This window comes from Streptomyces sp. NPDC048353, assembly GCF_055587165.1.
The window spans coordinates 20161-134214 of sequence record NZ_JBVJGU010000007.1; the positions used below are offsets into that span (position 1 = coordinate 20161).

At 73.1% G+C, this 114054-nt stretch carries 95 protein-coding genes and 1 riboswitch (1 of these 96 only partly in view); of the genes, 24 read left to right on the plus strand and 71 right to left on the minus strand.

Annotated elements, in window-relative coordinates:
* Positions 1 to 137: 137 nt before the first annotated feature.
* The 4 genes from ACZ6RC_RS24245 to ACZ6RC_RS24260 form a co-directional block, all read right to left on the minus strand.
* Positions 138 to 5006 (minus strand): hypothetical protein, encoded by a 4869-nt coding sequence (locus ACZ6RC_RS24245; RefSeq protein ID WP_469586823.1) that lies wholly within the window; start codon positions 5004 to 5006, stop codon positions 138 to 140.
* 171 nt (positions 5007 to 5177) lie between these two features.
* Positions 5178 to 6074: a hypothetical protein gene (locus ACZ6RC_RS24250; protein WP_469586826.1), complete on the minus strand. Its 897-nt coding sequence runs from the start codon at positions 6072 to 6074 to the stop codon at positions 5178 to 5180.
* Positions 6075 to 6474: 400 nt separating this feature from the next.
* Positions 6475 to 8001, minus strand: a complete 1527-nt coding sequence (locus ACZ6RC_RS24255; RefSeq protein ID WP_469586829.1) for a hypothetical protein — start codon at positions 7999 to 8001, stop codon at positions 6475 to 6477.
* A gap of 132 nt (positions 8002 to 8133) precedes the next feature.
* A complete protein-coding gene (locus tag ACZ6RC_RS24260) occupies positions 8134 to 8853 on the minus strand; it encodes a GntR family transcriptional regulator (protein WP_469586832.1) in 720 nt (239 codons plus the stop codon).
* Between the two features lie 186 nt (positions 8854 to 9039).
* Here ACZ6RC_RS24260 and ACZ6RC_RS24265 point away from each other — a divergent pair, with 186 nt between their 5' ends.
* The 4 genes from ACZ6RC_RS24265 to ACZ6RC_RS24280 are packed head-to-tail and all read left to right on the plus strand — an operon-like array spanning position 9040 to position 12602.
* Positions 9040 to 10320: an MFS transporter gene (locus ACZ6RC_RS24265; protein WP_469586835.1), complete on the plus strand. Its 1281-nt coding sequence runs from the start codon at positions 9040 to 9042 to the stop codon at positions 10318 to 10320.
* A gap of 19 nt (positions 10321 to 10339) precedes the next feature.
* Positions 10340 to 11107 (plus strand): LamB/YcsF family protein, encoded by a 768-nt coding sequence (locus ACZ6RC_RS24270; protein ID WP_469586838.1) that lies wholly within the window; start codon positions 10340 to 10342, stop codon positions 11105 to 11107.
* On the plus strand, positions 11104 to 11730 hold the full coding sequence (gene pxpB, locus ACZ6RC_RS24275) for a 5-oxoprolinase subunit PxpB (RefSeq protein ID WP_469586841.1): 627 nt from the start codon (positions 11104 to 11106) through the stop codon (positions 11728 to 11730). The genes ACZ6RC_RS24270 and pxpB overlap by 4 nt, the downstream gene beginning before the upstream one ends.
* Positions 11727 to 12602 carry a 5-oxoprolinase subunit C family protein gene (locus tag ACZ6RC_RS24280; protein ID WP_469586844.1) on the plus strand — a complete coding sequence of 292 codons (876 nt, stop codon included), beginning with the start codon at positions 11727 to 11729 and terminating at the stop codon, positions 12600 to 12602. Before pxpB ends, ACZ6RC_RS24280 begins: the two co-directional genes overlap by 4 nt.
* Positions 12603 to 12623: 21 nt before the next feature.
* Here the strand turns inward: ACZ6RC_RS24280 and ACZ6RC_RS24285 are convergent, their stop codons facing one another.
* The 6 genes from ACZ6RC_RS24285 to ACZ6RC_RS24310 form a co-directional block, all read right to left on the minus strand.
* Positions 12624 to 16286, minus strand: a complete 3663-nt coding sequence (locus ACZ6RC_RS24285; RefSeq protein WP_469586847.1) for a hydantoinase B/oxoprolinase family protein — start codon at positions 16284 to 16286, stop codon at positions 12624 to 12626.
* Entirely contained in the window at positions 16283 to 17752 is a 1470-nt protein-coding gene (locus ACZ6RC_RS24290; protein ID WP_469586849.1) for an SGNH/GDSL hydrolase family protein, read from the minus strand. The genes ACZ6RC_RS24285 and ACZ6RC_RS24290 overlap by 4 nt, the downstream gene beginning before the upstream one ends.
* Entirely contained in the window at positions 17749 to 18942 is a 1194-nt protein-coding gene (locus tag ACZ6RC_RS24295; protein ID WP_469587476.1) for a glycosyltransferase, read from the minus strand. Before ACZ6RC_RS24295 ends, ACZ6RC_RS24290 begins: the two co-directional genes overlap by 4 nt.
* A 122-nt stretch (positions 18943 to 19064) precedes the next feature.
* Complete coding sequence (locus ACZ6RC_RS24300; protein WP_469586852.1) at positions 19065 to 20351, minus strand: glycosyltransferase family 4 protein; 1287 nt, start codon at positions 20349 to 20351, stop codon at positions 19065 to 19067.
* A gap of 293 nt (positions 20352 to 20644) precedes the next feature.
* Positions 20645 to 22060 (minus strand): HEAT repeat domain-containing protein, encoded by a 1416-nt coding sequence (locus ACZ6RC_RS24305; RefSeq protein WP_453618032.1) that lies wholly within the window; start codon positions 22058 to 22060, stop codon positions 20645 to 20647.
* Positions 22061 to 22303: 243 nt separating this feature from the next.
* A complete protein-coding gene (locus ACZ6RC_RS24310) occupies positions 22304 to 22696 on the minus strand; it encodes an ankyrin repeat domain-containing protein (protein WP_469586857.1) in 393 nt (130 codons plus the stop codon).
* Positions 22697 to 23127: 431 nt separating this feature from the next.
* Between ACZ6RC_RS24310 and ACZ6RC_RS24315 the strand changes: the two genes are divergently transcribed.
* On the plus strand, positions 23128 to 23322 hold the full coding sequence (locus tag ACZ6RC_RS24315) for a hypothetical protein (protein ID WP_361232465.1): 195 nt from the start codon (positions 23128 to 23130) through the stop codon (positions 23320 to 23322).
* A gap of 37 nt (positions 23323 to 23359) precedes the next feature.
* Complete coding sequence (locus tag ACZ6RC_RS24320; protein WP_469586860.1) at positions 23360 to 25201, plus strand: hypothetical protein; 1842 nt, start codon at positions 23360 to 23362, stop codon at positions 25199 to 25201.
* 279 nt (positions 25202 to 25480) lie between these two features.
* On the opposite strand, the gene ACZ6RC_RS24325 is transcribed toward ACZ6RC_RS24320, so the two are convergent.
* Positions 25481 to 26986, minus strand: a complete 1506-nt coding sequence (locus ACZ6RC_RS24325; protein ID WP_391145225.1) for an SCO1417 family PLP biosynthesis transcription factor — start codon at positions 26984 to 26986, stop codon at positions 25481 to 25483.
* A gap of 102 nt (positions 26987 to 27088) precedes the next feature.
* Here ACZ6RC_RS24325 and yczE point away from each other — a divergent pair, with 102 nt between their 5' ends.
* The 4 genes from yczE to ACZ6RC_RS24345 all read left to right on the plus strand — a co-directional run bounded on the left by yczE (position 27089) and on the right by ACZ6RC_RS24345 (position 30556).
* Positions 27089 to 27766, plus strand: coding sequence for a membrane protein YczE (yczE, locus tag ACZ6RC_RS24330; protein WP_453618035.1), 678 nt, complete (start codon positions 27089 to 27091; stop codon positions 27764 to 27766).
* A complete protein-coding gene (locus ACZ6RC_RS24335; protein WP_469586864.1) occupies positions 27763 to 28527 on the plus strand; it encodes a glycerophosphodiester phosphodiesterase in 765 nt (254 codons plus the stop codon). The genes yczE and ACZ6RC_RS24335 overlap by 4 nt, the downstream gene beginning before the upstream one ends.
* Before the next feature lie 43 nt (positions 28528 to 28570).
* Complete coding sequence (locus ACZ6RC_RS24340) at positions 28571 to 29926, plus strand: MFS transporter (RefSeq protein ID WP_469586867.1); 1356 nt, start codon at positions 28571 to 28573, stop codon at positions 29924 to 29926.
* A 255-nt stretch (positions 29927 to 30181) separates the two neighbouring features.
* Entirely contained in the window at positions 30182 to 30556 is a 375-nt protein-coding gene (locus ACZ6RC_RS24345; protein WP_026278069.1) for an RNA polymerase-binding protein RbpA, read from the plus strand.
* Between the two features lie 111 nt (positions 30557 to 30667).
* Here the strand turns inward: ACZ6RC_RS24345 and fxsA are convergent, their stop codons facing one another.
* The 4 genes from fxsA to ACZ6RC_RS24365 all read right to left on the minus strand — a co-directional run bounded on the left by fxsA (position 30668) and on the right by ACZ6RC_RS24365 (position 34770).
* Positions 30668 to 31264: an FxsA family membrane protein gene (gene fxsA, locus ACZ6RC_RS24350; protein WP_469586870.1), complete on the minus strand. Its 597-nt coding sequence runs from the start codon at positions 31262 to 31264 to the stop codon at positions 30668 to 30670.
* Between the two features lie 46 nt (positions 31265 to 31310).
* A complete protein-coding gene (locus ACZ6RC_RS24355; protein ID WP_391145213.1) occupies positions 31311 to 32090 on the minus strand; it encodes a polyprenol monophosphomannose synthase in 780 nt (259 codons plus the stop codon).
* A 601-nt stretch (positions 32091 to 32691) separates the two neighbouring features.
* On the minus strand, positions 32692 to 34320 hold the full coding sequence (locus tag ACZ6RC_RS24360) for an amidohydrolase (protein ID WP_469586874.1): 1629 nt from the start codon (positions 34318 to 34320) through the stop codon (positions 32692 to 32694).
* A 9-nt stretch (positions 34321 to 34329) separates the two neighbouring features.
* Positions 34330 to 34770, minus strand: coding sequence for an Lrp/AsnC family transcriptional regulator (locus tag ACZ6RC_RS24365; RefSeq protein ID WP_024760806.1), 441 nt, complete (start codon positions 34768 to 34770; stop codon positions 34330 to 34332).
* 225 nt (positions 34771 to 34995) lie between these two features.
* Here ACZ6RC_RS24365 and ACZ6RC_RS24370 point away from each other — a divergent pair, with 225 nt between their 5' ends.
* Positions 34996 to 35364, plus strand: a complete 369-nt coding sequence (locus tag ACZ6RC_RS24370) for a hypothetical protein (RefSeq protein WP_391145207.1) — start codon at positions 34996 to 34998, stop codon at positions 35362 to 35364.
* 81 nt (positions 35365 to 35445) lie between these two features.
* Here ACZ6RC_RS24370 and ACZ6RC_RS24375 read toward each other — a convergent pair whose 3' ends face one another.
* Both ACZ6RC_RS24375 and ACZ6RC_RS24380 read right to left on the minus strand, forming a co-directional pair.
* Positions 35446 to 36537, minus strand: a complete 1092-nt coding sequence (locus ACZ6RC_RS24375; protein ID WP_469586879.1) for a phosphotransferase family protein — start codon at positions 36535 to 36537, stop codon at positions 35446 to 35448.
* A 136-nt stretch (positions 36538 to 36673) separates the two neighbouring features.
* A complete protein-coding gene (locus ACZ6RC_RS24380) occupies positions 36674 to 37840 on the minus strand; it encodes an Rv3169 family protein (protein ID WP_469586883.1) in 1167 nt (388 codons plus the stop codon).
* Between the two features lie 167 nt (positions 37841 to 38007).
* Between ACZ6RC_RS24380 and ACZ6RC_RS24385 the strand changes: the two genes are divergently transcribed.
* On the plus strand, positions 38008 to 38280 hold the full coding sequence (locus tag ACZ6RC_RS24385; RefSeq protein WP_469586886.1) for a hypothetical protein: 273 nt from the start codon (positions 38008 to 38010) through the stop codon (positions 38278 to 38280).
* Here ACZ6RC_RS24385 and ACZ6RC_RS24390 read toward each other — a convergent pair.
* The 3 genes from ACZ6RC_RS24390 to ACZ6RC_RS24400 form a co-directional block, all read right to left on the minus strand.
* A complete protein-coding gene (locus ACZ6RC_RS24390) occupies positions 38243 to 39415 on the minus strand; it encodes an acyl-CoA dehydrogenase family protein (protein ID WP_469586889.1) in 1173 nt (390 codons plus the stop codon). The two genes, ACZ6RC_RS24385 and ACZ6RC_RS24390, sit on opposite strands and share 38 nt — an antisense overlap.
* 386 nt (positions 39416 to 39801) lie before the next feature.
* Positions 39802 to 39942: an SCO1431 family membrane protein gene (locus tag ACZ6RC_RS24395; RefSeq protein WP_391145192.1), complete on the minus strand. Its 141-nt coding sequence runs from the start codon at positions 39940 to 39942 to the stop codon at positions 39802 to 39804.
* 290 nt (positions 39943 to 40232) lie between these two features.
* On the minus strand, positions 40233 to 41597 hold the full coding sequence (locus tag ACZ6RC_RS24400; RefSeq protein WP_469586895.1) for a C39 family peptidase: 1365 nt from the start codon (positions 41595 to 41597) through the stop codon (positions 40233 to 40235).
* A gap of 494 nt (positions 41598 to 42091) precedes the next feature.
* Between ACZ6RC_RS24400 and ACZ6RC_RS24405 the strand changes: the two genes are divergently transcribed.
* Positions 42092 to 42718, plus strand: a complete 627-nt coding sequence (locus tag ACZ6RC_RS24405; protein WP_469586898.1) for a uridine kinase family protein — start codon at positions 42092 to 42094, stop codon at positions 42716 to 42718.
* 364 nt (positions 42719 to 43082) lie between these two features.
* Entirely contained in the window at positions 43083 to 45002 is a 1920-nt protein-coding gene (locus ACZ6RC_RS24410) for an AAA family ATPase (RefSeq protein WP_469586901.1), read from the plus strand.
* Positions 45003 to 45075: 73 nt separating this feature from the next.
* Here the strand turns inward: ACZ6RC_RS24410 and ACZ6RC_RS24415 are convergent, their stop codons facing one another.
* The 10 genes from ACZ6RC_RS24415 to ribD all read right to left on the minus strand — a co-directional run bounded on the left by ACZ6RC_RS24415 (position 45076) and on the right by ribD (position 53622).
* Positions 45076 to 46179 (minus strand): hemolysin family protein, encoded by a 1104-nt coding sequence (locus tag ACZ6RC_RS24415; protein ID WP_469586904.1) that lies wholly within the window; start codon positions 46177 to 46179, stop codon positions 45076 to 45078.
* A complete protein-coding gene (locus ACZ6RC_RS24420; RefSeq protein ID WP_469586907.1) occupies positions 46176 to 47516 on the minus strand; it encodes a hemolysin family protein in 1341 nt (446 codons plus the stop codon). The genes ACZ6RC_RS24415 and ACZ6RC_RS24420 overlap by 4 nt, the downstream gene beginning before the upstream one ends.
* Positions 47517 to 47725: 209 nt before the next feature.
* Positions 47726 to 48178, minus strand: a complete 453-nt coding sequence (locus tag ACZ6RC_RS24425; protein WP_453618055.1) for a PH domain-containing protein — start codon at positions 48176 to 48178, stop codon at positions 47726 to 47728.
* 48 nt (positions 48179 to 48226) lie between these two features.
* Positions 48227 to 49075: an ATP phosphoribosyltransferase gene (gene hisG, locus ACZ6RC_RS24430; RefSeq protein ID WP_391145175.1), complete on the minus strand. Its 849-nt coding sequence runs from the start codon at positions 49073 to 49075 to the stop codon at positions 48227 to 48229.
* 93 nt (positions 49076 to 49168) lie between these two features.
* Positions 49169 to 49441: a phosphoribosyl-ATP diphosphatase gene (locus ACZ6RC_RS24435; RefSeq protein WP_053643769.1), complete on the minus strand. Its 273-nt coding sequence runs from the start codon at positions 49439 to 49441 to the stop codon at positions 49169 to 49171.
* 35 nt (positions 49442 to 49476) lie between these two features.
* Positions 49477 to 49962 (minus strand): 6,7-dimethyl-8-ribityllumazine synthase, encoded by a 486-nt coding sequence (gene ribH, locus ACZ6RC_RS24440; RefSeq protein ID WP_469586913.1) that lies wholly within the window; start codon positions 49960 to 49962, stop codon positions 49477 to 49479.
* A gap of 36 nt (positions 49963 to 49998) precedes the next feature.
* Positions 49999 to 51288 (minus strand): bifunctional 3,4-dihydroxy-2-butanone-4-phosphate synthase/GTP cyclohydrolase II, encoded by a 1290-nt coding sequence (locus ACZ6RC_RS24445; RefSeq protein ID WP_469586916.1) that lies wholly within the window; start codon positions 51286 to 51288, stop codon positions 49999 to 50001.
* Positions 51285 to 51878: a nicotinamide mononucleotide transporter family protein gene (locus ACZ6RC_RS24450; protein WP_391145360.1), complete on the minus strand. Its 594-nt coding sequence runs from the start codon at positions 51876 to 51878 to the stop codon at positions 51285 to 51287. Before ACZ6RC_RS24450 ends, ACZ6RC_RS24445 begins: the two co-directional genes overlap by 4 nt.
* A 44-nt stretch (positions 51879 to 51922) precedes the next feature.
* A complete protein-coding gene (locus tag ACZ6RC_RS24455) occupies positions 51923 to 52531 on the minus strand; it encodes a riboflavin synthase (protein ID WP_391145166.1) in 609 nt (202 codons plus the stop codon).
* 2 nt (positions 52532 to 52533) lie between these two features.
* Positions 52534 to 53622 (minus strand): bifunctional diaminohydroxyphosphoribosylaminopyrimidine deaminase/5-amino-6-(5-phosphoribosylamino)uracil reductase RibD, encoded by a 1089-nt coding sequence (gene ribD / locus ACZ6RC_RS24460; RefSeq protein WP_469586919.1) that lies wholly within the window; start codon positions 53620 to 53622, stop codon positions 52534 to 52536.
* Positions 53623 to 53798: 176 nt separating this feature from the next.
* Positions 53799 to 53928: riboswitch (FMN riboswitch) on the minus strand.
* Positions 53929 to 54180: 252 nt separating this feature from the next.
* Between ribD and ACZ6RC_RS24465 the strand changes: the two genes are divergently transcribed.
* From ACZ6RC_RS24465 to ACZ6RC_RS24475, 3 genes are all read left to right on the plus strand, one after another.
* Positions 54181 to 56538: a chitinase C-terminal domain-containing protein gene (locus ACZ6RC_RS24465; protein ID WP_469586922.1), complete on the plus strand. Its 2358-nt coding sequence runs from the start codon at positions 54181 to 54183 to the stop codon at positions 56536 to 56538.
* A gap of 187 nt (positions 56539 to 56725) precedes the next feature.
* Positions 56726 to 57496, plus strand: a complete 771-nt coding sequence (locus ACZ6RC_RS24470) for an SDR family oxidoreductase (protein ID WP_469586924.1) — start codon at positions 56726 to 56728, stop codon at positions 57494 to 57496.
* An 86-nt stretch (positions 57497 to 57582) separates the two neighbouring features.
* Entirely contained in the window at positions 57583 to 58845 is a 1263-nt protein-coding gene (locus ACZ6RC_RS24475) for a serine hydrolase domain-containing protein (protein WP_469586928.1), read from the plus strand.
* A 4-nt stretch (positions 58846 to 58849) separates the two neighbouring features.
* Here ACZ6RC_RS24475 and ACZ6RC_RS24480 read toward each other — a convergent pair whose 3' ends face one another.
* Positions 58850 to 60007 (minus strand): ROK family transcriptional regulator, encoded by a 1158-nt coding sequence (locus ACZ6RC_RS24480; protein WP_469586930.1) that lies wholly within the window; start codon positions 60005 to 60007, stop codon positions 58850 to 58852.
* A 110-nt stretch (positions 60008 to 60117) separates the two neighbouring features.
* On the opposite strand from ACZ6RC_RS24480, the gene ACZ6RC_RS24485 reads away from it, so the two are divergent.
* From ACZ6RC_RS24485 to ACZ6RC_RS24495, 3 genes are all read left to right on the plus strand, one after another.
* Entirely contained in the window at positions 60118 to 61335 is a 1218-nt protein-coding gene (locus tag ACZ6RC_RS24485; protein ID WP_391145358.1) for an MFS transporter, read from the plus strand.
* Between the two features lie 135 nt (positions 61336 to 61470).
* Positions 61471 to 62925, plus strand: coding sequence for a uracil-xanthine permease family protein (locus ACZ6RC_RS24490; RefSeq protein ID WP_469586933.1), 1455 nt, complete (start codon positions 61471 to 61473; stop codon positions 62923 to 62925).
* 235 nt (positions 62926 to 63160) lie between these two features.
* The gene (locus tag ACZ6RC_RS24495) at positions 63161 to 63856 is read left to right on the plus strand and encodes a DUF5995 family protein (RefSeq protein ID WP_391145355.1); all 696 of its coding nucleotides are present in this window, start codon (positions 63161 to 63163) and stop codon (positions 63854 to 63856) included.
* A gap of 55 nt (positions 63857 to 63911) precedes the next feature.
* Here ACZ6RC_RS24495 and ACZ6RC_RS24500 read toward each other — a convergent pair whose 3' ends face one another.
* The 4 genes from ACZ6RC_RS24500 to ACZ6RC_RS24515 all read right to left on the minus strand — a co-directional run bounded on the left by ACZ6RC_RS24500 (position 63912) and on the right by ACZ6RC_RS24515 (position 68925).
* Complete coding sequence (locus ACZ6RC_RS24500; RefSeq protein ID WP_391145149.1) at positions 63912 to 65621, minus strand: flavin monoamine oxidase family protein; 1710 nt, start codon at positions 65619 to 65621, stop codon at positions 63912 to 63914.
* Between the two features lie 76 nt (positions 65622 to 65697).
* Positions 65698 to 66504, minus strand: coding sequence for a carbon-nitrogen hydrolase family protein (locus ACZ6RC_RS24505; protein ID WP_469586936.1), 807 nt, complete (start codon positions 66502 to 66504; stop codon positions 65698 to 65700).
* Positions 66505 to 66977: 473 nt separating this feature from the next.
* Positions 66978 to 67433, minus strand: a complete 456-nt coding sequence (locus ACZ6RC_RS24510; RefSeq protein WP_030204433.1) for an Lrp/AsnC family transcriptional regulator — start codon at positions 67431 to 67433, stop codon at positions 66978 to 66980.
* Between the two features lie 10 nt (positions 67434 to 67443).
* Complete coding sequence (locus ACZ6RC_RS24515) at positions 67444 to 68925, minus strand: amino acid permease (protein ID WP_469586941.1); 1482 nt, start codon at positions 68923 to 68925, stop codon at positions 67444 to 67446.
* Between the two features lie 288 nt (positions 68926 to 69213).
* On the opposite strand from ACZ6RC_RS24515, the gene ACZ6RC_RS24520 reads away from it, so the two are divergent.
* The gene (locus ACZ6RC_RS24520; protein WP_469586945.1) at positions 69214 to 70245 is read left to right on the plus strand and encodes a GDSL-type esterase/lipase family protein; all 1032 of its coding nucleotides are present in this window, start codon (positions 69214 to 69216) and stop codon (positions 70243 to 70245) included.
* A gap of 92 nt (positions 70246 to 70337) precedes the next feature.
* On the opposite strand, the gene ACZ6RC_RS24525 is transcribed toward ACZ6RC_RS24520, so the two are convergent.
* The 5 genes from ACZ6RC_RS24525 to fmt form a co-directional block, all read right to left on the minus strand.
* Positions 70338 to 71780 (minus strand): GuaB1 family IMP dehydrogenase-related protein, encoded by a 1443-nt coding sequence (locus ACZ6RC_RS24525; RefSeq protein WP_391145140.1) that lies wholly within the window; start codon positions 71778 to 71780, stop codon positions 70338 to 70340.
* Positions 71781 to 72124: 344 nt separating this feature from the next.
* Complete coding sequence (locus tag ACZ6RC_RS24530; RefSeq protein ID WP_391145353.1) at positions 72125 to 73114, minus strand: sugar-binding transcriptional regulator; 990 nt, start codon at positions 73112 to 73114, stop codon at positions 72125 to 72127.
* 208 nt (positions 73115 to 73322) lie between these two features.
* On the minus strand, positions 73323 to 74006 hold the full coding sequence (gene rpe / locus ACZ6RC_RS24535) for a ribulose-phosphate 3-epimerase (protein ID WP_391145137.1): 684 nt from the start codon (positions 74004 to 74006) through the stop codon (positions 73323 to 73325).
* Positions 74007 to 74236: 230 nt separating this feature from the next.
* Entirely contained in the window at positions 74237 to 75679 is a 1443-nt protein-coding gene (locus ACZ6RC_RS24540) for an RsmB/NOP family class I SAM-dependent RNA methyltransferase (protein ID WP_391145135.1), read from the minus strand.
* 113 nt (positions 75680 to 75792) lie between these two features.
* Positions 75793 to 76725, minus strand: coding sequence for a methionyl-tRNA formyltransferase (gene fmt, locus ACZ6RC_RS24545; RefSeq protein ID WP_391145132.1), 933 nt, complete (start codon positions 76723 to 76725; stop codon positions 75793 to 75795).
* 314 nt (positions 76726 to 77039) lie between these two features.
* Here fmt and ACZ6RC_RS24550 point away from each other — a divergent pair, with 314 nt between their 5' ends.
* Complete coding sequence (locus ACZ6RC_RS24550; protein WP_469586951.1) at positions 77040 to 77570, plus strand: hypothetical protein; 531 nt, start codon at positions 77040 to 77042, stop codon at positions 77568 to 77570.
* A gap of 237 nt (positions 77571 to 77807) precedes the next feature.
* Here ACZ6RC_RS24550 and ACZ6RC_RS24555 read toward each other — a convergent pair whose 3' ends face one another.
* The 14 genes from ACZ6RC_RS24555 to pyrR form a co-directional block, all read right to left on the minus strand.
* The gene (locus ACZ6RC_RS24555) at positions 77808 to 79952 is read right to left on the minus strand and encodes a primosomal protein N' (RefSeq protein ID WP_469586954.1); all 2145 of its coding nucleotides are present in this window, start codon (positions 79950 to 79952) and stop codon (positions 77808 to 77810) included.
* Positions 79953 to 80103: 151 nt separating this feature from the next.
* Complete coding sequence (gene metK / locus ACZ6RC_RS24560) at positions 80104 to 81312, minus strand: methionine adenosyltransferase (protein ID WP_391145124.1); 1209 nt, start codon at positions 81310 to 81312, stop codon at positions 80104 to 80106.
* Between the two features lie 215 nt (positions 81313 to 81527).
* Positions 81528 to 82742 (minus strand): bifunctional phosphopantothenoylcysteine decarboxylase/phosphopantothenate--cysteine ligase CoaBC, encoded by a 1215-nt coding sequence (coaBC, locus tag ACZ6RC_RS24565; protein WP_391145122.1) that lies wholly within the window; start codon positions 82740 to 82742, stop codon positions 81528 to 81530.
* A 108-nt stretch (positions 82743 to 82850) separates the two neighbouring features.
* A complete protein-coding gene (gene rpoZ, locus ACZ6RC_RS24570; protein WP_005319902.1) occupies positions 82851 to 83123 on the minus strand; it encodes a DNA-directed RNA polymerase subunit omega in 273 nt (90 codons plus the stop codon).
* Positions 83124 to 83193: 70 nt separating this feature from the next.
* On the minus strand, positions 83194 to 83757 hold the full coding sequence (gene gmk, locus ACZ6RC_RS24575; RefSeq protein ID WP_391145118.1) for a guanylate kinase: 564 nt from the start codon (positions 83755 to 83757) through the stop codon (positions 83194 to 83196).
* Between the two features lie 72 nt (positions 83758 to 83829).
* Entirely contained in the window at positions 83830 to 84153 is a 324-nt protein-coding gene (locus ACZ6RC_RS24580) for an integration host factor (RefSeq protein WP_030693098.1), read from the minus strand.
* 262 nt (positions 84154 to 84415) lie between these two features.
* Positions 84416 to 85240, minus strand: coding sequence for an orotidine-5'-phosphate decarboxylase (pyrF, locus tag ACZ6RC_RS24585; RefSeq protein WP_469587482.1), 825 nt, complete (start codon positions 85238 to 85240; stop codon positions 84416 to 84418).
* A gap of 71 nt (positions 85241 to 85311) precedes the next feature.
* The gene (locus tag ACZ6RC_RS24590) at positions 85312 to 86424 is read right to left on the minus strand and encodes a quinone-dependent dihydroorotate dehydrogenase (protein WP_391145115.1); all 1113 of its coding nucleotides are present in this window, start codon (positions 86422 to 86424) and stop codon (positions 85312 to 85314) included.
* Positions 86425 to 86479: 55 nt separating this feature from the next.
* The gene (carB, locus tag ACZ6RC_RS24595; RefSeq protein WP_469586962.1) at positions 86480 to 89788 is read right to left on the minus strand and encodes a carbamoyl-phosphate synthase large subunit; all 3309 of its coding nucleotides are present in this window, start codon (positions 89786 to 89788) and stop codon (positions 86480 to 86482) included.
* Entirely contained in the window at positions 89781 to 90944 is a 1164-nt protein-coding gene (carA, locus tag ACZ6RC_RS24600) for a glutamine-hydrolyzing carbamoyl-phosphate synthase small subunit (protein ID WP_469586964.1), read from the minus strand. The genes carB and carA overlap by 8 nt, the downstream gene beginning before the upstream one ends.
* The gene (locus tag ACZ6RC_RS24605) at positions 90941 to 91519 is read right to left on the minus strand and encodes a PH-like domain-containing protein (RefSeq protein WP_469586968.1); all 579 of its coding nucleotides are present in this window, start codon (positions 91517 to 91519) and stop codon (positions 90941 to 90943) included. The genes carA and ACZ6RC_RS24605 overlap by 4 nt, the downstream gene beginning before the upstream one ends.
* On the minus strand, positions 91516 to 92802 hold the full coding sequence (locus ACZ6RC_RS24610) for a dihydroorotase (protein ID WP_469586971.1): 1287 nt from the start codon (positions 92800 to 92802) through the stop codon (positions 91516 to 91518). Before ACZ6RC_RS24610 ends, ACZ6RC_RS24605 begins: the two co-directional genes overlap by 4 nt.
* Before the next feature lie 2 nt (positions 92803 to 92804).
* On the minus strand, positions 92805 to 93785 hold the full coding sequence (locus tag ACZ6RC_RS24615; RefSeq protein WP_391145102.1) for an aspartate carbamoyltransferase catalytic subunit: 981 nt from the start codon (positions 93783 to 93785) through the stop codon (positions 92805 to 92807).
* A gap of 85 nt (positions 93786 to 93870) precedes the next feature.
* Positions 93871 to 94434, minus strand: coding sequence for a bifunctional pyr operon transcriptional regulator/uracil phosphoribosyltransferase PyrR (gene pyrR / locus ACZ6RC_RS24620; RefSeq protein WP_391145099.1), 564 nt, complete (start codon positions 94432 to 94434; stop codon positions 93871 to 93873).
* 246 nt (positions 94435 to 94680) lie between these two features.
* Between pyrR and bldD the strand changes: the two genes are divergently transcribed.
* Positions 94681 to 95181, plus strand: coding sequence for a transcriptional regulator BldD (gene bldD / locus ACZ6RC_RS24625; protein WP_030214967.1), 501 nt, complete (start codon positions 94681 to 94683; stop codon positions 95179 to 95181).
* Positions 95182 to 95504: 323 nt separating this feature from the next.
* Here bldD and nusB read toward each other — a convergent pair whose 3' ends face one another.
* From nusB to ACZ6RC_RS24695, 14 genes are all read right to left on the minus strand, one after another.
* Positions 95505 to 95936: a transcription antitermination factor NusB gene (gene nusB / locus ACZ6RC_RS24630; protein WP_391145096.1), complete on the minus strand. Its 432-nt coding sequence runs from the start codon at positions 95934 to 95936 to the stop codon at positions 95505 to 95507.
* A 2-nt stretch (positions 95937 to 95938) separates the two neighbouring features.
* Positions 95939 to 96505, minus strand: coding sequence for an elongation factor P (gene efp / locus ACZ6RC_RS24635; protein ID WP_391145095.1), 567 nt, complete (start codon positions 96503 to 96505; stop codon positions 95939 to 95941).
* A 48-nt stretch (positions 96506 to 96553) separates the two neighbouring features.
* A complete protein-coding gene (locus tag ACZ6RC_RS24640) occupies positions 96554 to 97660 on the minus strand; it encodes an aminopeptidase P family protein (RefSeq protein WP_469586978.1) in 1107 nt (368 codons plus the stop codon).
* A gap of 92 nt (positions 97661 to 97752) precedes the next feature.
* The gene (locus ACZ6RC_RS24645; RefSeq protein ID WP_469586981.1) at positions 97753 to 98679 is read right to left on the minus strand and encodes an AAA family ATPase; all 927 of its coding nucleotides are present in this window, start codon (positions 98677 to 98679) and stop codon (positions 97753 to 97755) included.
* A gap of 97 nt (positions 98680 to 98776) precedes the next feature.
* Entirely contained in the window at positions 98777 to 99223 is a 447-nt protein-coding gene (locus ACZ6RC_RS24650; RefSeq protein WP_469586983.1) for a type II 3-dehydroquinate dehydratase, read from the minus strand.
* Positions 99220 to 100314 carry a 3-dehydroquinate synthase gene (gene aroB / locus ACZ6RC_RS24655; protein ID WP_469586986.1) on the minus strand — a complete coding sequence of 365 codons (1095 nt, stop codon included), beginning with the start codon at positions 100312 to 100314 and terminating at the stop codon, positions 99220 to 99222. The genes ACZ6RC_RS24650 and aroB overlap by 4 nt, the downstream gene beginning before the upstream one ends.
* A complete protein-coding gene (locus ACZ6RC_RS24660; protein WP_469586989.1) occupies positions 100311 to 100829 on the minus strand; it encodes a shikimate kinase in 519 nt (172 codons plus the stop codon). The genes aroB and ACZ6RC_RS24660 overlap by 4 nt, the downstream gene beginning before the upstream one ends.
* Complete coding sequence (gene aroC / locus ACZ6RC_RS24665) at positions 100826 to 102010, minus strand: chorismate synthase (RefSeq protein ID WP_469586992.1); 1185 nt, start codon at positions 102008 to 102010, stop codon at positions 100826 to 100828. The genes ACZ6RC_RS24660 and aroC overlap by 4 nt, the downstream gene beginning before the upstream one ends.
* A 176-nt stretch (positions 102011 to 102186) precedes the next feature.
* Complete coding sequence (locus tag ACZ6RC_RS24670; RefSeq protein ID WP_469586995.1) at positions 102187 to 103014, minus strand: shikimate dehydrogenase; 828 nt, start codon at positions 103012 to 103014, stop codon at positions 102187 to 102189.
* Positions 103014 to 104753 (minus strand): endolytic transglycosylase MltG, encoded by a 1740-nt coding sequence (gene mltG, locus ACZ6RC_RS24675; protein ID WP_469586998.1) that lies wholly within the window; start codon positions 104751 to 104753, stop codon positions 103014 to 103016. Before mltG ends, ACZ6RC_RS24670 begins: the two co-directional genes overlap by 1 nt.
* Positions 104754 to 104854: 101 nt before the next feature.
* On the minus strand, positions 104855 to 105319 hold the full coding sequence (gene ruvX, locus ACZ6RC_RS24680; protein ID WP_391145068.1) for a Holliday junction resolvase RuvX: 465 nt from the start codon (positions 105317 to 105319) through the stop codon (positions 104855 to 104857).
* Complete coding sequence (gene alaS / locus ACZ6RC_RS24685; RefSeq protein WP_391145067.1) at positions 105319 to 107988, minus strand: alanine--tRNA ligase; 2670 nt, start codon at positions 107986 to 107988, stop codon at positions 105319 to 105321. Before alaS ends, ruvX begins: the two co-directional genes overlap by 1 nt.
* On the minus strand, positions 107988 to 108347 hold the full coding sequence (locus tag ACZ6RC_RS24690) for a DUF6167 family protein (RefSeq protein ID WP_391145065.1): 360 nt from the start codon (positions 108345 to 108347) through the stop codon (positions 107988 to 107990). Before ACZ6RC_RS24690 ends, alaS begins: the two co-directional genes overlap by 1 nt.
* 6 nt (positions 108348 to 108353) lie before the next feature.
* Positions 108354 to 108794 (minus strand): DUF948 domain-containing protein, encoded by a 441-nt coding sequence (locus ACZ6RC_RS24695; protein WP_391145062.1) that lies wholly within the window; start codon positions 108792 to 108794, stop codon positions 108354 to 108356.
* Positions 108795 to 108971: 177 nt separating this feature from the next.
* Here ACZ6RC_RS24695 and ACZ6RC_RS24700 point away from each other — a divergent pair, with 177 nt between their 5' ends.
* Positions 108972 to 111140, plus strand: a complete 2169-nt coding sequence (locus ACZ6RC_RS24700; RefSeq protein ID WP_469587004.1) for an ATP-binding protein — start codon at positions 108972 to 108974, stop codon at positions 111138 to 111140.
* Positions 111141 to 111174: 34 nt separating this feature from the next.
* On the opposite strand, the gene rpsD is transcribed toward ACZ6RC_RS24700, so the two are convergent.
* The 3 genes from rpsD to ACZ6RC_RS24715 all read right to left on the minus strand — a co-directional run.
* A complete protein-coding gene (gene rpsD / locus ACZ6RC_RS24705) occupies positions 111175 to 111789 on the minus strand; it encodes a 30S ribosomal protein S4 (protein ID WP_365721216.1) in 615 nt (204 codons plus the stop codon).
* A gap of 364 nt (positions 111790 to 112153) precedes the next feature.
* Positions 112154 to 113506 (minus strand): replication-associated recombination protein A, encoded by a 1353-nt coding sequence (locus ACZ6RC_RS24710; protein WP_453618097.1) that lies wholly within the window; start codon positions 113504 to 113506, stop codon positions 112154 to 112156.
* A 93-nt stretch (positions 113507 to 113599) separates the two neighbouring features.
* On the minus strand, positions 113600 to 114054 hold the 3' portion of the coding sequence (locus ACZ6RC_RS24715) for a vitamin K epoxide reductase family protein (RefSeq protein WP_391145053.1). It continues 154 nt past the right edge of the window; only the last 455 of its 609 coding nucleotides appear in the window; its start codon lies beyond the right edge, outside the window; it ends in the stop codon at positions 113600 to 113602.

Here is a 114054-nt window from a genome sequence, read left to right on the forward strand (position 1 = left end):
GGGCGCGGGGGTGGGGCGCCCACCGGGCGGTTGTCCGGCGGGGCCGTCCCCGGCCGTGGGGGGGTCCTTTACGGGGGGGGGGGCCCGCCCCCCCGGGGGGGGGGGCCCACCACCGCTTTCTCGTCTCGTCCTCCGGGTCACCCCTGCGGGGCGGGCCTCGGCTCCTCGGCCTGGGAGCGGCGGAACATCCGGGTGGCCGTGATCTCGCCGTGGATGGTCTCGCCCTCGGTGCTCTGCTGCGGCAGGCCGGGCCGCAGGTGCTCCTCGACGCTGATGTACTTCAGCCCCGCCCGCAGGTCGGCGTCGTTGCGCAGCCGGATGACCAGCGGGAACTCCGCGAGGGCAGTCGTGTCGAAGAGACCCGTGGTGTAGAGCAGCTGGACACCGAGCGCGTCCGACACCGCCCGCTGCAGCTCCAGGAGATACGTGGCGTTGGCGCGGCCGATCGGGTTGTCGAGGAAGAGGGTGCCCGCGTGGCGGTGCTTGTCGCGGCCGCGGTCGTTGGAGCGGAGCGCGGCCATCGTGCAGTAGAGGGCGATGGCGGCGGTGAGGAGCTGACCGCCGGAGAAGACGTCGCCCATCTGCCCGACCGGCACCCGCTCGGCGCGCAGCACGGCGTCCGGCTTCAGGATCTCCACGGCGATGCCGCGCGGCTCCAGCGCCGCCTGCACCCCGCGCAGCAGGAGCGACATGCCGTCCCTGCGCAGGTCCGAGTTCTTCCTGACGGCCGCCCGGGTCGCCTCGTCGATGACCTCGCCGAGCCGCTCGGTGAGGGTGGCCTGGTCGGGCTCCTCGAAGCGGATGCGCAGGAACTCCTGTCCCGACCACTCGCCGAGCCCCTCCGGCAGCCGGGAGAGACGCTGCGCGGAACGGAGGGTGGCCAGGGCGGACTCCACCAGGCCGCGCAGCCGGTCGACGATCGAGTCGCGGTTGCGCTCCAGCTGTTCCAGCTCGTCGGTGAGGACACGCAGTCGGGGCGCGAACGCCTCGGCCCATTTGGCGGCGTGCTCGGGCAGCGCGGCCGCGGGCAGTTCGCGGATCTGCTGCCGGGCGGGGGTGCGGACCTGTTCGTAGCGGGTGGAGTTGGCGTGGCGGACGAGGATGTCGCTCGCCTCGCGCACGGCCGCGTCGGCGCCGGAGAGTTCGGCGACGCAGGCGCGCAGCGAACGCCGGGCCTCGGCGGCGGCGTTCCGGGCCTCCTCCACCGCGCCGGCGTACGGCTCGGGCTCCTCCCGCTCCTCCTCCGCGTGGTCGCGCAGCAGGTCGCGCAGGAGCGCCGCCGTCTCGTCGAAGCCTCCGGCCGCGTCCTCGGCGGCGCGATGGGCGCGGAGCAGGCCGGTGTGCGCGGTGCGCGCGGCCTCCAGGGCGTCGGCGCGGGCGGCGAGTTCGGTGGTCGCGGTGCGGAGCAGGGTCTGGGCGTGCTCGGCGTCGGAGGGGACCAGCTCCTCCGGCAGCTCGGTGTGCGACGCTCCGTCCTCGGGGGCCAGCCGTTCGGACTCGCCGCGGAGCCGGCCGAGCTTCTCGCTCGCCTCCGAGGCCCGGGTCTCCAGCATCTGGACCAGGGATTCGGCGCGGGCGGCGGCGGCCTGGCGGGACGGGCCGTCGGCGCCGTCGGTGGACTCCAGGAGCTGCTCGGCGCGCAGGCGGACCTTGTTGGTGAGACGGTCGAGCTCGGCGAGCGCGGCGGACTCGTCGCTCTCGGCACGGGCCTGCTCGGCGCGCAGGTCCGCGCCGACGCCGACCTTCTCGTACAGCTGGGACGCGGCGCGGTACGCCTCGCGGAGGGTGGGCAGCGCCAGGCGCGGGGCGTCGGCGTCCGGCTCGGGGAGCTGGTCGGGGGCGCCGGCGATCTCGGCGCGCTCGGCCCGCAGGGCGCGCGCGGTGCGGTGGGCGTCGTCGGCGGCGCGCTGGGCGGCGCGGCGGTCCTCGTCGGCGGCCCGGGCCCGCTCCAGGCAGGTCTGGGCGCGGGCCTCGGACTCGGCGGCGTCGTCGGCCAGTTCGCGGAGCTTGGTCTGCCATGCGGAGCGTTCGCGCAGCCGGTAGGCGAGACCGGCGAGGGCGTCGGCGGCGCGGCGGGCCCGCTGGGCGGCCTCCTGGCGTTCGTCCCGTACGCGGGCGGCGTCGGCGGCCGCCTCGTCGGCCTCCGCCCGGACCGTACGCGCCTCGGCGAGGGTCGCGGCGGCCGCCTCCGCGGCCTCGCGGGCGGTGGTCGCCGCGGCGGCCAGCTCGCTGAGCATGCCGGGCGGGCAGTCGGCCCGCCAGGAACCGATCCGCGCGGCGAGCGAGCGGTCGCCGGTGAGCCGGGCGGCGAGCGTACGGATCTCCTCGTCGCGGGCGGCGGCGCGGGCGCGCAGGGCGTGCCGCTCCTCGTCGGCGGCGTGTTCGTCGTGCATGGCCGGGTTCGGCGGTACGAGGAAGACCCCCGCGTCCTCGCCCGCGTCGGCGCTCGGTACCGGCGCCAGCAGGGCGGAGGTCGTGCCGACGGCGACGGCGGAGCGGGGCAGCAGGGCGGCCGTGCTCAGCGCCTCGCGGGCGCGGGCGTACGACACGGGGTCGGTGATCACGACGCCGTCGACCAGCTCGGGCCGGGCGGCGAGGACGGCGGCGTGGTCGGCGGGGTCGACGGCCTGGGCGAGATAACGCCAGCCGGGGAGGGCGGGGATGCCGTGCTCGCCGAGGTACTCGACGGTGGCGAGCACGTCGGGGCCGGGCGGGAGCAGTCCGCCGTCGCCGAGGGCGCCGAGGATGCGGGAGTCGTCGGCGGCGGCGGTGCGCAGGTCGAAGAGGGTGCGCTCGGCGGAGGCGATCGACTGCTCCAGCAGCCGCCGCAGCTCGTCGGCGTACCGGTCGAACTCCGTGACGGTGAGCGGCCCGTGGGGCGCGGTCGCCGGGTCGGCGACGAGGCCGAAGGCGGCGCCCGCGACGGGGCGGGCCGGGGACGCGGCCGGGGCCGCCGGGTCCACGGGCTGGGGGCCGGGGCCGTGCGTCTCGGCGGGGTTCCGGCCGGATGCGGGGTCCGCGCCCGGGGCGGCCTCCGCATCGTCCGTGGCCGTCGCCGACCCGGTGCTGTGGCGGGCGGGGCCGGTGGGCGGGGTGGTGTCGCCGGGCGCCTTGTTCCGTGCGCCGTCGCCGACCCGCTGGCCCGGCAGCGTCGAACCCGCGGCGGGCAGGCTGAGGAGTTCGGCGAGGCGCTCGTCGGCGGCGAGGGACTCCGCGGCGCGGCGCTCGGCTTCATAGGCGTTCTCGGCGGCGTCGGCCGCGTCCGTGGCGCGGGCGGCGGCGAGTTCGGCGCGGGACTCGGCGGCGGCGGCCTCGCGGGCGCGGTCGGCGGCCGAACGGGCCGCGTCGCGGGCGACGTCCCAGGCGGCGACGGTGGTCTTCTCGGCGTCGCTGGCGGCAAGGGCCGCGCGGGCGGGGTCGGCGTCCGGGGCGGTGTCGTCCAGCCAGCCCGCCCGTACCGCCTCGGCGGTCTCCTGCTCGACCTCGGCGAGGCGCTGGCGGAGGTGCCCGGCCTCGCTGCGGGCGCGCTGGGCGTCGGTCGCGGCGGCGGTGGCGTCGCGGTGGGCGGTCTCGCCGGCCTCCTGGAGGGCCGCGGAACGCTCCTCCTCCTCGGCCGCCTGCCGCTCGCCGTCCTGCGCGGCGGCGGCGAGGGCCCGTACGAGATCGGCGGCGGCCCTGGCGCGGGCGGCGAGGGCGGGGGCCGCATCGCGCTCGGCCTCGCGGATGACCGCCGCCACCCGGGTGGAGCGGTCGCCCGCCGCGCGGTGGCGCAGGACGGCCTCGGTGGCCTGCCAGGCGGAGTGCAGGGTGCGGGCCTCGGTGAGCTCCCGGCGCTGGGAGGCGGCGCCCTTCTCGGCGGCGGCCAGCGCCAGGGAGGCGTGGCGGTAGGCGAGTTCGGCGGTGATCAGGGAGCTGCGGCCGCGCGCGGTCTCGGCTTCGGAGACGGCGTGGGCGGCCGAGGTGACCTGCTGGGCGAGTTCGGCGGCACGGCCGCGCTCCGCGTCGCCGCGGGCGGAGAGCCGGCGGGCGAGCGTGCGGGTGCGGCGCTCGGCGGCGGCGTGGACCTCCCGCGCGCGTGCGCGGGTTCCGGCGGCCTCGACGATGCGGCCGAGGAGGTCGACGGAGCCCGCCGTGAAGTCGCGCTCGGCGGTGAGTTCCGCGCGTCGGCCGAGCTTGTTGCCGAAGCCGCTGACGAGGTCGGCGAGGCCGTCGGTGTCGCGGGTGTCGGTGACGGCGCGCAGGAGCAGGTCGGTGAAGTCGGAGTCCTTCTTGACGGCGAAGAGGCCGGCGGCCTCGCCCTCGTCGGCGTTCATCTCGCGCTGGTAGCGGAAGAGCTCGGGGTCGAGCCCCAGGTCGCCCAGGTGCTCGTTCCAGCGGTCGTGGATCTCCTCCCAGTACACCTCCAGATGCGGATAGACCCGGCTCGCCTCGGTGAGGGCGTCCCGGAAGCCCTTCATGGTGCGGCGGCGGCCCCGCGCCCCGGAGGCGCCCTCGGCGGACGGGCGGACGGAGCCGGCCTCGGCGACCGGGAGGGAGTCGAGGCTCAGCCCCGGGCCGGGGCGGAAGGAGTACCACGCCTCGGCGAACTTCCGCGGGTCGTTGGAGACCTGGCGCCCGCGCCACTCGCTGGCCTTGCCGACGACGACCAGCTCGCCGGTGAGGGTGTGCTGCCACTCCAGGGCGACGTGGCCGCAGTCGTCTGCGAGCAGGAACTTGCGCAGCACGCCGGAGCTGGCGCCGCCGAGGGTGTTGCGGTGGCCGGGGAGCATCACCGAGAAGATCAGCTTGAGGAGGACGGACTTGCCGCCGCCGTTCTCCAGGAAGAGGACGCCTGCGGGGGCGGGGCGGCGGGGCGGGCCGACCGGCTCCTCCTCGAAGAACTCCGCCTGGGTGGGGGCGGGCTGGGGCACGGGGGCGCCGACTCCGCGCAGGTCCAGGACTGTGTCGGCGTAACGCGCACCGGCGGGACCGATGGAGTAGAGGCGGACCCGGGACAACTCGTACATGGCGGCGGACTCTCGTCGACTGGTGCGGTGGTTACGCGGCGTGGGGGGGGCGGAAGCGGTCGGGCGGGGCGGGGACGCTGTCGCGAACGGGCTCGGGGCGGGCGGGGCGGCTCGTGGGGGCGGGACGGCTTGTGGGGGCGGGTGGGTTCCGTGTCCGGGTTACGGATGGGGTTACGTGTGGAACGGCAGGCCGGCGTCGGCGGCCAGCTCCAGGTCGTCGCCCTCGGGCGGCGGGAGGAGGCTGGCCGTTCCGTCGCTGACGGGAACGACGCCGAGGTCGAGCAGCTCCGCCATGGCGGCGCTGCCGGCCATGTCACGAACCTGGAGCTGATAGCGGGCGGTGGTGCGGTACGCACCTCCGGCGTCGTCGCCGGTGCGCTGGAGGAAGCCGGAGTCGGTGAGGAAGGCGACGGCCTTGCCGACGATGCCGGTGGTGGAGCCGGCGAGGCGGCGGGCGTCCTTCGTGGCCCCGGTGGCGCTGCGCCGGGCGTAGATCCGCCAGGCGGCCTCCAGGCCGGGGGCGTCGGAGGCGGGGTCGGTGTTGACGCCCTGCTCCTCGGCCCGCTCTTCGAGCCGCCGGCAGGCCTGGCGGACGAAGGCGTCCACGCCGTTGACGGTGAGGCGGCCGATGTAGCCGTCGTCGGCGAGGTCCTCGGGGCGGGGGAAGGCCATGGCGGCGACGGCGAGGTGGGCGAGGCCGTGCAGGAAGCGGTCCGCGGAGTCGGTCGAGGCGCGGCGGGCGTAGTCGCCCATGCGGACGGCGAAGACGGAGTCCTCGCCCGCGGTGACGGCCATGCCGGCGCGGGGGGAGACCTCCAGGACGACGAGGCCGAGCCCGGTGGCGACGGCATCGGCGAGGCGCGCGAAGGCGGGGTCCTCGCGATAGCGCCGGAGCAGCTCGGCGTACTCGGCGTCGCGGGCGGGGAGCAGCTTGGGCTGGAGCCCGAAGGAGACGAGCCGCGCCGCGTCGGCCGCGTCGGCCGGGGTGACCACCGCGGACGGGGCGGCGGTCTGCTGGGGCTCCGGCTCGCTCCACGCGTCGGCGTGCTCGGCGTGGTGTTCGCTCACGGCTGGGGCTCCTCGGTGCGGGTGGTCGGTACTGCGGTGGGTCCGGGCAGGGGCAGGCGTACGGGCGTGACGCTCACCGCGGGGCGGCGCGGAGGCACAGGTGCCGGTTCGCTCTCGGGCACCAGCCGGACGGCCCGCACGACGGGTGCGGGGCTCCGCCGCGCCGGCTCGGGCACGGACACGGTTCCTACCCGCGCCTGACGCGTGGCGGGGGCAGGTGTGGGGGCCGGCACGGGTGCCTGCAGGAACCCCGGACCCGGAGGGCAAGGCGGCGGGAGCGCACCGTCCGCCCCGGAGGCGCCGACAAGCGGGCCGATCGGGATCACCGCCCCGGAGGCGTCGGCGAGCAGATCGGTCGGGATCGCCGGCGCGGGGGTGTCGGGCATCGGCGCGAGGTCGCTCATGTCGCCTCCGAGCGGGCGGCCGCCATACCGACGGCGTCGAGGAGTGCCGTACCCACTATCAGGTCGGCTCCGCCGAATTCGGGGTCGTCGAGGGAGGTTCCGTCGTCGACGGCGAAGAGCAGGCGCTCCTCGCCCTGGCGGTACGCGGTGCCGACCGGCGGGCTCGCGGCGTGGACGGCGAGCAGGGCGACCAGGTAGGGCAGGTCCGGGTCGCGGCGGCGGGCGTCGGCGAGGAGGCCGGAGAGGCGGCGCGGGGCGTCGTGCTCCAGGTCGAGCAGCTCCATCGCGCTCGCCAGCTGCTCTTCGCTGAAACGGCTGTCGTCGGGGGTGGCGATCAGGTCCGGCTCGGGCATCTCGGCGCCGAGGTGTTCGCGCTCGACCGGGGGTGTGAGCAGCATGTCGACCAGGTCGCCGATGCGTACGGACACGGGCGTGCGCAGTCCGGTGCCGTGGGCGAAGAAGGCGTCCGTGACCCGGGTGGCCTGCTCGACGGGGAGCGGGAGGAGCGGGGCGACCAGCTGGCCGTACAGGTCTATCCCGGTGTACGAGGTGGGCGCGGCGAAGGCCTGTCGGTCCTGTTCGGCGCGGAACAGCGGCCCGGCCTCCAGGAGGCGGGACTGGAGCTGGGTGTGCCGGCGGATGCAGTCCTTGACGATGTCGACGAGCTCGGCGGCGCGGCGCTTGTGCTCCTGGTCCTCGGCCTCGTCGCGGGCCTTGCGGATGTTGGTGAGGATCGCGTTCTCGTGGCGGTAGCGGTCGGCGACGTGGTCGAGCGCCTCGGCGATCAGGTCGGGGACGGCGCTCAGCCAGTCGACGGCCCGGACGTTGCGCCGGGTCGCCTCCAGGGTCTTGCGGAGGGTCTCGGCGTACTGCACGGTGCGGTACCGCGCCTGTTCGGCGGCGAGCTGGGCGTCGGCGAGACGGCCCCGGCTGATCAGGACCTCCAGCTTCACCTCGGCCGCGATCTGGGCGCTGGTGACGTCGGTGTCGAGGGCGCCGACGAGGACGTTGACCGCTTCGTCGGTCGTCCGGAGGAAGACCGCGCCGCCGTGGCCGGGGACCTCTTCGAGCAGCTTGAAGTCGTAGTCCCGGCGGGTGTAGACCCCGTCGGCGCCGAAGGTGCCGTAGACGGCGCGGAAGCCGCGGTCGACGCTACCGACGTTGATCAGGTTCTCCAGGACCCAGCGGGCGACGCGCTCGTGCTCGGCGGCGGGGCGGGCGGGTGCCTGGGCGGCGACCCGGGGCAGCAGGCGGCCGACGATCTGCTCGTGGTCGGCGCCGGTGTCGAAGTCCATGTTGAGCGTGACGAGGTCGATGGCGGAGAGCGCGACCTCCGCCATCGCGTAGACCGAGTACTCCCCCGCCAGGTTCGCCTTGCGCGCGTCCAGGTCGTGGAGCGGCGCGGTGCACGCGAGCGCGCGGAGGCGCCGCGCGAGCCCTTCGTCGGCGGCCGGGCCCGGCGCGGGCCGCGGCCCCGCGCTGAGCTGGGGCGGAACGAAGTCCGTCGAGGCAGGCGAAGTCACGGAGCACAGATTAGGTCCTCACACTGACAACGGTCGAAACGGCGCAGATGCGACCGCCCCGAGGCGCCCGTGAGGCCCTGCCCCGCGAAGCCCGCCGCATGACGCCTCTGACGAGGTGTTCCGGCGGCCGCCTCAGCCCTCCCGCGCCTTTTCGTCCGTCTCCGCCCCGCCCTCGACCGCCCGTGCGTAGGCCTCGACGAGGCGGGCGCGGGAGTCGTCGAGGTACCGGGCCAGGAGGCGTTCGGCCGTCGGCCGCTCCCCCGCGCGCAGGGCGTCCAGAATCTCCTGGTTTCGTACGAGATAGGGCTCGTGCAGCCCTTGGGCGTCGTCCACGATGTGGAAGGCCAGGCGGAGTTCGGCGAGCACGCTCCGCATCAGCTCGTCGGTGCGCGCGCTGCCCGCCAGGGCGACCAGTTCGCGGTGGAAGTGGATGTTGGCGGTGGAGACGGCCGCCCACTCCCCCGCCCGGGCCGCCCGGCGCCCCTCCTCCACGGCGCCGGCCAGGCCGTCGAGCGCGTACGGCGGCTCTCCGAGACCCGCCACGACCGCGCATTCGACCAGTCGCCGGGTGCGGTAGATGTCGGTGACGTCCGCCACGGTGAGCACCCGGACGAAGACGCCCCGGTTGAGTCGGTGGACGAGCAGCCGTTCGTGGGTGAGCAGCCGGAAGGCCTCCCGGAGGGTGTTGCGGGACACCCCGAGGGCGCCGCCGATGCCGTCCTCGGACAGACGGGTGCCGGGCGGGAAGAACCCCTCGGCGATGCGGGTGCGCAGGATGTCGGCGACGCGTTCCGCGGTGCTCGTCCTGCCCAGCAGCGCCCGGTCGTGCGCGAGTTCGTGCGTTCCGCTCACCGTTCCTCGTCTCCTCGGTGCGCCCCTCCGGCGGTCGCCGCGAAGTCAACCGCACAAACGAGGACGAGACAACGTACCTCTTGTCGGATCGTTGAACGATCCTCTACGTTGACGACACCGCACGGCACGGCAACGCACGGTCCTCCCGCACGTCCTCAGGCACGCCTCTCCCCCTGCGAGGTGCAGATGAGCACGACACAGACCCGGCGCCGGACCCCGGGCGAACGGCCCGACGAGACAGGCGCGTTCGCCTGGCTGCGCGCCCTCGGGCCGCGCGGTCGGCGCGCCTTCGGCGGTGCTTTCGGCGGATACGCCCTGGATTCCTACGACTTCTTCACGCTGCCGCTCTCGATGGTGGCCATCGCCGCCGCCTTCGGTCTCGACAAGGGCCAGACGGGCCTGCTGACCACCGTCACCCTCGTCGTCTCGGCGGTGGGCGGCGCGCTCGCCGGCATCCTCGCCGACCGCGTCGGCCGGGTGCAGGCGTTGATGATCACGGTCGTCACGTACGCGCTCTTCACCGTCCTGTGCGGCTTCGCCCCGAACTACGAGACGCTGCTGGTCTTCCGTGCCCTCCAGGGCCTCGGCTTCGGCGGCGAATGGGCGGTCGGCGCGATCCTGGTCGCCGAGTACGCCTCCGCCAAGCACCGGGGCCGCACCCTCGGCGGTGTCCAGAGCGCCTGGGCGGCCGGCTGGGCGCTGGCCGTGATCGTCTACACCCTGGTCTTCCGGTTCGTCGACGCCGACACCGCCTGGCGGGTCATGTTCTGGACCGGCGCGCTGCCCGCGCTGCTGGTGGTCTACATCCGACGGAACGTCGAGGACGCCCCGCGGGCCGCCGAGGCGCGGCGGACGAGCGCCGACCGCGGGTCGTTCACCGCCGTCTTCAAGCCGTCGCTGCTGCGCACCACGCTCTTCGCGGTGCTGCTGTCGACGGGCGTGCAGGGCGGCTACTACACCCTCGCGACCTGGGTCCCGACCTATCTGAAGACCGAGCGGGGGCTGTCCGTGGTCGGCACGGGCGGATATCTGGCCTTCCTGATCTCGGGCGCCTTCATCGGCTATCTGACCGGGGGCTACCTCACCGACCGGCTCGGCCGGAAGAAGAACATCGCGCTCTTCGCCGTCCTCTCCGCCGTCTGCGTCCTCGCCTACACCCACATCCCCGCCGGGGCGAACACGCTCGTCCTCGTCCTCGGCTTCCCGCTCGGCTTCTGCATGTCGGCCATCTTCAGCGGTTTCGGCTCCTTCCTGGCGGAGTTGTACCCGACGGCGGTACGGGGAACGGGCCAGGGATTCACCTACAACACCGGCCGCGCGGTGGGCGCGGTCTTCCCGACCCTCGTCGGCTTCCTCTCCGAGAGCTGGGGCGTCGGCGGCGCGCTGGTCTTCGGGGCCGTCGGCTACGGCCTCGCCGTCCTGGCGCTGCTCGGGCTCCCGGAGACCCGCGGAAGGGAACTCGTATGACACGGAAGGTACCGACACCATGACCTCGGGCTCGATCGACCTCAACGCCGACCTCGGGGAGGGATTCGGCCGCTGGACGCTGACCGACGACGAGCGGTTGCTCTCGGTGGTCACCAGCGCCAACGTGGCCTGCGGGTTCCACGCCGGAGACGCGGTGACCATGCGGCGCGTCTGCGAGCTGGCGGCGGCGCGCGGGGTACGGATCGGCGCGCAGGTCTCCTACCGCGATCTGGCCGGCTTCGGCCGGCGCTCGATGGAGGTCCCGGCGGACGAGCTGGCCGCCGAGATCGCCTATCAGATCGGGGCGCTGGAGGTCTTCGCGCGGGCGGCGGGGTCGCGCGTCGCGTACGTCAAGCCGCACGGCGCGCTCTACAACCGGGTGGTCCACGACGAGGAGCAGGCGCGGGCGGTCGTCGACGGCGTCCTGCTGGCGGGCGGCGGGGGGCTTCCGGTGCTCGGGCTGCCCGGCTCGCGGTTGCACGAGGCGGCCGGGGCAGCGGCTCTGCCGGTGGTCCCGGAGGCCTTCGGCGACCGGGCGTACACGGCGGACGGCTCCCTGCTGCCACGGGGGCGGGAGGGAGCCGTCGTCACCGACCCGGACGAGGTCGTGGCACGGTCCGTGTCCATGGTCCGGTCCGGCCGGGTCACCGCGCACTGCGGACGGTCCGTCACCGTCCGGGCGCGGTCGCTCTGTCTGCACGGCGACACCCCGGGCGCGGTGGACCTCGCCCGCCGGGTGCGTGCCGGTCTCGAGGCCGCGGGCGTGCGGGTGGAGGCGTTCGTATGACGGCGCCCCGGGTGCTCCGGGTCGGCGAGCGGGCGCTGCTCGTCGAGCTGGCGAGCGGGGAGGCGGCGGAGGCGTTCCACGCCGAGCTGCTGCGGCGGAGGGAGAGCGGCGCCCTGCCCGCCGTACGGGAGATCGTGCCGGCGGCGCGGACCGTACTGCTGGACGGGGTCGACGCCCCCGACACGTGGGCGGGGCAGTTGCGGGAGTGGACGGTTCCGCCGCTCCACGCGCGCGTGGAGCGGGCGGTGGAGGTGCCGGTCCGCTACGACGGCCCCGACCTGGCGGAGGTCGCCGCGCTGTGGGGGGTCTCCGAGGAGGCGGCCGTACGCCTCCACTCGGCGGCCGACTTCCGGGTGGCGTTCTGCGGTTTCGCGCCGGGGTTCGGTTATCTGACGGGGCTCGGCGAGCGGTACGAGGTGCCGCGCCGGGCCACCCCCCGTACCGCCGTCCCGGCCGGTTCGGTCGCGCTCGCCGGGCCGTACACCGGCGTGTACCCGCGCTCCTCCCCCGGCGGCTGGCAGCTCATCGGCTCCACGGACGTGGTGCTGTGGGACACCGGGCGGGAGCCGGCCGCGCTGCTGGCGCCGGGCACGCGGGTGCGTTTCGTGGTGGCCGGGCGATGACCGACCGTGCTGTCGCCGTCGTACGGGCCGGGGCGCTGACCACCGTGCAGGACCTGGGGCGCGCGGGTCACGCGCATCTGGGGGTGCCCCGGTCGGGGGCCCTCGACGCGGGGGCGGCGCGGCTCGTCAACCGGCTGGTCGGCAACACGGAGGACGCGGCGGTCCTGGAGACGACCGTCGACGGATGTGCGGTACGGCCCCGGTGCGCGGTGACGGTCGCCGTCGGCGGCGCACCGGGCCCGGTCACGGTCGACGGGCGGCCGGTGGCCTGGGGAACGGCGGTACGGGTCGCGGACGGGGCGCTCCTCGACGTCGGGCCGGCCGTGCGCGGGCTGCGCGGGTATGTCGCCTTCGGCGGGGGTGTCGCCGTGGAGCCGGTCCTCGGCAGCCGCTCCACCGACCTGTTGTCGGGGCTCGGGCCGGCCCCGCTGGTGGTCGGGACGGTGCTGCCGCTCGGGGCCGAGCCGGCCGCCCGGGTCGCGGTCGACGCGCCGCCCTGGCCGGGGCCGCCGGACGAACTCGTCCTGCGGGTCCGGTTCGGTCCCCGACACGACTGGTTCTCCCCCGCGGCGCTGGAAACGCTCGCCACGCGCGCGTACCGGGTCTCGCCGTCGAGCAACCGCATCGGTCTGCGCACGGAGGGCCCGCCCCTGGAACGGACCGTCACGGGCGAACTACCCAGCGAGGGCATGGTCCTGGGGGCGGTGCAGGTCCCGCCGGACGGGCGCCCGGTGGTGTTCCTGGCCGACCATCCGACGACGGGCGGGTATCCGGTCGTGGCGGTGGTGCGGGAGGCCGACCTGGCGGCCGCGGCGCAGGCGGTACCGGGGACGGCGGTCCGGTTCCTGCCGGTTCGTACCGCTTCGCGCTAGTCGATCTCCGGGGGTGGCGGCTCAGCGGTCCACAGGGGCGCAGCCACCTCCGGGGCGCGGGCCGGAGGCCTCCCGCGGCGGCGGCTCCTCGCGTTCCGGGGGCCCGTAGCCCCCACCGCCCGGGGTGCTCAGGACCAGGACGTCTCCCGGGCGCACGTCGAGCGCGTCGACGCCGTCGAGACGGTCGACGGTGCCGTCGGCGCGTTCGACCGTGTTCTCGCCGAGGGATCCCGGATCACCGCCCGCCATGCCGTACGGCGGGACCCGCCGGTGGCCGGTGAGGAGGGCGAGCGTCATCGGGGCGAGGAAGCGGATGCGGCGTTCGACGCCGTCGCCGCCCCGCCACCGTCCGCGCCCGCCACTGCCGGCCCGGACCGCGAAGGAGTCGACGCGGACGGGGTAGCGCCACTCCAGGATCTCGGGGTCGGTCAGACGGGAGTTGGTCATATGGGTCTGGACGGCGTCGGCCCCGTCGAAGCCCTCCCCGGCGCCCGAGCCGTTGGCGACCGTCTCGTAGTACTGCAGGCGCGCGTCACCGAAGGTGACGTTGTTCATGGTGCCGGAGCCCTCGGCCTGCACGTCCAAGGCCGCGTAGAGGGCGCCCGTGACCGCCTGGGAGGTCTCCACGTTGCCCGCCACCGTCGCGGCGGGGTAGGCGGGCGCCAGCATCGACCCCGGCGGGACCCGGATCTCCAGGGGTTCCAGACAACCGCTGTTGAGCGGGATGTCGTCGTCGACGAGGGTGCGGAAGACGTACAGCACTGCGGCCATGACCACGGACGTGGGGGCGTTGGCGTTGCCCGGGAGCTGGGCCGAGGTGCCGGTGAAGTCGATGACCGCGGAGCGCCGTTCGCGGTCCACCCGCACCGCGACCCGGATGACCGCCCCGCTGTCCGTCTCGTAGCGGTACGCGCCGTCCCGCAGCCCGGCGACGATCCGCCGGACGGACTCCTCGGCGTGGGCGCGCACGTGCCGCATGTAGGCGTGGACGACGTCGATCCCGAACTCGTCGACCATGGCCCGCAGTTCCTCGATGCCCTTCTCGTTCGCGGCGATCTGGGCGCGCAGATCGGCGAGGTTGGTGTCCGGGTCGCGCGAGGGGTGGCGGGCGCCGGTCAGCAGCGCCCGCGTCTCCGCCTCGCGCAGCCGCCCGTCCCGGACGAGGAGCCAGTTGTCGAAGAGGACGCCCTCCTCGTGGACGGTCCGGCTGAACGCGGGCATCGAACCCGGGGTGATGCCGCCGATCTCGGCGTGGTGGCCGCGCGAGGCCACGAGGAAGAGCAGGTTCTCGCCGGCCGGGTCGAACACCGGGGTCACGACGGTGACATCGGGGAGGTGCGTGCCTCCGTGGTACGGGTCGTTGATCGCGTACACGTCGCCGGGGCGCAGCTCGTCGCCGCCGCGGCGACGCAGCACTTCCTTGATGGACTCGCCCATGGAGCCGAGGTGGACGGGGATGTGCGGTGCGTTGGCGATGAGGTTGCCGTCGGCGTCGAAGAGGGCGCAGGAGAAGTCCAGGCGTTCCTTGATGTTGACGGAGTGGGCGGTGTTCTCCAGGCGTACGCCCATCTGCTCGGCGATCGCCATGAAGAGGTTGTCGAAGACCTCCAGCAGGACGGGGTCGACCTCCGTGCCGAGGGCGGTCCGCGCGGGACGGGGCCGCACGCGCGCGAGGACCAGGTGACCGGTGTCCCCGGCCGTGGCCCGCCAGCCCGCGTCGACGATCGTGGTGGCGTCGGCCTCGGCGATGATCGCCGGCCCGGTGACGGTGTCGCCGGGGCGCACGTCCTCCCGGCGGATGAGGGGCGTGTCCGCGCTCTCGCCGGCGCTGTACATCCGTACGGTCGCGCGGGGCGCCGGCTCCCCCGCGGGCGGCGGTACGTCGACGACGACCGGTCCGTGGGGCCCGGCGAGGCCCACGGCCTCCACCGAGACCGCCTCGACGACGAGCGGCTTGTCCATGGTGAAGGCGTAGCGGGTGCGGTGGGCGGCGGTGAACGCGTCGGCCATCTCCCGGGCGGGGCCGAGGTCGACCGGGAGACTCGCGTCGGTCCCGGCGTACCGCAGCAGCACGCGCGCGTGGGTGGTGATCGCCGCGTCGGCGAGGCCGTCGGCGCGCAGCTCCGCCCGGGTGGTGCCGGCGAGTTCGGCGCAGAGGGCGGCCACGCGCGCGTGGGTCTCCGGGGCGTCGAGTCCGGCTTCCACGGAGCGCTGGCGCATGGCGGTGGCGTCGGCCAGGCCGATGCCGTAGGCGGACAGCACACCGGAGAGCGGCGGTACGAGGACGGTGTCGATGCCCAGGGCGTCGGCGACGGCGCAGGCGTGCTGGCCGCCGGCGCCGCCGAAGCTCGTCAGGGCGTAGCGGGTGACGTCGTGGCCGCGCTGGACGGAGATCTTCTTGACGGCGTTGGCCATGCCGAGGACCGCGATCTCCAGGAATCCGGCGGCGACCTGCTCCGGTGTGCGGCCGCCGCCGGCCCGCTCGGCGAGCGCCGTGAAGCCGTCCCGGACGGCGGCGGTGTCGAGCGGCTGGTCGCCGGACGGGCCGAAGACGGCGGGGAAGTGGCCGGGCTGGACGCGGCCGAGCATGACGTTGGCGTCGGTCACCGTGAGCGGCCCGCCACGGCGGTAGCAGGCGGGGCCGGGAACGGCGCCGGCGGAGTCGGGGCCGACGCGGTAGCGCCGGCCGTCATCGTGGAGGACGGAACCGCCGCCGGCGGCGACGGTGTGGATGCTCATCATGGGCGCCCGCATCCGCACACCCGCGACCTGTGTACCGAGTTCCCGCTCGAACTCGCCGGCGTAGTGGGACACGTCGGTGGAGGTGCCGCCCATGTCGAAGCCGATGACCCGGTCGAAGCCGGCCTGTCCGGAGGTGCGGGCCATGCCGACGACCCCGCCGGCGGGCCCCGACAGGACGGCGTCCTTGCCGCGGAAGTGCGCGGCTTCACGCAGGCCGCCGTTGGACTGCATGAACATCAGCCGGACCCCGGCGAGTTCGCGCGCCACCTCGTCGACGTAGCGGCGCAGGATCGGGGAGAGGTAGGCGTCGACGACGGTGGTGTCTCCCCGGGGGACGAGTTTGATGAGCGGACTGACCTCGTGGGAGCAGCTGACCTGGGTGAAGCCGGCCGCCCTGGCGAGTTCGGCGATCCGGGCCTCGTGGGCGGGGCGGAGGTAGCCGTGCATGAGGACGACGGCCGCGGAGCGGTAGCCGTCGCGGCGGGCGGCCGCCAGCTCCCCGGCGACGGCGTCCTCGTCGAGCGGTCGGACCACGCGCCCGTGGGCGTCGACCCGCTCGGGGACCTCGACGACCCGTTCGTAGACGGCCTCGGGGAGCACGATGTGGCGGTCGAAGAGGCGGGGCCGGTTCTGGTAGGCGATGCGCAGGGCGTCGCGGAACCCCTCGGTGACGAGGAGGAGGGTCGGCTCGCCGCGGCGCTCCAGGAGGGCGTTGGTCGCGACGGTGGTACCCATCTTCACGACGTCGATCGCGTCGGCGGGAACGGGGTCGCCGGGGCCGAGGCCCAGCAGGAGCCGGATCCCGGCGACGGCCGCGTCGTGCGGTCGGGACGGGTCGTGGGAGAGGAGCTTGCGGGTGACGAGCCGGCCGTCGGGACGCCGGCCCACGACGTCGGTAAAGGTGCCGCCCCGGTCGATCCAGAACTCCCAGCGCCCGCTCATGCCCCCATTGTCGGCGTGACCGGCGTCCCGGGGCCTGGCGACATCACGGCGAGCGCGGCCGCCAGGGCGTGGGCGGCCCGACGGTCGAGGAGGGCGTCGGTGCCGGCCGCCCGGTGCCGCAGCTCGCTTCCCGCCAGGGCGAGGAGCTGGGGCAGCAGGTCGCGGCAGCGGCGGGCGACCCAGCCGGTGCCCGCGGTGGCCAGCCAGAGCAGGGCGTCGGCGCGGCTGGGCGGGGGCCGGTCGGGCGCGGTGGAGGGAGGGGCGCCGTGGGCGAGGCCCCGGTCGGCGAGCAGCGCGTGGAACCGCGCGGCGATCACGCGGTGGCCGCGCTCGCCGGGATGCAGCCGGTCCGCGCTCCACAGGGTGCGGTCGTCGGTCCAGGCGGTGTCGGCGAGATGGAGGTGGACGGCGCCGTAGCGGGCGGAGACGGCGTGGACGAGGGCGTTGACGGCCTGCTGGCGCCGGGCGAGCGGCCGGGCGAGCGGCGCGGGGAGACCGAGCATCCGGCCGGGGTCGGGAAGACAGGCGGTGAGGAGTACGGCTCCCTCGGCGGCGAGGTCGCCGCAGACACGGTCGAGGCGTCGGGCGAACCGCTCGATGTCGAAGGTGTGGCGCAGGGTGTCGTTGACGCCGACGACGACCGAGGCGACGTCCGGCCGGAAGGCCAGCGCCCGCGTGGCCTGGAGCTCGGCGACGTCGCGGCTCTGCGCCCCGCTGACGGCGAAGTTCCGGAACTCCACCCGACGCCCGGCCCCGCCGAGCCCACCCGCGAGCAGCACGGCCCACCCCCGCCACCCACCGTCGACCCGGTCCCCGACGCCCTCGGAGAGCGAATCCCCCAGCGCGGCGAACCGGAGGGGGGTGGGGGCGGGCGGGGTCGGGGAGGCGGGGCCGGGGAGGGACCCGGCCTGGGCCGAGGCTCGCGGCGCGCGGTCGTGCGCTGTCCGCGCGCCGACCGTGAGGTGCGAGCCCTTCGCAGGGGCCGGGGGGTGTGGGCCCGCCACAGCGGCCGTGACGCGGTCGGCGACCGGCACGGCCGGGGTCGCGGGGCGGTCGGCGACGGGCGCCGCAGCGGCCGTGACGCGGTCAGCGGCGGGCGCCGCCGGGACGGTAGCCCGGTCCTCGCCCGGCACGACGACGCTCACGCGGTCGGCGCCCGGCACGGCCGGGGCCGTGACGCGGTCGGCGACGGCGAGGTGTCCGTCGTCGGGGAGCGCCGCTGGCGGGGCGGCCGCCAGGGGCGCCGCCGGAACGGTAGCCCGGTCCTCGCCCGGCACGACGACGCTCACGCGATCGGCGCCCGGCACGGCCGGGGCCGTGACACGGTCGGCGACGGCTAGGTGCCCGTCGTCAGGGAGCGCCGCTGGCGGGGCGGCCGCCAGGGGCGTCGGCGGGGCGGTCGTCAGCGCCGCCATCGGGGCCGCCGTCCGGGCGGTCGGCAGGATCGCCGTGGCCCGGGTCGTCATGCGAGCACCGTCCTCGGTGAGGGAGAGGCCGGGAGGGCGGCACAGGCGGCGTCGTGGGCCTGGAGGAAGGCGGCGACGGAGCGGTCCCAGCCGAAGAGTTCGGCACGCGCGCGTGCGGCGGTGCGGCGTTCGGGTTCCGGCCGGGTGAGGAGGCCGTGCACAGCCGCGGCGAAGGCGGCCGGGTCGTCCGGGGCGCAGGCCCCGGCGTCGCCGATGACCTCGGGCAGTGCGGAGGAGGAGCTGGCGACGACGGGCGTGCCGCAGGCGAGGGCCTCCAGGGCCGAGAGGCCGAAGGTCTCCGCGGGCCCCGGCGCCAGGCACACGTCGGCGGCGGCCTGGAGATCGGCCAGGGCCTCGCGGTCGGCCACGTGCCCGAGGAACCGCGCCGGCAGCCGTTGCTCCCTCGCCCGCCGCTCCAGCGCGCCCCGCAGCGGCCCGTCACCGGCCACCACCAGCGCCGCCCGCACCCCGCGGGCCCGTAGTTCCGCGAGCGTGTCGAGCGCCGACCCCGGCCGCTTCTCCACCGAGAGCCGCGAGCAGAGCAGCAGGAGCATCCGCTCGCCGTCCGCGTGCGCGGCCCGTAGGACGGTGCTCCGCCGCCCCGGCCGGCACCGCAGCAGGTCCACGCCGAGCGGCGCCCGGACGACGTTCCGGGCCCCGATCCGTACGAACTCCCGTTCCGCCCACTCCGTCGTGCACACGATCCGGGAGTAGGCCCACGCGGTGCGGCGGTTGAACCGGTCCGCCGCGCGCGTGGCGGCCGCCCCGGGCAGCCCCCAGGTCCGCAGCACGCCGTCCGCGGTCTCGTGGGAGACCATCACCGCCGGCACCCGGGCGCGACGCGCCCACTCCCCCGTCCAGCGCAGGGTCGTCCGGTCGGAGACCTCCAGCCGGTCGGGGGCGAGGGCGTCCAGGACGCGGCGCAGCCGGGGCCGGTCGGCGAGGACGCGGTAGCCGCCGGTGCCGGGCAGGACGGGCCCGGGGAGGGTGATGACCCGGCCCTGCTCGGTCATGTGGTCGCTCGCCACGTCGCCGGGGACGACGAGGACGGGCTCGTGGCCCGCGGTGCGGTAGCCGCGCCCGAGCTGTTCGAGGGCCGTGCGCAGACCGCCCGAGGTGGGTGTGACGAAGTTGGCGAGCCGGACGATCCGCAGCGGCCCGGCGCCGCTCCCGCCCTGCGGCGCCCCGATCCCTCCCGGGGCCTGGGCCGTACGGTCGCCCGGCCGGCCCGCCCTGTCGGCGATCCGACCGGCGCTCGCCTCCAGGTCCCGGTCGCCCCTCGGCTCCGCCACCGTTCCGTCGGTCGCCCCGTTCACGCCGCCACCGCCGTCCGCTCGCGCAGGACCTCCAGGTAGTGGCCGATCAGCTCGTCCCCGACCGCTTCCCAGGTGCGGCCCTCGACCTCCGCGCGGCCCGCGCGGGCGAAGGCGGCGCGCAGGGCGGGCGCGCCGGCGAGCGAGGCGACCGCGTCGCGCAGGGCGGCGGCGTCGTCCGGTGGGACGAGGAGGCCGGTACGGCGGTGCTCGACGAGGTCCAACGGGCCGCCGGCGGCGGGGGCGATGACGGGGACGCCGCTCGCCATGGCCTCCTGCACGGTCTGGCAGAACGTCTCGTACGGCCCGGTGTGGGCGAACACGTCGAGCGAGGCGAAGATCCGGGCGAGGTCGGGGCCGGTGCGGCGGCCGAGGAAGACCGCGCCGGGCAGCGCCGCCCGCAGGCCGGGCTCGCTGGGCCCGTCCCCGACGACCACCACCCGGACGCCGGGCAGCGCGCACACCCCGGAGAGCAGCTCGACCCGCTTCTCGGGGGCGAGCCGTCCGACGTAGCCGACGAGCAGTTCGCCGCCGGGGGCCAGTTCACGGCGCAGGGCCTCGTCGCGCAGGGCGGGCCGGAAGCGGTCGGTGTCGACGCCGCGCCGCCAGATCCGTACGCGTCCGACGCCGTGGGCCTCCAGGTCGCGTACGGCGGCGGTGGAGGGCGCGAGGGTGCGGTCGGCCGCGCCGTGGACGGCCCGGAGCCGGCGCCAGGCCGCGGCCTCGCCCGTCCCCATGTACGTGCGGGCGTATCCGGCGAGGTCGGTCTGGTAGACGGCGACGGCGGGCAGACCGAGCCGGGCCGCCGCGGCCATGCCCCGCGCGCCGAGCACGAAAGGGCTCGCGAGGTGGACGATGTCGGGGCGGTGCGCGGCGATGGCGGCGGCGACGCGGCGGCTGGGGAGGGCGACGCGGACCTGGGGGTAGCCGGGCAGCGGTACCGACGGCACCCGGACGACCGGGTACGTCGGGCCGTCGCCGGCCGGAACCGCCGGCCCCTGGCGCCCGGCCTGCCGGCCGGAACCGTACACCCCGAACCGCGACCGACCGGAGCGAGGCCCGTGGGGCCCGGTACCGGGCCCCACGGGCTCGGGCAGGGGTGCCGGTACGGCCCGCACGGGGGAATCGGCGCTGAACGCGCTGGGAGCGCCCGGCCCCGGCACCGCGGGGGCGATGACGAGCGGGGCATGGCCGCGCCGTACGAGATGGCGAGCGGTCTGCTCGGCGCAGTGAGCCACTCCGTTGACATCGGGAGGGAAGGATTCGCTGACGATGACGACACGCATAACCGTGTTCTCGTCCTGCCCGGCGTGGGCCCGCCGACTTGGATCTGGACGGGCGGGGAACGTCCCGTGAGCGTTTGGCCCCTCGGCCCGGGCGGCCGCGTGACGAGCCTCCCCGGCCCTCGGCTCAGGCGGCCGGCGTCGGAAGCCTCTCCGGCCCCGCCGGGCCGTTCCGGCCGGGCCCGGCCCGCGGCCGGTCGGGCTTCCGGCGCCCTCGTCCCACGCCATCCCCCCGGGCGGGGCCACGTCGGCGGCTTTCGCTCGCCGCAGGCCGCGCCGGCCCGGGGGGCGGGGTGTCAGACCTGGAGGTCCGGGCCTATGCGGTTGCGCACCGCCGTCTGGACCTCGTCCTCCTCGGCCGGGTCGGCGGCCAGGCGCCGCAAGCGCTCCGCGACCCGTACGTCACCGGTCTCGGCGTGCAGCGCCGCGATCTCGCGGGTGGTCTCCTCGCAGTCCCAGAGGCATTCGACGGCGAAGCCGGTGGGGAAGGTCGGGTCGGTGGCGGCGAGGGCGCGGGCCGTGCGGCCGCGCAGTTGCGAGGAGGCGGTCTCTCGGTAGACGTGGCGCAGCACGGGCGCCGCGCAGGCGATGCCGAGGCGCCCGGCGCCGTCGACGAGGGGGTAGAGGGCGGGGGCGTCGGGCCCCTGGGCCCGGACGGTCTCGCGCAGGGCGCCGAGGACGAGGGGGGCGTCCTGGGCGCCGCCGCGGCACGCGAGGACTCCGGCGGCGGCGGTGCCGAGGGCGTCGGGCCGGTGGATCCAGCCGCGGGCGCGGTCCACGGCGGGCTCTCCGCACATCCGCTCGAAGGCCGCGACGGCGGCTTCGGCGACGGTGAGGGACGCGCTGCCGGCGGCGGCCTCGACGAGGTCGAGCACGGCAGGGTCCTTCGCCTCGGCGAGGTAGTGCAGGGCGGCGCAGCGGGCGCCGTCGGTGCCGCTGCGGGCGGCCTCGACGATGAGGGGCCGGTCCTCGGGTCCGGCGACGGCGGTCAGGCAGCGGGCGGCCGGTCCGTGCAGGACGGCGCCGCGCGCCAGGCCTTCCTCGGCCCAGTCGAAGACCGCCTGGACGCTCCAGCCGGGCCGGGGCCCGCTCGGACGCATCTGGCGCTGCCAGCGGTCGAAGGAGCCCTGTTCCTGGGCGGCCCTGACCCGGCTGCCGACCGCGTCGCGCCGGTCCTCGGCCCACAGCCGCCACGGCCGGGGCTCGAAGGCGTCGCGTACGGCCGTCGCCAGCTCGGCGTCGCCCTCGGCGGTGGCCGGGAAGCGGGCGAGGACCGGGACGGCGAGCGAGCGCAGCCCGGCGTCGTCGTCGCGCAGGGCGAGCTCGTCCAGCGCCCAGGCCCAGTTGGCACCGGTCGCGGCGTAGCGCCGGAGCAGGACCAGGGCGTCGTGGCGGCCGTAGGAGGCGAGGTGCCCGAGGACGGCGAGCGCGAGCCCGGTCCTGTTCTCCTCGGCGTCGAAGTGGTCGTCGGCGCGGAAGAGGTGGCCCTCGATCTCCTCGAGCCCGCCGTGCAGGTCGAGGTAGAGCCGGGCGTAGTAGAGGGAGCGGTTCTCGACCTGCCAGTCGTGGCGGGGGTCGTGGAGAACGCAGTGGTTCAGGGCCGCGAGGGCCTCGGCGCGAGGCGCGGCGAGCGCGTGCAGGGTGCCGTCGCCGCGGCCCCTCTGCAACAGGCCGAGCAGGGTGCCGCTCGGCGCTATGACTGGTTCGAACATGGAAGATGCCTCACATCAAGCTGTCGACGCAACCGGGGGGTGCCGGAGACTGGTGATCGTCTAGGCCGCGCAGCAACATGGAGGGCCGCCCGTCGTCCTTCGCTTGGTGTTGACCATCTTCCTCTGCCTCTCGTCGGTGGCCCCTTGCGGGCTCGACGTCATGATGACCCAGCCATTTCGCCACCGCGACCACATTTACGACACCGCTCTCACCTGGGGTTCAGTGCCCGTTCACCCGTCGTGTCACAAGGCGCCGAACAATTCCAGGAGTTCTGTCTTCCCAAACATCCGAGCAGTATCCACGGCGGACGGAGTGCCCGCTTCCGGATTCGCCCCGCCGGCGAGGAGGGCACGGACGACGGCTTCCTCGCCCTTGAAGACGGCCCCGGCGAGCGGGGTCTGACCGCGGTCATTGGCGCGGTCGGCGTCGGCCCCGCGGGCGAGGAGAGCGGCCACCGCCTCGGCGTGCCCGTGGTAGGCGGCGAGCATGACGAGGGTGTCGCCCTTGTCGTTGGTGAGGTTCGCGGGGACGCCTGCCTCGACGTACGCGCCCAGCGCCTCGGCGTCCCCGGTGCGTGCCAGGTCGAAGACCTTGCCGGCCAGCTCGATGACCTCGGGGTCCGGAGTCTCGCTCATCGGACGTGTCCGCCTTTCGTTCCGTTGCTTGTGCGGGTGCGGGTGACCGTCGCCGCGTCGGCGGGTGATCCGCCGCGGGTGATCTGTACCGCCTCTGACCTGCGCACGGCAAGCGCGGCCGTACGGGTGAATCGACAGGGTACTGCCCGTCCGGCGACATGACCCGGTCTGTCCGAGGCAAGGATCACGGCAGCCCGCACGGTCCGGACCGGTCCGAGCCCGTCGGGTGGTCCGCTCCCGAGCGGACCGGACGGGCCGTCCACGCCGTGCTATCGCGCGCCGCGCGTTTCGCCAGTCGGGCGGGGCCGTCACCTCCTCCAGTCAAGTGAAATCGCCCAACTTTCACTCTTATGCACCTTTAATCGTATAGATACTTTCTGTGAATCTGGAAGGACTCATGGTGACTGTCCCCCTCAACCAGGAGAACTCTCATGATCCTGTCCATCTCAGGCGTGGTCCTGCTCGGCATCATCTGCTTCCTGTTCTTCAAGAAGGACGGCCTCAAGGCATCCCACGCCCTGGTCTGCTCGCTCTTCGGGTTCTACCTCGCGGGCACGGCCATCGCCCCGAGCATCACCGCGGGCGGCCAGAGTCTGGCCAGCCTGCTGGGCGGGATCAAGTTCTGACGCCCCTCAGCCCCTTCCACGACTCCAGGAGTACGACGTGGCCCGGCGACCACTCCCCCGCATTCTGAGCAGCGGCAGCGCACAGATCGCTCGCAGCCGAGAGATCGCGCGCACGGCCGCCGACAGCGCCACCGACGTGCTCCATCCGCTGATCACCATCACGCGTGGTCTGCGGAGGCTGGCCGCCACCGCACGGGCCGGCTGGGCCGCGACTCCCAAGGAACGGCGCGGTCCCACGCTGTTCGTGGTCGCGGCCTGCGTCGTCGCCGTCGCCCTCCTCCCGTACGGACCGCTGCTCGCGCTCCTGTCGGTGATGGGCGCGGCCGCGTGGAAGGGGCACGAGCGTCCGGTCGTGAAGACCGGCCCGGACGACGCCGAGATCGAACGCCTCAAGGGCCTGTACGAAGCGCTGGTGCCGTACTTCTCCGTTCCCGAGGACCCGGCCCCGCTCTTCTCCCACGGCGGCGACTGGAGCGGCGCCTTCACGGACCACGCCTTCGACGACGCCGGGCGCCTCACCCGGCTGCGGATCCGGTACCCCGCCTACTTCACTGACGGGGAGGCCGACTCCCGCGCCCGCATCGAGCAGCTGCTGCACGCCAAGTCCGGTCGCGGCCGCGAGTACCTCTTCGACTGGGACGAGGAGGGCAACCAGCTCGTCATGAGCGTGCTGGCCGCCCTGCCCACCACGATCGCCGCCCAGCGCTTCGTCACCGTCCCCGGCGAGACGGTCCTCGGCTTCACCGACGCCGACGCCGTCCAGCGGACCGTTCCGGTGCACACCGCCGACGGACCGGCCGACGCGCCGCCGGTCGTCTGGCGGACCGGCCCCCGCTCCACCGAGCCGCATCTGCTGGCCGTGGGCCAGCCCGGCAGCGGCACGACGTCCCTGCTGCGCTCGATCGCCCTGCAGGCCCTGCCGCACGGCGACGTGCTGATCATCGAGGGCGGCGGCACGGGCGAGTACGCCTGTCTGACCGGCCGTGCCGGGGTCCTCGCCGTGGAGTGCGGTCTGGCCGGGGCGCTGGCGAGCCTGGAGTGGGCCGCGCACGAGACCGAGCGGCGGCTCATCGCGGCGAACCGCGCGCGCCAGGCGGGCCTGCCGGCGCCCGAGGACACCAGGCGGCCGCTGTGGGTCCTGCTGGACCGCCCGAGCATCCTCGGCCACCTCGCGGCGGCCGACGGCCGCCCGGACCCGCAGGAGCTGCTCCAGGTGCCCCTGCGGCACGGGAGGGCGGCGCAGGTCACGGTGGTGGTCGCGGAGCAGTTCGACAGCGTGGACGCGCTGAGCGAGACGGTACGGGCGCACACGCGCGCCCGGCTCGTGCTCGGGCCGTCGTCGCCGGGGCAGATCGAGTGGGTCCTCGGCGTCGCGCCGCACACGACCCCGGTGCCCGTCGTGCCGCCCGGCCGCGGGTACGCCCGCCTCGGTACGGGGCCGGTGCTGCGCCTCCAGGTGCCGGCGACGCCCGACCCGTACGACGACGCGACGAGCGAGGCGGACCGCCAGGCCGTCCTGGCCCTGCTGCCCGAGCGCCAGGCCGCCACAGGCGCGGCGATCGACCCGGCCCCCGGCTCGGCCCCGGATCCGGGCGCCACGCTGTCCACCGGCGTCGTCCCGCCGCCCGACGCTGCCCTGGGCGCCCTGGGCGCCCCCTCCCCCGACGCGATCCCGCCGGCCACGGGCGCGGCCGCCGACCACGGCGGATTCCCCTCCCCGGGTGCGGCGCCGGGCCCCGAGGTCCTGCCGGCCCCCGCCCCGCCGCTCGTGCACGCGCCGCCGGTGCCGCAGTACGCCCCGACCGCGGGAGGGCCCGCGGCGCCCGCTCCGGACCCAGGCCTGACGCGGCATCCCGCCCCGGTGCCCGCCGAGGGCTGACGCGACCCGCGCCACGACCTCGGGGCGCGCGCCGACAGGGCCGAGGGGCTGGTACGGACGCTCGTCCGTACCAGCCCCTCGGCCTGGGGGAAGCACAACGATCCCGGGCCCGGTCGTCCCGGTGCCCTGCGGGCGGTGACCTCCTCGGCCACCGAGGCCGGGTCCGGTGGCGGCACAGCGAACCCGACCCCGGGCCCGCGCGGGCACAGCGAACCGGACCGCGGGCCCGCGCCGACCTGCCGGCCGCGCTGGCGGCTCGCCACCCCGTAGCGCCGCCCCCTACGCCACGAACGTCCTCGGCGGCTCGCTCCCCGTCGCCGCGCCCGCGCCCGATTCCACCAGGCGGGCCGCGGCCGCCAGGCGGGACGCCGCCTCCTCGGCGACCGGCCCGCCGACGGTGAACGGCAGGCGGACGTACCCCTCGAAGGCGCCGTCCACTCCGAAGCGCGGGCCGGAGGGGACCCGGACGCCGACGCGTTCGCCCGCCTCCGCGAGACGGGAGCCGGAGAGGCCGCCCGTACGGACCCACAGGGTCAGGCCGCCGCGCGGAACGTCGAACTCCCACGTCGGCAGCTCGGCGCGGACCGCCGCGACGAGCGCGTCGCGGTTCTCCCGGGCCTGTTCGCGGCGGATCGTGACGGCCTGCTCCCAGCCCCCGGTCCGCATCAGCCAGTTGACGCCGAGCTGTTCGAGGACCGGGGTGCCGAGGTCGGCGTAGGCCCGGGCGGCGACCAGCGAACGGATGACGTCGGGCGCGGCCCGTACCCACCCGATGCGCATGCCCGCCCAGAACGCCTTGCTGGCCGAGCCGACCGTGAGGACCGTCGAACCGGCCGGGTCGAAGGCGCAGACCGGCCGGGGCATCTCCAGATCGTCGTCCAGGTGCAGCTCGGTCATGGTCTCGTCGACGACGAGGACCGTGCCGGCCGAGCGGGCCGCGTCGACCAGCTGCCGCCGCTGGTCCTCGTCGGCCAGGGCGCCGGTGGGGTTGTGGAAGTCGGCGACGACGTAGGCCAGGCGGGGCGCCGCGTCGCGGAGCACCTGGCGCCAGCGGTTGACGTCCCAGCCGGTCAGCCCCTCGGCCATGGCGACGGGGACCAGTCGGGCGCCCGCCTCCCGCATGAGCTGGAGGATGTTGGCGTACGACGGCGACTCGACGGCGATCCGCTCGCCGCGGCCGGCGAAGAGGTGGCAGATGGCGTCGATGGCGCCCATCGCGCCGGTCGTCACCATGATCTGCTCGGGCATGGTCGGGATGCCCCGCTCGGTGTACCGGTCGGCGAGCATCTGCCGCAGCGCCGGCAGCCCGGCGGGATAGTCGCCGTGCGTGTGGGCGTAGGGCGGCAGCTCCTCCAGGGCGCCTTGGATGCCGCGGGTCAGCCACGGCTCGGGGGCGGGGAGCGCCGCACACCCCAGGTCGATCATCGAGCCCAGCGACTCGGGCGGCAGCGGTTCCAGGCCGCGCGCGGGCAGCGGGTTCCCGGCGGGCACGGCGGTCCAGCTTCCGGCGCCGCGCCGCGACTCCAGGAAGCCCTCGGCGCGCAGCGCCTCGTACGCCGCCGCCACCGTCGTACGGCTCACGGTCAGCGCCAGGGCGAGTTCGCGCTCGGCGGGCAGCCGGGCCGCGACCGGGACCCTGCCCTCCAGGACGAGGAGGCGGATGCCGTCGGCCAGCGCGCGGTAGGCGGGCGGCTTGCGCGTTCCCGGTCCGGCGGGACGGGGCTGCTGCGCCTTGAGCTGGCGCGCCAGCTGCGCCGGCCCGACGGCCGAAGTCCACTGAGCCATGGAATTCAGTCCACCTTCCTCAAATTGGCCATGGTTGGTATCGGTTCCCCCGCCACAGAGTGACATGGGTCAGTCCACCATCACCACACAGGGGGGCACTCGTTGTCCATCACGACCTTCGCCGCCGGCCTGCGCGGCCGGCGGCTGAGCCGCCGGCTCGCGCAGCTCTACCTCGGACTGGCCCTGTACGGCGTCAGCTCGGCGCTCCTGGTCCGCGGCGAGCTGGGCCTGGAGCCCTGGGGCGTGCTGCACCAGGGCCTCGCCGAGCGGACCGGGCTGACGATCGGCGTGGTGTCGATCATCGTCGGCGCCGTGGTGCTGCTGCTGTGGATCCCGATCCGGCAGAAGCCCGGCCTGGGCACCGTCTCCAACGTCTTCGTGGTCGGCCTGGCGATGGACGGCACGCTGGCGCTCGTCCCCGAGGTGGACGGAGTGGCCGGCCACATCGCCCTGCTCGTCCTCGGCATCCTTCTGAACGGCGTGGCGACCGGTCTGTACATCGCGGCCCGTCTCGGGCCCGGCCCGCGCGACGGCCTGATGACCGGGCTGCACCGGCTCACCGGCCGTTCGATCCGGCTGGTGCGGACGGCGATCGAGATCGGCGTCGTGGCCTCCGGCTTCCTGCTCGGCGGCTCGGTGGGCGTCGGAACGGTCCTCTACGCCCTGGCCATCGGGCCCCTCGCGCAGTTCTTCCTGCGCCGGTTCGCCGTCCCCGGGCAGGAGGAAAGCAGCACCGCGGTCGCCTCGGGGACACCGGAGCAGGCCATACTGCGGCGGTGACTCGCGTACGCCATCCCTATCTGGACCACCCCTCCCCCATCCCGTTCGCCCACCGCGGCGGCACGGCGGACGGCCTGGAGAACACCGCGGCGGCCTTCCGCCGCGCCGCCGCGGCCGGGTACCGCTATTTCGAGACCGATGTGCACACCACCGCGGACGGCGCCCTGGTCGCCTTCCACGACTCCACGCTCGACCGGGTCACGGACGCCACCGGCCGGATCCGCGACCTGCCGTGGGCGGCGGTGCGGGAGGCGCGGGTGGCGGGCAAGGAGCCGCTCGCCCTCTTCGAGGATCTCCTCGGGGAGTTCCCCGAGGCGCGCTGGAACGTGGACCTGAAGGCGGAGTCGTCGCTGGTCCCGCTGGTCGAGCTGATCCGCCGGGCGGACGCCTGGGACCGGGTCTGCGTCGGTTCCTTCACCGAGAGCCGGGTCGCGCGCGCCCAGCGCCTGGCCGGGCCCCGCCTCGCCACCTCGTTCGGCGTGAAGGGGGTGCTCGCTCTGCGGCTGCGCTCGCTCGGCATTCCGGCGGCGCTGCGCGCCGGGGCCGTCGCCGCGCAGGTCCCGGAGCGGCAGGGAGGCGTGACCGTGGTCGACCGGCGTTTCGTCCGGGAGGCGCACGCCCGCGGGCTTCAGGTGCACGTGTGGACCGTCAACGATCCGGAGCGGATGAACTCTCTCCTCGACCTGGGGGTGGATGGCATCATGACCGATCATCTGGAGACGCTGCGCACGGTGCTCACCGACCGGGGGGTCTGGGCCTGAGCGCGCGCGTCCCGCCACGGGGACCAACGAGGGGGCCGCGGCCTTGACTGCCGACACCACCGAGCCGGAGCGGCCCGCCGTCGATCCGGCCGATCGCAGGCGCGAGCAGCGCGGCTGGTACTTCTACGACTTCGCCTGCTCGGTGTACTCGACGAGCGTGGTCACGGTGTTCCTCGGCCCTTACCTGACGGCGGTCGCCGAGGCGGCGGCCGACGGGGAGGGCTTCGTCCACCCGCTGGGCGTTCCGGTGCGGGCCGGCTCGCTGTTCGCGTACGCCGTCTCGGCTTCGATCCTGCTGGCGGTCGTGGTGATGCCGCTGGTGGGCGCGGTGGCGGACCGTACGGGCCGCAAGAAGCCGCTGCTCGCCGCGGCCGCGTACACCGGCGCGGCGGCCACCGGGGGCATGTTCTTCCTGGGCGGCGACCGCTATCTGCTGGGCGCTTTCCTGCTGATCGTGGCGAACGCCTCGCTGGCCGTCTCGATGGTGCTCTACAACGCCTATCTGCCGCAGATAGCCGAGCCGGACGAGCGGGACGCGGTCTCCTCACGCGGCTGGGCGTTCGGCTACACCTCGGGGGCTCTGGTCCTCGTGTTCAATCTCGTCCTGTACTCGGGGCACGAGTCCTTCGGGCTCACCGAGGGGACGGCGGTGCGGATCTGCCTGGCGTCGGCCGGCCTGTGGTGGGGCGCCTTCACGCTCGTACCGCTGCGGCGGCTGCGCGACCGGCACGTCGAGCCGCGGGGCGAGGGGACGGTCGGCGGCGGCTGGCGGCAGCTGGTGGCGACGCTCAAGGACATGCGCCGCTATCCGCTGACCCTGTCGTTCCTGCTGGCGTACCTCGTCTACAACGACGGGGTACAGACCGTGATCTCCCAGGCCTCGATCTACGGCTCCAAGGAACTGGGACTCGACCAGACGACGCTGATCACCGCGGTGCTCCTGGTCCAGGTGCTGGCGATCGCGGGCGCCCTCGGCATGGGACGGCTGGCACGTTCGTACGGCGCCAAGCGCACGATCCTGGGATCGCTGGCGATCTGGACGCTGATCCTGGGCGCGGGGTACTTCCTGCCGGCCGGCGCGCCGGTGGCGTTCTACTGTCTCGCGGCGGCGATCGGGCTCGTCCTCGGCGGGAGCCAGGCGCTGTCGCGCTCGCTCTTCTCCCATCTGGTGCCGCGCGGCAAGGAGGCGGAGTACTTCTCGGCCTACGAGATGAGCGACCGGGGTCTGAGCTGGCTGGGTCCGCTGGTCTTCGGGCTCGCGTACCAGGTGACCGGAAGCTATCGGGATGCCATCATCTCCCTGGTGATCTTCTTCGCGGCCGGTTTTCTGCTCCTCGCGCGGGTACCGGTACGGCGTGCCGTGGCCGCCGCGGGGAACCCGGTTCCCGAACGGATTTAGACGCGGCCGTCAAAGGCCGGTAGTGTACGCCTTTGGCCTGCCAGGCGGACCGTTACTGCGTGCTGCTTTGGTGAAGACGCTGGGTGACATCTGTTGTCAGATGTGACAAACCGGGCACTGGTGGGTAGAACAAGGGGCGGCACGACGGGCGACGCATGACCCGGAACGGGAATCTTTACCGCCGACCGGACGTTGACCGGATGACGACGACAGCGACACCTGTCCTGTGGGCGACAAGCCCGGGAGGCACGATTCATGAGTGAGCGAGCTCTTCGCGGCACGCGCCTCGTGGTGACCAGCTACGAGACCGACCGCGGCATCGATCTGGCCCCGCGCCAGGCCGTGGAGTACGCATGCGAGAAGGGCCATCGTTTTGAGATGCCCTTCTCGGTGGAAGCGGAAATTCCGCCGGAGTGGGAGTGCAAGGTCTGCGGAAGCCAGGCACTTCTGGTGGACGGGGACGGCCCCGAGGAGAAGAAGGGCAAGCCGGCGCGAACGCACTGGGACATGCTGATGGAACGACGGACGCGTGAGGAGCTGGAGGAGGTGCTGGCCGAGAGGCTGGCGGTCCTGCGGTCCGGCGCGATGAACATCGCCGTCCATCCGCGAGACAGCCGCAAGTCCGCCTAAGCGGGGACGGCACGGCCGAAGCAACGCCGCGGGGCCCGGTACACGAACTGTGTACCGGGCCCCGCGGCGTTGTGCTGTCTCCTGGTCCCCCACCACCGGGGACGGGTCGGGTCAGGGGGTCAGGGGCGGGCGGGGTGACTGGGAGTCACGCGGACCGGCCTGCGGCGCGTCGTCGCGGATGACCTCGCCCTGGACGACCTTGCCGTCCGGGCGGCGCATGCGCGCCTGCTGGAAGGCGTCCTGGAGGCTTCCGGCGGGTGCGGCGTTCATCCGGCGCTCCACGGCCGACTCGGCGTACCGCCCGAGCAGCGAGCGGACCGGCGGGACGAGCAGCAGAAGGCCGGCCACGTCGGAGATCAGGCCCGGCAGCATCAGCAGCAGGCCGCCCAGCATCAGGAAGCCGTTGCGGTCCTCCGCGCCCACGCGGTCCTGCTCGGTGGGCGCCGCACCGGACTGCGCCGCCGCCTGCGCCCGCTCGAAGGTCTCCGTCAGGTTCTTGAAGGCGCGCCGGCCCGCCCTCTTGATGACCACGGCGCCGAGGACGGCGCCACCGACCAGCAGGGCGAGGACGGTCAGCCCGCCGGCCGCGCCGGCCACCACCGTGAGCAGCCAGATCTCCAGGGCCAGCCAGGCGGCGAGGGCCAGCGGGAGGAACGTACGCGCGCGTGAGCGCTTGGGGGCGAGAGGGGGCTGTGCGCCTGTCGTCATGGTCCCCAGTGTGCCTGGCGGGCCGCAGGAACGTCGTAAGGAAGGATCAGTGCGCGGACTTGCGGCCGAGCAGCTTGCCGACCTTGTTCGCGCGGGCCGTCAGGCCCCAGCCGGTGACCCGCCACAACGCCTCGACCAGGATGTCCTTGCTCATCTTGGAGTCCCCGACCTCGCGCTCCACGAAGGTGATCGGCACCTCGACGACGTGGTAGCCGGCGGCGACGGCGCGGCGGGCCAGGTCGACCTGGAAGCAGTAGCCGGCCGAGGCCACGTCCTCCAGGCCGAGACCCTCCAGGGTCTCCTTGCGGAAGGCGCGGTAGCCGCCGGTGACGTCGCGGATCGGGACGTCGAGCATGACGCGGGAGTAGAGGCTGCCGCCGCGCGAGATGAACTCGCGGGACTTCGGCCAGTTCACGATCCGGCCGCCGGGCACCCAGCGGGAGCCGAGGACCAGGTCGGCGCCCTTCAGCGCGGTCAGCAGCCGGGGCAGCTCCTCGGGCTGGTGGGAGCCGTCGGCGTCCATCTCGACGAGGACGTCGAAGCCGTTCTCGATGCCCCAGCGGAAGCCGGCGAGATAGGCCGCGCCGAGCCCCTCCTTGCCCTTGCGGTGCAGGACGTGGACGTGCTCGTCCTCCGCCGCGATCTCGTCGGCGAACTTGCCCGTGCCGTCGGGGCTGTTGTCGTCGGCGACGAGGACGTGCGCCTCGGGCACGGCCTCCCGCACCCGCGCAACGATGGGCTTGACGTTCTCCGCCTCGTTGTACGTCGGGATGATCACCAAGGCTCTGCCGAGCGGGCCGTAACGCCTCTGGCCACCGTCGTTCACTGCTGCCCCTTCGGATACATACGCGAACCCCCACCTTAGCGAGCCGCGGGCGCGGCTCCGCGCCGGCGGGGCTGCGAGGAGGGAAGCATCACGCGGCGGACCCCGGAAAGCGCCGGGGGCGCGGGCCGCGGTGAGCGCCGCGGCGGGCCTCCCCACCGGCACGGACGGACGTCCGGGCGCGCCGCGCGGGGTGCTGCGGATCGGGGCCCGGCGTCCTTCGGGCCGACCTGGTCCCCGCTGGCTGCGGGTCGACCGAAAGCCGTTGTCTACTGAACGTCCGGGCCCCACCCGGGTCCCACCCTCCGCCGGAAAAAACCTTCCCTCGCCCCCGAGGCGCGGGCGCTGAACCTGGTTCGCGGTGCTGGTGCGCCGGTGCGGCACACCATCCCCTCTGACCCAGCGGCGTTCGACGACTGCGTGGAGGTTCGAAACCGGTCGGACGTCCTGTGGTGGACTTGCCGAACCTACCGGCCGGTGGCGGCTCGCTGTCAACACTCGTGCGACCTGCGGAGATGACGGATACCTCCTGGTCAGTGGGGAGGGCCCGCAGGTCGTGCGGGAAGCCCGCGAACATCGATCGGCGGTACGAAATGTCCCGAAGTCACTCGTTCGGGCGCTCGTAGACCGTTTGCCCGGAGACCACCGTGCGCAGGCACGCGGGGAGGTCGCCGCCGGGGGTCAGATCGGGCAGTCCGGGGGTCCCGGAGCGGGGGTCGGTGGACCAGCGGGCCACCCGGTCGTCGGGGGCCTGCACCACGAGTGCGCCGGTGCGCCAGACCGCGTAGTCGGCGGGTGCGCCGGGGACGAGCGTGCCGGCGTCGTCGCGGCCGACGGCCCGCCAGCCGCCACGGGTGTGGGCGGCGAAGGCGGCCCGGACGGAGATCCGGTGCTCCGGGGTGCGGTGGAAGGCGGCGGCGCGGACCGTGCCCCAGGGGTCGAGCGGGGTGACCGGACTGTCCGAGCCGAAAGCGAGCGGCACCCCGGCGCGCAGAAGGGCGGCGTACGGGTTGAGGGTGCGGGCCCGCTCCGCGCCGAGGCGTTCGGCGTACATGCCCTCCTCGCCGCCCCAGGCCGCGTCGAAGGCGGGCTGCACGGAGGCGGTGAGGCCGAGTTCGGCGAAGGCGGCGATCGTCTCCGGGGTGAGCATCTCGGCGTGTTCGACGCGGTGCCGGGCGGCGCGGAGGCGGGCGAGGCCGAGCTTCTCCGAGGCGGCGCGCACACCGTCGACCACGGCGGTCAGGGCGGCGTCGCCGATGGCGTGGAAGCCGGCCTGGAGGCCCGCCTCGGTGCAGGCGACGACATGGGCGGCGACGGTGGCGGCGTCCAGGTGGGCGGCCCCGGTGTGCGCGTCGGCGGTGTCGGCGTACGGCTCGTGGAGGCATGCGGTGTGGGAGCCAAGGGAGCCGTCGGCGAAGAGGTCGCCGGCCGCGCCGACGGCGCCGAGGGCGCGGGCCCGCTCGATGTCGAGGTCGGCCCAGTAGCCGACGACCCGCGGGCCCGGCTCCTCGCGGGCGAGGTCGAGCAGCCCGGTGAAGTCGTCCTCGGAGGAGATCCGGGGGCCGCCGCACTCGTGGAGGGTGCCGATGCCGAGCGAGGCGGCGTGGGCGCGGGCGGCGCGCTGGGCCTCGGTGCGCTGCCGCGGGGCGAGCGCGGCGTAGGCGGCGGCGCGGACGGCGTGGTGGGCGTCGCCGGTGAGCGGTTCGCCGTCGCGGTAGCCGTCGTGGGCGCGGATGCCCGGCACGAGGTCGAGCAGCGCGGTGGTGACGACGGCCGAGTGGACATCGACGCGGGTGAGGTAGAGCGGGCGGCCGCCGGTCAGTTCGTCCAGTTCGTCGCGGCGCGGCGCCCGGCGCTCGGGCCAGCGGGAGGCGTCCCAGCCGTGCCCGATCAGGATCCGGTCGCCGGGGCGGGCGGCGGCGTGGGCGCGGATGCGTTCCGCCGCCTCGGCCAGCGAGGCGGCGGAGGAGAGGTCGAGGCCGGTCAGCGCGAGACCGGTGGCGGTGGTGTGCACATGGGCGTCGACGAACGCGGGCGTGACCAGGGCGCCTTCGAGGTCGACCACCTCGTCCACGCCGGACGCGAAGGCGTCGGCGGCGCCCTCCGAACCCACCCAGGCGACGTGCCCGCTCTCCACCACCATGGCGGTGGCGAAGGGGTCGGCGGGGCTGTGCACCTCGCCGCCGCGCAGCAGCACGGTGGGGTGGTCGGTCTTCGTCAGGCTGTCGCTCATGTGACCAGGTTAGATACGCGGGGGCCTGGCTTCGTACGGGGTGGACAGGACGACGGTGGTGCGGCTGGAGACGCCGGCCTGGGAGCGGATGCGGCTGAGCAGGTGCTCCAGCTCCAACGGCGTGGCGACGCGCACCTTGAGGATGTAGTTCTCCTCGCCGGCGACGCTGTGACAGGCCTCGATCTCGGGGATGTCGGCGAGCCGGTCGGGGGTGTCGTCGGGGGCGCTGGGATCGAAGGGTTTGACCGAGATGAACGCGGTCAGGGGCAGCCCGACGGCCTCCGGGTCCACGACGGCGGCATAGCCGCGGATGACCCCGCGCTGCTCCAGACGGCGGACGCGCTGATGTACGGCCGAGGTGGACAGGCCCGTGGCCTTGCCCAGGTCGGTGTAGCTCATGCGCCCGTCCTTGACGAGCAACTCGACGATCTGACGATCCAGCTCCTCCATGCGGTCAACCTATTGCCCCGGGGGGTGATCGGCACAGTCGGCCGTGGCCGGAATGCACGGATATGGCCATCCGCGCGGCACCTGCGACGGGCATGTGACGAACGCCACAGGTTGAACGGCGGGTCGACGGCCGTCCTCACGATTATGCGGTGGACCGTATGGGAATTGCTTGATGTGGTCGAGGCCACACGTCTTTGGTCGACCCACCCAAGGGGGAGATTCTCCATGCAGGAGCCTGTTGATTCGATCGAGCCGGCCGACGAGCTCGACGCGTACGACACCTTCGAGATGTACCGGGTCGTCTGCCCGGACTGCGTGCAGCCGATCGCGCTGCTCGCGGACGAGGACGTGCTGCCGGAGCACGCGCTCTGCCCGACGCCGTGGAACCCGTTCGTGCTGACGGTCTGCCCCGGCACCGGCCGCGCCGCGTCCGAGGCCCGTCCCGCCGACGAGACCCTTGAGGTCCTGGAGCAGGACACCGCGCTCCTGCTGACGCTGCCTCAGGGGCTCGACTGGCGGACGCAGCCCTTCTCGCACGTCGGCGGTCCGGGCTCGCGTCCCCTCAAGGTGCCGCAGATGCGACGGGCGGCCTGACGCCGCGCCGGCGCTCTCGACCCCGTGTCCTCCGTGGCCGTGCGCGCCGGTGCGCGCGCCCGCGCCCGTGAGACCGGGCGTTCACCAGTAGTTTCCGCGCACCATCGCCGCGAGGGTGGCGTGGTGCAGGATCAAGGTGTCCGGGTTCTCCGGCACCCGCGTCTCACCGAAGCGCACCTGGCGGTACGCGACCCTGAGCATCACGATCGCGTGCCGCAGCGCCGCGTAGAGCGTGTGGAACTCCATGTCCCGCGGCGTGTGACCGGTCAGCCCCGCGTAGCGCCGCTCGACCGCGTCGCGGCGGAGGAACCGAGGCAGGCCGGGCTGGCCGAAACTCACCGTCAAGTCCTGGAAGAAACGGTGCAGATAGACCGTCCAGCCGAGGTCGACCTCGCGCGGCGCGCAGGCCGCCATCTCCCAGTCGAGGACGGCGGCGGGGACGAAGCCGTCGTAGACGATGTTGCCGATCCGCGCGTCGCCCCAGGTGAGCACCGCCGGCCCCTCGTCCGCCGGCCAGAGCGCCTCCAGCCGGTCGAAGGCGGACTCGATCAGGGGTGAGGGCGCCAGGCCCTCCACCACCCAGGCGTAGTAGGCGCGCTGGGCGTCGACGTGTCGCCGCAGGGGGCTGCCCGTCCCGTCCGGGAGCAGGAACTCCGCCTCCTTCGCCGGGAACTGGTCGTGCAGCCGGGCGAGGATCGCGACCGACTCGGCCTCCAGGCGGGCGCGTTCGGCGTCGGTGGCGGCGTGCAGCCAGTTCCCCTCGTAGGTGTACGGCATGACGTCCGGCGGGACGCGGCCCTCGGCGCGGGCCATGACGAAGAAGGGCGCCCCGAGCGGGCGAGGATCGGTTTCCAGCCATAGCACGCGCGGTACGGGGAGGTCCGTGTGCTCGCCGACCAGACGCATCACCCGGTGCTGCCGCTCCATGTCGTAGACGGGGAAGATCGTGTACGCGGCGGGGTCGGCGGCCAGCCGCAGGGCGCAGCCCCGGACCGGCGCGTCGGGGTGGTCGAGGTCGAAGAGCAGGGTCTCGCTGGACATCCCGTTGGACGCAGGGACGGTGAGCCCGCTGACGCGGGCGCCCGGCAGGCGGGCGTCGAGCCAGCCGGCGAGGCGACGGCCCAGCTCCTCGGGGTCGCGGGTGGAGGTGCGGGGTCTCGGTGCCGTGGCCATGTACTGCCCCTTTCCGGGTGGGTCCTGCCGGTTCCCATGCGGCGCGGACGCCGTCGTCCGGACCCGTGTGGGCCGCCGGGCGCTCGGCGGTCCGCCCCGGCGCCGGGCGGCGGCGGGGCGTGGGCCGTGCGGGTGTCTACGGAGCGACGGAGGTGTGGTCGGCGAAGCCGCTGGGATCGTGCCGGCCGAAGGAGCCGTGCTCGAAGATGCCGTAGCCGGTGCGCCCTTCCAGGGTGAAGCGCGCCGCGTGGTCGGTGACGCCGTAGGCCGCCAGGGGGTGCGCGGCCGGGTCGGAGAGGTCGTAGACCCGGCGGTCGGTCCAGCACCGGCCCTGCCAGGTGCCGTGCTGCCAGTCGGCGGCCGGCGGGTAGCCCGCGCCGACGGCGAGCGGGGAGGACGCGAGGATCTCGACGCCGACCTCCAGCGGCTTCCCGCCCGGGTCGGCGAGGTGCACGACGGCGCGCTCCGGGTGACGGGTGCCGGGGCGGTACGTGATGTCGGTGCGGGGCCAGCCGAGTTGGGTGTCGCGCCGCCCCTCGCGCACGAGCAGGGCCTCGTTGAGGGTGCGGTAGCCGTCGGCGTCCTCCTGGGTGACGACCATCAGGAAGCGGTCGTCGAAGCGCATCGGCATCCAGAGCCAGTGGAAGCCCTCCGGGCGGAACTCCTCGGCGCGACCCGGGTCTTCGCCGGGCAGGGGACGCACGCCCCAGCTGCGGTCGCGGGTGCCGGTCCACTCCCCCGCGGTGACCGTGAACTCCTCGCCGCCGGCCCGGATCGTGCCGGTGCAGCGGCCGGCCTGGACGAACCGGCGCCCTTCGAGGGTGAGGCGGTCGCCCCGGCGCTGGGTGTGGTGCGGTTCCCAGACGGCGGGGAAGTCGCCGGTCCAGGTGAGGTCGAAGGAGAGCCCGTCGGGGTCGTCCGGGTCGGGGTCGCCGTGCAGCCGGAGGGTCTTCAGCGGCTCGTCGACGGTGATGCGCAGCGGGCCGACGGCGAGGTCGGTCCGGTCCTCGCCCAGCGCGTCCGAGGCGCGCACGGCGTGGAGCCGGTCGCCGGTGCGGAGGGTGGCGTAGGCGTCGATGATCCCGGCGTTGGGGTAGACACCGAGCCCGGCGATGAGCAGGGCGCGCCCGTGGTGGTCGAAGACGTGGAAGATGCACCGGTCGTAGACGTTCCGGTCGCCGCTGACGTGGTGCTTCATCGAGAGCGGCGCCTGGTGCACGGGATACTCGTCGAGCGCGACGGGCCGGTCGTCGGCGTGCCGGTCCGTGGCGTGCGGGTCGGTGGCGTGCCGGTCCTCGGGCATGACTGGCCTCCTGACGGCGAAGAGGAATTGACGGTACGTCAGGTACCGCGGCCGGGACCAGAGCCGTGCGCGCCCGGGCCCGTGCCCGGACCGGCGGGTAGCCCTCGAACTGTCGCGCGCATGGGTCCGGCGGTGTCCCCGGCCCGGCGGGGCGCGTTGGGCCGGTCATGACCACGCTGTACACCGCTCCGAGCGGCTACGGACGACGGCGGCTCGTGGAGCCGCACGTTGAAGAATCGGTTCCCCATCCGGCTCCGCAGTTCACCGATCCGCCCATCTACAAGGCGCTGCTCCACCAGTGGGCCAGCCACGGCCGGACCCTGCCGGGCCGTAACGACCAGGAGTGGAACCGGCTGGCCGCGGCGCCCGTCTGGGTGGACCGCACCGTGCGCACGAGCGGGTTCAGCGGGACTCTGGTCCGACGAGGTGACGGGCGATGACCATGCGCTGGATCTGATTGGTCCCTTCGACGATCTGCAGCATCTTCGCCTCGCGCATGTAGCGCTCCACTGGGAAGTCCGCGGTGTAGCCATAGCCGCCGAGGACCTGGACGGCGTCGGTCGTGACCTCCATCGCCGCGTCCGTGCAGAACAGTTTGGCCATCGCGGCCTGCCGCCCGAAGGGCCGGCCCTCGTCGCGCAGCCGTGCCGCCTCCAGGTACAGCGCCCGGCCCGCCTCGACGCGGGTCGCCATGTCCGCGAGCAGGAAGCGCAGGCCCTGGAAGTCGGCGATCGGCCTGCCGAACTGCCGGCGTTCGCGGGCGTAGGCGACGGCCTCGTCGAGCGCCGCCTGCGCGAGACCCACCGCACAGGCCGCGATCCCGAGACGGCCGGAGTCCAGGGCCGCCAGGGCGATGGCGAACCCCTGACCCTCCTCGCCGATCCGGCGCGCGTCGGAGACCCGCACCCCGTCGAAGTGCAGCTGGGCGGTGGGCGAGCCCTTCATGCCCATCTTCCGCTCGGGCGCGGCCGCGCTCAGCCCCTCGGCGTCGCCCGGCACCAGGAACGCCGTGATCCCCTTGGGCCCCTCGCCGCCGGTACGGGCCATGACCGTGCAGAAGTCGGCAATCCCGCCATGGGTGATCCACGCCTTCGTACCGGTGAGCACCCAGTCGCCGCCGTCCCGGACCGCCTTCGTCCGCAACGAGGCCGCGTCGGAACCGGAGGCCGGTTCCGAGAGGCAGTAGGCGCCGAGGAGTCCGCCTCCGAGCATCGCGGGCAGATGGGCGGCGCGCTGCTCCTTGCCGCCGAAGCCGGCGAGGGCGTGGCAGGAGAGCGTGTGGACGCTGACGCCGAGGCCGACGGTGAGCCGGGCGGCGGCGAGCTCTTCGAGAACCTGGAGATAGACGGCGTAGGGCTGGTCCCCGCCGCCGTCCTCGGAGGCGTACGGGAGTCCGAGGAGCCCGGACGTGGAGAGCAGCGAGAAGAGTTCGCGGGGGAAGCAGCCGGCCGCCTCCTCCTCGGCGGCGCGGGGCGCGATCTCCCGGTCGGCGATGTCGCGGACCAGGGTGAGCAGCTCCCGGGCCTCTTCGGTGGGCAGCCGGCGTTCCACGGTCTGCGGGGCGCGGTCGGGCATAGCGGCGCACTCCTCCCTGTCGGGGGCTGCGGCGGCGCGCGCGAGGGTCGGGCGGCGCGCTGCCGTGGGGCGATCTGCGCCGATGCTCCCCCGTGCGGGTCACGCGACGGGGCGCCCGGCGCCCGTGGCGGAGGGAGTATGCCCATTCGGCGGGCGCCGGTCACACGACCGGGCCGCGTCCGCGCGCCGCGACACCCCCGCCCCGGGTCAGGCGCCCGCGCGCACGCCCGCGCGCGCCGGATCAGGTGCTGTCCCGTGCGGGGCGGAGCACTCGGGGAGGTGCCTTGCCGGGTCGGCCGGCCGCGTCACGAGCGAACAGGCGTCACGAGCGAACAGGCGCCGCGAGCGAACGGGCGCCGCGAGCCGGCCGGCGGTGCGCGCTCAGCTCACATCAGACCGAGCTGGGTGACGAACATGGCGACGACGACGACAAGGGTCCAGCCGAGCACGTGCTCGAGGATCTTCGGGCCGTCGTCCTTGGGGCCGCCGGTGCGGACCCGGGCGGCGGAGTGGGTGGTGGCGGTCATGGCCACCACAGTGCCAGCGAAGGGGAGCCGTGTGTAGAGACGTACCTCACGCCCCCCGGAACCGCGGCCCGCCGCCGCCGGACACCGGCGGCGGCCAAGGCCTTGCGCCACGCGGGCACCGGCGTCCCGGGAGGAGGGGCGGCAGACCTCTCCTGTGCCGCAGACCACGTTCCCGGCCGCACCGGGTCGCCGTGGCCTCAAGCCTGTACCTGGTGAGCGCGTCGCCACGAGCGCGCGGGCGCACGTCCGGCGTGGGGGGTGGGGCGGGGCGGTACGGAGGCGGTGCGCACTCACCACAGGCCGAGCGACCGCAGTGCGCGGTGCTGGGCCCCTGTCGGCCGGGCGGGCCAGTAGACGTAACAGACGCCGCCGGTGGCACTTCTGACCTTGCCGTTCGCGTCGTGGCGCTTGGTGCGGAGCCAGATGTTCTCCCACTCGCGTCGGCGGTAGACGCGGCGCACGGCGGCGTTGTCCGGTGACGCCGGGTCGTTGGCGATCACGTCGCCCTCCGCGGTGAAGCCGACGACGGTCATGAGGTGGCCGGCGGTGCCGTAGCCGGCGCCGGTCAGTTCCTCCTCGCGGAAGGACTGGGAGGTGATCACGGGAATGCCCGCGCGGATCAGGGTCTCCAGGTCGGTGAGCGAGCCCAGCCGGGTCACCACGGCGCTCAGGTCCGGGTAGGTGGCGGCGTAGGCGGCGTTGAAGGGCCAGTTGCCGCAGCCCTCGTACTGGTGGTCGAAGGTGAAGCGAGCGGCGTGGCAGACCTGCGGGTCCGTGTAGGCCGGGTCCACCCAGGCCAGGTCATCGGCCGTCGGCCGCCTGCCCCAGTACTCGACGATCATCTGCGAGGAGGTCGGGCTGCACCAGGCCTCGCCGCCGTTGTCGTACTCCGGGTACCGGCCGGCGTGGATGTTCTGGGAGTAGCGGGGGACGGCCAGCTCGCGGGTGAGACCGGGCACGGAGGCGGGGACGGTGAACCGGTCCGGGACGTCGGACGCCATCGCGCCGACCCGCCACACCGTGGGCGTGAGGTCGGTACCGGGCCTCCGGTGGAGGGTGAGCCTGAGGGCGTACGCGACCACCCGCAGCCCGCTCGCGGCGTCGTCGAGGGAGAAGGTGTCCGTCCAGACGGAGCCCTTGCCATCGGTCTGGTCGTCGACCGAGGTGCGCTTGATGTCGCCGTCCCCGGCGGCCCAGCGGCCCATCACGAACCAGGGCGTGGTTGTCGCGTCGCCGTAGGTGGCCCGCAGTTCGATCTGGATCCAGGTGCCGGGCGGGGTGTCGGCGTTCCAGGAGGCGATCACCTCCGTGGCGGGAACGGCGGAGACGTGCACCGGGGAGGTCCAGCTCGCGTACTCCCAGGTCGAGGTGGATCCGGTGTGCGGATCGGTGTAGTCGGTACGTCCGGCGGGGGCGGCGATCACCAGGCCCGGACGGCGGCCGGCGACCGCCCGGGTACCTGCGGCGGTGCCGCCGCGCCAGTCGGCGTACGAGGTCCAGAAGCGGTTGTCCACCAGGGTGGGCCCGGCGGCGCGGTCCGCGCCCCGGCTCTCCCGGACGAGCGCCCCCGCCGGAGCGGCGGAGGCCACGGCCGTGCCCGCGGCGGCGGCGAGGGCCGCGGCGAGGACGGTTCTGCGCGGGGTGGCGTCGGTCATGGGCGGTGACCCCCAGTCGAGGACGGCGGTGGCGGACGGACGGGCCCACCCGCCCGAGCGGTGCGGGACCACTATCGCGGCTCGCGGAACGCTTCTGCCAGAGATTCGCCCCGCGTCGGCCGACCAACATGGGTCGAGACCGGTGGCGGTGCTCCGACCAGCGGCTGGAGGCCTGCCTTACCGCCGCCGGACGGGCCGGCACCCGGGCCCGCGAGAGCCCGGCAAGATCGGCAAGACACCCCCTAGGGCGTGTTTCGGAAGTAGCGTCGTCCGCCCGCAGGGCGGGGCTGGGGGCGTCTGGTGCGTGCGATCGCAGGCGGAGGGTGGGGGCACCTCCCGCGCCGCCAGGCGCAGGGGGAGAGAGCGCAGCGGGCTGCGCCGACGACCGACAACGCAGCGTGGGGGCACCTCCCGTGCCCGAAGGGCTACGGGGGAGTGCGTGCCAGGCGTCCCCGGCCAGACGGGACTTTCGAAACACGCCCTAGGCTGGTCCCATGGACTCCCTCGACCGCGCGGCCGCCGCGCTGCGCTGGCTGCCGCCGTCCTGCGGGCCGGTCCGGCTGGTCGCGGTCGACGGGCACGCGGGCTCCGGGAAATCGACGTTCGCCGGTCGCCTCGCCGCCCGGCTGGCGGCGCCCGTCCTGCGCCTGGACGACCTCGCCACCCATGAGGAGCTGTTCGCCTGGACGGACCGGATCCGCGAGCAGGTGCTCCTCCCCCTCTCCCGGGGCGAGGTCGCGCGGTACCACCCGTACGACTGGAACCTGCGGGCCTTCGGCCCCCCGCGCGAGCTGCCGCCGGCGCCGGTCGTCCTCGTCGAAGGCGTCGGGGCCGGCCGGCGGGCCCTCCGCCCCGTCCTCGCCGCGCTGCTGTGGATGGACCGGGGCGCCGAGGAGTCCTGGTCCCGGGGACGGCGCCGGGACGGACCGGCCCAGTCCACGTTCTGGGACGGATGGATCGTGGCGGAGACTCGCCATTTCGCCGAGGACCCCTCCCACCCCTTCGCCGACACCCTGATACGCGAGTGTCAGGAGGGGTACGAGTGCCTTCCCGGGCCGTCAGTGACAGCAAACCCGAACCAGATCATCACGCAACGTGAGCAGGCCGAGTCGGCGAACTGAGCAATCGTTCGGCCACGTACTCAAGGGCCTCAACTCGGCTTGACCGAGCGGGCGTACAGGTCTTACGTTTCCCATGTGCGGCTTTTCGGAGCCGCCGCGGACGCGAAGCCCCCGGTTGTTCCCCCGTGATCGGGGGCTTCGTTCTGCCCCGATCGTCCCCTTCCCCGGCCCGCCGCCGACCCCCGCGATCACCGAGGGTCACCGCCGCCGGATCGTGTACTTCTCCTTCGTCGCGCACGCTCTGCGCAGGTACGATGCCCCTCGGTGCGGTCATATCCCGTCCGCGAGAAGGCGGTTCTGTACGGCTTCCGGCGGGCGACCGCCCGCCGGGACGGCAACGGGGGCACGTTTTGTGGGGGACCCGATGGACATCGGCACGCGGGGCGGACAGGCCCCTGCCGAGCTCGCCTGGCTGCGGGGAGTCGACGCCTACACGATGGGCGCCTACCCCCAGGCGGAGGAAGAGTTCCGGACAGCGGTACGCGTCGATCCGGGCATGGCGGACGGCTGGCTCGGGTTACACGCGCTGCGGGTGGACACCACCACCGCGCTGCTGCGGATGTACCGCAACCGCGACCGGTTCGGCGAACAGCGCGCCCGCCACCGCCGGACGCTGAACTCCTGGTACTGGCTGGGCTGGTGGGTCCAGCCCGTCCTGGAGACCCCGCGCGATCTGCTGCTCGCCCACGCCTCGCACTGGCTGGACGGACGCCATGTGCCGGAGCTGGACCGGGCGCTCGCGGGGCTGCCGCCCGTCGACACCGACCCACAGGTCCGCTTCCTGCACGCCTGCCGCTCGTACCTCGTCAAGGACTGGGACCAGCTGGTCCGGCACACCGAGCCGCTGGTGGACGACCCCCTGCTCGGGATCGAGGCGGGGCTCTTCGGCGGGATGGCCCGCGTCCGGCTCGAGATGTTCGGCCAGGCGGAGCCGCTGCTCTCGGCGGCCCTCATGCGCTGCCGCAGCGAGCAGCCCCAGCGCAAGGAACTGCGCTACTGGCTGGCCAGGGCCCACGAGGGCACCGGCCGCAGCGCCGCCGCCCTCCCCCTCTACCGCGCCGTGCACCGCATCGACCCGGCCTTCATGGACACGGCCGCCCGGCTGGCCGCGATCGCGGAGTACGACGGCTTCGACGGGACCGAGGACCCCTCCGGGCTCGCCTCGGTCGCCCTCGGCGGGCTCGGCCAGGACGCGGCGGACGCCGCGCAGACCACCGATCCCGACGGACCGGCCGCCGACGGCCTCCGGCTGGGGACGGAACCCCCGGCCCCCTCCGCCCCGGCCCCGCCCGCCGGACCCGCCGGACCGCCGGAACCCGCGCACGGCAGGCGGCAGAAGACGTCCCTCCCGCCGCAGCCGACGCCCCCACGCTTCCCCGCCAGCCCCACCGACCCCGCCCTGCTCGCCGAAGCGCTCGCGGAGCTGGAGCGCATGGTCGGCATGGAGCCGGTGAAACGCCAGGTCAAAGCGTTGTCGGCGCAGCTGGAGATGGCCCGGCTGCGCGCCGGGCAGGGCCTGCCCGTCCAGCCGCCGAAACGTCACTTTGTCTTCTCGGGCCCCTCGGGCACCGGGAAGACGACGGTCGCCCGGATCCTGGGACGGGTCTTCTACGCACTGGGGCTGCTGGGCGGCGACCATCTGGTGGAGGCTCAGCGGGCGGACCTCGTGGGCGAGTTCCTGGGCCAGACGGCGGTCAAGGCGAACGAACTCATCGACTCGGCGGTGGGCGGGGTCCTCTTCGTCGACGAGGCGTACTCCCTCTCCAACACCGGCTACAGCAAGGGCGACGCGTACGGCGACGAGGCCCTGCAGGTCCTGCTCAAGCGGGCGGAGGACAACCGCGACCACCTGGTGGTGATCCTGGCCGGCTATCCCGAGGGCATGGACCGGCTGCTCGCCACCAATCCCGGACTCTCCTCGCGCTTCACCACCCGGGTCGACTTCCCCTCGTACCGGCCGCTGGAGCTCACCGCGATCGGCGAGGTCCTGGCGGCGTCGAACGGCGACGGCTGGGACGAGGAGGCGCTGGACGAGCTGCGGTCGATCAGCGGGCACGTCGTCGACCAGGGCTGGATCGACGAACTCGGCAACGGCCGGTTCCTGCGCACGCTGTACGAGAAGTCCTGCGCCTACCGCGACCTCCGCCTCGCGGGCTATCCGGGAAACCCGACCCGCGCGGACCTGGCCACGCTCCGGCTGGCCGACCTGATGCAGGCCTACGGCGAGGTCCTGTCGGGCCGCGGCCCGTCGGCCCGGGGCTCCCAGGAGCCACCGGGCTTCTGACGGGGACGGGGGCACCGCCGGCCGGGAAACCTCTCCAGCCGCCCGGCCGGACGGCCCCGCCCCCGTCGGCTCGTCACCCGGTCAGAACCCCCGCCGGGCGCTCCGGACGGCTCTCCGGGCGGGGCTCGGTCAAGCGGGGAGCCGTCGGCTCGGGAGTGCGGTGGGCCGGGTCGCGGACCTCGCCGACCAGCATCTCCAGGACGTCCTCCAGGGCCACCAGGCCCAGGATCCGGCCCGAGCCGTCGGAAACCTGGGCGAGATGGGTGGCCGCCCGGCGCATCACGGTCAGCGCGTCGTCCAGCGGCAGCTCGGCGCGGACCGTCGCCATCGGGCGCCAGACGTGCTGCGGCACCGCCCGCTCGCGCTCCTCCAGGTCGAGGACGTCCTTGACGTGCACGAAGCCCATGTACGTCCCGCGGCCCTCCGCGCACACCGGGAAACGGGAGAAGCCGGTACGGACGGTCAGCTCCTCGATCTCGCGCGGGGTGACCGCGGGGGTGACCGTCACCAGCCCCGCCGGGGCGATGAGGACATCCGTCACCGGGCGGCTGCCCAGTTCGAGGGCGTCCTCCAGGCGCTCCTGCTCGGCCGGTTCGAGGAGTCCGGCCAGACCGGCGTCCTCCACCAGGCGTCCGAGCTGGGCGCTGGTGAAGACGGCCTCCACCTCGTCCTTCGGCTCCACCTTGAAGGCGCGCAGCACCAGCCGGGAGCAGGCGCCCAGCGCGCGGGTCACCGGACGGCAGAGCCGGGCGAAGCCGACCAGGGCGGGCGCGAGCCAGAGCGCCGTCCGTTCGGGGGCCGCCATCGCGAGGTTCTTGGGCACCATCTCGCCGATGACGAGGTGGAGGAAGACGACCGCGGCCAGCGCCAGGACGTACCCCAGCGGATGGATCAGGCCCTCCGGCACCCGCAGGAGGTGGAAGACGGGTTCGAGCAGCCGGGCCACGGTCGGTTCGGCGACCGCGCCGAGCGTCAACGAGCAGACGGTGATGCCGAACTGGGCCGCCGCCATCATCTGGGGCAGGTTCTCCAGGCCGTACAGCACCTGACGGGCCCGCTTGCCGCCGAGCGGCTCGATCTGGCTGCGGCGTACGGAGACGAGAGCGAACTCGGCGCCGACGAAGAAGCCGTTGGCCACCACGAGGAGGACGGCGAACAGCAGGGGGAGCAGGCTCATCGGACCGCCTCCGCGGCGAGCGGCAGCTCCGCGGTGCGCACGATCCGTACGCGCTCGGCCCGATAGCGGTCGACCTGCCGTACGGAGAGCCGCCAGCCGGGCAGCTCCGCACGGTCGCCGGGGGCCGGGATCCGGCCGAGGAGATCGGCGACGAGCCCGGCGACCGTCTCGTACGGTCCGTCGGGCACGTCGAGGCCTATCCGGTGCAGGGTGTGGACCCGGCAGGAGCCGTCGGCGTCCCAGGCGGGCCGGCCGTCCTCGGCGGGGGCGGCGGCCAGCTCGGCCCGCTCGTCGGCGGCGAGGTCGTGCTCGTCGCGGACCTCGCCGACCAGCTCTTCCACGATGTCCTCCAGGGTGACGACGCCGGCGGTGCCGCCGTACTCGTCGACGACGACGGCGATCGGCTGCTCGCGCCGCAGCCGCTCCAGCAGCGTCTGGGCCTGGAGGGTCTCGGGGACGAGCAGCGGCGAGACCGCGATCCGGGCGACGGGGGTGCGCGGCCGGTCGTCCGGGGGGACGCCGAGCGCGTCCTTGAGGTGGACCATGCCGACGATCTCGTCGATCCGTTCGCGGTAGACCGGGAAGCGGGAGAGACCGGTGGCGCGGGTGAGGTTGAGGACGTCCGCCGCGGTGGCGTCGGTCCGGAGGGCGCTCATCTTCACCCGGGGGGTCATGACGTGCTGCGCGGTGAGCCCGCCCAGGGTCAGGGTCCGGACGAAGAGGTCGGCCGTGTCCTGTTCCAGCGCGCCCGCGCGGGCGGAGTGCCGGGCCAGCGAGACCAGCTCGCCGGGGGTGCGCACGGAGTCCAGCTCGTCGGTGGGCTCGACGCCCAGGAGCCGTACCAGCCGGTTGGCGACCCTGTTGAGCAGGGAGATCACCGGGCGGAAGACGGTCGAGAAGAGGTGCTGCGGGCCGGCCACGAACCGGGCCACCTGGAGCGGCCGCGAGACCGCCCAGTTCTTGGGCACCAGCTCGCCGAGCACCATCTGGACGGCGGAGGCGAGCAGCATGCCGATGCCGACGGCGATGCCGGGGACGGCGCCCTCGGGCAGGCCGGTCCAGGTCAGGGGCGCGTCGAGGAGCCGGGCGAGCGCGGGCTCGGCGAGCATGCCGACGACGAGCGAGGTGAGGGTGATGCCGAGCTGGGTGCCGGAGAGCTGGAAGGACAGCTCGCGCAGGGCCTTGACGACCGTGCGGGCGCGTCGGTCGCCGGCGGCCGCGGCCCGTTCGGCGTCGGGGCGTTCGACGGTGACGAGGCCGAACTCGGCCGCCACGAAGAAGCCGTTGGCGAGGATCAGAAGGAATGCCGCGGTGAGCAGCAGAAGCGGGATGATCATGCCGCCGCCTCCGTGGAGGTGGCGGCGCGGGTACTACCGGACGATCCGTCCATTGCTGGAGGGAGTCACTCCTCGGGTCGCAGGGAGGCCTCGCGGCCGCCGGTGGCGGCCGTGCACGTGCGAGGCGGCGGTGCCGCTCGGCACCACCGCCTCCAGAGTAATCACGCCGGCCGGGCGTGGGGCAGGGGGTCTGCCCCCGTTTGGGCGACTCAGGCCGTCTCCGGGCCGGCGCCTCGGGCGTCCGCCAGGGCCCGCAGCGCGCGGGCGTCGCGGATGGCCTGCTGCTTGGCGATGCCGGGTTGGATGCCGAGCGCCGGCATGCTCGTGCCGTCGCTCAGGTCCAGGAAGACCCAGGGGTCGCCGGGCCGCAGATTGACCCGCAGGATCTCGGCCCACGCCAGTCGGCGCGTCCGGGTGATGTTGACGACGGTGACGCCGTTCTCGTCGGCGACGACCTTGGGGCGACTGAGCAGCATGAGGACGCCGAGGAAGAGCGCCGCCGTGAAGACGAAGCTGATCCGCTCCCCCGGGCCGAGCTTCTCCAGCATCAGCGCGACGGCGGTGATCACGGCGAACATCACCGTGCCCACGGTCAGCAGCACCGCGCGGGTGCGGCCCGGCCGGAAGGTGACCGGGAGGGAGGGCGTCGCCGGCTCGGACATCACGCTGTTCCTTCGTACCTGGGTGCGGTGGGGTGCGGTGCCGGGCCGTCAGAGGCGGCAGGCGTGGATGGCCGTCGTCAGGATGGCGCGGGCACCCAGTTCGTACAGGTCGTCCATGATCCGCTGCGCCTCCTTGGCCGGGACCATCGCCCGGACGGCGACCCAGCCCTCGTTGTGCAGCGGGGAGATCGTCGGCGACTCCAGGCCGGGGGTGAGGGCGACGGCCTGCTCCAGGTGCTCGGCGCGGCAGTCGTAGTCCATCATCACGTACGAGCGGGCGACCAGGACGCCCTGGAGACGGCGCAGGAACTGCTGCACCTGCGCGTGGTCCGCGTCGGCGCCGTTGCGCCGGATGACGACGGCCTCGGACTTCAGGATGGGCTCGCCGATGACCTCGAGGCCCGCGTTGCGCAGACTGGTGCCGGTCTCCACGACGTCCGCGATGATCTGGGCGACGCCCAGCTGGATCGCGGTCTCGACGGCGCCGTCGAGGTGGACGACGGAGGCGTCGATGCCCTGGTCGGCGAGGTGCTTGGCGACGATGCCCTCGTACGAGGTCGCGATGGTCATGCCGCCGAAGTCCTCGGGGCCCTTCGCGGTGCCCGGACGGGTGGCGTAACGGAACGTCGAGCGCCCGAAGTTCAGCGGGAGGATCTCCTCCGCGTTGGCTCCGGAGTCCAGCAGCAGGTCGCGGCCGGTGATGCCGATGTCCAGCTTGCCGGAGGCGACGTAGATCGCGATGTCCTTCGGCCGCAGGTAGAAGAACTCGACCTCGTTGTCGGGGTCGATGACGACGAGTTCCTTGGACTCCTTGCGCTGGCGGTAGCCGGCCTCATGGAGCATCTCCGACGCAGGTCCGGAGAGGGAACCCTTGTTGGGAACGGCGATGCGCAGCATGGGAGTGGCTTCCTTTGCCTGGGAGTGTGCCTGGGACTTCGCGGGCGGTGCGGTGTGGTGCGCTCGGGTCCGGTACGGCCGAGGGCCGGCGGATCAGAGGTGGGCGTAGACGTCGTCGAGCGAGATCCCGCGGGCGACCATCATCACCTGGACGTGGTACAGCAGCTGCGAGATCTCCTCGGCGGCGGCTTCCTTGCCCTCGTACTCGGCGGCCATCCAGACCTCGGCGGCCTCCTCGACGACCTTCTTGCCGATGGCATGGACACCCTTGTCCACCAGTTCCGCGGTGCGGGAGGTGGCCGGGTCGCCGTTCTCGGCCTTGAGCTTGAGCTCGGCGAAGAGCTCTTCGAAGGTTTTGTTCGCCATGATGGTCCTAAGAGTACGGGGTGAGGGTCACGCACTCAGCGCCAGGGTTCGCTGACCGTGCGCAGCGTGGTCGCGGTGGCGACGGCGGCGGTGACGGCCTCGTGGCCCTTGTCCTCCTTCGAGCCTTCGAGGCCGGCCCGGTCGAGGGCCTGCTCCTCGTTGTCCACGGTCAGGACGCCGAAGCCGACGGGTACGCCGGTGTCGATCGAGACCTGGGTGAGGCCGTGGGTGACGCCCTGGCACACGTACTCGAAGTGCGGCGTTCCGCCGCGGATGACGACGCCGAGGGCGACGATGGCATCGTAGCCGCGTCCGGCGAGGACCTTCGCCACCACGGGCAGCTCGAAGCTGCCGGGCACGCGGAGCAGGGTCGGCTCGTCGATGCCCAGCTCGTGCAGGGCGCGGAGCGCGCCGTCGACGAGTCCGTCCATGATCTTCTCGTGCCACTGCGCCGCGATGACCGCGACCCGCAGGTCGCCGCAGTTCTTCACGCTGAGGACGGGTGCGCCCTTGCCGCTCATGTCTCTCCTTGCTCGGTACGGGTGACGTGCTGGTGGTTACTGGTTGGCGCAGGTGGAGGCGGGGACGCCGTCCAGCCACGGGAGGTCGTGTCCCATCCGGTCCCGCTTGGTGCGGAGGTAGCGGAGGTTGTGCTCGCCCGCCTGGACCGGCATCGGCTCGCGGCCCTCGACCGTGAGGCCGTAGCGGGTGAGGGCGGAGATCTTCTCGGGGTTGTTGGTCATCAGCCGCAGGCTGTGGACCCCGAGGTCGACGAGGATCTGCGCCCCGGCCGCGTAGTCGCGGGCGTCGGCGGGCAGGCCCAGCTCCAGATTGGCGTCCAGGGTGTCGCGGCCGCGCTCCTGGAGCTCGTACGCGCGCAGCTTGGACAGCAGGCCGATGCCCCGGCCCTCGTGGCCGCGGAGGTAGACGACGACGCCGCGGCCGGCCTCGGTGATCCGGTCCATGGAGGCCTGCAGCTGGGGGCCGCAGTCGCAGCGCAGCGAGTGGAAGATGTCGCCGGTGAGGCATTCGGAGTGGACCCGGACGAGGACGTCCTCGCCCTCGCCGATCTCGCCGTGGACGAGGGCGACGTGCTCGACGCCGTCGACGGTCGAGCGGTAGCCGTACGCGGTGAAGTCGCCGTGCGCGGTGGGGAGCCGGACCTCGGCCTCGCGGCGGACGGTCGGCTCGGCGGAGCGGCGGTAGGCAACGAGGTCCTCGATCGAGATGATCGTGAGGCCGTGCTTGCGGGCGAACGGGACGAGCTCGGGCAGGCGCAGCATCACGCCGTCCTCGCCGGCGATCTCGACGATGGCTCCGGCCGGGCGCAGGCCCGCGAGCCGGGCGAGGTCGACGGCCGCCTCGGTGTGGCCGTTGCGGACGAGGACGCCGCCGTCCCGGGCGCGCAGCGGGAAGATGTGGCCGGGGCGGACGAAGTCGGAGGGCTCGTACGTCCCGGTGGCCAGCATGCGCAGGGTGGTGGCGCGGTCGGCGGCGGAGATGCCGGTGGTGACGCCGTGGGCGGGGGACGCGTCGACGGAGACGGTGAAGGCCGTGCGCATCGACTCGGTGTTGTGCTCGACCATCTGCGGGAGCTGGAGGCGCTCCAGTTCGTCGTCCTCCATGGGGGCGCAGATGAGGCCGCGGCACTCGCTCATCATGAAGGCGACGATCTCGGGGGTGGCCTTCTCTGCGGCGATGACGAGGTCGCCCTCGTTCTCGCGGTCCTCGTCGTCGACGACGACGACGGGCCGGCCGACGGCGATGTCGCGGATGGCCTGCTCGACGGGGTCGAGGGAGAGGTCGGTGGCGTCCCAGGGCGGAAGGGCGCTGACGGGGTGGCTCATGCGTGTGCTCCTTCCAGAGCCGAGGGAGCGGTGCGCGTCCGGAGCCACCAGTCGCGCATGCCCCAGATGACGAGGGCGAAGTAGATCACGTAGACCAGGCCGGAGAAGGCGAGGCCGCTGTTGAAGGCGAGGGGGACGCCGACCAGGTCGACGAGGAGCCAGGCGAACCAGAACTCGACCAGGCCGCGGGCCTGGGCGACCATCGCGACGAGCGTGCCGACGAAGATGTACGCGTCGGCCCAGGGGCTCCAGGAGAGCGACGGGTAGAGGGTGAAGAGGCCGCCGACCGCGAGGGTGCCGGCCACGGCGCCGCCGAGGAGCAGGCCGCGCTCCTTCCAGGTGGCGAAGCGGACGGCGATGGAGCCGTCCTGGGCCTGCTGCCGGCCGCGGTTCCACTGCCACCAGCCCCAGGCGGCGACGCCGATGACCAGGAGCTGCTTGCCGACGCCGCCGCTGAGGTGGGCGGAGGCGTAGGCGCCGACCAGGATGACGCCGGAGAGGAGCTGCGCGGGCCAGGTGAGGATGGAGCGTCGCCAGCCGAGCGCGAGGGCGATCAGGCCGATCGTGTTGCCGATCATGTCGGACCACATGATGTGCTGACCGAAGGCGGTGAAGGCCTCGGAGTTGAGCCAGCTCACGTCAGGTTCTCCTTGGCTTCGGTGCCGAGCAGCCGCTCGACGTACTTGGCGATGACGTCGACCTCGAGGTTCACGGGGGCGCCGCTCTGCTTGATGCCGAGCGTGGTGAGGGCGAGGGTGGTGGGGATGAGGCTGATGGTGAACCAGTCGTCCCCGACCTCGACGACGGTGAGGCTGACGCCGTCGACCGTGATGGAGCCCTTCTCGACGACGTAGCGGGCGAGGTGGGCGGGCAGGCCGACCTTGACGATCTCCCAGTGCTCGGACGGGGTGCGCTCGAGCACGGTGCCGGTGCCGTCGACGTGTCCCTGGACGATGTGTCCGCCGAGGCGGTCGCCGACGGCCATGGGGCGCTCCAGGTTGACCCGGGAGCCGACGTCGAGGGCTCCGAGCGAGGAGCGCTTGAGCGTCTCCGCCATCACGTCGGCGGTGAACTCCCCGTCGCCGAACTCGACGACCGTGAGACAGACACCGTTGACGGCGATGGAGTCGCCGTGCTTGGCGCCTTCCGTGACCAGGGGGCCGCGCAGTCGGAAGCGGGAGGCGTCCTCCAGCTGCTCGACGGCGGTGACCTCGCCCAGTTCTTCGACGATTCCGGTGAACACGGTCAGGCTCCCTTGAGGGTGGCGGTGATACGGAGGTCGGGGCCGATGCGGACGGTCTCGGTGACATCGAGCCGCAACGCGTCGGAGATGGTGGTGATTCCGGCGTCGGCGAGGGCCTGGGGCCCGGCGCCGAGGAGGACCGGGGCGAGGTAGCCGACGACCTGGTCGACGGCTCCCGCGGCGACGAAGGCGCCCGCGAGGGTGGGGCCGCCTTCGAGGAGGACGGAGCGGACGCCCTGCTGGTGGAGCATGGCGAGGAGTTCCGGGATGACGAGGCCGCCGCCGGGGGCGCGGGGCAGCCACCAGGTCTCGGGGAAGTGGAGGGTCTCCTCCGGGAGGAGGTCCTCGGCCACGGCGATCACGGTGCGGGCCGCATCGTCGAGGACCCGGGCGCCGGGCTTCACGGCGTCGGCGTGGGTGTCGACGACGAGCCGCAGCGGCTGGACGGCGCCCTCGATGCCGCGTACGGCCAGATGGGGGTCGTCGGCGCGGGCGGTGCCGGAACCGACGACGACGGCGTCGGACTCGGCGCGCAGCCGGTGGACGTCGGCGCGGGACTCGGCGGAGGTGATCCAGCGGGAGCTGCCGTCGGCGGCGGCGATCCGGCCGTCGAGGGTGGCGGCGTACTTCCACCGGACGAAGGGGCGGCCGCGGCGTACGGAGGTGAGCCAGGCGAGGTTGCCCGCCTCGGCCTCGTCCGCGAGGAGGCCTTCGACGACCTCGACGCCGGCCGCTCGGAGGGTGTCCGCGCCACCCGTGGCCTGCGGGTTCGGGTCGCCGACGGCGTACACGACCCGGCTGATCCCGGCCTCGACGAGGGCCTGGGCGCAGGGGCCGGTGCGGCCGGTGTGGTTGCAGGGTTCGAGGGTGACGTAGGCGGTGCCGCCGCGGGCGAGGACGCCGGCGTGGAGCAGGGCGTGGATCTCGGCATGCGGGCCGCCGGCGCGCTGGTGGAAGCCCTCGCCCACCTGGTGGCCGGAGGCGTCGAGGATGACGCAGCCAACGACCGGGTTGGGGCTGGTGGAGCCGAGTCCGCGGGCGGCGAGCTCGACGGCTCGGCGCATGGCGTTCACATCGGCTGGCGTGGCCACCGGGTCCTCCTGCCTCTTCGGGCACGGACTCCGGGGCCTGTCGATGTCGACAGAGAGCGGGAACAACGCCACACGGGGGGACACCGAGGCCGAATACACCGGTCGCCCGGCACGCCGGCGGACCGGCTGCGGCGACCAGCGGAAAACGGCCGGCGCGCCCGTGAAGGGGTCGCCCGCCGCGCACTGCCTCCCATCCGGACTTTCACCGTCGGTCCAGGAATCTCACCTGGTCAACCGGCCGCTGGCTGCGGACGGGTCGCGGACTATACCGCCGGTTCGGAATTACACCGACCCCGGAGTGCGCTGCTGCTGATACAGGGCCAGTGTGCCACGGCCGCTCGTCGGCCATGCGGGTGATGCCCTGTGGGCTGGCTCACAAGGCGCGTGTTCTCCCCACTTCGGCACCACTTTGGTCCAGACCTATTGACGCACTGGTCTAGTCCTCTTAATCTCCGTGTCACCTCCGAGGTACCGCCCGCCGGTGTGCGCACTCCACGGGCCCAACACGACCCACCCCTTTGTTCGTTGTGTTCTCCCACCTCCCAGGAGGAACCGATCGTGCTGTCCCCCGCGAAGACGAGAGCCTCGCTGCTCGCATCCGGCGCGGCCGTCGCCGGACTGCTGATCAGCTCGCTCTCCGGCGGCGTCTCGTACGCCGCCGACAACGAGTCCTGTCGGCCGGACGGGCTGTACAAGACGCCCGGCGTCGACGTCCCGTACTGCTCGGTCTACGACACCGAGGGTCGCGAGAAGATGGGCGCGGACCACCAGCGCCGGGTCATCGGCTACTTCACCGGCTGGCGCACCGGCAAGAACGGCGAGCCCGCCTATCTCGCCGACGACATCCCGTGGGACAAGATCACCCACATCAACTACGCCTTCGGGCACATCGGTTCCGACAACAAGCTGTCGGTGGGCACGGACGGGCCTGACAACGCCGCCACCGGGATGACCTGGCCCGGTGTCGCCGGCGCCGAGATGGACCCGGGCTTCGCCTACAAGGGCCACTTCAACCTGCTGAACAAGTTCAAGAAGCAGCACCCGGACGTCAAGACGCTGATCTCGGTCGGCGGCTGGGCCGAGACCGGCGGCTACTTCGCCGACAACGGAAGCCGGGTGAACTCCGGCGGCTTCTACTCGATGGCCACCAACGCCGACGGTTCGGTCAACCAGGCCGGGATCGACACGTTCGCGGACTCGGCCGTCGCCTTCATCAAGAAGTACGGCTTCAACGGCGTCGACATCGACTACGAGTACCCGACGACGATGAAGGACGCGGGCAACCCGCTCGACTGGCAGATCTCCAACGCCCGCCGGGCGGGTCTGGTCAAGGGCTACGACGCGCTGATGAAGTCGCTGCGCGAGAGGCTCGACCGGGCCGGCGCCGCCGACGGCAAGCACTACCTGCTCACCGTCGCCGCGCCCTCCTCGGGCTACCTGCTGCGCGGCATGGAGACGTACCAGAGCCAGAAGTACCTGGACTACGTCAACATCATGTCCTACGACCTGCACGGCGCCTGGAACGAGTACGTCGGCCCCAACGCCTCGCTCTTCGACGACGCCAAGGACGCCGAGCTGGCCGCCGCCAACGTCTACGGCTCCTCGCAGTACGGCGGCATCGGCTACCTCAACACCGACTGGGCGTACCACTACTTCCGCGGCTCCATGCCGGCCGGCCGGATCAACATCGGCCTGCCCTACTACACCCGCGGCCACAAGAACGTGCAGGGCGGCACGGACGGCCTGTGGGGCAAGGCGGCGGCCACCACCTGCCCGGCCGGGTCGGGCCTGACCAAGTGCGGCGACGGCGCCTCCGGCATCGACAACCTCTGGCACGACAAGGACACCAACGGTGTCGAGTCGCCCGCCGGCTCCAACCCGATGTGGCACGCCAAGAACCTCGAGAAGGGGATCGTCGGCGACTACGTCACCCGGTACGGCTTCCCGGCGAACACCACCCTGACCGGCACCTACGCCCGCAAGTACGACGCGACCCTGGTCGCGCCGTGGCTGTGGAACGCGCAGAAGAAGGTCTTCCTCTCCACCGAGGACGAGCAGTCGGTGGCGGCCAAGGCCGACTACGTCGTCGACCGGGGCATCGGCGGCACGATGATCTGGGAGATGGCGGGCGACTACGACTGGAACGCCGCCAAGGGCCAGTACGAGATGGGTGACACCCTCACCTCGCTGATGTACGACAAGTTCAAGGCGGCCACCCCGTACGGCGCCAAGAAGTCGAACGCCGCGCTGCCGACGAAGGCCGTGAACGTGGGCGTGGAGTTCACCGAGTTCAAGCTGGGCGACTCCAACTACCCGATCACCCCGAAGATCAAGATCACCAACAACACGGCCACCGCGCTGCCGGGCGGCACGGAGTTCCGGTTCGACTACGCGACGGCCGCGCCGGGCAACGCCTCGGACCAGTCGGGCTTCGGTACGAAGGTGATCAGCAGCGACCACACCGGCGGCAATGTCGGCGGCCTGAAGGGCGACTTCCACCGGGTGTCGCTGAAGCTCCCGGCCTGGCAGTCGCTCGCACCGGGCGCGACCGTGGACCTGGCGTTCAACTACTACCTCCCGGTCTCCACGCCCTCGAACTGGACGGTGAACATCAGCGGCACGACGTACGCGCTCGCCGGTGACCTGGCGCGCGGGACGACGGTGGTGGAGCCCGGGACGACCACCCCGCCCACGACCCCGCCCACCACCCCGCCGACGACTCCCCCGACCACGCCGCCGACCACGCCGCCGGGTGGCAGCTGCACGGCTCCGGCGTACGTGGCCGGCACGGTCTACAACTCCGGCAACGAGGTCGCGCACAAGGGCCGCACGTGGAAGGCCCAGTGGTGGACCCAGAACGAGGAGCCGGGCACGACCGGCCAGTGGGGCGTCTGGAAGGACCTCGGCGCCTGCTGAACCCGCTGACGGCCCCCGGACGGCCGGACAGCAGGACGGTCTGAAGGCCGTCCGGCAGGACGGGGACGACCTCCCCCCTCGAAACGCCCGGCGGCGGAATTCACGGCCCTTGCCGTCGCCGGGTCCTCCCCGGCCTTCGCCGCGGTCCGCGTGTGCGGGTCGCGGCGAAGGCGTTCACGCTGGAGGCATGACCACGATCCTGGTGACGGGCGGCACGGGCACCCTCGGCCGCCCGGTGTGCGACCGGCTGCGCGCCGACGGCCACGAGGTCCGCGTCCTGAGCCGCCACTCCCCTCCCTTCGCCGTCGACCTGCGCAGGGGCGGCCCGCTGCTGGACCGGGCGGTCCGGGGCGTGGACGCGATCGTCCACTGCACGAACATCACCCGCGGCGACGAGGAGGCGGCCGATCACCTGATCGAGGCGGCGCAGCGGGCGGGCGTCCCGCACGTGCTCTACATCTCGATCGTCGGCGTCGACCGGGTCCCGCTGGGCTACTACCGCACCAAGTACGCCGTGGAGCGGCGGCTCCAGCAGTCCGGGGTCGGCTGGACGATCCTGCGGACGACACAGTTCCACGACCTGATCCTGCGCCTCCTCCAGGGCCTGGCCAAACCGCCGGTCATGCTGCTCCCGAAGGGCGTACGGGACCAGCCCCTGGAGGTCACCGAGGCCGCGGCCCGTCTCGCGGAACTCGCGACGGGCGACCCTGCCGGGCGCGTGGCGGACATGGGCGGGCCCGAGGTGCTCACCTTCCCCGAGCTGGCCGAGGCGTACCTGCGGGCGAGCGGGCGCCGGCGGCGGATCGTCGAGGTGCCCCTGCCGGGGCGGACGTACCGGGGACTGCGGCTCGGAGGACACCTGGCCCCGGAGTCGGCGGTGGGGCGGGTGACCTTCGAGGAGTTCCTGGCGGCTCGGTTCGACGACGGGAGCGGCGCTCCCGCTCGTCCTTCGGAATAGTCCGCTCTGCACCACTTGGGCACGTCTCACGCATTTTGCGGAGTGTTCGGGCGAATCAGCCGCGTCCTTCCCGCCATAGTGCGGACATGACACCCACCCCCGCCTCCACCCGCACGCGCCCGCGCCCGCGTGCGCGTGCACGGGCCCGCCGCGCTCTGCTCTGCGCCGCTCTCCTCGCCGCCACCGTCCAGGCCCCGGCCACCACGACCGCGTTCGCGGAGGGGCCCGGCCATCACGGCGACCGCGACTGCGTACGGACCGAGCGTCCCCTCGACGCGCAGGCCCGCAAGGTCCTGGACATCACCCGCAAGGCTAAGAAGGACCTCAAGCTGAACTCGGTGGAGCTGAAGGTCACCATCGACGGGCGCGAGGTCCTCACCGACGCGCTCGGCGAGTCCATGACCGGGGTCCCGGCCCAGCCGGACATGCACTTCCGCGCCGGCTCCGTGGTCTTCGCCCACATCGCCACGGCCCTCCTCCAGCTGGTCGAGGAGGGGAAGGTCTCGCTCGACGACACCGTGGAGCGCTGGCTGCCCGACGTGCCCAAGGCCGAGCGGATCACCCTGCGGATGCTGGCCTCCAACACCACGGGACTCCACGACTACGTGACGGACCCGGCGTTCGGGGCCGAGCTGACCGCCCACCCCTTCCGCCAGTGGACCCCGGACGAGCTGCTGGCGTTCCCGTACAGCCACTCGTTCTGGTACGAGCCCGGCACCAACTGGAGCTACTCCCACGCCAACTACCTGCTCCTGACCCAGGCGCTGGAGAAGATCACCGGCACCCGGATCGACGAGTTCCTGCAGGAACGGATCTGGGGCCCTCTCGGGCTCCGCGACACGCAGAACAACTTCACGCCGGACATCCCGAGTCCGGTCCTGCACGCCTTCACCTCCGATCGCGGGCTCTACGAGGAGTCCACCTTCTGGAACCCGTCGTGGACCACCGCGCCCGGCGCGGTCATCACCACCGACATCTGTGACCTGGCCCGTTCCGCGCGGGCCATCGGCAGCGGCGAACTCCTCTCGCCCCGCTCGTACCGCACCTTCCTCGACCCGGGCACGGTCGGCCTGGGCGGCGCGACCGCCACCTGTCCCGCCACGATCTGTCTGAGGCAGACCGAGGCCGCGCACTTCGGCCTGGGCATCATCGTGGTCGACAGCTGGCTGGTGCAGAACCCGTCGTTCTCCGGCTATGCGGCGATCCAGGCGTATCTCCCCTCCGACCGCCTCGCCATCGCGGTGTCCACGACCAAGACCGCGAACACGCCCGAGGGCAACACGGCCGAGGAGGTCGCCGAGCGCATCGCCGCCGAACTCGCCCCGGACACCCCACTGACGATCAGCTGAACCCCTAGCCGTGCCGCCCGTGGTCGCCGTGGTCCGGCGGGCCGAAGAGCTCGTCCTGCGCGGCGTCGCGGGCGGCCAGGAGGGCGCCCCGGAGGACCGCCGCGTCGCCGAGTTCGGTGGCGCGGACCTCGGTGCGCAGGGGCGAGAGGGCGGCGAGCCGGGCCTCGACGCGGGCGGCAAGCTCCCGGCCGCCGCGGTGGCCGGTCTCGCCGCCGAGGACGAGGCAGCCGGGGTCCAGGACCGAGACGACGGCGGCCGCGCCCACGGCGAGGCGGTCGGCGAGCGCGTCGAGGAAGGGGCCGTCCCCCGAGGCGAGGGCGGTGCGGCGGTCGAGGCCGTGCCGGACGGCCAGGGCGTCGATAGCCGCCACGCAGGCCAGCTCGTGGAAGCCGCCCGCGCAGTCGTGCGCCGAGGGCAGCCCGCCGGTGCCGGGGACCGGCAGGAATCCGATCTCCCCGGCGCCGCCTGAGGCGCCCCGGCGCAGCCGCCCGTCCAGGACGACGGCCGCGCCGACGCCCTGGCCCAGCCAGAGCATCACGAAGGTGTCGCAGTCCTGGGCGGCCCCCACCCGCTGCTCGGCGACAGCCGCCAGATTGGTCTCGTTCTCGACCAGCACGGTCGCCGGCAGGCGCTGCTGGAGGGCTGGCACGAGCCGCCGGTGCCAGGCGGGCAGCCCTGAGGAGTCGTTCAGCTCGCCCGTGGCCGGGTCGATGAGGCCGGGCGCGCCGATGCCGACGCTGTGCAGGGCCGCCACCCCCGCCTCCTTCGCCGTGCGTTCGAGGAGGGCGACAGCCTGCTCGACGGCGGGTTCGGTGGCCGTGCCGTCCCCGACGGGCAGGGTCGCCTCGGCGAGCGTGGTGCCCAGGAGGTCGGCGACCACCACGGAGACGGAGCGGGTGCGCACGTCGAGGGCGGCGAGGTGGGCGCGGTCGGCGACGATCCCGTACAGCTTGGCGTTGGGGCCGCGCCGCTCGGCGCCGGACTCCCCCACGATCCGGACGAGCCCGGAGCCCTGGAGCCGCTCGACGAGGTCGGCGACGGTGGGCCGGGACAGCCCGGTCAGCGTCTTGAGCTGACTCGCCGTCAGCGACCCCTCGTCCTGGAGCAGTCGCAGGGCGAGCCGGTCGTTGATGGCCCGGGCGGTGCTCGGAGATGCGGGCATGCTCGGGATCCTCTCAGACTTCCGGCGGTCATACTATTTATCAGGCAGGGTTCCTGATAGTTTACGGCGGCATCATGGCCAAGGACAGCGACAGCTTCGGGGAGGGCCCCATGGCGGGCGAGACCGTCTTCAGTACCCAGCGGCTCCGGCGGGCCCGGTTCGCCGTCGCCGCCGTCTTCTGCGTCCACGGCGCGGTCACCGGCAGTTTCGCCACCCGCATCCCGTGGATCCAGGACCACGCCGACGTGAGCGCGGGGCAGCTCGGCCTCGCCCTCGCCTTCCCCGCCATCGGCGCCTCGCTCGCGATGCCGCTGGCGGGCGCGATCAGCCACCGCTTCGGCGCCCGCACGGCGCTGCGCGGCCTGCTCACGCTGTGGACGCTCGCCCTGATCCTGCCGTCCCTCGCCCCGAGCATCTACGGCCTCTGCGCGGCCCTCTTCGTCTACGGCGCCACGGCCGGAATGTCCGACGTGGCGATGAACGCCCTCGGGGTCGAGGTGGAGAACCGCCTCGGCAAGTCGATCATGTCCAGCCTGCACGGGATGTGGAGCGTGGGCGCGCTCATCGGCTCCGCCGCCGGCACCGTCGCCGCCCATCTGGGCGCGGACGCCCGGCTCCACCATCTGATCGCCGCCCTGGTCCTGACGGCCCTGGGCATCGTCTTCTGCCAGGGCGTGCTCGACCTGCAGAGCGCTCCGGACGAGGAGCCCCCGCCGCGCTTCTCGCTGCCGCCGAAGTCGGCCCTGGTGATCGGCGCGATCGGCTTCTGCGGAGTCTTCGCCGAGGGCGCCAGCCTGGACTGGTCGGCGGTCTATCTGAAGGACGAGCTGGGCTCCTCCGCCGGGGTCGCGGCCGCCTCCACCACCGCCTTCGCCCTGACCATGGCCATCGCCCGGCTGGTCGGCGACCGGGTGGTGGACCGTTTCGGGGCGGTACGGACGGTACGAGTCGGGGGCGTCGCCGCCACCCTCGGCGGGGTGCTCGTCGTCCTCGCCCCGCACGCCGCCCTCGCCATGGCCGGCTTCGGTCTGATCGGCCTCGGTGTGGCGGTCGTCGTGCCGCTCGCCTTCGCTGCGGCCGGCCGCAGCGGGCCCAACCCGAGCCAGGCCATCGCGGGCGTCGCCACCATCACGTACACCTCGGGACTGATCGCCCCCTCGGCGATCGGCGGCATCGCCGACGCGACCTCGCTCACCTTCTCCTTCGGCCTGGTCACGCTGCTGGCCTTCGGTCTGGTGCTGGGCGCCGGGGTGCTGCGTCCGGGGGCCCGGACGTCGGCGCCGGCCGCGAGCGGCAGCGCCCGGGAGAGCTCGGGCAAGGCCTCCTGAGAGCGGCTCCCGCCCCTTGTGACCTGCGGCGCACCAGGGGGCGGGCCCGCCAGGGCCGGCCGGGCACCACCTACGATGTGGCTGATCTTCGGCGGCCGCGACGGGCCGCCCCCACCGGAGAACGGGAGCGGCCTCATGAACCTCGGCGTGCGCTGGAGCCTGCACGGCGACGGACGGACACCCGCTCCCGGAGCCGTGGTCCGGCCGGACGAGCGGCTCTCGTGGCCCCGTACGGTCGGACTCGGCGCCCAGCACGTGGTGGCCATGTTCGGCGCGTCCTTCGTCGCCCCGGTGCTGATGGGTCTCGACCCCAACCTCGCGATCATGATGTCGGGTGTCGCGACGGTCATCTTCCTGCTCGCGACCCGGGGGACGGTGCCCAGCTATCTGGGCTGCTCGCTCTCCTTCGTCGGGGTCGCCGCCGCCATCCGGGCCTCCGGAGGCACCAGCGCCACCGTCACCGGCGCGGTGTTCGTCGTCGGCGTGGTCCTCTTCTTGGCGGGCCTGGCGGTACGGAAGTTCGGCGCGCGGATCATCCACGCGGCGATGCCCCCGATCGTCACCGGCGCCGTCGTCATGCTGATCGGCTTCAACCTCGCCCCGGTCACCGCGGCCACCTACTGGCCGCAGGACCAGTGGACGGCGCTCCTGGTGATGCTCTTCACCGGTCTGGCCGTGGTCTGCCTGCGCGGCTTCTGGTCGCGCATCGCGATCTTCCTCGGTCTGATCTTCGGCTACGGCATCTCGTGGATCTTCGACCTGGCCTTCGGGAAGATCCACTCGATGTCCCCGGGCGGCCAGGTCACCGACCACTGGCGACTCGACCTCTCCGGCGTCTCGCAGGCCGACTGGATCGGCCTGCCGTCCTTCCACGGCCCCTCCTTCGAGTGGTCCGCGATCCTGGTCGCGCTGCCCGTGGTGATCGCACTGATCGCCGAGAACGCCGGACACGTCAAGGCCGTCGGCGAGATGACCGGGGACTCGCTCGACGACAAGCTGGGCACGGCGGTCGCCGCGGACGGCGCCGCCTCGATGCTGTCCACCGCCGTGGGCGGCCCGCCGAACACCACGTACTCCGAGAACATCGGCGTCATGGCCGCCACCCGCGTCTACTCCACCGCCGCCTACTGGGCCGCCGCCGGCTTCGCGCTGCTCTTCGGCCTCTGCCCGAAGTTCGGCGCGGTCGTCGCCGCGATCCCCGGCGGAGTGCTCGGCGGCATCACGGTGATCCTGTACGGCATGATCGGCCTGCTCGGCGCCCAGATCTGGATCAACGCCAAGGTCGACCTGCGCAACCCGCTCAACCTGGTTCCGGCCGCGGCGGGCATCATCATCGGCGTCGGCGGGGTGAAGCTGACCTTCACCGACACCTTCGAGCTGGGCGGCATCGCGCTCGGCACGCTCGTCGTGATCACCGGCTACCACGTCCTGCGGGCCTTCGCCCCCGAACACCTCAAGCGGCAGGAGCCCCTGCTGGACTCGGGCACCAGCTCGTACGAGGGAGAGGGGCCCGGGAACGGCGGCCGTCCCCGCGACGGGCGCCGGCCCGGGGAGGGCGGCACGGGCGGGGAGCCCGCCGACAAGCCGTAGCCGGATTCGCCCGTTCTGGGTAAGCCCGGCCGGGAGAGTTCCCTCGCGGCCGGGCTGCTGGAAGTCTGCCCCCATGGCGCAGACCCAGCAGATCGACACCGGGCAGCTCGACGACGAGCGGATCGACACCGAGGGCATCGGCCTCCCCGGCGTGGACGCCCCTGGCGTGGGCACCGACGGGGTGGGTGCCGCCGGCGTGATCGCCCGCGGCGCGGGAGCCGCGGCGGGGGCCGGCATCGAGATCGCGGAGATCGGGCCCTTCACGGCGATCGACCCGGTGGTGGACCGGATGCGGACCATCCGGTCGGCCTGGCACCCCACCGACGGGGTCGCGGTCTTCAACCGGGTCTATCTGACCGTGACGGAGGAGATCGGCCACGCCATCGACGCCGGCACCTTCGCCGACCGCAGGGCGGCCGCCGCCCTCGACGTCCGCTTCGCGGAGCGCTACCTCTCCGTGGTCGACGCCGTCGCCACCGGCGGCCCCGCCCCGGCCTGCTGGCGGCCGCTCTTCACCTACCGCCGCCACCCCGGCGTGAGCCCGCTGCAGTTCGCGCTCGCCGGGATCAACGCGCACATCGGCCACGACCTGGCCCTCGCGGTGGTCGACACCTGCCGGGCGCTGGAATGCGAGCCCGCGGAGCTGGAGGACGACTTCGACCGGGTCGGCGACGTCCTGGTCCTCCTGGAGGAGCGCATCCGCGAGGAGCTGATGCCGGGTCCGGACCTCCTGGAGATCGCGGACCCGCTGACGCACCTGCTGGGCTGCTGGAGCCTGGACCGGGCCCGCGACGGGGCGTGGCTCGCCGCGCGCTCACTGTGGCAGCTGCGGGAACTGCCCGACCTGGCCGAGGAGTTCGCCGAACGCCTCGACCGGTCGGTGGGTCTGGTGGGGCGGATGCTGCTGACGCCGCTCGCACAGCGCGGCTGACCACTCTCGCGGCCGCTCGCGCGCCGATGCTGTCCGCCCCACTCCCCCAACGGCGTCAGTCCTCCGGAAGTTCCACCGGCGCGATGTCGTCGTAGACGTCGCCCGGGCCGGGGTTGGTGGCGTCGGTGGCACCGCCGAAGTGGTGCATCACGCCCCACACCGCGTTCAGCGCGGTCTGCACGGCGCCCTCGGCCCAGCCGGCCGTCCAGGAGATGTCGTCGCCCGCGAGGAAGATGCCCCGCTTGTCCTCGGGCAGCCGGTCCTGCATGAAGTGCGTGAACAGGCGGCGCTGGTAGCGGTAGTGGCCCGGCAGGTTCGCCTTGAAGGCGCCCATGAAGTAGGGCTCGTTCTCCCAGGAGACGGTCACCGGGTTGCCGATGATGTGCTTCCGGATGTCGACGTTCGGGTAGATCTCGCCGAGCGACTTCAGCATGACCTCCATCCGCTCGTTGGCGGACAGCGGCAGCCACTTCAGGCTGTCGTCGCACCAGGTGTACGAGAGGCAGATCACGGCCGGCTTGTCCGGACCGTCGTCCAGGAGGTAGGTGCCGCGGGTCATCCGGTCGGTCAGCGTCATCGACATGACGTCCCGGCCGGTCGGGTTCCCCTGGGCGTCGACGGCCTTGTCCAGCCAGAACGGCCGGTCCACGGGCACGAAGAGCTTGGAGCTCTCCATGTAGTGGGTGCGCTCGATCGCCGTCCAGTGGTCGATCGGGAAGAGCGAGTCGTCGCAGGCGATCTTGGAGAGCAGCATCCAGGACTGGGCGGTGAAGATCGCCGCCTGGTACGTGCGGATGTCGCCGGAGGCGTCCGTGACGGTGATGCGGTTGCCGGCGGTCCGGTTCAGCCGGGTCACGGCCGGCTTCGGGTCGCCGTCGTGCAGCGAGGAGAGCGACGTCCCCTGCGCCCAGTGCACGATCTTCTGCGGCTCGCGCTCCCACAGGCGCAGCGGCAGCTGCTGGGAGCCGCCCACGATGCCGCGGTGGTGGTCGTCGGCCTCGGTGTAGACGACCCGGAGGATCTCCAGGATGGAGTTCGGGAAGTCGGTGTCCCAGCCGCCGGTGCCGAAGCCGACCTGGCCGAAGATCTCGCGGTGACGGAAGGACTTGAACGACTCCGAGTCGCACAGGAAGCCGTAGAAGGTCTGGTTGTCGAGCTTCTCGACGAGCTTGGCCCAGATCTCACGGATGCGCGGGACGTCGCGCTCGCGCATGGCCTGGTTCATGTCGGAGAAGTCGGCGCCCTCCTCCAGACAGGCGTTCCACGCGGCGGCGACGTCGCGGTAGACCTGCGGCAGGTCGTCCACGGTCTCGGCGTAGTGCGACTCGCCCTTGAGGTCGACGACGGTCGACGGGGTCGACTCGGCGAGCGGGTTCGGGAAGGGCTCCGTCTCCAGGCCCACCAGGTCGATGTAGTGCTGGAAGGCCGTCGAGGAGGGCGGGAAGCGCATGGCGCCCATCTCGGCGGTCAGGCCCTCGGTGCCGGTGCCCTCGAAGCCGACGGTGCGCAGCCGGCCGCCGATCCGGTCGGCCTCGTAGACGACGGGCTTGAGGCCCATCTTCATCAGCTCGTAGGCGGCGATGATGCCGGAGAGACCGCCGCCGATGACGGCGACCTCGGTGCCGTGCTCGGTCGCCGGTATCTGGCCGAGTCCGGCCGGGTGGGCCAGGAAGTCGTCGTAGGCGTACGGGAAGTCCGGACCGAACATGGTGATCGGCGGCTGCGCGTCGGTGTGCTGGACGGCGGTGGGCACCGTGGACGTCATGGGGTTCGGACTCCTTGCACGGAAAGACTGGGGAGGGGGGCAGGCGGGAGGGCGGGAGGGCCGACGGGCGGGGGGCTCAGACCAGTGAGCCGTACAGACCGGGGCGGCGGTCCCGCAGATACGGGTTGTCCGCCCGGGAGGCCGCCAGGACCTCGGGGTCGACGTCGCCGAGGATCAGCTCCTCGCCCCGGCCGGCGCGGGCCCGGGCGGTGCCGTCGGGGCCGGCGAGCGCGGAGAGGCCGACGAACTCGTACTCCCCCTCCTGCCCGGCCCGGTTGGCGTACGCCACGTACATCTGGTTCTCGAAGGCGCGCACCGGGACGACGGACTCGGCGACGACCTCGGCGGGGTGCATGAGGGCGGTCGGCACGAGCAGCAGGTCCGTGCCGGCCAGGGCCTGCGCCCGCACGTTCTCCGGGAACTCGACGTCGTAGCAGATCATCAGGCCGACCGTGAGGCCGCCGATCCGCGTCTGGACGACGGTGTCGTCGCCGGGCGTGAACCACTGCTGCTCGAAGCCGCCGTAGAGGTGCGTCTTGCGGTAGCGCGCCAGTACGGCGCCGTCGGGGCCGAAGAGCTGGGCGGCGTTGTAGAGCACCCCGTGCCGGTCGGTGTCCCGCTCCGGGTACCCGTACCCGACGGCCACTCCGTGGCGGACGGCGACGGCGGCGACGGCCCGGGCGGAGGGGCCGTCCGCCGGCTCGGCGAGGCGCGCCATGTCGGCGCCGATCGCGTAGCCGGTCAGGAACAGCTCCGGAGCGAGCAGCAGCCCGGCGCCGGCGGCCGCCGCGCGGGCGGCGGCCTCGTCGAGGACCTTCAGATTGGCGGCCACGTCACCGAGCTCACCGGAGCTCTGGAGCAGGGCGATGCGCAGCGCGGGCATGGTGATCCTCTGAAGGTCCGGAGTGCGGGGGAGACGTCAGAAACGGTACGGTTTCGCGCTCGTCCGGGACAAGGCGCGACCGTTGCGGACCGACCGTCGAAGCGTTGCGCGATCCTCCGGCCCCACGGCGATTCGTTGCGCCCCCGTCCGCCGCGGCCTTCATGCCGACGGCGTGGGCTGCTGATCACCGCCGGGGCCGGGGCTCCGCCGGGCCGCGGGCGGCCAGGGGCGGTGCCGGAGCCACGGCCCCGCGCCGCCTCTGGCCCTAGGGCGCGTCCGGAAAGTAGCGCCGTCTGCCCGCAGGGCAGGGCCCGCGGCGTCTGGTGCGTGCGATCGCAAGGCGGAGGGTCGCCCTCGTACTGGGCGTACTCGGGTGATCCCGACAACGCAGCGTGGGGGCACCTCCCGTGCCCGAAGGGCTACGGGGGAGCGTGCCAGGCGTCGCGGGCCAGGCGGGACTTTCCGGACGCGCCCTACGCCGGCGAGCCGGAGGAGAAGCGCCGCAGCAGCGGCGAGAGCACCAGGACCGACTTGGTGCGCTCCACGAAGGGCTCGCCCGCGATCCGCTCCAGGACCCGCTCGAAGTGGCGCATGTCGGAGGCGAAGACCTGCACGACGGCGTCCGCGTCACCGGTGACGGTCGACGCGGACACCACCTCGGGATACCGCTCCAGACCTCGCCGGATGTCGTTCGGCGAGGTGTTGTGGCGGCAGTAGATCTCGACGAACCCCTCGGTCTCCCAGCCGAGCGCCGCCGGGTCCACCCGTACGGTGAAGCCGGTGATGGCGCCCTCGGCCCGCAGCCGGTCCACGCGCCGCTTCACGGCGGGCGCGGAGAGACCGACGAGCGAGCCGATGTCGGCGTAGGAGCGACGGGCGTCCTCCGCGAGGGCGTGGACGATGCGTTCGTCGAGGTCGTTGAGTCGCACTACGGGTGGATCACTTCTCTGGGTCGGAGGCCACGACGTCGGTGGCCAGGCGGGAGCGGCGCATGCCGTACAGGAAGTAGAACACGAGGCCGACCGCCATCCACACACCGAAATACGCCCAGGTGATCAGGTCGAGGCTGTACATGCTGTACGCGCAGAAGGCGAAGCCGAGCACCGGGAAGACCGGGCCGAAGGGCACCTTGAAGGAGCGCTCCATGTCGCGCCGGGTGTAGCGGAGCACCACGACGGCGATGTTGACCAGGGCGAAGGCGAAGAGCGTGCCGATGCTGGTGGCGTTGACCAGTTCGCCGAGGGGGACGGCGGCGGCGAGGATGCCGCAGAAGAGCGAGACGATCACGGTGTTGGCGCGGGGCGTCCCGGTCTTGGGGTTCACCTTGCGGAAGACCTTGGGCACGAGCCCGTCGCGGGACATCGCGAAGAGGATCCGGGTCTGGCCGTAGAGCACGGTCAGGACGACGCTGGCGATGGAGATCACGGCGCCGGCGGCGAGCAGGGTGCCCCAGAAGCTCTGGCCGGTGACATCGTTCATGATCGCGGCGAGGGTGGCATCGGTGCCGGCGAACTTCTTCCAGTCCCAGGCGCCGACGGCGACGGCCGCGACGAGGACGTACAGCGCGGTGACGATCACCAGCGACAGCATGATCGCCCGCGGCAGGTCGCGCTTGGGGTTCTTGGCCTCCTCACCGGCGGTGGAGGCGGCGTCGAAGCCGATGTACGAGAAGAACAGGATGGCCGCGGCGGCGCCGATGCTCTCCCGGCCGAGCGGCATGAAGTCCGAGTAGTTGCCGGAGTCGAAGCCGATGAAACCGACCGTGCAGAAGAGCACGAGCGAGGCGATCTTGACGAAGACCATGATCGTGTTCGCGCGGGCGGACTCCTTGGCGCCGCCGAGCAGGAACATCATGGCGAGCACGACGACGATCAGGGCCGGCAGGTTGAACACGCCGCCGTCGCCGGGGGGCGCGGAGAGCGCCGCCGGGAGGGTGACCCCGATGGTCCCGTCGAGCAGCTCGTTGAGGTAGTCGCCCCAGCCGACGGCCACGGCCGCGACGGAGACGCCGTACTCCAGGAGCAGGCACCAGCCGCAGATCCACGCGACGACTTCACCCATCGTTGCGTACGCATACGAATAGGAGGAGCCGGCGACGGGGATGGTGCCGGCCAGTTCGGCGTACGAGAGGGCCGAGAACAGGGCGGTGAGGCCGGCCAGCACGAAGGCGACGGTGACGGCCGGTCCCGCCTCGGGCACCGCCTCGCCGAGCACGACGAAGATGCCCGTGCCCAGCGTCGCGCCGATGCTGATCATCGTCAGCTGCCACATCGAGAGCGAGCGGCGGAGCGAGCCGCCCTCACCCTGACCACCCTCGGCGACCAGCAGTTCTACCGGCTTGCGCCGGATCAGGGCGGAGAGCCCGGAAGACTTGGGGACGGTCGGCTCGGTGGCCGGCGGGGCTGTGCCTTGATCCAGCACTGCGGGGGCTCCTTGATCGCTGCCTGTCGGGACGCGACGACCGCGGCGGCACGCGAGCAGGGGGAAGGAGCCCGCGAGGGATGGGGGACCGCCGAGCAGACGGTCGCCGCCACTCCTGGTACGAGGCACGAGCCTAAGGGGTGAAGCTTCGCGGTTGTAATGCAGGGTTGTTGCGCACCTGTGGATGATCATTGCGCTCTGGCGGCGGGGACGGGGAAACATTGCGCCCCGTCGCATGAATCGACACATCGAGGTGTGAAGCGCCCCTTCCCGGTGCAGGGACTCCTCATGCCGGATGACCCGCTCTGCGACCCCCTGTCGTCCCCCCGACCGCCGGGGACGGCGGCGACGGCCTGGCTGGAACCGGAGCCTTTCCTGCGCGGTACGGCATGGCTCGACCGGGGGCGGGCGGTGCGCGCCGACCCCGCCGATCTCGACCGGCTGCCGTGGGACACCGCCGAGCGGGCGGCGCTGCCGATCGGGGTCCGGGTCGAGTTCACGGCGACGCCGGGGACCCGGGAGGTCGAGCTGCGCTATCGGACGTCCGCGCCCGGGGCGCTGCCGCACTGCTTCGCCCTGTGGCAGGGCGGGCGGTGCGTGCGCGAGGTCCTGACGGACCCGGCCGGGGAGGCGACGGTCCGGCTTCCGCTGCCGCCGGAGGGGGGCACGTTCACCGTCCACCCGCCCGAGAGCCGCGGGCCGGCCGTCCTCGGCCTGCGGGCCGTCGGCGGCTCCCTCTCGCCCGCTCCGCGGCGTCCGCGCTGGCTGGTGCACGGCGACTCGATCACCGAGGGCTGGTGGTCGACCCGGCCCGCCCACTCCTGGCCCTCGACGGCGGGGCGGATGCTGGGCCTGGACACGGTCAACCTCGGCTACGCCGGCGGGGCACGCGGCGAGCTGCCCCTCGCCGAGCAGCTGGCGAGCCTGCCGGGCGAGGTGGTGACCCTCGCCTTCGGCACGAACTGCTGGTCGCGGGCGCCCGCTTCGGCGAGCCTGCTCCACGAGACGGTCCGGGCGTACGTCGGGCTCATCCGGCGGGGCCACCCGGACGTCCCGCTGCTGATCCTCTCCCCCGTGCTGCGCCCGGAGGCCGAGACCACCCGGAACGCCCTGGGCGCCACCCTGGGCGACCTGCGGACGGCGATGGAGGACGCGGGCCGGGAGCTGGCGGCGGAGGGCGACAGACGGCTCCTGGTGCTCTCCGGCAAGCCGCTGCTCGGCCCGGAGGACCTGGCGGACGGTCTGCACCCGAACGACCGGGGACACGCCCGGATGGCGGCGGCGGTGACGGAGGCGTTGCGGCCGCACGTACCGGCCTGACGGGCCGTAGTCCCGCCGGCGCCGCCGGGGGTACGGCGAAGGCCCCCGCGAGTCGCCTCGCGGGGGCCTTCGGCGTACAGGGGCCGGGTGGATCAGCTCCAGCTGGCGTGCAGCGGCTTGCCCTCGGCGTAGCCGGCGGCGCTCTGGATGCCGACGACGGCCTTCTCCTCGAACTCGGCCAGCGAGGCGGCGCCCGCGTAGGTGCAGGAGGAGCGGACGCCCGCGATGATCGAGTCGATCAGGTCCTCGACGCCGGGGCGGGCCGGGTCGATGAACATCCGCGAGGTCGAGATGCCCTCCTCGAAGAGCGCCTTGCGGGCCCGGTCGTAGGCCGACTCCTCGCTCGTGCGGTTGCGCACCGCGCGGGCGGAGGCCATGCCGAAGGACTCCTTGTAGTACCGGCCCTCGGCGTCCTGGTGGAGGTCGCCCGGGGACTCGTAGGTGCCGGCGAACCAGGAGCCGATCATCACGTTGGAGGCACCGGCGGCGAGCGCCATGGCGACGTCGCGGGGGTGTCGGACACCGCCGTCGGCCCAGACGTGCTTGCCGTACTTCTTCGCCTCGGCGGCGCACTCCATGACGGCGGAGAACTGCGGCCGGCCGACGCCGGTCATCATGCGGGTGGTGCACATGGCGCCGGGGCCGACACCGACCTTGATGATGTCCGCGCCGGCCTCGATGAGGTCGCGGACGCCCTCGGCGGCGACGATGTTGCCGGCGACGATCGGGACGTGCGGGTCGAGGCCGCGGACCGCCTGGATCGCGGCGATCATCGACTCCTGGTGGCCGTGCGCGGTGTCCACGACGAGGGTGTCCACACCGGCGTCGAGGAGCTGCTTGGCCTTGCCCGCCACGTCGCCGTTGATGCCGACGGCGGCGGCGATGCGCAGCCTGCCCCGGTCGTCGGTGGCGGGGGTGTACAGGGTCGCGCGCAGGGCGCCCTTGCGGGTGAGGATGCCGGCCAGACGCCCGTCCTTGTCGACGGCCGGGGCGTAGCGGCGGTTGGCGTGGTCCAGCTTGTTGAACGCCTCGCGGGGCTCGATGTCGGCGTCGAGGAGCAGCAGGTCCTTGGACATGACCTCGGAGAGCTGGGTGAAGCGGTCCACGCCGGAGAGGTCGGCGTCGGTGACGACACCGACCGGGCGGCCGTCCTCGTCGACGACGACACCGGCGTCGTGCGCCCGCTTGGGGAGCAGCGACAGGGCGTCCGCGACGGTCTGATGCGGGGCCAGGACGATGGGGGTATCGAGGACGTGGTGCCGGCTCTTGACCCAGGAGATGACGTCGGTGACGACCTCGATCGGGATGTCCTGGGGGATGACGACGATGCCGCCGCGGCGGGCGACGGTCTCGGCCATGCGGCGGCCGGCGATCGCGGTCATGTTGGCGACGACCAGCGGGATCGTCGTACCGGTGCCGTCGGGCGAGGAGAGGTCGACGGCCTGTCGGGAGCCGACCGCCGAGCGGCTCGGCACCATGAACACATCGTCGTACGTGAGGTCGTACGGCGGCTTGACGTCATTGAGGAAACGCACGTGCTGAACATCCCAGTCGTTCGGAGTGGCCCCTAGGCATTTCAGCCAGGGGAAAAAGCACGTAGTTCATTGTCCCACGCCCGTCCGTATACCAGTCCCGGGCGTTTCATCCGAGGCTTGCGGCACCCTCTTCGTCGGATCCTCCAGGAGGGCCGCCCCCGGGAGGAGTCGGTGGGCGGGCGTGCGGGGAACCGCGCCCGGCGCCCGGTAGGTACGGGGAGTCCGGCCGCCACCGGGTGAGACGCCAGAGGCACAGGGCAACGACGCCCGTCACCTCCGGGGCCGCGGGGGGGGCGGGACCGTGGGTGGTGGGGCGCCGGACGCCTCGGCCGGGCGGAGTGGCGTCAGACGCCGTCCGGGTCGGCGCGCTCCAGGGCGGGGCGGGGGCCCGGGGCCGCCTCGGCGAGGAGGTAGTCCGCGGCGGCGCGGTCGGTGACGAGGCTGGTGACGAGCCCCGAACGCAGCACCGCCCCGATGGCGGCGGCCTTGCGCTGGCCGCCCGCGATGGCGACGACCTCGGGGATGCGGCGCAGCCGGTCCGCCTCGACCGTGATGCAGCGCTCGCCCAGGTCGCGTCCGACGCGGCGGCCCTCGGCGTCGAAGAGGTGCGCGGACATCTCGGCGGCGACGCCGAGGGAGGCGTAGTGGGCCCGCTCCTCGTCGGTGAGCATGTCGTGCACGGTGGAGATGCCCGGCTCCCAGGAGCCGATGGAGACGCAGGCGACGGTGACCTTGTCGAAGTACTCGAAGGCGCGGGCGATGCCGGTCTGGTTGCGCAGCGCGGCCGCCGTGGCGGGGTCGGGCAGCAGCATGGGGGCGTAGATGGGGTGGGCCTCGCCGCCCGAGACCTGGGCGGCTCTGCGTACCGCCTCGACGGAGCCGCGCTCGGCGGTGCCGGCGTCGTACACGCCGGTGAGCTGGACGACCGTGCACGGGGGCAGCCGGTCGAGCGCCGCCGCCATGTGGATCGTGGAGCGGCCCCAGGCCAGGCCCAGAACGTCTCCCTCGGCGACCAGCTCGCCGAGCAGGTCGGCCGCGACCTCGCCGAGGTTCTCCGGGTCGGGCGACTCGTCCTCGCCCTCCGCCGGGGACTCGACGACGACCGCGTGGCGGAGCCCGAAGCGGGCGCGGAGCGCGTCCGAGCGCTCGGCGTCCAGCTCGGCGGGTACGCGGATCTCGATGCGCACGAGGTCGCGTTCGAGGGCGGTCTCCAGGACCCGGGCCACCTTGAAGCGGCTCACGCCGAACTCCTCGGCGATCTGAATCTTGGACTTGCCCTCGAGGTAGAAGCGGCGGGCCATGGCCGCCGCCTGCACCAGCTCCGCGGGTCCCATCCGCAGGGCTGACCGTCCCGCCGAGATACCCGCCACCGCGATCTCCTCACTCCTGCTGTTCACGTACCGCTGCTCGCGTCTGCTCGCGTCACCGCTGGTCACACGTCACTGCTGTTCACACTCTGGCTCGACGTTCATCCTGTCAGATGCGACGGGCCCTGATCAGTCCTGTCGGCCCTCCGACGGGCCGCGTTCATCTCCCGGAGGCTCAGTGGCCACACGCCCACGCCGCCGAGGCGGTCGCGGCCTCGGCCTTCGCGCGGAGGGCGCGGACGGCCTCGGCGGGGTCCTGCGCGCCGTAGACGGCGGACCCGGCGACGAAGACGTCGGCCCCGGCCTCGGCGCAGCGCTCGATCGTGGACTCCGAGACGCCGCCGTCGATCTGCAGCCACAGCTCCAGGCCGTGCTTGGAGATCAGCTCACGGGTACGGCGGATCTTGGGCAGCATGATGTCGAGGAAGGCCTGGCCGCCGAAGCCGGGCTCGACCGTCATGATCAGCAGCATGTCGAGCTCGGGGAGGAGGTCCTCGTAGGGCTCGATGGGCGTGGCGGGCTTCAGCGCCATCGACGCCCGCGCCCCCTTGGCGCGGATCTCCCGCGCCAGCCGTACGGGAGCGGCCGCCGCCTCCACGTGGAAGGTGACGGAGCCGGCCCCGGCCTCGACGTACTGCGGGGCCCAGCGGTCGGGGTCCTCGATCATGAGGTGGCAGTCCAGCGGGATGTCCGTCGCCCGGCTGAGGGACTCGACGATCGGCACGCCCAGGGTCAGGTTGGGCACGAAGTGGTTGTCCATGACGTCGACGTGCAGCCAGTCGGCGCCGTCGACGGCCCTGGCCTCCTCGGCGAGGCGGGCGAAGTCTGCGGACAGGATGCTGGGATTGATCTGCGCCATGTGCCAAGCCTGCCATGTTCTTGGGCACTTCTTTGCCGCGGTGCGGTTTCGGTTCGCACGAGCTGCGGCCGGACCGGGTCGAAGGGCGTCACAGGGCGGGCATACGGGGCTTTTCGCCTGCCCCGCCGGCCGGACCGGCTCCGTCCGGCCGGCGTCGCCCGGCCGGTTTCGCGTCATCGCGGGGGTCGGGCCGGGGTTGCCCCGGCCTCTCCCCCTCCCTGCCGCCGGCGTCAGGCCGTGCGGCGCAGCAGGGCCAGGTACATCGCGTCGGTCCCGTGGAGGTGGGGCCAGAGCTGGACGTCGGGGCCGTCGCCGAGGGCGGGGACGTCCGGCATGAGGGGGCGCGCGTCGATCCACTCGGCCTCGACGGCGGGGCCGCCCCGGCCCTTGAGGACGTCCTCGACGACCACCCGGGTCTCGGCGAGGTGCGGCGAGCAGGTCGCGTACCCGACGATTCCGCCGACGCGGACCGCCGACAGCGCCTCGCGCAGCAGCCCGCGCTGGAGGGTGGCGAAGCCGTCGAGGTCCTCCGGCCGGCGGCGCCAGCGGGCCTCGGGGCGGCGGCGCAGTGCGCCAAGACCCGAGCAGGGCACGTCCATCAGGACCCGGTCGAAGGAGCCGGGGCGCCACGGCGGGCGGGTGCCGTCGGCGGCGATGACCTGGTACGGGCCGGGGTTGCCGGCCAGCGCTCGCTCCACGAGCCGGGCGCGGTGCGGCTGCTTCTCGGAGGCGAGCAGCGCGGCGCCGCGTTCCGCCGCGAGGGCGCCCAGCAGCGCGGCCTTGCCACCGGGGCCGGCGCATCCGTCGAGCCAGCGCTCGTCGCGGCCCTCCAGGGGCGCGTGGGCGAGCGCGATCGCAACCAGCTGGCTGCCCTCGTCCTGGACGCCCGCCCGCCCCTCGCGGACCGCCTCGATGGCTCCGGGCTCGCCGCCCTCGGCCAGCCGGACGGCGTAGGGCGACCAGCGCCCGGGCAGCACCGATTCCTCGCCGAGGACCTCGTGCAGCTCCTGGGTGGTGGAGCGGCCGGGCCGGGCCACCAGCGTGACCTCGGGCCGCTCGTTGTCGGCCTCCAGCAGGTCCTCGATGCCGGCCCGTCCGCCGCCGAGGGCGTCCCAGAGCGCGGAGACCACCCAGCGGGGGTGGGAGTGGACGACCGACAGGTGGTCCTCGGCGTCCTTCTCGTACGGCGGGGCGACCCGGGCGACCCAGGTATCGAAGTCGTCCTGCGAGATCTTGCGCAGCACGGCGTTCACGAACTTGGCGCGGCCGTCGCCGAGGACGACCCGGGCCAGCTCCACGGTCGCCGAGACGGCCGCGTGGGTGGGGATGCGGGTGCCGAGCAACTGGTGCGCGCCGAGGGAGAGCACATCGAGCACGGGCGGGTCGACCTCCCGCAGCGGGCGGTCGATGCAGGCGGCGACGATCGCGTCGTACGTCCCCTGGCGGCGCAGCGTCCCGTACACCAGCTCCGTCGCGAGGGCCGCGTCACGCGCCTCGAACTTCTCCGGCCCTTCCTTCTCGCGGGCCTTCTTCAGCAGCGGGGGCAGCACCAGGTTGGCGTAGGCGTCCCGCTCGTCGACGGCCCTGAGCACCTCGAAGGCGAGGATCCGGACGGGATCCTTCTGGGGGCGGCGGTAGGGCTTGGGGGGACGGCGACGTGCCTGCTCGCTCAAAAGGTGCTCCGCTGACGAAGTGAGAGGTTGATCCCTCTCAGCCTACGTCCGCCCGCCACGGAGCCCCGCCCGGCCCGGTCGACCGGGCCGGACCCTGCGGCTCGACACACCCCCTAGGCGCCGACGCGCTCCCCGGGGGCGATCCGCACGCCCCGCGCCCAGTCGGCGGCCTTCATCGGCTTCTTGCCCTGGGGCTGGACCCAGAGCAGCTCGACGGCGTACGAGCCGGTGCCGACGAAGACGTTGTTCTTGCCGGCCGCGAGCTGGCCGGGCGCCAGGTCCGTGCGGTCCGGTACGGGCAGGGCCTGGATCAGCTTGAGCCGCTCGCCGCGGAAGACGGTCCAGGCGCCGGGGGCCGGGGTGCAGCCGCGCACCACCCGGTCCACGCGGAGTGCCGGGGCGGAGAAGTCGACGTGCGCGTCCTCGACCTGGATCTTGGGGGCGAGCGTGACGCCCTCGGCGGGCTGCGGGACGGCCTTCAGGGTGCCGTCCTCGATGCCGTCCATGGTGGCGGCCAGCAGTCCGGCGCCGGCGAAGGCGAGCCGGGTGAGCAGATCGCCGCTGGTGTCGGTGGGCCGGACGTCCTCGGTGATCACGCCGTAGACGGGGCCGGAGTCGAGCCCTTCCTCGATGAGGAACGTCGACGCGCCCGTCACCTCGTCCCCGGCCATGACGGCGTGCTGCACGGGTGCGGCGCCGCGCCAGGCCGGCAGCAGCGAGAAGTGCAGGTTGACCCAGCCCTGGGCGGGGATGTCGAGGGCGACCCGGGGCAGCAGGGCGCCATAGGCGACGACCGGGCAGCAGTCGGGGGCGATCTCGCGCAGCCGGGCGAGGAAGGCCTCGTCCCGTGGCTTGGCGGGCTTGAGCACCTCGATCCCGGCCTCCTCCGCGCGCTGGGCGACCGGACTGGCGACCAGGTGCCGGCCGCGGCCCGCGGGGGCGTCCGGGCGGGTGACGACGGCGGCCACCTCGTGCCGCCCGGAGGCGAGCAGGGCGTCCAGGGCGGGTACGGCGACCTCGGGGGTGCCTGCGAAGACCAGCTTCACTCGGGAAAACCTCGCATCTTCAGTGTCGACCCCGCCCACGGGTGCCGGCCGGCGGTCCGGGGGCCGCCCCCCGGGAAAGCGCGGCGTCGGGACTGACTGACTGTCCGTCGGGGCGGTCGGCGGGCAGCGCACCAGTCTAGGGCGCGGGGCCCGAGGGGGCGTACGTGAGCCTGAGCGCCCTGTGCATATGCGTGTACGCCCCCGCAGCGTGACCCAAGCTCGGGTGGCGCGTTGGTCAAGAGAGATTGACCTTAAGCGGGCCGCCCCTTCGTCGTGGCCCGACCCTATTCCACGCCGGTTCGAGAGGCTTTCACATGGCCGACCACGCAACCCACGACGCCCAAGCCCGGGCAAGTCTGCACCTGTTGGTGCGGGACATCGAGCGGGTCCGGCGGCAGGTGGACGCACTGCGCACGCTCACGGCCCAGTTGGGCAATGTCTACCGCCCGCGTCGCTCCGGCCCGTCCACGGGCTTCGTCGTCTACGGCCGGGCCCCCGCCCCGACCGTCCGCCTCGCGCAGGAGCTGCGGGACAGCGTCGAGACGCTGGTGACGGCGGCGGTCGACTTCGACCGCTCGCTCGGGTTCTCGTGGGACGCGGTGGGCTCGGCGCTCGGAGTCACGAAGCAGGCCGTCCACCGCCGGTACGGCGCCCGCCGCGCGCCCCAGCAGGCGGGCGGCGTCGTGGAGCAGGAGCGCGCGCCGGAGCCGGTCGTCCCGACGCGCCCGCTGCCGGTGGTCCCCTCGGCCCGCCCGATGCCCCCGCAGCCCTCCCCCGCCGCCGTCCCCCAGTCCCTCCGCGAGGACCACCGCCCCCCGGCCTTCCCGACCCCCCGCAACGGCTGACCCCTCCCCACGGCCGCCCGCCCACCCATGGGCCGGGCGGCCGCCCCGCGCCCGGCGCGGGCCCGAGGCCTCGGCGGTCCGGGCGGCCCGACGAACGCCGCCGTCTCTGCGGTCCCGCGGGCGCAGGCCCCCCGCCCGGAGCGGGCAGGAGGGCTCAGCGGCCCAGCGGCTCGCGCGCCCCGAGGCGCGGCGGCCCGCCACCTCGTCGACGGGACGGTCCAGGCCCTCCGCGGGGCCTCAGCCGATGTCCGGCGGGTCCACGCGGATGCGGACCGGGTCGCCGCCGCCGCGGGCCAGTCGAGAGGCCTGGGCCTTTTTCAGGGCGGCCGCGAGGGCCGCGCCGTTGCCCGGGGGGACGCGGATCAGGGCCCGTTCCCACTGCTTTCCCGGTGGGGTGTCGCCGGGGCGGCGGGGCCCTCCCGGACGGGAGACCGGGAGCTCCACCGGCCCCAGGAGCTCCGCGCCGGCGGGGAGTTCGGCGGCGGCCAGAAACGTCGCCACCGCCTCCGGCGGTCCCGAGACCGCCGCCATCCGCGAGACCGGCGGAAAGCCCAGCTCCGCCCGCTCCGCCAGCTCCCGCTGGGCATGCCCGACGGGGTCCCACCGGACGAGCGCCTGCACCGGCCGGAGCGTCGGCTCCGCGACCACCACGACCGTGCCGCCCTCGCCCTGCCCCCGCACCAGCGAGGCCGCGTCGATCCAGCGGCGCAGGGCCTCCTCGCCCGCGCGCAGGTCCGGGCGGCCCAGCATCGCCCAGCCGTCCAGGAGCAGGGCGGCGGCGTACCCGCCCTCCGCGACGGGCTCGGCCCCGGGGGTCGAGACGACCAGGGCCGGGCGGCCGGGCACCCGGTCCAGGATGTGGTCGCGCCCGGACGTCCGCACCGGCACCGCCGGGAAGGCGCGCCCCAGCTCCTCCGCCGTCCGCCGCGCCCCCACCACCTGGGCGCGCAGCCGCGTCGAGCCGCACTCGACGCAGTGCCAGTCGGCCGCGCCGCGCGCGCACCAGCCGCACCGCAGCTCGCGCTGCTCCGGCGCCTCCAGCGGCCCGGCGCAGTGCCGGCACCGGGCGGGGGTCCGGCACCGCTCGCAGGCCAGCCGGGGGACGTAGCCCCTGCGGGGGACCTGGACGAGCACGGGGCCGGTCTTCAGGCCCTCCCGTACCGCCTGCCAGGCTAGCGAGGGCAGCCGGGCGGCCCGCGCGGCCTCGTCGCGGGCGAGGTCGGTGTCGCCGACGGTCCGCACGAGCGGCGCGGCGGCCCGGACCTGGTCGCGGCCGGCGACCAGCGGCCGGGCCCAGCCGGACTCCACGAGCTGCGCGGCCTCGACCGTGCAACTCGTACCGCCCAGGAGGAAACCGCAGCCGTCGTGCGCCGCGCGCAGCAGCAGGACGTCACGCGCGTGCGGCTGCGGGGCGTGCGGCTCGCTGTGGCTGCCGTCGCCGTCGTCCCAGATGACGACCAGGCCCAGGTCCCGCACCGGGGCGAACATGGCGGCCCGGGTGCCGACGACGGCCCGCACCGAGCCCCTCCGCACCGCGAGCCACTGGGCGTACCGCTTTTCGGGGCCGGTCTCGGCCGTCAGCATGGCGTGCCGTCCCTCGCCGAGGACCCGGCCGAACGCCTCGTCGACCCGGCTCGCCGCCCGTCCGTCGGGGACCACGACGAGGGCCCCGCGCCCGGAGGCGAGCGTGGCGGCGACGGCGCGGGCCAGCTCCTCCGCCCAGTGCGGGCCCGGCAGCGCGTTCCAGACCGCGCGCGGCGCCCCGCCCCGCGCCAGGGACTCCAGGAACGCCGGACCCTGGTCGTACCGCCCCCAGGTGCCCGGCTCGGGCGCCGCGGGCGGTGGCAGCGGCTCCGGGGAGGGCTTGCCCTCCGCCCGTGCGCTGCGCGGCGGGACGGCCAGCTGCAGGACGTCGGCCAGGCTTCCCGCGTACCGGTCGGCGACGGCCCGCGCCAGCCCAAGCAGCTCGGTGCTCAGGACGGGCTCGGGCGAGACGACGTCGGCGAGCGCGGCCAGCGCCCCCGGATAGTCGGACTCGGCGCGGCGCTCGACCAGGAAGCCGTCGATCAACCGCCCGCCCTCGCGCCGCCCGTCCCGGACCTGATGCGCTCCGGCCCCGAACCGGACCCGCACCCGGACTCCCGGGCGGGCGACGGCGTCCAGCTCCTCCGGCACGGCGTAGTCGAAGAACTGGTCGAGGTGGAGCACGCCCTTGTTGACCACCACCCGGGCCACCGGCAGCTCGGCGGCCAGTTTGGCGCCGCGCCAGGTCCGCGGCTTGGCCCGCGGGACCTTGGCCTTGCGGACCGTCTCCCGGATGAGCGCGAGCTGCTCGGGCGGCTCACCGGCCGCCCCCTCGGGGTTCTCGTTCGCGCTGCTCACAGCCTCATACCTACCAGACCCCACCGACAGCCCGGGCCGGCGCCCGGCGGCCCCGCCTCCCCCCGGGCGGCCCCTGGGAAGGCGGAAGCCCGGCTCCCCCACGAGGGAGCCGGGCTTCCGGAGCCTGCCGTACGGAGCCGACGGCCGTCGCTTACAGGCCGGCGGCCGTGCGCAGCGCGTCGACGCGGTCGGTGCGCTCCCAGGTGAAGTCCGGCAGCTCGCGGCCGAAGTGGCCGTAGGCGGCGGTCTGGGAGTAGATCGGGCGGAGCAGGTCGAGGTCGCGGATGATCGCGGCCGGGCGGAGGTCGAAGACCTCGGAGATGGCCTGCTCGATCTTGTCGGTCTCGATCGTGTTGGTGCCGAAGGTCTCGACGAAGAGACCGACCGGCTCCGCCTTGCCGATGGCGTACGCGACCTGGACCTCGCAGCGCGAGGCGAGGCCGGCGGCCACGACGTTCTTGGCGACCCAGCGCATGGCGTAGGCGGCCGAGCGGTCGACCTTGGACGGGTCCTTGCCGGAGAAGGCGCCACCGCCGTGGCGGGCCATGCCGCCGTACGTGTCGATGATGATCTTCCGGCCGGTCAGTCCCGCGTCGCCCATCGGGCCGCCGATCTCGAAGCGGCCGGTCGGGTTCACCAGGAGGCGGTAGCCCTCGGTGTCCAGCTTGATGCCGTCCTCCAGGAGCTGCTTGAGGACGTGCTCCACGACGAACTCGCGGATGTCGGGCGCGAGCAGCGACTCGAGGTCGATGTCCGAGGCGTGCTGCGAGGAGACCACGACGGTGTCGAGACGGACGGCCTTGTCGCCGTCGTACTCGATGGTGACCTGGGTCTTGCCGTCGGGGCGGAGGTACGGGATGGTCCCGTTCTTCCGGACCTCGGTCAGCCGCTTGGAGAGGCGGTGTGCGACGTGGATCGGCAGCGGCATCAGCTCGGGGGTCTCGTCCGAGGCGTACCCGAACATCAGGCCCTGGTCGCCGGCACCCTGCTTGTCCAGCTCGTCCTCGTCGCCCTCGACGCGCTTCTCGTACGCCGTGTCGACACCCTGCGCGATGTCCGGGGACTGCGACCCGATGGAGACCGAGACGCCACAGGAGGCGCCGTCGAAGCCCTTCTTCGAGGAGTCGTACCCGATCTCGAGGATCTTGTTCCGCACGAGGGTGGGGATGTCGGCCCACGCCTTGGTGGTCACCTCACCGGCGACGTGGACGAGACCGGTGGTGATCAGCGTCTCGACGGCCACGCGGGAGGTGGGGTCCTCGCGGAGAAGCGCGTCGAGAATGGTGTCGCTGATCTGGTCAGCGATCTTGTCGGGGTGACCCTCGGTCACGGACTCCGAGGTGAACAGACGACGGGACACAACGCTCCCTGGGGTTGCAGCGGCTGCTGGCTCAATGCATGGTGCGGACCGGCAGGGGGCTGCGCCCCTCGACGTTCCGCGGCCAGTCTATCGGTCATGGTCGCGTATGGGACCGGGTGTCTCGCAAGGTGGCGGTCCGAACGTGGGTGAATCGGCCCGGTCGGAGGACGAGGAGGCCCTGTCCGACCGTCCCAAAGGGCCGGTTTCGTCGGATTCTACGCGGAGAGCGGCCGCAGGCGCGGCGTCACGAGGTCCCAGACCGTCTCCGCGAGCGCCTCCTTCGGCCCGTACGGTACGGGCGTCTCGGCGCCGTCCGCGGCGAGGACCACGGCCTCGTTCTCCTCCGACCCGAAGGTCTTGCGCTCGCCCACCTCGTTGACGACCAGCAGGTCGCACCCCTTGCGGCGGAGCTTCTCGCGGCCGTGGGCGAGGACGTCGTCGGTCTCGGCGGCGAAGCCGACGACGACCTGGCCGGGCAGGGCCCGGTCGGCGGAGATCTCGGCGAGGATGTCGGGGTTACGGACCAGTTCGACGACGGGCGCCTCGACGTCGTCGGTCTTCTTGATCTTCCCGGGGGCGTAAACGGCCGGGCGGAAGTCGGCGACGGCGGCGGCCATCACCACGGCGTCGGCGTCGGCGGCCGCCTTGAGGACGGCCTCGCGCAGCTGGACGGCGGTGCCGACGTGCACGACGTCGACGCCGGCCGGGTCGGGGATGCCGGTGTTGGCCTCGACGAGGGTGACCCGCGCGCCCCGGGCGGCGGCGGCCTTGGCGAGGGCGTACCCCTGCTTCCCGGAGGAACGGTTGCCCAGGTAGCGGACCGGGTCGAGGGGCTCGCGGGTGCCGCCCGCGCTGACCACGACGTGGCGGCCGGCGAGGTCGGGGGCGGCGGCGCCGCGCGCCAGGACCCTTCGGCAGACCTCGAAGATCTCGGCGGGCTCGGGCAGTCGCCCCTTGCCGGTGTCGACGCCGGTCAGGCGGCCGACGGCGGGCTCGATGACGACGGCGCCGCGGCGGCGCAGGGTGGCGACGTTCTCCTGGGTGGCGGGGTGCTCCCACATCTCGGTGTGCATCGCCGGGGCGAAGACGACGGGACACCGGGCGGTGAGGAGGGTGTTCGTCAGCAGGTCGTCGGCGAGGCCATGGGCGGCCTTGGCGAGCATGTCGGCGGTGGCGGGGGCGACCACGACGAGGTCGGCGGCCTGCCCGATGCGGACGTGCGGGACCTCGTGGACGGTCTCCCAGACCTCGGTCGAGACGGGGTTTCCGGAGAGCGCGGACCAGGTGGCGGCGCCGACGAAGTGGAGGGCGGCGTCGGTCGGGACGACGCGGACGTCGTGGCCGGACTCGGTCAGCCGCCGGAGCAGCTCGCACGCCTTGTAGGCGGCGATGCCGCCGCTCACCCCCAGGACGACCTTCGGCTGTGCCACCACTGCTGCTCCCCGCACTCGGATGCGTACGACTCCATGAGACACCACAGGCCCGGCGGATGGTCCGCCGGGCCTGTGGTGACGAGCGTCACGCGCTCGTGGACGTGCTTACTGCGCCGGCCCCTCGATGGCCTCGGAGGTCAGCAGACCCGCGTTGATCTCCCGCAGGGCGATCGAGAGCGGCTTCTCGTGGACGTGGGTGTCCACCAGCGGACCGACGTACTCGAGCAGGCCCTCGCCGAGCTGCGAGTAGTACGCGTTGATCTGACGCGCGCGCTTGGCCGCGTAGATCACGAGGCTGTACTTCGAGTCGGTGGCCTCGAGCAGCTCGTCGATCGGCGGGTTGATGATGCCCTCGGGCGCGGTGATGGAAGAGGACACGCTCTAGCCTTCCGAAGAAACTTCTGGGTGAGCTGATCGGGACGATCAGATCCAGGTGATCAGTGATAGATCAGACAACGTTCATCAAGGCTAGCAGCTCACGCGCCACGTCCTCGACGGAGGTGTTGACCAGGGTGGTGTCGAACTCGGTCTCGGCGGCCAGCTCGATCTTCGCCGCCTGGAGCCGGCGCTCGATCACCTCGGGCGACTCGGTGCCGCGGCCGGTGAGGCGGCGGACCAGCTCGTCCCAACTCGGCGGGGCCAGGAAGACCAGCTGGGAGTCGGTCATCGACTCCTTGACCTGGCGGGCGCCCTGGAGGTCGATCTCCAGGAGGACGGGCTCGCCCGCCTCCAGTCGCTCCAGGACCGCCTGCCGGGGCGTGCCGTAGCGGTTGCCCGCGAACTCGGCCCATTCGAGGAGCTCACCGTTGGCGACCAGCTTGTCGAACTCGTCGTCCGAGACGAAGAAGTACTGGACGCCGTGCTTCTCGCCCGGCCGGGGCTTCCGTGTCGTGGCCGACACCGAGAGCCAGACCTCGGGGTGGACCTTGCGCATATGAGCGACGACCGTGCTCTTGCCGACCCCTGAGGGGCCGGAGAGCACGGTCAGTCGCGGACGAACCTCTGCTGCCATGCAGCGATTATTCCAGTGGTTCACCCCCGCTTGCGCAGGGGAGAGGCTGCATGCCGGATATGTCCCGAAAGATCAGGCTCCGGTGCTGCCGAACTCGCGCTCCAGGGAGGCGATCTGGTTGGAGCCGAGACCGCGCACGCGGCGGCTTTCGGAGATGCCGAGTCGCTCCATGATCTGCTTGGCGCGGACCTTGCCCACGCCCGGCAGGGACTCCAGCAGCGCGGAGACCTTCATCTTGCCGATGACGTCGTTCTCCTGGCCACTCTTGATGACCTCGTGGAGCGAGGCACCGGAGTGCTTGAGTCGATTCTTGACCTCGGCCCGCTCCCGGCGAGCCGCGGCGGCCTTTTCGAGCGCGGCTGCGCGCTGTTCAGGGGTAAGGGGCGGAAGAGCCACGCCTACGTCACCTCGGATGTCGAACTGTCGGATACGGACCGGTGAGGAACCTAGTCGCCCCACACCAGTGGAGCAACGATCAACGCAGTCTCCGTTGAACGCTGACTCTGCCCCGGAGACTAGCGGCCTATGCCTCTCCAGTCAGCGAGAACAGCGGAAAAGTCCTGGTCAGCATCGACCGACCAGGACTTTCCCGGCATATCGACCGGCTTTTCGGCCAAGTTTTTGTCAAAGGGTGAGACGGCTCCGACCTGCGGATTGGTCAGATGTGCGGTTTCGCGGCCACGGCCTCGCGGATTTCGTCGGCGTAACGCTCAGCCGAGGCGCGCAGGGCGGCGGCGTCCGGGCCCTCCTTCAGGACGCCCCTGCTGACGTTCGGGACGACGTCGCGGACCGCCGCGCCGAAGACCGCCGGGAGGTCGGCGGGGGTCGCGCCCTGGGCGCCGATGCCGGGGGCCAGGAGGGGGCCGTTGATGGCGAGGTCGAAGGAGGAGAGGTCGCCGAGGGTGGCGCCGACGACCGCGCCGAAGGAGCCCATCGAGGTCTCCCCCGCGTTCTCCTCCGCGAGGTGGGCCAGCATGGTCGCGGCGACGGTCCGGCCGTCCTCGCGCACGGCCCGCTGGACCTCGGCGCCCTCCGGGTTGGAGGTGAGGGCCAGCACGAAGAGTCCGGCGCCGTTCTCGCGGGCGAGGTCGACGGCGGGGCGCAGGGAGCCGTAGCCGAGGTACGGGGAGACGGTCAGGGCGTCGGAGAAGAGCGGGGAGTCCTTGTGCAGGAAGGTCTCCGCGTAGGCGGCCATCGTGGAGCCGATGTCGCCGCGCTTGGCGTCCATGACGACCAGGGCGCCGGCCGCGCGCAGCTCGGTGACGGCCCGCTCCAGGACCGCGATGCCGCGCGAGCCGAAGCGCTCGAAGAAGGCGGTCTGGGGCTTGAAGACCGCCACCTGGTCGGCGAGCGCCTCGACGACGGTGCGGGTGAAGGTCTCCAGGCCCGTGACGTCGTCGTTCAGGCCCCAGGAGGCCAGCAGGGAGGCGTGCGGGTCGACGCCGACGCAGAGCGGGCCGCGCTCGTCCATGGCGGTCCGCAGGCGGGCGCCGAAGGAGAGGGGCCGGCCGACGGGCGTCGTCGAGGGTCGGGGGTCGGGCGACGGGAGTGCGGTCACTGGACGGCGGCCTTTCGGTTGTCGGCGCCGACGGCCTCGGCGAGGGTGGCGTACGGGGAGGTGGCGAGGCGGGCGGCGAGGCCCTTGTGGATCGCGCGGGCGTAGAAGGGGCCTTCGTAGATGAATGCGCTGTAGCCCTGGATCAGGGTGGCTCCGGCGAGGATCCGCTGCCAGGCGTCCTCGGCGTTCTCGATGCCGCCGACGCCGACCAGGACGATCCGGTCGCCCACGCGCGCGTGGAGGCGGCGGAGGACCGCCAGGGAGCGCTCCTTGACGGGCGCTCCGGAGAGGCCGCCGGTCTCCTTCACCAGGGCGGGGTCGGACGTCAGGCCGAGCCCCTCGCGGGCGATGGTGGTGTTGGTGGCGATGATGCCGTCGAGGCCCAGCTCCAGGGCGAGGTCGGCGACGGCGTCGACGTCCTCGTCGGCGAGGTCGGGGGCGATCTTGACCAGGAGGGGGACCCGGCGGTCGGTGACCGTGCGGTCGGCCGCCTCCCGTACGGCGGTGAGCAGCGGGCGCAGCGACTCGGTGGCCTGGAGGTTGCGCAGGCCGGGGGTGTTGGGCGAGGAGACGTTCACGACGAGGTAGTCGGCGTGGGCGGCGAGGCGCTCGGTGGACTTCACGTAGTCGGCGGCGGCCTCGGCCTCGGGGACGACCTTGGTCTTGCCGATGTTGACGCCGACGACGGTCCTGAAGACCGGCACGCGCGCGTGGAGGCGGGCGGCGACGGCGGCGGAGCCTTCGTTGTTGAAGCCCATGCGGTTGATCAGCGCGCGGTCGGGGACCAGCCGGAAGAGCCGCTTCTTGGGGTTGCCGGGCTGGGCCTCGCCGGTGACGGTGCCGATCTCGACGTGGTCGAAGCCGAGCATGGCCATGCCGTCGATGGCGACGGCGTTCTTGTCGAAGCCGGCGGCGAGGCCGAAGGGGCCGTGCATGCGCAGGCCGAGCGCCTCGGTGCGCAGCTCCTTGTAGCGGGGCGCGAGGGCGGCGGCGACGAAGGTGCGCAGGACGGGGACGCGGGCGGCCAGGCGGATCCAGCGGAAGGCCAGGTGGTGCGCCTCCTCCGGGTCCATGCGCTTGAAGACGAGGTGGAAGAAGAACTTGTACATGGAGGTGTCCTCACCAAGAGGGGGACACCGTTTCCGGTGTCCCCCTTGTGGGCTGCTAGTCGCGGGCCGCGGTCAGATGCGCCGCGTGTTCCTGGAGCGAGCGGACGCCCACGTCGCCGTGGCCGAGCGCCTCGATGCCCTGCACGGCCGCGGCGAGCGCCTGGACCGTGGTGAGGCACGGGACGCCGCGCGCGACCGCCGCCGTACGGATCTCGTAGCCGTCGAGGCGGCCGCCGGTGCCGTAGGGGGTGTTGACGATGAGGTCGACCTGGCCGTCGTGGATCAGCTGGACGATCGTCTTCTCGCCGGCGGGGCCCTCGCCCTCGCTGAGCTTGCGCACGACGGTGGCGTTGATGCCGTTGCGCTTGAGGACCTCGGCGGTGCCGGAGGTGGCGAGCAGTTCGAAGCCGTGGGCGACGAGCTCGCGCGCCGGGAAGATCATCGAGCGCTTGTCGCGGTTGGCGACCGAGATGAACGCGCGGCCCTTGGTGGGCAGCGGGCCGTAGGCGCCGGCCTGCGACTTGGCGTAGGCCGTACCGAAGACGGAGTCGATGCCCATGACCTCGCCGGTGGAGCGCATCTCCGGGCCGAGGATGGTGTCCACGCCCCGGCCCTGGATGTCGCGGAAGCGCGACCACGGCATCACGGCCTCCTTGACGGAGATCGGCGCGTCGAGCGGCAGGGTGCCGCCGTCGCCGCTCTTCGGCAGCAGGCCCTCCGCGCGCAGCTCGGCGATGGTGGCGCCGAGCGAGATGCGGGCGGCGGCCTTCGCCAGCGGCACGGCGGTCGCCTTGGAGGTGAAGGGCACGGTCCGCGAGGCGCGCGGGTTGGCCTCCAGGACGTAGAGGATGTCGCCGGCCATGGCGAACTGGATGTTGATCAGTCCGCGGACGCCGACGCCCTTGGCGATCGCCTCGGTGGAGGCGCGCAGGCGCTTGACGTCGAAGCCGCCGAGCGTGATGGGCGGCAGGGCGCAGGCCGAGTCGCCGGAGTGGATGCCGGCCTCCTCGATGTGCTCCATGACGCCGCCGAGGTAGAGCTCGTGACCGTCGTAGAGGGCGTCGACGTCGATCTCGATGGCGTCGTCGAGGAAGCGGTCGACCAGGACCGGCCGGGTGGGGCTGATCTCGGTGGACTCGGCGATGTACGACTCCAGGCGGGCCTCGTCGTAGACGATCTCCATGCCGCGGCCGCCGAGGACGTACGACGGGCGTACCAGGACGGGGTAGCCGATCTCGTCGGCGATGGCCTTGGCGCCGGCGAAGGTGGTCGCGGTGCCGTGCTTGGGGGCGGGGAGGCCCGCCTCGGCGAGGACCCGGCCGAAGGCGCCGCGGTCCTCGGCGGCGTGGATGGCCTCCGGGGAGGTGCCGACGACCGGCACGCCGTTGTCCTTGAGCGCCTGGGAGAGGCCGAGCGGGGTCTGGCCGCCGAGCTGGACGACGACGCCGGCGACGGGGCCGGCGAGCGTCTCGGCGTGGACGATCTCCAGGACGTCCTCCAGGGTGAGCGGCTCGAAGTAGAGCCGGTCGGAGGTGTCGTAGTCGGTGGAGACGGTCTCGGGGTTGCAGTTGACCATCACGGTCTCGTAGCCGGCGTCGCTGAGGGCGAAGGAGGCGTGGACGCAGGAGTAGTCGAACTCGATGCCCTGGCCGATGCGGTTCGGGCCGGAGCCCAGGATGATCACGGCGGGCTTGGTGCGCGGGGCGACCTCGCTCTCCTCGTCGTACGAGGAGTAGAAGTACGGGGTCTTGGCGGCGAACTCGGCGGCGCAGGTGTCGACCGTCTTGTAGACCGGGCGGACGCCGAGGGCGTGGCGGACCTCGCGGACGACGTCCTCGCGCAGGCCGCGGATCTCGGCGATCTGGGCGTCGGAGAAGCCGTGGCGCTTGGCCTCGGCGAGCAGCTCGGGGTGGAGCTTCTCGGCGGCGGTCAGCTCGTCCGCGATCTCCTTGATCAGGAAGAGCTGGTCGACGAACCAGGGGTCGATCCTGGTGGCGTCGAAGACCTCCTCGGGGGTGGCCCCCGCGCGGATGGCCTGCATGACGGTGTTGATCCGGCCGTCGGTGGGGCGGACCGCGTCGCGCAGCAGCTCGGCCTTGTCGCCGGGCTCGCCGACGAAGGTGAACTGCGAGCCCTTCTTCTCCAGGGAGCGCAGGGCCTTCTGGAGCGCCTCGGTGAAGTTGCGGCCGATGGCCATGGCCTCGCCGACGGACTTCATGGTCGTGGTGAGGGTGGAGTCGGCCTGCGGGAACTTCTCGAAGGCGAAGCGCGGGGCCTTGACGACGACGTAGTCGAGCGAGGGCTCGAAGGAAGCCGGGGTCTTCTCCGTGATGTCGTTGGGGATCTCGTCCAGCGTGTAGCCGACGGCGAGACGGGCCGCGATCTTCGCGATCGGGAATCCGGTGGCCTTGGAGGCGAGCGCGGACGAGCGCGAGACGCGGGGGTTCATCTCGATGACGATGATCCGGCCGTCGTCCGGGTCGACCGCGAACTGGATGTTGCAGCCGCCGGTGTCGACGCCGACCTCGCGGATGATCGCGATGCCGATGTCCCGCAGCCGCTGGTACTCGCGGTCGGTGAGGGTCATCGCCGGGGCGACGGTGATCGAGTCGCCGGTGTGGACGCCCATCGGGTCGAAGTTCTCGATGGAGCAGACGACCACGACGTTGTCGTTCTTGTCGCGCATCAGCTCCAGCTCGTACTCCTTCCAGCCGAGGATGGACTCCTCGAGGAGCACCTCGGTGGTCGGGGAGAGCGTGAGGCCCTGGCCGGCGATGCGGCGCAGCTCGTCCTCGTCGTGGGCGAAGCCGGAGCCGGCGCCGCCCATGGTGAAGGAGGGGCGGACGACGACGGGGTAGCCGCCGAGCGTCTCGACGCCCTGGAGGACGTCGTCCATGGAGTGGCAGATGACCGAGCGGGCGGACTCGCCGTAGCCGATCTTGGCCTTGACGGCCTCGACGACGCCCTTGAAGAGGTCGCGGTCCTCGCCCTTGTGGATGGCCTCGACGTTGGCGCCGATGAGCTCGACGCCGTACTTCTCCAGGACGCCCTGCTCGTGCATGGAGATCGCGGTGTTGAGCGCGGTCTGGCCGCCGAGGGTGGGCAGGAGGGCGTCGGGGCGCTCCTTGGCGATGATCTTCTCGACGAACTCGGGGGTGATCGGCTCGACGTAGGTGGCGTCGGCGATCTCCGGGTCGGTCATGATCGTGGCCGGGTTGGAGTTGACCAGGATGACCCGCAGGCCCTCGGCCTTGAGGATGCGGCAGGCCTGGGTGCCGGAGTAGTCGAACTCGGCGGCCTGGCCGATGACGATCGGGCCGGAGCCGATGACCAGGACGGACTGGATATCGGTGCGCTTAGGCACGCTCGGCCTCCATTAGGGATACGAAACGGTCGAAGAGGTACGCGGCGTCGTGCGGACCCGCGGCCGCTTCGGGGTGGTACTGGACGCTGAAGGCCGGCTGGTCGAGCAGCTGGAGGCCCTCGACGACCTGGTCGTTCAGGCAGACGTGGGAGACCTCGGCGCGCCCGTAGGGGGTGTCCGAGACCTTGTCGAGGGGCGCGTCGACGGCGAAGCCGTGGTTGTGCGCGGTGACCTCGACCTTGCCGGTGGTGCGGTCCTGGACCGGCTGGTTGATGCCGCGGTGGCCGTACTTCAGCTTGTAGGTGCCGAAGCCGAGCGCGCGGCCCAGGATCTGGTTGCCGAAGCAGATGCCGAAGAGCGGGGTCCTGCGCTCCAGGACGCCCTGCATGACGGCGACGGGGCCGTCGGCGGTGGCCGGGTCGCCGGGGCCGTTGGAGAAGAACACGCCGTCCGGGCGGACCGCGAAGACGTCCTCGACGGTGGCGGTGGCGGGCAGCACGTGGACCTCGATGCCGCGCTCGGCCATCCGGTGCGGGGTCATGCCCTTGATGCCCAGGTCGACGGCGGCGACGGTGAACTTCTTCTCACCGAGGGCGGGGACGACGTACGTCTCCTTGGTGGCGACCTCGGCGGAGAGGTTCGCGCCCTTCATCTGCGGGGCTTCCTTCACGCGGGCCAGCAGGGCCTCGTCGCGGACGCCCACCCAGGCGTCGCCGGAGAAGATGCCGACGCGCATGGCGCCGCGCTCGCGCAGGTGGCGGGTGAGGGCGCGGGTGTCGATACCGGAGATGCCGACGACGCCCTGGGCGGCCAGCTCCTCGTCGAGGGAGCGCCGGGAGCGCCAGTTGGAGGAGACGCGGGCGGGGTCACGGACGACGTAACCGGCGACCCAGATCTTCCCGGACTCGGGGTCCTCGTCGTTGACGCCGGTGTTGCCGACGTGCGGCGCGGTCATCACGACGACCTGACGGTGGTACGACGGGTCGGTGAGCGTCTCCTGGTAGCCGGTCATACCGGTGGAGAACACGGCCTCGCCGAAGGTCTCCCCCACGGCCCCGTAGGCGCGGCCGCGGAAGATGCGGCCGTCCTCCAGGACGAGTACGGCGGGAAGCGCCCCCTTCCTCTGCGAGGCCGTCCCCGGATTGGAGGTTGTCATCGTGCGGTGCCTTCCGTCGGAGTGGTGCTGTTCAGCGCGATCATGGAGTTGACGGCCTCGACCCAGGCGGTGTGCTCCACCGCGCGGTCGGACCGGAAGCCGGAGTCGAGGAGCTGGTCACCGTGCTCCCAGGTGACGATCAGCAGGCCTCCCTCGGCGAGGACCTTGCCGGCGATGCCCTTGTCGAGCCGGGCCTCGCGCAGCCGGTCGGCGGGGACGAAGAAGTCGTTCGCCCCGGGGCGTACGACCTCCAGGCCCGCGTCCGTCAGGGTGAGCTCGACCCGGCTGCGGGCGCCCAGGCCGTGGGCGACGATCCGGTCGAGCCACTGCCCGGCGGTGGTGGAGCCGTGGTAGCGGCCGGTCATGCTCAGTCTCGCCTCGCCCGGCGTCTCCGGCATTCCCGGCAGCTCGGGCAGGTCCGACTGGAGGCTGCCGCGCCACTTCCATCCCTGGCGCATCAGCCAGTAGACGAACGCGACGAACAGCGCCAGGCCGACCAGCCAGCCGATGCGTCCGGCCCAGTTGGTGACCTCCGCCGATTTCTCCCCGGCGGCCAGGATGATCAGAGATGTCACGCCAGCTTCCCGTCCACGAGCGTCGCCCGGCCCCGCAGGAAGGTGTGGGTGACGCGTCCCGGCAGCTCGCGGCCCTCGTAGGGGGTGTTGCGGCTGCGGGAGGCGAAGCCCGCGGGGTCCACGGCTCCACGGTATGCCGGATCGACCAGGGTCAGGTTGGCGGGCTCACCTGCCGAGACAGGGCGTCCGTGGCCGGCGGCCCGTCCGATCCGGGCGGGGGCGAGGGACATGCGGTCGGCGACGCCGGCCCAGTCGAGCAGTCCGGTCTCGACCATCGTCTGCTGGACGACGGAGAGCGCGGTCTCCAGGCCGACCATGCCCATGGCGGCCGCGGCCCACTCGCAGTCCTTGTCCTCGTGCGGGTGCGGAGCGTGGTCGGTGGCGACGATGTCGATCGTGCCGTCGGCGAGGGCCTCGCGCAGCGCCATCACGTCACGCTCGGTGCGCAGCGGCGGGTTGACCTTGTAGACGGGGTTGTAGGTGCGGACCAGCTCGTCGGTCAGCAGCAGGTGGTGCGGGGTGACCTCGGCGGTGACGTCGATGCCGCGGGACTTGGCCCAGCGGACGATCTCGACGGAGCCGGCGGTGGAGAGGTGGCAGATGTGGACGCGGGAGCCGACGTGCTCGGCGAGGAGGACGTCGCGGGCGATGATCGACTCCTCGGCGACGGCCGGCCAGCCGCCGAGGCCCAGCTCGGCGGAGACGACGCCCTCGTTCATCTGGGCGCCCTCGGTGAGGCGGGGCTCCTGGGCGTGCTGGGCGACGACGCCGCCGAAGGCCTTCACGTACTCCAGGGCGCGGCGCATGATCACGGCGTCGTCGACGCACTTGCCGTCGTCGGAGAAGACGGTGACGCCGGCGGCGGAGTCGTGCATGGCGCCCAGCTCGGCGAGCTTCTTGCCTTCGAGGCCGACGGTGACGGCGCCGATCGGCTGCACGTCGCAGTAGCCGGACTCCTTGCCCAGGCGGTAGACCTGCTCGACGACGCCGGCGGTGTCGGCGACGGGGAAGGTGTTGGCCATGGCGAAGACGGCGGTGAAGCCGCCGGTGGCGGCGGCGCGGGTGCCGGTGAGGACGGTCTCGGAGTCCTCGCGGCCGGGCTCGCGCAGATGGGTGTGCAGGTCGACCAGGCCGGGCAGCAGGACGCGGCCCTCGGCCTCGATGACGGTGGCGCCCTCGGCGGAGAGGCCGGGGCCGACCTCGGCGATGGTCTCCCCGTTGACGAGGACGTCCTGCGCCTCGCCGCCCAGCACCTGCGCACCGCGGATAAGGATCTTGCTCATGGTTACTTGCTCTCCTCGGTACGGTGGTGGGTCACGGCGGGCTCGTTGCCGCCCAGCAGCAGGTAGAGGACGGCCATCCGGATGGAGACGCCGTTGGCGACCTGCTCGATGACCGTGCAGCGGTCGGAGTCGGCGACCTCCGCGGTGATCTCCATGCCCCGGACCATGGGGCCGGGGTGCATGACGACGGCGTGCTCGGGCATCCGCGCCATCCGGTCGCCGTCGAGTCCGTAGCGGCGCGAGTACTCCCGCTCGGTCGGGAAGAAGGCGGCGTTCATCCGCTCGCGCTGCACCCGCAGCATCATCACGGCGTCGGACTTCGGCAGCACGCTGTCGAGGTCGTAGCTGATCTCGCAGGGCCAGGCCTCGACGCCGACGGGCACGAGGGTGGGCGGAGCGACCAGGGTGACCTCCGCGCCGAGGGTGTGCAGCAGGTCGACGTTGGAGCGGGCGACCCGGCTGTGCAGGATGTCGCCGACGAGGGTGACCCGCTTGCCCGCGAGGTCCCGGCCGAGGCCGGCGTCGTGGCCGACGAGCCGGCGGCGGAGGGTGAAGGCGTCCAGCAGGGCCTGGGTGGGGTGCTGGTGGGTGCCGTCCCCGGCGTTGATGACGGGGGCATCGATCCAGCCGGAGGTGGCGAGGCGGTAGGGGGCGCCGGAGGCGCTGTGCCGGATGACGACCGCGTCGACGCCCATGGCCTCCAGGGTCTGCGCGGTGTCCTTGAGGGACTCCCCCTTGGAGACGCTGGAGCCCTTGGCGGCGAAGTTGATGACGTCGGCGGAGAGGCGCTTCTCGGCCGCCTCGAAGGAGATCCGGGTGCGGGTGGAGTCCTCGAAGAAGAGGTTGCAGATCGTGCGGCCGCGCAGCGCGGGCAGCTTCTTGATCGGCCGGTCGGCCACCCGGGCCATCTCCTCGGCGGTGTCGAGGATGAGGACGGCGTCGTCGCGGGTGAGGTCGGCGGCCGAGATGAGGTGACGCATCATCGGGGTTTCGCTCCGTGTGGTGGCGAGTATGAGGGCGTGCGGGCGCGCAGGGGCGCGCCCTGGACCCGTCGGGATGCCGGTACGGCTAGGAGGCGGGCTTGCCGCCGAGCAGCACGGTGTCGCGACCGTCCTCCTCGGCGAGCTGCACCTTGACCGTCTCCCGCAGCGACGTGGGGAGGTTCTTGCCGACGTAGTCGGCGCGGATCGGGAGTTCGCGGTGGCCTCGGTCGACGAGGACCGCGAGCTGGACGGCGCGGGGGCGGCCGAGGTCGCCGAGCGCGTCGAGGGCGGCGCGGATGGTGCGGCCGGAGAAGAGCACGTCGTCGACGAGGACGACCAGCCGGTCGTCGATGCCGTCGGCGGGGATCTCGGTGCGCCCGATGGCCCGGGCGGGCTTCATCCGCAGGTCGTCGCGGTACATGGTGATGTCGAGGGAGCCGACCGGGATCTTCCGTCCGGTGATCTCCGCGAGCTTGTCGGCCAGCCGGCGGGCGAGGAAGACGCCACGCGTGGGGATGCCGAGGAGCACCACGTCGTCGGCGCCCTTGGCGCGCTCGACGATCTCGTGGGCGATGCGGGTCAGGACCCGCGCGATGTCGGGGCCCTCGAGAACAGGGCGTGCCGCATCGGTGTGCTGCTGTGCGTCCATATGAAACGGACCTCCTTCTCCGCCTCACGGGACGGCTCTTAAAGGACGTCGAAATTGCGCCTTCGACTGTAGCAGGGGCGGGCGGCCGTCCTGCTCACACCCCCGCCGACGTCCCGGGCGCCGTCCCTCGGGAGGGGTCGGTATGGACCATTCGGCTTGACGGAGACAAGTAACGCTGCGTAACCTCACAGTGAGTTACCAGCCACGCGGCGGAGCCGCACGTTGTCACAGCGTCCGGGGAGCTATATGTCCAGCGAATACGCAAAGCAGCTCGGGGCCAAGCTCCGTGCCATCCGCACCCAGCAGGGCCTTTCCCTCCACGGTGTGGAAGAGAAGTCCCAGGGCCGCTGGAAGGCCGTCGTGGTCGGCTCGTACGAGCGCGGCGACCGCGCGGTGACCGTTCAGCGTCTCGCCGAGCTGGCGGACTTCTACGGCGTCCCGGTGCAGGAGCTCCTGCCCGGCACGACCCCCGGCGGGGCCGCCGAGCCGCCGCCGAAGCTGGTCCTTGACCTGGAGCGCCTGGCCCACGTCCCGCAGGAGAAGGCCGGCCCGCTGCAGCGCTATGCGGCCACGATCCAGTCCCAGCGCGGGGACTACAACGGCAAGGTGCTGTCGATCCGCCAGGACGACCTGCGCACCCTCGCGGTGATCTACGACCAATCCCCCTCGGTGCTCACCGAGCAGCTGATCAGCTGGGGCGTCCTGGACGCGGACGCGCGCCGCGCGGTCGCCCACGAGGACAGCTGATCCTCACCCGCTGACCGACCCAGCAGAAACGTTGCCGCCGGGGTGGCGGAAGGCTTCCAGACCTTCCGTCACCCCGGCGGTTCTTTTGTGCCCCCGGCCTGACCGTACGCACCCGCGCGCGCCGGCCCCGGGCCGCGTACGGGCCTGAGAACGGCCCTCAGGGGCCCCACAAGCCTCACGGGCCCCACGCGGCTCAGAAGGACCTGGGGCGCGGGCCCGCGGACGGTGGAGGGGCCGGTGGGCGCCCGTGGGGCGCGGGTACGCCGAAGGGGCCCGCGGCAGCGCGTGCCACGGACCCCTTCGACTGCCGGGAGGCGCCTGAGTCAGGCGTCCCGACGCAGGCGCGGCTTCAGGTCCTTGAAGCGGCCCAGCAGGCCGTTCACGAACGACGGCGACTCGTCGGTGGAGAACTCCTTGGCGAGCTGCACCGCCTCGTCGATCGCCACCGCGTCGGGCGTCTCGTCCAGCCAGATCAGCTCGTACGCGCCGAGGCGCACGATGTTCCGGTCGGCGACCGGCATCCGGTCCAGATCCCAGTCCACCGCGTAGGTGGCGATCAGCTCGTCGATCCGGTTCGCGTGGTCCGCGTACCCCTCGACCAGCTGCATCGTGAACTCGCTGACCGCCGGCTGGCGGTCGTCGGACCGGGCGTGCCGGACCCAGTCCGCGAGGACCTGCTGCACGGACGCACCGCGCTGGTCGGACTCGAAGAGGATCTGGAAGGCGCGCTTACGGGCGTTGCTGCGGGCAGCCACGGTTAGCTGTTCACCCGGCCGAGGTAGTCGCTCGAGCGGGTGTCGACCTTGATCTTCTCACCGGTGGTGATGAAGAGCGGGACCTGGATCTCGTGGCCGGTCTCCAGCGTCGCCGGCTTGGTGCCGCCGGTGGAGCGGTCGCCCTGGACGCCCGGGTCGGTGTGCTGGATGGTCAGCTCGACGGCGGCGGGCAGCTCGACGTAGAGCACCGAGCCCTCGTGCTGCGCGACCGAGGCGGTGAAGCCCTCGATCAGGAAGTTGGCGGCGTCGCCGACGGCCTTGCGCTCGACCATCAGCTGGTCGTACGTCTGCATGTCCATGAAGACGAAGTAGTCGCCGTCCATGTACGAGAACTGCATGTCACGGCGGTCGATGGTGGCCGTCTCGACCTTCACACCGGCGTTGAAGGTCTTGTCGACGACCTTGCCGGAGAGCACGTTCTTGAGCTTGGTGCGCACGAAGGCCGGGCCCTTGCCGGGCTTGACGTGCTGGAACTCGACGACGGACCAGAGCTGGTCTCCGTCGAGCTTGAGCACCATGCCGTTCTTGAGGTCGTTCGTGGAAGCCACGGTTGCGGAATCTCCTGGACTGACGTGGACCACGGAGGCGTACGCGCCCTACAGCGCGAGCAGCTCCTTGGTCGTGATGGTGAGTAGCTCGGGTCCGCCGTCCGCCTCCTGGCGCACGACGAGCGTGTCATCGATCCGGACCCCGCCCCGGCCCGGGAGGTGGACCCCCGGTTCGACGGTGACCGGCACACAAGCGTCCAGTTTACCCATGGCCGAGGGTGCGAGCTGCGGGTCCTCGTCGATTTCCAGGCCGACCCCATGCCCGGTGAGCGCGGGAACGGCTTCCGCGAGGCCCGCTCCCTCCAGGATCTGGCGGGCCGCGCGATCCACGTCGCGGTACTCGGCGCCGGGGGCGAGCGACTCCCGCCCGGCCCGCTGAGCGGCGAAGACGAGGTCGTAGAGCTCGATCTGCCAGTCCGCGGGCGTCGTCCCGATGACGAAGGTGCGGCCGATCTCGCAGCGGTAGCCGCGGTAGTTGGCGCCGAGGCAGACCGAAAGGAAATCGCCTTCCTCGACCCGGCGGTCGGTGGGCCGGTGGCCGCTGCGTCCGGAGTGCGGGCCGGTCGCCACGGACGTGGGGAAGGCCGCGCCGTCCGCGCCGTGGTCGACCAGGCGCCGCTCCAGCTCCAGGGCGAGATGACGCTCGGTCCGGCCGACCAGGATGGACTCCAGGAGCTCCCCGAGGGCCTGGTCGGCGATCTCCGCGGCGATCCGCAGGCAGGTGATCTCGTCCTCGTCCTTGACGATCCGCAGCTGCTCCACGGCCCCGCGGAGGTCCGCGAGCCGGAGCCGGGGTGCGACCGAGCCCATGGCGCGGTGCCGGGCCACGGTCAGATGATGCTCCTCGACGGCGAGGGCGTCCGCGCCCGCCCTGTCGGCGAGGCCGACGGCCTTGACGGCCGGATCGCCGCCACCGATGGGCAGTACGGTCTGGCGGAGCGACTCGTCCAGCCGCCCGTCGGCCGGATCGCCGCCGGGCTGGAGCGGGCAGAGCAGCACGTCCTCGTCCGGGCCGACCAGCAGGACAGCTCCGGGAGGCGAACCACCCGCGAGATAGCGGACGTTCGCGGGGCGGGAGACCAGGGCCGCCGGGCTGCCCGCTGCCGCGCACCGGTCGCGCAGCCGCACACGGCGGTCCGCATACACCTCTGACATGTTCCGAGCCTACGAGGGCCGGGCCGCCCCGGCCTGCTCAGCGCCGCCGACCGGGCCATCGCCGGACGCTTCGGGCCACCGCCGCCCGCCGGCTACCAGGCGGGCGGGCTGGCTATGGAGCGGGCGAGCACCTCGTCGAGCACCCGGGCGGTGGTCTCGACGTCGTACTTGGAGTTGTCGATGATCGGCAGGCCGGAGCCGTACCACCCCGCCATCCGGCCGTGGATGGAGGCGACCTCCTCGTCCGAGAGGCGCCGGTTGCCGCTGCGCTCGGCGTTGCGCTCCAGGACGATCTCCAGGCCGGGCAGGAGCACGACGGGGAGCAGCCCGGGGCCGACGTGGCGCTTCCAGCCGCCGAGGCCGACGACGGGACGGTCGGGGAAGACGGCGTCGTCGAGGATGCAGGAGATGCCGTTGGCGAGGAAGTTGCGGGCGGCGAAGCCGCAGGTGCGGCGGGCGAGGCGGTACTGCGCCTCGGAGTGTTCGTTCCAGCCCGACTGGGGGTCGGCGAAGCCGGAGCAGACCCATTCGCGGACGTCGTCGAGGCTGATGTGCGCGGTGGGCACGCGCCGGCGCTGGGCCCAGTGGCGCGCCACGGTCGTCTTGCCGGCGCCGGCCGGGCCGATCAGCAGGACGGCGAGGGTGGCGGAGCCGGTGCCGGGCTCGGCGGGCACCCCGGAGGGCAGGGCGACCGGGGGCAGCTGGACGTGCGCGAAGGTGTCCCGGGGCGGGCCGGCGGGGGCGGAGGCCGGGTGGGGCGCGCCGGAGCGCGGCGAGCCGGCCTGCGGCGGGGCGGGGTGCTGGGGCGCGGAGCGGGCGGGGCCGGGAGGCTGGACGCCGGGGTGCGGCGGCATCCCGCCGCCCCATCCTTGCGCGGGCGGTCCCGGAGGTGGTCCTTGCGGCGCGGGGTGCGGGGGCGCCTGGCGCCCGCCCTGAAGCGCTCCCTGGTGTCCGCCCTGGGCCCCCGCCCACCCCGACTGCTCGTGCGGTGGCAACGGAGCCCCCACTGCGTGCTGCATCCGGTGCCACTCCGTCTCGTACGGCCGATACTTCCGGGAACGTTACCGCCCCCGGCCCCCGCAGGGGGAACGGCCGGGGGCGGTCGTGGGTGCCCGGTCAGCCGGTCGATTCCTCGGCGAGTGCCCGCAGCGCGAGCAGGTAGGAGCCGATGCCGAACCCGGCGATGGTGCCGCTCGCCACCGCGGCGACGACCGAGGTGTGCCGGAATTCCTCCCTGGTGTACGGGTTCGAGATGTGCACCTCGATGAGCGGGGCGGTCCGCTGGGCGGCCGCGTCGCGCATTCCGTACGAGTAGTGCGTGAACGCACCGGGGTTGAGAACGACCGGAATCGAACCGTCGGCCGCCTCGTGCAGCCAGCGGATCATCTCGCCCTCGTCGTTGGTCTCCCGGACCTCGACGGCGAAGCCCAGCTCGACGCCGAGGGCCCGGCAGGAGTCCGTGAGGCCCTTGTACGACGTGGCGCCGTAGATGTCGGGTTCGCGGGAGCCGAGCCGGCCGAGGTTGGGGCCGTTGAGCACCAGGACGGGACGGAGCTCGCTCACGCGGACACCTCGCCGTAGGCCGCGACGAGCACCGCCGGGTCGGGGCCCTCCAGGACGGTCGGCTTGCCGAGCCCGTCGAGAACGATGAAGCGCAGCAGGTCGCCGCGGGACTTCTTGTCGACCTTCATGGTGTCGAGCAGCTTGGGCCACTGGTCGCCGCGGTAGGTCAGCGGGAGTCCGACGGACTCCAGGACCGCGCGGTGCCGGTCGGCGGTGGCGTCGTCGAGCCGTCCGGCGAGCCGGCCCAGTTCGGCGGCGAAGACCATGCCGACGGAGACGGCGGCGCCGTGCCGCCACTTGTAGCGCTCGTTCTTCTCGATCGCGTGGGCGAGCGTGTGGCCGTAGTTGAGGATCTCGCGCCGACCGGACTCCTTGAGGTCACCGGAGACGACCTCCGCCTTGACCCGGATCGACCGGACGATCAGCTCGGCGGTGTGCGGTCCGGCGGGCGTACGGGCCGCCTGCGGGTCCGCCTCGATCAGGTCGAGGATCACCGGGTCGGCGATGAACCCGGCCTTGATGATCTCCGCCAGGCCGCTGACGTAGTCGTTGACCGGCAGCGAGTCCAGCGCGGCCAGGTCGCAGAGGACGCCGGCGGGCGGGTGGAAGGCGCCGACCAGGTTCTTGCCCTCGGCGGTGTTGATGCCGGTCTTGCCGCCGACGGCCGCGTCGACCATGCCGAGGACGGTGGTCGGTACGGCGATCCAGCGCACGCCCCGCAGCCAGCTCGCGGCGACGAACCCGGCCAGGTCCGTGGTGGCGCCGCCGCCGACGCCGACGATGACGTCGGTGCGGGTGAAGCCGGTCTGGCCGAGCGCCTTCCAGCAGTAGGCCGCGACCTCGACGGTCTTGGCCTCCTCGGCGTTCGGCACCTGGATGGCGACGGCCTCGAAGCCCTGGGCGGCGAGGTCGGCGCGCAGCGCCTCGCCCGTCTCGGCGAGGGCCTCGGGGTGGATCACGGCGACGCGCTTGGCCTTGTCACCGATGAGGGCGGGAAGCTCGGCGAGCAGCTGCCGCCCGACCAGCACCTCGTACGGATCCGTGCCCGCCGAGCCGCCGACATGGATACGGGTCACTTCCTGGTCCGTCATACGTCCTTCTTCAGCTCCAGTGCGTCGAGGACCGCGCTCGCGACCTCTTCGGGGGTGCGGTCGTCGGTGGCGACGACGACCCGTGCGACTTCGGTGTAGAGGTGGCGGCGGGCCTCCATCAGCTCGCGCCACTGGCGGCGCGGGTTGACGGCGAGCAGCGGCCGCGCGGTGTTGAGGCCGACGCGGCGGACCGCTTCCTCGACGTCCATCGAGAGATAGGCGACCGGGAGCCCGGTGAGGAGGGCACGGGTGCCGGCGTCGAGGACGGCGCCGCCGCCGAGCGCGAGGACGCCCTCGTGCTCGGCGACCGCGGTCCGTACGGCTTCCCGTTCCAGGGCGCGGAAGTGGTCCTCGCCGTCCTCGATGAAGATGTCCGCGATCGCGCGGCCCTGGGCGGCGACGACGTCGGCGTCGGTGTCGCGGTAGGGCGCGTCCAGGAGTTCGGCGAGGAGCGCGCCCACGGTGGACTTGCCGGAGCCCATCGGTCCGACCAGGACGACCAGCGGTGCGGTCACCGGATCTGGAGGTTGTCGAGGTAGGAGCGGACGTTGCGGCGGGTCTCGGGGACGCTGTCGCCGCCGAACTTCTCGACCACGGCGTCGGCCAGGACGAGCGCGACCATCGCCTCGGCCACGATCCCGGCGGCCGGGACCGCACACACGTCGGAACGCTGGTGGTGTGCCTGGGTCGCCTCGCCGGTGACGACGTCGACGGTCGCCAGAGCGCGCGGGACGGTGGCGATCGGCTTCATCGCCGCCCGCACCCGCAGCAGCTCACCGGTGGTCAGACCACCCTCCGTACCGCCCGAGCGGCCCGACGTGCGCCGCAGACCCTCGTCGGTCCTCACGATCTCGTCGTGCGCCTGCGAACCGGGCACCCGAGCCAGCTCGAAGCCGTCCCCGACCTCCACACCCTTGATCGCCTGGATACCCATCAGCGCCGCCGCCAGCCGGGCATCCAGCCGCCGGTCCCAGTGCACATGCGAACCCAGACCCACGGGCACCCCATACGCCAGGACCTCCACCACCCCGCCGAGGGTGTCACCGTCCTTGTGCGCCTGATCGATCTCCGCGACCATCGCCTTCGACGCATCCGCGTCCAGACACCGCACCGGATCCGCGTCCAGCCGCCCGACGTCTCCCGGCTTGGGGTAGACGCCGTACGGGGCCTTCGCCGCCGCCAGTTCGACCACGTGCGACACGATCTCGATCCCGGCGGCCTCCTTCAGGAAGGAACGGGCCACCGCACCGAGCGCCACACGCGCCGCCGTCTCCCGGGCGCTGGCGCGCTCCAGGATCGGCCGGGCCTCCTCGAAGCCGTACTTCTGCATACCGGCCAGGTCCGCGTGACCGGGACGCGGCCGGGTCAGCGGCGCGTTACGGCCCGTCTCCTTGAGCTCCGCCGGGTCGACCGGATCGGCCGACATGACCTTCTCCCACTTCGGCCATTCGGTGTTGCCGACCATCACCGCGACCGGAGAGCCGAGGGAGAGCCCGTGACGCACACCGCCGAGGAAGGTGATCTCGTCCCGCTCGAACTTCATCCGCGCACCACGCCCATAGCCGAGACGCCGCCGCGCAAGGTGGTCCGCCACCAGCTCCGTGGTGATAGGGACGCCGGCGGGAAGACCCTCCAACGTCGCGACCAGCGCGGGTCCGTGGGACTCCCCAGCGGTCAGCCAACGCAACCTGCTCAACGATGCTCCTCATGCTCGCGCCTGGCACTGCGACGGCGCGACCGGGTGCGCGGCCTGGCCCGCCGTACCCGATCCTTTCACGTCCGCGCGGCTCCCCAGGCCTCAGGTCCAGCTATCGGACGCTCGTCTCACCCCTGGAGACGCCTTTCGGTCGGGCGATGCCGGCCGGACACGACCTAGCGTGCGGCCAGGGCCCGCTCGCCCGCCGCCCGCATCGCGGTCAGCGGCGCCGAGGGGACGCCCGTCATCTGCTCGACCTGGAGCACGGCCTGGTGGACGAGGAGGTCGAGACCGCCGACCACCTTGCCGCCGCGCTCCGACCAGGAGGCGGCGAGCGCGGTGGGCCACGGGTCGTAGAGGACGTCGAAGAGCGTGCCGACCGTGGTGGGGACGGCCCCGGCCAGGGCGTCGGTGGTGCCGGCCGGTGTGGTCGCGACGACGAGCGGCGCGGAGAACGCCTGGTCGGCGTCGTCCCAGGCGGCGATGCGGACGTCGACGCCGAGCCGCTCGCCCCAGCCGCGCATCTCCCGGGCGCGCGCCTCGCTGCGGACGTACGCCGTGACGGGGCCGCCGCAGATCCGGGCGAGGGCGGCCAGGGCCGAGGAGGCGGTGGCGCCCGCGCCGAGGATCGCGGCGGACTCCACCTTCTCGACGCCCCGCTCCCGCAGGGCCGCGATCATGCCGGGGATATCCGTGTTGTCGCCGAGGCGGCGGCCGTCCTCGGTGAGGACGACCGTGTTCACGGCCTCGACCGAGGCCGCCGTGTCGCTGATCCCGTCGAGCAGCGGGATGATCGCCCGTTTCAGCGGCATGGTCAGCGACAGACCCGCCCAGGAGCCGTCCAGGCCGGCGACGAAGCCGGGGAGCCCGGCCTCGTCCACCTCGAAGCGGTCGTACGACCAGTCGTCGAGCCCCAGCGCGGTGTACGCCGCCCGGTGCAGCACCGGGGAGAGCGAGTGGGCGATGGGCGAGCCGAGGACGGCCGCCCGCCGCGTTGCGGACATCATTCGCTCCCGGAGGCGTTGAACTTCTCGACGAGCTTGTCGTGCTCGGCGAGGGTCTTGGCGAACTCGGTCTTGCTCATGCCGTCGGTGGCGACGAAGTACATCCAGCCGTCCTTCGTCGGATTGAGGGCGGCCACCAGCGCCTCGGCTCCCGGGTTGCTGATGGGTCCGGGTGTCAGACCCTTCTGCTTGTACGTGTTGTACGGGTCCGGGTTGCTGTTGATCTCGTCGCGGCCGATCTTGATCTTGCTCTGGCCCATGAGGTAGTTGTACGACGAGTCGAACTGCAGGAGCTGGTTGGTCTCGGTGTTCTCGGGGCTCAGCCGGTTGTAGATGACCTCGGCCATCTTGGTGAAGTCGTCGTGCGTCTTGCCCTCGACCTGGACGAGGCTCGCGACCGTGACGAGCTCCCACGGCCCCTTGAGCCCGAGCGCCCGGGACTTGGTCTCCAGGTCGAGCTTGCCGTACTCCTGGCCGGCGCGGGCCACCATCTTGCGCAGGACGTCCTCGGGCTTGTTGCCCTTGGCGACGGGGTAGCTCGCGGGGAAGAGGAAGCCTTCCAGCGGGTCCTTGACGTCCTGGTGGTTCTTGGCCCAGTCCGGCAGGCCGAGGTCGTCCGCCTTCGCCCGGGCGATCTCCTTGGTGGTGCCCGCCGCGAGGTCGAGGCGCTTGTCGATCTGGTCGTAGACCCAGGTGTTCCGCTGCCCCTCGGGGATGACGAAGTTGGCCTGGCTCGCCGGGCTGAGCAGGAGGGCCACGGCGCTCTCCGCCGACATCTCCTTCTTGAGGGTGTAGACGCCGGCCTGGATGCTCAGACCCTTGGGGTTCTTCTGCTGCGCCGAGACGAAGGCGTCGACGCTCTTGACGACCCCGGCCTTCTTGAGGAGGTTGCCGATGTCGTAGCCGCCGGAGCCCGCGGGGATCTCGACCTGGACGGAGCCGCTGCCCTCGCCCGCGTAGTCGGGTGCCGCGCCGAACTGGCCCTGCCAGAACTGGTAGCCGAAGTAGCCGACGCCGCCGACACCGCCCGCGAGGACCAGGGCGACGACGAGGCAGGCCACGCCGTTCTTGCCCTTGCGGCCCTTGTCGCTCTTGCCGCCCTTGCCGCGCCGGTCACGGCCGCCCCGGGAGGAACGGCCGCCGGCCGGCTCCTTCTCGTCGTCCGGGTCGTCGTCGCCGGTGAAGAAGGGGTGCTTCTCCTCCTCCTCCTGGGCCTCCGCCTCCCAGTCGGTCACCGGCTCCGGCGGCGCCTGCCGCCGGCCCGGGGGCTGCGGCGGCGGGTACGCCTCGGGGGTGCCGTAGAGGTCGGGGTCCTGGCCGCCGTACGGATCGGCCGGGGTGGCGCCGTATGGCATGGCCGCCTGGCCCGTCTCCCAGTTGGTGTCGTACTGCTGTGCGGGGTACCCGGGCGTGTCGTACCCCTGCGCCTGGCCGCCGTAGGTCTGATCGGCATACCGCTGATCGTCGTACTGCTGGGGCGCCTGCGGCTGCTGGGGGTGCTGCGGCTGCTCGGGGTGGTACGCCTGCTGCTGGTACCGGGGGTCGTAGCCCTGGTCGGCGTGCCCGCCGTGACCGGCCTGGCCACCGCCCTGCACACCGTGCCCCTGTCCGTACAGGTCCTGGTGGCCGTACTGCGCCTGCTGCGGGTACTGCTGCTGGCCTTCCCACCCCTGGTCCCCGTACAGGGGATCCGTGGGGTGCCACGGTTCGGAGCCGGGGCTCCGGCCATACTCAGTCATCGATCCCCAAAACAGCCGCGAGGCGCCCGGACGGTCCGCCCCTCGTAGTGCGGCAGCTGTTCGAACACCGCCGCATCGCGCGGAACGTTACCGTATCGCGATCAGATGACCACTTCGACGCCCTCGCCGGGCGGATTACCTGATACCCGTTCGGACTCAAGAGCGTTCTGGAGGATGATCACAGCGGCGGCCTGATCGATGACGGAACGCCCCTTCTTGGCGTTCACTCCGGAGGCCCGCAGCCCCTGGGTCGCGCTCACGGTCGTCATCCGCTCGTCCACGAGCCGGACCGGCACCGGCGCGATCCCGCGGGCCAGCTCCTGCGCGAACCGACGGACCTTGGCCGCGGCCGGCCCCTCGCCCCCGGAGAGGGAGCGGGGCAGGCCGACCACGATCTCGAGGGGTTCGTACTCCTCGACGAGCAGGCGCAGCCGCCGGTGGGCGGCCGGGACATCGCGTCCCGGCACGGTCTCCACCGGCGTGGCGAGGACCCCGTCGGGGTCGCACGAGGCGACCCCGATCCGGGCGTCCCCGACATCGATCGCGAGACGACGGCCGCGTCGCATCAGGCGTTGTCCCCGACCATGCGCTCGACGGCGTCGATGGCGTCGCCGATGGCGGCGGGGTTCTGTCCGCCGCCCTGGGCGACGTCCGGCTTGCCGCCGCCGCCGCCACCGAGGGTCTTGGCGGCCGTACGGACCAGCTCGCCGGCCTTGAGACCGCGCTCGCGGGCGGCCTCGTTGGTGGCGATGACCGTCAGCGGACGTCCGTTGGCCGTGGTGAACAGGGCCACGACGGCCGGGCGGTCGCCGGGGATGCGGCCGCGGACGTCGAGGACCAGCCGGCGCAGGTCGTCGGCGGAGGTGCCGTCGGGGACCTGGCCGGTGACCAGGGCGACACCCCGGACGTCCTTGGCGCCGGAGACCAGACCCGCGGCGGCCTGCAGGACCTTCTCCGCGCGGAACTTCTCGATCTCCTTCTCGGCGTCCTTCAGCTTGCCGAGCATGGCGGAGATCTTCTCCGGCAGCTCCTCGGAGCGGCCCTTGACCAGCTCCTGGAGCTGGGCGACGACCGTGTGCTCCTTGGCCAGGAAGTTGTACGCGTCGACGCCGACGAGGGCCTCGACACGGCGCACGCCACTGCCGATCGACGACTCGCCGAGCAGCTTCACCAGGCCCAGCTGGGCGGTGTTGTGGACGTGCGTACCGCCGCACAGCTCCTTGGAGAAGTCGCCGATCGTCACCACGCGGACCCGCTCGCCGTACTTCTCGCCGAACTCGGCGATGGCGCCCTGCCGCTTGGCCTCGTCGATGGACATGACCTCGGCGTGGACGTCGAGTTCCCGGGCGAGGACCTCGTTGATCTTCTGCTCGACGTCGGTCAGCACGGTGCCGGGGACGGCGTTCGGGGAGCCGAAGTCGAAGCGGAAGCGGCCCGGCGAGTTCTCCGAACCGGCCTGGGCGGCCGTCGGGCCGAGGGCGTCGCGGAGCGCCTGGTGCGTGAGGTGGGTGGCGCTGTGGGCGCGGGCGATGGCCCGGCGGCGGCGGATGTCGATCGTGGCGTAGGCCGTGGAGCCGACCGTCACCTCGCCGACCTGCACCGAGCCCTTGTGCACGGAGACGCCCGGGACCGGCTGCTGGACGTCGCGGATCTCGACGACGGCGCCGCTGTGCAGCCGGATCCGGCCCTGGTCGGCGAGCTGGCCGCCGCCCTCGGCGTAGAACGGGGTGCGGTCGAGGACGATCTCGACCTCGTCGCCCTCGGTCGCGGCGGGCGACGGCACGCCGTTGACCAGCAGACCGACGACGGTGGTCTCGCCCTCGGTGTTGGTGTAGCCGGTGAACTCGGTGGCGCCGTTGCTGTCGGCGATCTCGCGGTAGGCGGTGACGTCGGCGTGGCCGGTCTTCTTGGCCTTGGCGTCGGCCTTGGCGCGCTCCCGCTGCTCCTGCATCAGGCGGCGGAAGCCGGTCTCGTCCACGGAGAGGCCCTGCTCGGCGGCCATCTCCAGGGTGAGGTCGATCGGGAAGCCCCAGGTGTCGTGGAGCAGGAACGCCTTGTCGCCGGCGAGGACGGTGCCGCCGGCGGCCTTGGTCTCCGTCACGGCGGTGTCAAGGATGTTGGTGCCGCCCTTGAGGGCCTTGAGGAACGCGGCCTCCTCGGCAAGGGCGACGGTCTCGATGCGCTTGCGGTCGGTGACCAGCTCCGGGTACTGCTCGCCCATCGTGTCGATCACGACGTCGACGAGCTCCTGGACGACCGGTCCGGTGGCGCCCAGCAGGCGCATGTTGCGGACGGCGCGGCGCATGATGCGGCGCAGGACGTAGCCGCGGCCCTCGTTGCCGGGGGTGACACCGTCACCGATGAGCATCACGGAGGTCCGCATGTGGTCGGCCACCACGCGCAGCGAGACGTCGCTGTCGTGGGCCTTGCCGTAGGCGACACCGGTGAGTTCGGTGGCCTTGTCGATGACGACCTTGAGGGTGTCGGTCTCGTACATGTTCTGCACGCCCTGGAGGATCATCGCCAGGCGCTCGAGACCGAGGCCGGTGTCGATGTTCTTCGAGGGGAGGTCGCCGAGGATCTCGAAGTCCTCCTTGGAGGTGCCCTCGCCGCGCTCGTACTGCATGAAGACCAGGTTCCAGATCTCCACGTACCGCTCGTCGTTGACGGCCGGGCCGCCCTCGGCGCCGAACTCGGGGCCGCGGTCGTAGTTGATCTCCGAGCACGGGCCGCAGGGGCCGGGAACGCCCATCGACCAGTAGTTGTCCTTCTTGCCGAGGCGCTGGATGCGCTCGGCCGGGACGCCGACGACGTCGCGCCAGATCTGCTCGGCCTCGTCGTCCTCCTGGTAGACGGTGATCCAGAGCTTCTCCGGCTCCAGCCCGTAGCCGCCGTGCTCCACCCCGCTGGTCAGCAGCTCCCAGGCGAGCTTGATGGCGCCTTCCTTGAAGTAGTCGCCGAAGGAGAAGTTGCCGCACATCTGGAAGAACGTGCCGTGGCGGGTGGTCTTGCCGACCTCTTCGATGTCCGGCGTGCGCACGCACTTCTGCACGCTGGAGGCGCGCGGGAACGGCGGCTTGACCTCGCCCAGGAAGTAGGGCTTGAAGGGCACCATGCCGGCGGGGACGAGCAGCAGAGTCGGGTCGTCCGCGATGAGCGACGCCGAAGGGACGACGGTGTGACCGCGCTCCTCGAAGAAGCTCAGCCAGCGGCGGCGGATTTCAGCCGACTCCATCAGTGGTCCTCATTCCGGTTGTACGGGATCGTGGGGTGCGCGTGCGTGTGCTTGGTCGGGTGCGCCGTCGGCGCGGTCGGGTCGAGCGCCGCCCTGCGGCGCGGCCCGGGGAGTTCGCGGTCGTGGTCCACCGGCGCCTCGATGCCGAGCGCCTCGCCCAGTTCGGCTTCCCGCTGGACCATGCCGGCCCTGACGTCGAGGGCGAAGTCCTTGAGCTTGTGGCCGGTCTCGATCGCCTTGTTCGCGGCCTGCGCGGCGAGGCTCTCGGGGGTCAGCTGCTTGAGCTTCCGGTTGACCTTGGTGGTGGCCCAGACGCCGGCTGCGGCGCCGGCGGTGAACCAGAACGTACGGCGGAACATCTCGGGTCAGCCCTTCTGCTTCCGGCGCCTGGCGGACGGGACGGCGCGGCCGATGATCACGGTGCGGCGGGAGCGCGGCTCGGGTGCCGGGGGCGCGTCCTCGCGGCCGCGGCCGAGGGCCTTGCGGACGCCGTAGCCGAAGGCCGCGACCTTGACGAGCGGGCCGCCGAAGGTGGAGGCGACGGTGGAGGAGAGCGCCGAGGCGTTGGAGGTGACCTCCTGGACGTCCGAGGCGATCGCGTCGACCCGGTCGAGCTGGGTCTGCGCGGACCGGACGGTCGCCGAGGCGTCGGCGAGCAACGGCACGGCCTGCTCGGTCACGTCCGCCACGAGCTTGGTGGTCGCCTTGAGCGTCTGCGCCAGTCTCACCAGCACCACGGCGAGGAAGGAGACGAGGATCGCCCAGAACACGGCCACCAGGATCCCGGCAACCTCTCCACCGGTCACTCCGCACCGCTCCCTGCTGTCGTCGGGGCCTTGTATGTCGTCGGGGCCTTGCGAAAAGTCGTTCTCCGACCCTATCGCGCCCGCGGTCTTTCCCCGTACCGGATTCGGCGCCGCGGGGCGCGTACCCGCCCGATCCGATTGTACGGAGTGCTGCCGGGTGAGTACGCTCCGTGTCCCATGCGAAGGAGCAATCTCCCGGCGGAGTTGAACCGGTTCGTCGGACGGGCCGGCGAGCGGGACGAACTGGCCCGGCTCCTGGCGGAGTTCCGACTGGTCACGGTCGTCGGGGTGGGGGGTGTCGGCAAGACCCGGCTGGCGCTGCGGGCCGCGTCGGCCGAGCAGAAACGCTACGCCGACGGGGCGTGGCTCGTCGAGCTGGCGGCGCTGCGCGACCCGGAGCTGGTGGACCACGCCGTCGTGGAGGCGCTGGGCCTGACCGATCACACCGTGCGGGCCCCGCGGGAGGTGCTGGTCGAGCACCTGGCGGAGCGCCGGCTGCTGCTCGTCCTGGACGGCTTCGAGCACCTCGTCGAGGAATGCGCGCTGCTGGTACGGGAGTTGCTGCTGTGCTCCCCCGGCCTGACCGTCCTCGCGGCGGGCCGGCGTCCGCTGCGGGTGGAGGGCGAGGCCGTCCTGAGCCTGGCGCCGATGGGTGTCGCGGACGCGGTGGCCCTCTTCGGGGAGCGGGCGGCGGCCGGTGGCGGGGGGCCGGCCCCGGGGGCGCCCCGCGACCGGGGCGCCGTCCGGGAGGTGTGCCGGCGGCTCGACGGGATCCCGCTGGCGCTGGAGCTGGCGGCGGCCAGGATGCCGCTGCTCACGGTGGAGCAAGTGCTGCACCGGCTGGACGACCGGTTCCGGCTGCTGTCGGTGGGCGCGCGCGGCGCGCTGCCGCGTCATCAGACGCTGCGTACGGCGATCGGCTGGAGCCACGAGCTGTGCACGCCCGAGGAGCGGCTGCTGTGGGCGCGGCTGTCGGTCTTCGCCGGGCCGTTCGACCTGGAGGCGGTGGAGTACGTCTGCGGCGGGCCCGAGCTGGCGCCGGAGCGGGTCCTCGACGTGTTGGGCGGTCTGCTGGCCCAGTCCCTCCTGACCCGCGAGGACGGCCCGGCGGGCCCGCGCTACCGCATGCTGGACACGGTCGCCGCGTACGGCGCGGAGTGGCTGGGGGCGCTGGGCGACACCGAGCGGATGCGCCGGCGGCACCGGGACTGGTACATGGGGCTCGCCACCTGGTGCGAGCTGGAGTGGTTCAGTCCGCGCCAGGCCGAGGTGGCGGCGAGCACGGAGGCGTCGCTGCCCAATCTGCGGGCGGCCCTCGAGCTGTGTCTGGAGCTGCCGGGCGAGGCGCATCTGGCGCGGCACCTGGCGGGGACGCTCTGGTTCTACTGGGTGGGGTGCGGGCGCCTGTCGGAGGGGCGGCACTGGCTGGACCGGGCGCTGGCGCTGGATCCGGAGCACTCCGAGCCGCCGGGTGCCCGGCTGAAGGCGCTGTGGGTGCTCGGCTATGTGGCGATCCTGCAGGGGGACGCCACGGCGGCGGTGGCGGCGCTGCACGAGTGCGGCGAGCGGGCCCGGCGTACGGGCGACGCGCTGGCGGAGGCGTACGCGACGCACCGGATGGGCTGTCTGGCGCTGCTCACGGACGACATGGTCCGGGCGGAGGAGCTGATCGGCCGGGCCCTGCGGGCGTACCGGCGGCTCGGCCAGCTGAACAGCAGCGTGCTGATGGCGCAGGTCGAGCTGGCGATGGCGCGGATCTTCCAGGGCGATCTGGAGGGGGCGGTCGCGCTCTGCGTGGAGGTCCGGGAGATCTGCGAGGAGCGCGGGGAGCGCTGGACGCGGGCGTACGCCCTCTATGTGCTGGCGTACGCGGCCTGGACGCGGGGCGCCCACGGGGAGGCGCGGGCCCTGCTCGCCGAGTGCATCACCATCGACCACGCGTTCCACGATCTGGTGGGGCTGGTCCTGGCGATCGAGCTGCTGGCGCTGGTGACGGCGAGCGAGGGCGATCCGGAGGAGGCGGCGGTGCTGCAGGGGGCGACCCTGCCCGTGTGGGACGCGGTGGGGCTGCGGACCTTCGGTTCGGGGGCGTTCGGCACGCCGCGCGCGCTGTGCGAGCGGCAGGCCGGCGAGCTGCTGGGCGCGGAGCGGTACGGGGCGTCGGTACGGGAGGGCCGGGGGCTCTCGCTGGAGGCGGCGGTGGCCCGGGCGCTCGCGGAGCGCCGGGATCCGGCGGCCGGTCCCGCGAGGACGGGGAAGGCTCCCCGGGCGCAGCGCCGGTGTCTGCCGGGAATGCGGAAGCCCGCCGGCTCCCCCACCCGGAAGGGCGGGGAGACGGCGGGCTGAGAACCGCGGGGTGCGCGGTACTACGGCCGCTGGATCAGCGGGCGTAGTACTCGACGACCAGCTGCTCGTCGCAGATGACCGGGATTTCCTTGCGGTTCGGGTCGCGGTCGAGGCGGAAGGCCAGGGCCTTCAGGTTGACCTGCAGGTAACGCGGGGTCTCACCGTCGGCGGCGAAGCCACCCTCGCGGGCCACCTGGAACAGGGGCTTCTCGCGGGAGCGCTCGCGGACCATCACGACGTCGTCGGGACGGACACGGAACGACGGCTTGTCGACCTTGGTGCCGTTGACCTGGATGTGACCGTGCACGACCATCTGGCGGGCCTGGTAGATGGTGCGGGCGATGCCCGAACGCAGGACCAGGGCGTCGAGGCGACGCTCGAGCTCGACGACCAGCGCCTCGCCCGTCTTGCCCTCGGCCTTCTTGGCGCGGTCGTAGGCGCGCGCCATCTGGCGCTCGCTGATGTCGTACTGGGCGCGCAGACGCTGCTTCTCGAGCAGACGGACCTTGTAGTCCGAGTTCTGCTTGCGGCCACGGCCGTGCTCGCCCGGCGGGTAGGGGCGGGCCTCGAAGTACTTGACGGCCTTCGGCGTCAGCGCGATACCGAGCGCACGCGACTTCTTGACCTTGGGACGGGACTGGTTCGGCATGAACCAACCTCTCTATCTGTACGAATACGGCTTCACCAGGGTTAGAGGAGGTCGCATCCGCAGCCGGGGAAACCCGTCCGGTCCCTGAGGACCTGTCGGGCAGCCGCTCCCTGGTCTGGGCACGTACGTGCAGCACGCGAACGGCCCATCGCCTTGTCCCGGGGCTCCGGGGAGGTGATGGGTTGCCCGCGACACCTTCGAAGGTGCGCGACGCTCCTGGAGATCCCGCCGGGGCGGGGCTCCGGCTGCATGTCCCGTTCTGGTGGCGCCGGCCGAAGCCGGACACGGGACGCAGCACTCCGCACGAGTGTACCGGTTCCGGCGGGGGCCCGTGCACGCGCCCGGGGCCGGAGGCGTGCTGCCGTCAGCCGTCGCCCCGGAGCCGGTCGCGGACCTTCTCCACCACGTCCGCGTACCGCGCCTCGGCGCCGTACCTCGTCGGTTCGTAGTAGCGCTTGCCGTGCACCGCGTCGGGGGCGTACTGCTGGGCCGCGATGCCGCCGGGGACGTCGTGCGGATAGACGTATCCCTGGGCGTGGCCGAGCTTGGCCGCGCCCTTGTAGTGCCCGTCGCGCAGGTGGGCCGGGACCGGGCCGGCCAGGCCGTTGCGCACGTCCGCCTGGGCGGCGGAGATCGCGAGCGTCGCCGCGTTCGACTTGGGGGCCAGGGCGAGGGCGATCGTCGCGTGGGACAGGGTCAGCGCGGCCTCGGGGAAACCGATCATGGCCACGGCCTGGGCGGCCGCCACGGCCGTCGGCAGGGCGGTCGGATCGGCGAGGCCGATGTCCTCGCTGGCCGAGATCATCAGACGCCGGGCGATGAACCGGGGGTCCTCCCCCGCCTCGATCATGCGCGCCAGATAGTGCAGGGCCGCGTCCACGTCCGAGCCCCGGATCGACTTGATCAGCGCGCTCGCGACGTCGTAGTGCTGGTCGCCGTCCCGGTCGTACGTCACCGCCGCGCGGTCGACGGTCTCCTCGACCGTCCGCAGGGTGATCTCCTGCTCGCCCTTGGCGAGGGCCGCGCCCGCGGCCGCCTCCAGCGCGGTCAGCGCCCGGCGCGCGTCCCCTCCGGCGATCCGCAGCAGGTGCGCCTCGGCGTCCTCGGGCAGGGTGACCGCGCCGCCGAGTCCCCGCTCCTCGGTCAGGGCGCGGGCGAGGAGGTCGCGCAGGTCCTCGTCGGTGAGCGGTTCGAGCGTGAGCAGCAGCGACCGGGAGAGCAGCGGGGAGATGATCGAGAAGTACGGGTTCTCCGTCGTCGCGGCGATCAGCGTCACCCAGCGGTTCTCCACCGCGGGGAGCAGCGAGTCCTGCTGGGCCTTGGAGAAGCGGTGGATCTCGTCGAGGAAGAGGACGGTCTCCTTGCCGTAGCCGCCGGCGGCGCGGCGGGCCCCCTCGATGACCGCCCGGACCTCCTTGACGCCCGCGGTGATCGCGGACAGCTCCACGAAGCGCTTGTTGGTCGCCTTGGAGACGACGTACGCGAGGGTGGTCTTGCCGATGCCGGGCGGGCCCCAGAGGATGACCGACGAGGCACCGGCGGGCCCTCCGTCGCCCTCGCCCACCAGGCGGCGCAGCGGGGCCCCCGGCTTGAGCAGGTGGCGCTGGCCGAGGACCTCGTCGAGGACGCGCGGGCGCATCCGGACGGCCAGGGGGCTGCTGGACGGGTCCTTCTCCTGGCGTTCTTCGGCTGCTGCGGTAAAGAGGTCGGGCTCCACGTCATGAAGCCTAGGTCACGCCACTGACAACGCCGTCGGGGCGGCCCGCGGCGGGGTGGGAACCGCCCGTCGGCGCCTCCCGCGGCGGGGCGGTCAGCTGGTCCAGAAGTCCCACCAGCGCGTCAGGATCAGCATGCCGATGATCCCGATGTGCAGGACGGGCAGCACCCAGGTGAACTCGGCGAAGAAGGTCCGCAGGCCGCCGGGGGCGGGGATGACGCCCTGGCGGACGTTGTGCGAGGTCACGTACCAGAACATGACGATGGTGGCGACCCAGGCGAGGCAGCACCACAGGCACAGGGAGTTGATCTCGTACAGCGACTGGTACATCAGCCAGGTGCAGAACCCGACGCCGAAGAGGGTGCCGGCGTTCAGGCCGAGCCAGTACCAGCGGCGGTAGCGGGCGCCCGCGAGGAGGGCGAGGCCGATCGCGACGACCATGGCGTAGGTGACGAGGCCCAGCATGGGGTTGGGGAAGCCGAAGACCGACGCCTGGTCGCTCTTCATGATGTTGCCGCAGGAGACGATCGGGTTGAGGCTGCAGCCCG

Excerpts from the sequence above, each read along its gene's own strand:
- ACZ6RC_RS24325 (WP_391145225.1), bottom strand. The coding sequence starts at position 26,986 with ATGGCTCAGTGGACTTCGGCCGTCGGGCCGGCGCAGCTGGCGCGCCAG.
- ACZ6RC_RS24500 (WP_391145149.1), bottom strand. The coding sequence starts at position 65,621 with ATGACGTCCACGGTGCCCACCGCCGTCCAGCACACCGACGCGCAGCCG.
- ACZ6RC_RS24380 (WP_469586883.1), bottom strand. The coding sequence starts at position 37,840 with ATGCCCGAGGACCGGCACGCCACCGACCCGCACGCCACGGACCGGCAC.
- ACZ6RC_RS24300 (WP_469586852.1), bottom strand. The coding sequence starts at position 20,351 with ATGCGTGTCGTCATCGTCAGCGAATCCTTCCCTCCCGATGTCAACGGA.
- ruvX (WP_391145068.1), bottom strand. The coding sequence starts at position 105,319 with ATGCGACGCGGCCGTCGTCTCGCGATCGATGTCGGGGACGCCCGGATC.
- ACZ6RC_RS24615 (WP_391145102.1), bottom strand. The coding sequence starts at position 93,785 with ATGATGCGTCACCTCATCTCGGCCGCCGACCTCACCCGCGACGACGCC.
- ACZ6RC_RS24245 (WP_469586823.1), bottom strand. The coding sequence starts at position 5,006 with ATGTACGAGTTGTCCCGGGTCCGCCTCTACTCCATCGGTCCCGCCGGT.
- ACZ6RC_RS24370 (WP_391145207.1), top strand. The coding sequence starts at position 34,996 with ATGCAGGAGCCTGTTGATTCGATCGAGCCGGCCGACGAGCTCGACGCG.
- ACZ6RC_RS24365 (WP_024760806.1), bottom strand. The coding sequence starts at position 34,770 with ATGGAGGAGCTGGATCGTCAGATCGTCGAGTTGCTCGTCAAGGACGGG.
- mltG (WP_469586998.1), bottom strand. The coding sequence starts at position 104,753 with ATGACTGAGTATGGCCGGAGCCCCGGCTCCGAACCGTGGCACCCCACG.
- ACZ6RC_RS24550 (WP_469586951.1), top strand. The coding sequence starts at position 77,040 with ATGGCCGACCACGCAACCCACGACGCCCAAGCCCGGGCAAGTCTGCAC.
- rpsD (WP_365721216.1), bottom strand. The coding sequence starts at position 111,789 with ATGCCGAACCAGTCCCGTCCCAAGGTCAAGAAGTCGCGTGCGCTCGGT.
- ACZ6RC_RS24290 (WP_469586849.1), bottom strand. The coding sequence starts at position 17,752 with ATGACGACCCGGGCCACGGCGATCCTGCCGACCGCCCGGACGGCGGCC.
- ACZ6RC_RS24435 (WP_053643769.1), bottom strand. The coding sequence starts at position 49,441 with ATGGCGAACAAAACCTTCGAAGAGCTCTTCGCCGAGCTCAAGCTCAAG.
- ACZ6RC_RS24490 (WP_469586933.1), top strand. The coding sequence starts at position 61,471 with ATGAACCTCGGCGTGCGCTGGAGCCTGCACGGCGACGGACGGACACCC.
- ACZ6RC_RS24345 (WP_026278069.1), top strand. The coding sequence starts at position 30,182 with ATGAGTGAGCGAGCTCTTCGCGGCACGCGCCTCGTGGTGACCAGCTAC.
- gmk (WP_391145118.1), bottom strand. The coding sequence starts at position 83,757 with ATGGCAGCAGAGGTTCGTCCGCGACTGACCGTGCTCTCCGGCCCCTCA.
- ACZ6RC_RS24505 (WP_469586936.1), bottom strand. The coding sequence starts at position 66,504 with ATGCCCGCGCTGCGCATCGCCCTGCTCCAGAGCTCCGGTGAGCTCGGT.
- ribH (WP_469586913.1), bottom strand. The coding sequence starts at position 49,962 with ATGAGCGGCAAGGGCGCACCCGTCCTCAGCGTGAAGAACTGCGGCGAC.
- ACZ6RC_RS24360 (WP_469586874.1), bottom strand. The coding sequence starts at position 34,320 with ATGAGCGACAGCCTGACGAAGACCGACCACCCCACCGTGCTGCTGCGC.
- ACZ6RC_RS24425 (WP_453618055.1), bottom strand. The coding sequence starts at position 48,178 with ATGTCCGAGCCGGCGACGCCCTCCCTCCCGGTCACCTTCCGGCCGGGC.
- ACZ6RC_RS24405 (WP_469586898.1), top strand. The coding sequence starts at position 42,092 with ATGGACTCCCTCGACCGCGCGGCCGCCGCGCTGCGCTGGCTGCCGCCG.
- ACZ6RC_RS24640 (WP_469586978.1), bottom strand. The coding sequence starts at position 97,660 with ATGTCAGAGGTGTATGCGGACCGCCGTGTGCGGCTGCGCGACCGGTGC.
- ACZ6RC_RS24445 (WP_469586916.1), bottom strand. The coding sequence starts at position 51,288 with ATGAGCCACCCCGTCAGCGCCCTTCCGCCCTGGGACGCCACCGACCTC.
- ACZ6RC_RS24520 (WP_469586945.1), top strand. The coding sequence starts at position 69,214 with ATGCCGGATGACCCGCTCTGCGACCCCCTGTCGTCCCCCCGACCGCCG.
- ACZ6RC_RS24310 (WP_469586857.1), bottom strand. The coding sequence starts at position 22,696 with ATGAGCGAGACTCCGGACCCCGAGGTCATCGAGCTGGCCGGCAAGGTC.
- ACZ6RC_RS24315 (WP_361232465.1), top strand. The coding sequence starts at position 23,128 with ATGATCCTGTCCATCTCAGGCGTGGTCCTGCTCGGCATCATCTGCTTC.
- ACZ6RC_RS24375 (WP_469586879.1), bottom strand. The coding sequence starts at position 36,537 with ATGGCCACGGCACCGAGACCCCGCACCTCCACCCGCGACCCCGAGGAG.
- ACZ6RC_RS24395 (WP_391145192.1), bottom strand. The coding sequence starts at position 39,942 with ATGACCGCCACCACCCACTCCGCCGCCCGGGTCCGCACCGGCGGCCCC.
- ACZ6RC_RS24450 (WP_391145360.1), bottom strand. The coding sequence starts at position 51,878 with ATGTGGTCCGACATGATCGGCAACACGATCGGCCTGATCGCCCTCGCG.
- ACZ6RC_RS24700 (WP_469587004.1), top strand. The coding sequence starts at position 108,972 with ATGCGAAGGAGCAATCTCCCGGCGGAGTTGAACCGGTTCGTCGGACGG.
- aroB (WP_469586986.1), bottom strand. The coding sequence starts at position 100,314 with ATGACGGACCAGGAAGTGACCCGTATCCATGTCGGCGGCTCGGCGGGC.
- ACZ6RC_RS24410 (WP_469586901.1), top strand. The coding sequence starts at position 43,083 with ATGGACATCGGCACGCGGGGCGGACAGGCCCCTGCCGAGCTCGCCTGG.
- ACZ6RC_RS24400 (WP_469586895.1), bottom strand. The coding sequence starts at position 41,597 with ATGACCGACGCCACCCCGCGCAGAACCGTCCTCGCCGCGGCCCTCGCC.
- ACZ6RC_RS24420 (WP_469586907.1), bottom strand. The coding sequence starts at position 47,516 with ATGATCATCCCGCTTCTGCTGCTCACCGCGGCATTCCTTCTGATCCTC.
- ACZ6RC_RS24645 (WP_469586981.1), bottom strand. The coding sequence starts at position 98,679 with ATGCAGCACGCAGTGGGGGCTCCGTTGCCACCGCACGAGCAGTCGGGG.
- hisG (WP_391145175.1), bottom strand. The coding sequence starts at position 49,075 with ATGCTGCGCATCGCCGTTCCCAACAAGGGTTCCCTCTCCGGACCTGCG.
- pyrR (WP_391145099.1), bottom strand. The coding sequence starts at position 94,434 with ATGGACGCACAGCAGCACACCGATGCGGCACGCCCTGTTCTCGAGGGC.
- ACZ6RC_RS24530 (WP_391145353.1), bottom strand. The coding sequence starts at position 73,114 with ATGGGACCCGCGGAGCTGGTGCAGGCGGCGGCCATGGCCCGCCGCTTC.
- ACZ6RC_RS24690 (WP_391145065.1), bottom strand. The coding sequence starts at position 108,347 with ATGTTCCGCCGTACGTTCTGGTTCACCGCCGGCGCCGCAGCCGGCGTC.
- alaS (WP_391145067.1), bottom strand. The coding sequence starts at position 107,988 with ATGGAGTCGGCTGAAATCCGCCGCCGCTGGCTGAGCTTCTTCGAGGAG.
- ACZ6RC_RS24475 (WP_469586928.1), top strand. The coding sequence starts at position 57,583 with ATGACACCCACCCCCGCCTCCACCCGCACGCGCCCGCGCCCGCGTGCG.
- ACZ6RC_RS24265 (WP_469586835.1), top strand. The coding sequence starts at position 9,040 with ATGAGCACGACACAGACCCGGCGCCGGACCCCGGGCGAACGGCCCGAC.
- ACZ6RC_RS24285 (WP_469586847.1), bottom strand. The coding sequence starts at position 16,286 with ATGAGCGGGCGCTGGGAGTTCTGGATCGACCGGGGCGGCACCTTTACC.
- rpe (WP_391145137.1), bottom strand. The coding sequence starts at position 74,006 with ATGGCGCAGATCAATCCCAGCATCCTGTCCGCAGACTTCGCCCGCCTC.
- ACZ6RC_RS24280 (WP_469586844.1), top strand. The coding sequence starts at position 11,727 with ATGACCGACCGTGCTGTCGCCGTCGTACGGGCCGGGGCGCTGACCACC.
- ACZ6RC_RS24415 (WP_469586904.1), bottom strand. The coding sequence starts at position 46,179 with ATGAGCCTGCTCCCCCTGCTGTTCGCCGTCCTCCTCGTGGTGGCCAAC.
- ACZ6RC_RS24610 (WP_469586971.1), bottom strand. The coding sequence starts at position 92,802 with ATGAGCAAGATCCTTATCCGCGGTGCGCAGGTGCTGGGCGGCGAGGCG.
- ACZ6RC_RS24305 (WP_453618032.1), bottom strand. The coding sequence starts at position 22,060 with ATGTTCGAACCAGTCATAGCGCCGAGCGGCACCCTGCTCGGCCTGTTG.
- ACZ6RC_RS24470 (WP_469586924.1), top strand. The coding sequence starts at position 56,726 with ATGACCACGATCCTGGTGACGGGCGGCACGGGCACCCTCGGCCGCCCG.
- pxpB (WP_469586841.1), top strand. The coding sequence starts at position 11,104 with ATGACGGCGCCCCGGGTGCTCCGGGTCGGCGAGCGGGCGCTGCTCGTC.
- carA (WP_469586964.1), bottom strand. The coding sequence starts at position 90,944 with ATGACAACCTCCAATCCGGGGACGGCCTCGCAGAGGAAGGGGGCGCTT.
- ACZ6RC_RS24485 (WP_391145358.1), top strand. The coding sequence starts at position 60,118 with ATGGCGGGCGAGACCGTCTTCAGTACCCAGCGGCTCCGGCGGGCCCGG.
- ACZ6RC_RS24670 (WP_469586995.1), bottom strand. The coding sequence starts at position 103,014 with ATGTCCGCAACGCGGCGGGCGGCCGTCCTCGGCTCGCCCATCGCCCAC.
- ACZ6RC_RS24480 (WP_469586930.1), bottom strand. The coding sequence starts at position 60,007 with ATGCCCGCATCTCCGAGCACCGCCCGGGCCATCAACGACCGGCTCGCC.
- ACZ6RC_RS24270 (WP_469586838.1), top strand. The coding sequence starts at position 10,340 with ATGACCTCGGGCTCGATCGACCTCAACGCCGACCTCGGGGAGGGATTC.
- ACZ6RC_RS24385 (WP_469586886.1), top strand. The coding sequence starts at position 38,008 with ATGACCACGCTGTACACCGCTCCGAGCGGCTACGGACGACGGCGGCTC.
- ACZ6RC_RS24390 (WP_469586889.1), bottom strand. The coding sequence starts at position 39,415 with ATGCCCGACCGCGCCCCGCAGACCGTGGAACGCCGGCTGCCCACCGAA.
- fxsA (WP_469586870.1), bottom strand. The coding sequence starts at position 31,264 with ATGACGACAGGCGCACAGCCCCCTCTCGCCCCCAAGCGCTCACGCGCG.
- bldD (WP_030214967.1), top strand. The coding sequence starts at position 94,681 with ATGTCCAGCGAATACGCAAAGCAGCTCGGGGCCAAGCTCCGTGCCATC.
- ACZ6RC_RS24590 (WP_391145115.1), bottom strand. The coding sequence starts at position 86,424 with ATGTACAAGTTCTTCTTCCACCTCGTCTTCAAGCGCATGGACCCGGAG.